Origin of the sequence: Dolichospermum planctonicum, assembly GCF_005402965.1 — a bacterium.
GTDB classification, from domain to species: Bacteria; Cyanobacteriota; Cyanobacteriia; order Cyanobacteriales; family Nostocaceae; genus Dolichospermum; species Dolichospermum planctonicum.
The window spans coordinates 1-115,343 of record NZ_BJCF01000005.1 but is presented as its reverse complement, the minus strand read 5'-3'; the positions used below and the strand labels follow the sequence as shown (position 1 = coordinate 115,343).

Here is a 115,343-nt window from a genome sequence, read left to right as displayed (position 1 = left end):
TTGAAGGTAATTTTTGCGCCGGTGGTGGGAGGAGTAATCTTTTCGTACATAGTTAACACATTCCAAATAGAAGAAGTTCACCAACTTAGGAGTCAGGAGTATTTATTCTGTCACTCCTGGATTTTGTCACTCCTTAGCTGATAAAGTATTGTGGGCTAGGATTTCACTAAAGCCACCGGGAGTGATTTTTTCAGATACACACTCCGGGGTTTTCCAAATTTCCCCAAGATTTGAAGTAAACTACTTTTCGCTATTTGTGCTTCATTTTGTAGAATAACCGATAGCAATAGATAGTTTATTCACGCTCACGCTAACACGAGTAATGGCATGACAGACCCAATGATTGTATCAGGCACTACAAATGATCTTGACTCCCTCCGCCAAAAGTTAATCGCTGGGTCCGAAAAAGTCCAACAACAAATCATCCCGCAGTTAGCTGACTTGGGTAATGATGGGTTAGAGGTATTGAAGGAATTTTTGCTGAAACGTCGTGACCACCCAGCAACTTGGATTGATGGCCAAGTCTACCAAGTCATTTACAATACTGATGCACCGACAAGTCAGGAATTTCTACAAACTAACTTTCCTGAAGGAATTGTACCTCTAAAATCGGACTGTGGGATCAGTTACAATTCTTTGCAAAAGCTACTTGTAAATCAAGATTTTCAAGCAGCAGACCTCTTGACAATTCAGAAGATGTGTGAAGCAGCAGGTTCTCAAGCAGTAAAAAGAAAATGGCTATACTTCACAGAAGTCGAAAGTCTATCAATTCAAGACCTACGCACTATTAATCAACTTTGGGTAGTTCACTCACAAGGTAAATTCGGCTTTTCCGTACAACGAGAAATTTGGTTAGGTTTAAATAAAAATTGGGTTAACCTCTGGCCGAAAATCGGCTGGAAGAATGGTAATAACTGGACAAGATACCCCCACGGGTTCACCTGGGATTTAACTGCCCCTAGAGGTCATCTACCCCTCTCTAATCAATTGCGTGGGGTACGGGTAATGTCTTCTCTGTTGTGTCATCCTGCTTGGAATAAGTAGGTGTTTTACTATACTGAATATTTTTTTCACGCACAAGACGCAGAGGCGCGAAGATAAGAAGGGTGTATTATTGGTATAATTAATGATGATTAATTCTGAAATATTCTCTCAATATGGGAGATATATTCAATAATTTTTCATCATTTTCTAATTTGGTTAATAAAAATCTTCTTGTTAATGATTGTAACCCGTTTATTATATCCATTGATGACAATGATAAAAGCTGTTAAAGTTCACTATCTAAAGAAATCATTTCTTTTATTTGGTACAGACAAAGATATTATTTCTATTGCTGATAATTTTGATGCTCCATTAGAAGAATTTGAAAATTAACCATGCAAGTTAGCATTTTTTATTGTTTATTTAACCATCCTTCTAAATTAGAGATTCTACTAAAATAATTAATTGCCAAATTAGCTAATACCTGTTGAATATTAGTATTACCAAATTCCTTAGTATTCTCACTAAAAAAAACTTTATCCGTTGATAAATTATTTTCAGCATGAGCTAAAATAACCTGTAAAATAAAATCATCTCTTCTTTGATTTTTCCCAGGTAGCAAAGGATTATTTAAAGTAGCTTCTAACATTTTAATGCTTGGTTCAATTAATTCACCATGATTTTTTAAATATTCGATAATATTCAAAAAACGCTTTCTAAAATCCCGTAATACTTTTCCATAATCAATCAAACAAAGTTCTAAATAATTGGCAAAAGATTGAGAATTAGTTAATTCTTTATTTCGTTTAGCTTCATTCATTTCTATTTGAATAGTTTGAGAAAAAGATTGACTACGTTTTTCTTCTCTTTCTATCGCTACCAGAGTTTCCATTAAACAAATACTAGGAATAACAAACTTTAAATTTTCTGAGGAGTCATAGACAAAATTTTCTAATTCTTTATTTCTCCCTTTCGCAATTGCCATAATTGAATTAGTTTCTAAATAAATAATCATAATAATTCTAACTCCTCTGTTGTACCATCAAACAAAAGAGTAAATAAGCCAATTTCCTTCATTTCCTTAATGTAAGGGGGGGTCTCACTTTTCCAATGATAAGCTAAATCTCTTAACCATGATTGAGTTAGAGTTATTAAAGTAGATTGATAGATGATGCCTTCAATACTGCCTGGATCATAATGTTCTAAAACCTTTTTCGTGTCCAATCTTGCTACTTCTCTAAAAGTCGGACTCTTAAAGATTCTCATGACATTAGAATTAACAAACATTAAAAAAGGAATATGCTGGTATTGTTCCATTTTTAAGATATTAAGATCCGGGGAAGAATACATAGCGGAAAATCTCACATCTATCATTAAAATAGATTTATCATCCTTATCTTTAGCAGTAATTGCTGGTTGAAAATCAATTACAGTTGGAGGTTGTATTTTTAGCATGGTATTTTACCTCTTAATTAGAGTTTATATTTTTTTATTATAAATCAAATTCTTATGATCTTATTTGAATTTTGATTACATCGAATTATAACGAAAAACATCTAATTATATTTCGTTTACCGGTCTAATGAAGTACACACCTACAGCACTTCTCAATGTTATGAGGTACAAGAACCCCACCCCCAAACCCTCCCCGCAAGCGATAAGGGGGCTTAAGATGTACCTCATAAGAGCGGAAACGGCTGTATTTATTCACTGTTCCCTAAAACTAAAAAACTTTATACCTCACGAGCATAGGAACTGCTATATCAAGCTTAACTATAAAGTTCCAGATTTCATATCACTATTCCGGTTGATAATTGTTGATTATCAGCAATTTCTGTAGATTTTTCTCCCTAAAAGTGCATAAAATTCAGTAGTTAAGTAACTAATATTTATGATCAATACTGATGTTATCACTAGATATCAATGTTAGAATGCTACTATTAATTTCAAGTAAGTCAGCCTAGTCCAGTTTACAACAGTAGCACTGGAACGGAGGAACCAAATTATTTATGGGGCGTATTTTTGTCTTGATTAGTTGATTAATTTGAGTTTTAAAGTTCAAACACCCTCTAAAATAAAGTAAAAAGGGGTATCTCTCAACCCTAGCCCGTCAGCTAACTTCCTAGGCATTGAGAGGAGACTGAAGAGACAGAATCATAATAATTAATTATAATGACGTTCTGATCTCATCAGTGTCCAAGGTTGGTACTATCTAATTTAATTTCTTTGTACCCGCGCTTAACTCTGCTGAGGTAAAATAAATGATATTGCAACTAAATTTAGCTGCCATTGTTGCAGTTGCTAGTCAAACTGTGTGGAGAAAGGCCAAATCAGTAATTTTTCAAGATACTTTCTTATTCCCGGCCTTAGGCTGTTTAGGAATTATTTTATTATGGTGGGTGGTAGCATTAGCTAATCATGAATTAATGCCTACACCACCAGAAGCTTTAATTGCTAATTGGGACTATATTTTACATCCATTTTATGAAAGAGGTCCAGGTGATTTAGGAGTTGGTTGGTTATTATTAGCCAGTTTACGCCGGGTAATATTGGGATTCAGTTTGGGTGCTTTAGTGGCCATTCCTTTGGGTTTTTTAATCGGAATGTCTAGACCGGCAATGCTGGCTTTTAATCCCATTATTCAGATTTTTAAACCAGTATCTCCATTGGCTTGGTTGCCCATTTCTTTATCTCTTTTTAATTTAGCAGATCCTTCCGCTATTTTTGTCATTTTCATTACGTCGCTATGGCCAACAATTATTAATACTGCTTTGGGAGTTTCTAGCGTCCCCAAAGATTATTTAGATGTAGCGCAGGTTTTAGAAATGCCGCGCTGGCGACAAATTACTAAAATCATTTTACCTGCTAGTTTACCTTATATTTTTACTGGTTTGCGAATTAGTTTAGGCATTGCTTGGCTAGTAATTGTAGCTGTAGAAATGCTCACCGGGGGAATAGGAATTGGCTTTTTTGTTTGGGACGAATGGAGTCGTTTAAATCTGAGTTCTGTCTTTTTAGCAGTGTTTATAATTGGTTTAACAGGGTTGATTTTAGATTATGCTGTGGGCAAAATTCAAGAGTTAGTTACTCACCGTCCAGGAGGTTGATGATTTTTTGCTGACCCAAAGGAGCAGACAAGTTTAAGAGAATTTTCCAATTATTAATGATTAATATTATGAGTGAAAATCATTTAACTCGCAGGGATTTTATTGCGGGAATGGGTGCAACAACTGCGGGAATTATATTATCTTCCTGTGCTGTTTCTGGAGATAGGTCTGCTAAAGGACTAACAGAGGAAGCTTTAGCGGTGACACAGGTAGTTAGACCCCAAGATTTAGAGAAACCTAATATTACGGTTGGTTATGTCCCTGTTAATGATTGTGCGCCATTTGCGATCGCTTGGAAAAAAGGATTTTTCCGTAAATATGGCTTAAATGTCACACTCAACCGGGAAGCTAGTTGGGCTACTTCCCGCGACGGCTTGATTTTTGGTCGTCTCGACGCTTCTCCTGTCGTTTCCGGTGCTGTCACTAATGCTAGAATTGGCGCAGAGGGTGCCCGTCATGCTCCCCTATGTGCTGCAATGACTATCCACCGACATGGTAACGCTATGACCATGAATAAGGAAATGTGGGACTATGGTATCCGTCCTTGGTACGAATATCAACAGAAATACGCTGAGGGGGCTTTAGAAGCCTTTGGAAGGGACTTTCGCGGCTATTTTGATCAACAACCTCCAGAAAAGAAAATCTGGGCTGTAGTCCTCAGTTCTGCCATTTATGAATATTTCGCTCGTTATCTTTCTGCTGCTGCGGGTGTTGATCCTCTTAAAGAATTTCGGGTGATCATTGTTCCTCCACCACAAATGGTGACAAATATGAGAATTGGCGCCATGCAAGCTTACATGGTGGCTGAACCTTGGAATACTAGAGCAATTACGGGCAATGAAGGTATTGGTTTTACCTTTGCTCAAGGTAAGGAAATATGGCATGGACACCCAGACAGACTATTGGGGGTAATGGAATCTTTTATTATTAATTACCCTAAAACTTACCGTTCTTTAGTAAAAGCCATGATAGAAGCTTGTCAATATTGTAGCCAACCTGAAAATCGTCAAAAAATAGCCGAATTACTCACAGAACGTGCTTTTACTGGTGCAAAACCCAAAAAATCAGGTGTTCCTATTACCAAGTTTACCGGACCGGGAATTATTGGCAATTATAACTATGGTGGTTTTGATGGTCAAGACCGCACTATAAAAGCATATGATACCACAATCTTTTATGATCTTCCTAACACTATTCCCCACGAAATAGGAGAACATTCAACATTTTTATGGCGTTCTCGCAGTCTTTGGTTAATGACTCAAGCAGCCCGTTGGGGACAAATTAAAGAAATTCCTAAAAACGCCGAACAAGTAGCCGCAAAAGGTTGGAGAACAGATTTATATCGGGAAATAGCCACAGAAATGGGTATTCAATGTCCCACAAATGATTATAAGGTTGAACCTCCAGAAGCATTTATAGATAAAAAAGGATTTGATCCTAGTGATCCTGTAGGATATCTTCATAGTTTTGATATTCGCGCTAATGCTCCTGCTCGATTTTTTATGTCTTAAAAAAAGTTAATTATATCAAGGGTGATTAATCATGGCCTATCCAACTTTAACAGATAATAATACTACAAAAAGCCAACGAAACGGATTTTTAGAAATCGAGAACTTAGTTAAATCTTATCCCACCCCAGATAAAGGCAAATTTGTCGTTTTAAATAATATTAATTTAACTATTGGTGAAGATGAATATATTTCTGTAATTGGTCATTCTGGCTGCGGTAAATCGACATTATTAAAAATAATTGGCGGTTTTGAAAAAGCTACTTCTGGTTCTGTACGTTTAGAGGGAAAAGAGATTCGTAAACCAGGAGCAGAGAGAATGATGGTATTTCAAAATTACTCATTATTACCCTGGTTAACCGTCCGCGAAAATATCCGTTTAGCTGTAGATGAAGTATTAAAAAATGCTAATCGTGCCGAAAAAATTAGCATTGTCAATGAACACTTAGCTATGGTAAACTTGACAGCAGCGGCTGACAAATATCCTGATGAAATTTCTGGAGGGATGAAACAAAGGGTAGGTATTGCTAGAGCTTTAGCAATTCGTCCCAAAATGTTATTAATGGATGAACCTTTTGGTGCTTTAGATGCTTTAACTCGTGGTAAATTACAACGTCAAGTATTAGATATTTGGGAACATCATCGTCAAGCAGTTATGATGATTACCCATGATGTGGACGAAGCAATTTATATGTCAGATCGGATCATTTTAATGACTAATGGACCATCTGCAAACATTGGAGAAATTTTAACAGTTCCTTTTGCACATCCTAGAGATAGAATGGCCATGCGCAACTCAACGGAATATTTTGAACTCCGCAACCACGCTCTTAATTTTCTGGACCAAAATTTTACCCCAGAAGAGTAATAATTGGCGTTGCTGATTTCAGGAGAAAAACACAATTCATACCGCTATTATGCAACAACTAATAATCAATTAACATTGAATAATTCAGTAAAAATAAACTGGGGTGTTTTTTTGATTATCTATCAGGTATAGCTTTCAACCCTGTAACTTTCAAAACCTCAGTTCTACCTTTTCTGACTGTCAAAGTAGAATCAGCATTACCATTTTCAGTAATGGCTTGTTCTAAAATGTAAGTGTAATTTCCACCTTTCCAAACTGTACGACATACACCATGACGACAAACAACTTTACCTCCTGTTAAACTCACACATTTACCATTAGCATCACATCCTTGATAACTCACATTTCCTTTACCATTCACCCCATTCCAAGAGTTGCTATTACTAATAGCAATCTTCCATTTACCATCACTCAAGGTGTATGAATCTTTTTGGGAAACTTTATTCACAACTTCCATTTTAGTAATGATTGATTCTTTGCGACTTTTCCCACAGGGTTCTACACTCTGACAATCATTAACTGATGTTACTTCATAAATAGCGCGGACTTTTTTATTTATAAATTTCTTCTCGTCAGCGCAAATTTCAAAACTCGCGCCCACATTGTGTTCTATTCCTTTATTATCTACTAAGGTGACATAACACATTAAATCACCATTGACTATTTTTTTAACTGTTCCCTCCTTTGGTTGTTGATTTGCACCTTTTTTAGTCTTCTTACTGTTGTCTAGGTTTTTACCAACAGGTTCTTTCTTCTCTTGTGTTTCTGATTGTAGAGAAGATGCTTGTTTATTCTGTTTTTCACTTGCTACTACCAGATCAGTTTTCATTTTATTTTGTGTTACAGTAGCAGCAGCTTCTTCTTTAAATGTATCCTTTAGTCCACTAGCGCAAGCTATCAAAGATACACAGCTAAGAATTACAGCAATTGGGGAAATTGATTTTTTCATTGTGAAATTGCACTATTTGATTATTTGAGAATATTTCTGTATTTTAACATACTCCTAATTATGCTTTTCTTTGATATTGATCTAAAATTTTTATGTATCTATCAATTAAGATACTAGCCAAAATTATCCAATCTACCAATCCAATCTACCAAATAAGACATTTATGCTACTGCAACCAAATCAACGAATTAAATTAGATGACTCAGATGATCAGTTATTCTATAGTTACCCCCGCTTTGTCACTCATGTAGATGAGGGTTTTATTCAGCAATTAACGGATTTGTATCGTCAGCGAATCCCAGCTAATGCGCGGATTCTTGATATGATGAGTAGTTGGGTATCCCATTTACCCACAGATAGAGATTTTGCTCATGTAGAAGGCCATGGACTTAATGCTGAGGAATTAGCCCGAAATCCTCAATTAAATCATTATTTTGTCCAGAATCTCAACATAAATCCTCAGTTACCTTGCTTAGATCAAGAGTTTGATGCTGTTATTAACTGTGTTTCTGTGCAGTATCTTCAATACCCAGAGGCTGTATGTTCTGAAATACACCGGATTCTTAAACCTGGTGGGATAGCAATTATTAGTTTTTCTAACCGGATGTTTTTTCAAAAAGCTATTCAAGTTTGGCGAGACGGTTCAGAAGCTTTTAGGGTAGAATTGGTCAAGGGCTACTTTAGGTCAATACCAGGATTCTCAACCCCAGAAGTAATTTGCTCAAAGTCAACAACGCCAAATTTTTTACAGTGGTTGGGAGTACCCGGAGGAGATCCTTTTTATGCGGTTATAGCTCATCGCCTAGTCTAGTGTATAATCCAAAAATATCAAAAAATATGTGATTCCCAATACATTCGATAATTATTTAAAAGTAAATTTTCTGGTTTAATGGGTGACAACACAAGCCTAACTATCAAGGAGAAGCCAAAAATGGTAACAAATCGTGGACGGAGAATTTTAGCTGCTGTATTACTATCATTTGTCTTGCTGACTACGGCTTGTTCACCAAAACCACCTAGTCGCTTTGATCAGGTACAACAGGAAAGTACCCGACAAAAAAGCGGACAGGCTGTAGTTAAAGATGCGACTCAGGGTAGCAAATTAAATCAATTCTTCCCTGGTAGTGATGATGGTTATGATCGAGTTTATACCCAAGAGAAAAAAGGCTTTTCGGAGGCCAACCTGAAAAAAGATGGTAAAGTAGTTGCTCAATTGGCAATTTCTGATACCAGCAGTATACCGGGAGCAGCGGCGAAATTTGCTAACAGCACTGAGAAAATAGGCGGTTATCCCTCTATACAACTTGGAAAAACTCAAACTTCGGTTTTGGTGAATAAGTACCAAGTCAAGGTTATTTCTAAAGATCCATTATTCACAGCTAATGATCGCGCAATATGGATAGAGAAGTTTAATCTTGATGGTTTAGCTAATTTGAAATAGTTAGCTAACTAATTAATGTTCCCGGTTATCTAGTTTAGGCCAGTGATTGGTAATTGGTAATTAAGAAAATTCTTGCCTATTTCCCAACTAGCAATTGACATGAATACAAAACCATGAATACAAAATAAGGAGATTTTTGTGAGTAAACCAATTTACCAATTAGTTGATGAACTTCCTACCAATAATTTGACAGTTTCCCTATTAAATGCTTTGGATTTCGTTGCTCCCGGTGAATGGCACAATACGGTTGGTTTTGTGAATACCATTAAAACTGTTACTGGTGAAACAGACGAAGATCTAATTCAACAAATTGGCGAAAGAGCAATTTATCTATTTAACGACAAATCCCAAGGATATCAAACCGCGCTCTGGCTGTATCAAACTGTTGACGGTACAGATAAGGTTTTAGGTGCAGCCGCTTTAGCTAATAAAGTTGGGGAAAAAATTCCTTTTCTCGGTTTTTTAAACGCCGTGACTCCCAAAGCAGACAAAGCTCAAACTATTGATCTCACTTTGAAAATAGTTGCTGAAGTCGTCGCCTTTTGTCAAATTAATGGCATTCCTGGAGACAGTATTGGCGATTTTGTTGCTTCTTTAGGAGAGTATGCTGGAGAGTCCCTAATTCGCATGGTAGCATTAGTTTGTGTTGATGGTTTAATACCCCTTGGACCTGATTTTATTAACAAAGCCCTCTCTTGGATTAGTCAAACCAGTCCCCAAGATCTAAACCAAAACCAGACTTTCCAAAGCATCAAAAATACTATTCCTGGTGGTAGCGATGCTGGTAAACTCGACTTTATCGGTAACAGTTTTGAATCAGTTAGCGGTTGGATGAGTGGGCTGGTAACAAGCCATAATTTAACCCCACAAAAAGTAATTGGTAATTTGCAATCTTTCATGGAAATGTCTGATGACAAACTAGACTATCTAGCAGCATTTCTAGATGTGGCTACAAATTACTATGAACACACAGGAACACAAACCTTAGCACGGCGTTTAATTGAGCGAGCATTAGCGGAAATCTAGCAGTTAATTGCATAAAAAAATAACCCATGGGATCATCCTCAATCCTAGCAAGGCGGTTCAGGATGATCCCAATGGGACTAAAAATTTATCGTTTGAAGCGAGAACGCTGTTGACGGCGTTGTTTGTGTCTAGCGATAGCTTTACGCTTTTCTTTTTCTAAAGGTGTTTCAAAGTGACGCTTTTTCCGCATATCTTGGAAAATTCCCGCCTTGGAAACTTCCCGCTTAAATCTTCGCAATGCTGACTCAATACCTTCATTTTCACCTAAAACCACTTGTGTCATTCCTATTCCTCCTAATTCTGAATTAAATGCTTGACAGCCAGAAGTGACATACTCCACATCCTCCTTTTTTGATGAATGTGGGTTTCTCAGCGACTCTTTTTTGAAGACGTTAACTGAGCTTTAAGACCGTGTGTTCCACGGTTCTTTAATTAATCAAACTAAAATAAAATATTCCAGCAGCATTGAGCCTGGGGCTGTATCTGCTGGATACTCTAGATGTTAATTTTTTTTAAACAGACTTACTAGCGACGATTACCGCCACCACTGCGATCACGATCTCCTGCGATCACGATCTCCACCGCCACCGCCACCGCTGCGATCACGATTACCCCAACCGCCGCCGCCACCGCTGCGAGGAGAGCTTCTCTCTTCTTTGGGTTTAGCTTTGTTCACTTTTAAATCACGGCCCATCCATTCAGCGCCATCAAGTGCTTCAATGGCTGCGGCTTCTTCTGTTTCTTTTTCCATTTCCACAAAGGCAAAACCCCGTGGACGACCAGTTTCCCGGTCTGTAGGTAGCTGTACACGACCAACTGTTCCGTACTCCGCAAAAGCCCGTTTCAGGTCTTCCTCTGTTACCTGATAGGACAAATTACCAACGTAAATCGTCATAAAATGGGGTCTCCCAAATCAGAGAGTGTAGAGAGTTAGATTCGGAGAGACGTATTTAAAAAAATCTTAAAACGACTTACTCAACCGAAAATAATCCTTATTTCCCCAAGTATAGCACTACATGAGAATATTAACCCAAAATGGGCAAAATTTCCCAACAAAATCCCTAGCATTGTTAATTAACACTGCCTGAGGTTGAAGTAAACCGCGCGAGAATGATTTGTGCTTCTTGACACAGTACCTCATGATTTTGATAATTACTGGCCAGTAACTCTCCCCATTGATGAATGTCGCCGGTATTATATTTTAATGGCGTGCAGTCAAAATGGGTGAACTTGCCACCTGCTTCCGTGAGAATTAGTTCGGGGGCAGCCATATCCCAGTCTTTGGGTGCGGACTTACCGGAAAGGGAAATGTAAACATCTGCTTGCTGTTCAACTATCGCCGCAATTTTGCAACCGACGCTACCAATTGCCTTTTGATGTTGACAGGGTAGATGCTGTAACAGATATTCTAACCTATTGTGGCGATGCGAACGACTAACAACTAAAATTAAATCTTGAATATTTTTGGTTGTGTCAACTCGCACGGGTACAGAACCGCCGGCAGTTTCGATAAAAGTCCCACCACCTCTAGTGGCATAATACAACTTTTGTGTTTCTGGAACTGCTACCACAGCTAACATTGTCTGTGTTCCTTGGACTAAGGCAATATGAATTGCATATTCTCCAGTTTTGTTAATAAAGTCCTTTGTCCCATCTAAAGGGTCAATAATCCATACCCACTCAGAGGGATTTTTTCCCTGTTGTGATTTATAAGTTTCTTCGCTGATATAACCAAAGTCTTCATGACCTAAAGCGGTTTGTAACTGTGACAAGATATATTCACTTACAGCCAAGTCTGCAACTGTGACGGGTTCATTATCCTTATATTTGACATCTAAATTGGCTTTTTCACCAGTACCATGATAATAAGAACTAAGTAGACTAGCGGCACCCCAGCCTACTTCTCGGGTAATTGTTAATATTTCTGATAGGTCTTTCATTTGGGGATAAATTTGAGTGTGATTACACAATTAAACAACAAAAATACACAAATAGGGTTTTTAATTCAGCATTAAATATTTGCATTTAGCCAATTCCTTGTACCAAAATATTGACAAGCTTTAGCAGCAGTATTAGCAGCTAGTTCTAATGCTTGGACAAAACTATTTTCTAGGATATAGTGACAGAAAGCACCATGAAAAATATCTCCTGCCCCTAGTGTATCTACTGGCTGAATTTTTGGTACATTTACTGAATCCCGGACACCATTAGTTAAGTATTGTATGGGGTTTTCTCCTTGAGTAATGGCAATATGGGGAATGTTAAATTTTTGTAAATAGTTAAAAACATCTTGTTGATTTTGGCAGTGAGGAGGATAAAAATTAGCAGAACAAATAGCATAATCCACAAATGGTAATATTTCTGCAAATCTTGGTTTCCAACTACCACCATCAATGACAATGGGAATATTCTGGATTTTAGCATTTTGGGCGATAATTTTACCAATGTCCATTTGATGCCCGTCAATTAGAACAATATCAATATTTTCTAAATTGTCTAAAATACTGGCTGGGATAGAGTTAATATTTGCTTGAGTTTTCATGGCATTAATGGAAATTACCGCTCTTTCACCTGTACCTTGGGTGACAATAATAGAAGATACGGGTGGTGGTGTATCCTTGTGAGATTCTAAGTCAATAATGGCAACTTGGCAATTTTCTAAATCCCTAGAAATTAGCTGTGTGATCTCGTGAGAACCCAATACACCTAATACTGTGGCTTGGTTGCCTAAATGACTGAAAGTGACAGCGGCGTTTGTTGCAGGTCCTCCGGCTGCTACAGTATAATCAGTAGCGACTAACTTTTGATTATTTTGGGGAGGAGAGTCCGCGAAATAAATTAGATCTAAGGTAATTAAACCGACAAATAAACCTGAATTGGTCATTGGTCAACTTCTGAAGTTATTAAGTAAATTATAAGTAAATTATAGGAGAATTTATGAATTTAACTAGCCATGATCATGATTTTTATGCTTGGACTCAAGAACAAGCACAACTATTAAGAAACGGACAATTTAATCAAATTGATTTTCGTAATATTGCTGAAGAAATTGAAGATATGGGACGTTCGGAAAAACGAGAATTAGAAAGTAGATTAGAACTACTACTTATGCACTTACTTAAATGGCAGTTTCAATCTAACTTGCGTTCTCGCAGTTGGCAATTAACTATTAAGGAACAACGGTTACGTTTAGAAAAACTTTTGGCAGAAAATCCTAGTCTTAAATCTTTTTTAGCTGATTCTTTAGAAAAAATCTACCAACTGGCTATGATTAGTGCAGAACGAGAAACCGGACTGTCTTCATTTCCTGAAAGTTGTCCTTATAGCTTAACGGAAATTTTTACATCTGAATTTTTACCCGACGATATCATGTATAGTTAAAAATGTATAGTTAAAGATGTACTATACCATTTACTACTCCACCAAATTACAGCCTTAGCTGCGTTCATCTGCTTTCATCTGCGGTTAATTCTCTATTGAGGTTTTATTATTTGGTAAGGTAAATAAAATTAATCAACCTAGAAATTCCTTAATCTCTTGAATTAGTGTAAAATTAATATGCAAACTGAACCAAAACCAGGAACACTTTATATTGTGGCTACACCCATTGGCAACTTAGAAGATATGACTTTTAGGGCGGTGCGAATTTTGCAAGCAGTAGATATGATTGCAGCAGAAGATACAAGACATACAGGAAAATTATTGCAACATTTTCAAGTCAGAACTCCCCAAATCAGTTATTATGAACATAATAGTAATAGTCGCATTCCTGAATTACTAGAGTATTTGCAATATGGAAAAGCGATCGCATTAGTAAGTGATGCAGGAATGCCAGGAATTTCTGACCCCGGATATGAGTTAATTAAGGCCTGTATTGATAAGAATATAAATGTTGTCCCTATTCCCGGTGCAAGTGCTGTAATTACGGCTTTAAGTGCGGCTGGATTACCAACTGATAGATTTATTTTTGATGGGTTTTTGCCGGCTAAAAGTCAAAGACGAAAGGAATATTTAACATCTTTAAAAGGAGAATCTCGAACTTTGGTTTTTTATGAATCACCCCACAGACTACGAGATACTTTAGCAGATTTGGGAGAGATTTTAGGCAGCGATCGCTATGCAGTTATAGCACGAGAACTGACTAAATTATATGAAGAATTTTGGCGAGGAACTATTGGAGAAGGAATTGCTAATTATCAAGAAAAAGAACCCCAAGGGGAATATACTCTTTTAGTAGCAGGAACTCCATCTAATAAACCTCAACTCACAGAAGCCGAATTAAAAAATGAGTTATTATCAATGCTCAAACAAGGTATTTCTCGTTCTCAAGCTAGTCGAGAGATAGCCAAGGATACAGGTTTACCTCGTCGCTATCTCTATCAACTAGCTTTGACAATTGAAATGAATTTGTAAAAATGAATTTGTAAATCTGTAATCAGCCCATAATTGGGCTAAATTTTAGAAGACCTGAATTGAGCGTTTTATTTTCTGATAGGTACAATGCCAATATTAAAACTAATACAAACTCGATCTTCGTTGCTCATATTCATTTCTACACCATGTAAAAGCCAACTGGGAAATATTAACATTGTCCCTACACAGGCTTTGTAGGTTATTCTCGGTAGAGTCCATAAGTTAAACTCTACAGATGGTGGTATGATCATCTGTGATCCTGGTCGAGGATCGCAAAAAAATATGCCGCCACAATTTTCAGGAGCTTGCAAATAGTAAACCCCACTTAAAATGGAATTAGGGTGATTATGTACAGAATTAGCAGCAAATTTACGATTAATAATTCCCCAACAAGTTGTAATTTTGAGGCTGAATTTTTCTAAATCCCATTGTAGAAATGTGGCAACTTCTAAAACATTTTTATTGATAATTTGTGTGAAGTTGTGAAATGATTCTCGTTGGTGTAAATTATCTACACTATGCCATCCTAACATATTTGACCATTGCTCACCTTTACTATCTTGCTGTTCTTCCGTATAGATAGTTTGTAATAAGATGGGATTTAATTGTTGATGATTTTCTACTGGAAAGTGCCAAATAGATGTGGGAAACCAATCATTTCTACAACCAGACATAATTTTGATTTTTAACTTATTTTTTTACTTATATAGAAGATAAGTATCATGGAACTAAGGATTTTAGGAGTGCGAAGACTCCAAAATCCCCAATTATTTGATAATAGCTGATAATAGCTAAAACTAGCGCAATGCTGGTGGTAATCGTGGTCTACCTGTGGAAATTGCATAGTTAATGACTAACAGTTGCAACCATAATCCAGGAAAACGAGTTTCTAACCAAGACTGACTCCATTTTAAAAACTGTGGTAACCATGCTCCCAAAATAACACTAATTAAAGCATGACGGGCAAAGTTGAAATAATTGCCAACCCAACGTAATAAATCTTGCCAACCTGCTAGTTGCCAAATCCACAATAGCAATGGTGGATTTTTGCTCGCTGCTTTCAATGCTAGACGGTTAAAGGTAAACCAATCACAGCGGTCTTTAATGAAATTATCTGTCACTTCTGGGGTTTCATCTACTAATAATCCAAAGAAAGTATTCAACATGGAATTTATCAGTTGGGGAGGGATAAATTTACCAGTGGGAACCATCATTCCCTTAGAAAATAACCACATTACAGCCACATTACTTTGATAAGCACGAATTTTATTTAAGTAATGAGAACTCAATAAATCATGCTTGAGAGCGGTATTTAATAGGGTGGTTAACCGTTCTAAATTACGGACTAAAGAACCAAAACCAGTAAACACTAAAGGAGATTGAAGAGAAGCAGCATCACCAATAGCAATTAATCTATCTACAGCAATTTTGCGATCGCTACCACTTATACTAAAATGTCCTGGTATATAGCCAAAGGTCGGTTTTTTCCAAACTAATTTATCTAAATCACAACGCCGATATTCTGGCAAAATTGTAAAAAAGTCCTCATACATTTCCAACAAAGAACCGGGATTTTTGGCATTTACTTCATGATAGTGAAATAGATAAATTGTTAATTCTTCCCCAACTCCAGGAAACAACTCCCAAATTAATTGTCTTCCCCGAGAAATGTCCCCATGACTATAAAGAACATCCCCATATTCAGAATCCCACACTCCAGGTTCAAAGCCTTTTTCAATTACTGCTCCCACGGTGGGACACACACTATCAAAGGCTCTACCACCATTTAATTGCCAAGCAATGGGTGAAGCAGTTCCCATGGCATCTATCAATAAACGTCCAGTGACTTGCTTTTGATTGCCGGTGGGCAAATGCTTGACATTAATACTCACTTGTGTAACACTAATATCAACTCGCAAAAACTCAGTTTCGTCGGAAATATCGCCACCAGCAGCTTTAAGTTTCTCTCCACATAATGCCAATAACTTCTCTGAATCTAAAGCTATATTTAGAACGGTGGGCGTGTGGAGGACAGGTGCTTTTAACTTAGAGGGGTTATTAGCATCAAAAAACTTATTAAACCCGTCTTGATACTCTCTAGAAATAATTGTTTCTAGTTCAGCATTTGTTAATAAACCCAAATTGATTAAACTTTGGATTTCATCACGGGAAATATTCCATTCTCGGTTCATTCTGCCAAAGGGTAATCGTTCCACTAACAGCACCTTATAGCCCAATTTAGCCATGACTGCTGCATGAATTGACCCCAAAGCCCCACCAATGTAAATGATGTCATATTCAGGACTGATTTTCTCTTTTTTCTGGCTATTCCCCTGATAAAATACGACTTGACGGGGCTTTTGAGGATTTTTCACCCCTTCTCTCCACTGTTGCTCCCACCAGTAAACCCGCTGGAGGTGATATTCCCCATTAGTCATTTTTTGGAAATATTTGACAGTTAGGGGATAATATGGTTCTAGCTGTGGAAAAATTGACTTTTGGGCATCAATCACAGGTGGTTCTGGATAGCAGTTGGGAAAGCGGCTTCTAATTTCCTCGGTTAGATGTTTGAGAATGGGTCTCTCACTGGGAAAAGGTTGTTCTCCCCAACGGAATACTTTCAAATAAGTTGTCCGCTGCACCGACCAAACAAATACAGACAGTTCTACGTCTCTAGCAGCGGTATTTTGAGTCGGTATTTTTCCACGAAAGCCGTTTGGGGTGATGAATTTTTCCCCATGTTCTAGAATAAAATCCTTTTGTAGCCACTGAAGTACGGATATTGTATCAGGGGTAGGAATTTCTAAATAAAGAAGTTCTTGCATATTGTCCTCGTATTCCTCGTAAATCTACTCACCTAGACAGAGTTAAAAAAGGCAGAAACTAGGTTAAACTCTGCCCTAATTAGTTTCATAAAGATTCCATGAAGAATTTTAATGATTAATCAAGTTTATTGTTCATATTGTAAATTTTGTAAACATCAGCCATGAATTATCCTATCCCAGACAGTCCCCAAGAAATTTCTGCACTGAGAAAACAGCCAGTTGATGAAGAATTAGTAGCTGCGGTAATCGCTGGTGTAGTTAAAGTTGTTCGTTCTCAGGGTCAGTCTTTAGACCAATTAACCGCTCAGGTGTTGGAAGATGACCAGATGTTAGATCAACAACAAAGACGTTGGTTAAGTAAGTTGGTTGCCCAAGCATGGGATAATTTTCCCTAAGAGGATGAATGCAATTAAATCAGCGGTTAGAAACCGTATCTACACATACAAAACCCACCAAAGTGGGTTTAGAACCCTTATCATAAACTATAAGGTATAAGTGAAACTTTCCACTAACATACCCGGAACTAAACTACCTCCTAATTGCCGATTTTCGTAAGTTCCGACTTCAGGAATAAATTCTTGGAAGTTGGTGAAATCAACTAAATTTTCTAGTCCCCAAAAACAATAGAGACTTTCATCAAAGCGGAGATTAGCAATGGGGGCAATAATTTCCCCATTTTCTACCCAAAAGCAAGCATAACGAGTCATACCTGTAATTCTACCAGATGGGCGATCGCTCCAATTCAAATAATGTAAATTAGAAACATATAATCCTGTATCTAAACTGGGTAAAATCTGCTCAAAACTCAAATTACCGGGGCTGATTTCTGGAGAACGTAAAGTTTCTGAAATATTCGCACCATTAGCTCGTTTGTTGTATTCCTTCGCAGTGCGAGAATTAACTAAACTATTAATTAAAATACCTTTTTCAATTAAAGTTAATTCTGGTGCAGCCATTTCTCCCAAATTATTAAACCGAGGAACTAAACCACTTTTAAAATTTTCTTTTAAAGTAAACTTTTGAGAAAGTTGTTTTTCTTGACGGGATAAAGCAGCTAAAGCACTATTACCTTGTTGAATATCAGCTTCACTAATAGCGCCCCAGGAAAGCATACCCAATAAATCGGCCACCGCAGCGGGAGCAAAATAGGTTTTGTATTGTCCTTTTGGTAATTCTTTAACTGGACGAGATAGGATTTCTAATTGCTTTTTCCCATCATTTATTTTAGCTAAATAAGCAGCTTCATTCCATTCAATTCCAGCAAAAGTTCCCTTTACAGCTTGTCCTGATGCCATAAATAGAGAATAATCTAAATTAAATAAATCAGTCGCAAACCAGTGTTTTTGTCCATTAGAATCACCATAACCTCTGATGACAATTCCCCCAGCATACATACCAGTAAAATCTAAATTACTCACAGTTTCCAAAATACTGGGAACTAATATTTCTGGAGTTAATAATTTACCAATATTAACCTCTTGACTGGTATTATTTCCTGATGGTAGAACCAAATAAGGGTCAATTGGTAATAATGGTAATTCATCGCGTAATTCTTGTAAAGCTGTATCAGCTAATTCCCAATCTATTTCCCAATTATTTGTCCAGGGAAACTGACGAAAACTACTACGTTGATTGGCCATTAATGTTAGTTGAATCGAACCATCATGAACATAGCCTGTCTGTCTAACTTTCGCAGAATTAAACCGAGTAAATTGACTGCCTTCGCTGCTAAGTCTGATGGTAAAATGTTCATGCTCTGCTTTTTTAATCAATAGAATTTCCAGAAGTTGATTAAAGGTTTTTTCTAAAGTTGATAATTCTTGGATGTTCATTTTTTAAATTGTCTCTGGGTCAATATTTAATTCTCGCAATTTTGCTGCTAAACCTTCGGCTCTTCTAGCTTCCCATTCTGCTCTTTGGGCTTCTATTTCTGCTCTTTGCAATTGTATTGCTGTTTTTTTAGTTTCCTCTTGGGCGGTTTCTTCTGGTGTAGGTACTAACTCTCCTGCTGGAGTAAAATACCTTAACAATCCTTGGTTAATTCCTAAATATAAACCTAACTGCTCACTCCATAAATGTCCTTTCTCATTTGCTTCTAAAGGCTGATATTTTCCAGTTAAATAAAAACCTGCAAATTCTAATGTATAAGGGTCAAACCAAAAATAATCTGGGGTGCGGAAAGTATTTTGATAAATTTCTTTTTTATATTCTTTATCAGTATTGGCTGTACTGGGTGCAAGAATTTCTAAAATGAAATTAGGATATTTACCATCTTCTTCCCAAACTACCCAACTTTCAGGAGTTTTGCGTTCAGTTTCTAGGACAACAAAAAAATCAGGATCTCGGAAAAATTGTGATTTTTTTTGGTTAGGACTATAGTAAATAGTCAAATTTCCCGCAGCATAAAAATCTGTTCTATCTTTCCATAACCATTCTAAACATTTGAAAAGTAAAATTATTTGTCGTAAATGTAGTTCTGTTTCCACTGTCGGTTCATCACTGTCTAAATCACTAGGCGGAAATGTTACATCTGCGGAGATGTCTTGTTGAACTTCTAATTCTTGAGCAATGATCATATTGATATGGCATCAAGTAGCTACTTGTTTATTGTAGCATTAATTAAAGATCAATACATTTCCTTGAATTATCTTGAATTATGTAGTTAGGTTGACGCAAGGAAACCAAACATGATCAATCATGTAGTTGGGTTGCGCTATCACTTAGCCCAACCTACTTAAACTTTGCACCATTGCGCGAAACATAATTCATTAACCACCACCAAAAACTTCCACATTGGCAAATGCACAAACTGGTGAACCATGACCTACAAAAATCATTTGATTTGGTTCTCCTTTACCGCAATGAGGCGCTCCATAAATTTGCCAATTGCTACTATCTCCAACTTGAATTAAACTATGCCAAAATTCTGGAGTAGTGGCGCGATAGTTAGGATTACGTAGGGTTTTTGTCAATTTACCATTTTCAATTAATTTCGCATATTCGCAACCAAATTGAAATTTATAACGTTGATCATCTATTGACCAAGAACGGTTAGATTCCATGTAAATACCATGTTCTATACCGGCGATAATTTCCTCAAAGGTGGCGTTTCCTGGTTCTAAATTCAAGTTAGCCATTCTGTCTATAGGGGGACGATTCCAGGAACAAGCTCGCGCACAAGCAACACCTGGTAAATCTGCTCTGGTTTGACTTTCTAAACTGCCTAAACCTCTTTGTAAAATCCCTTTTTTAATGATATATTCTTTGGTGGCTATTGCACCAGTATCATCAAAACCATAACTGGCAAATTCACCTGTTACTGTAGGATCAAAGGTAATATTCATCAAAGGTGAACCATATTCTAATTTACCAAAATCATCTTTGGTAACAAAGCTACCTCCAGCATAGTTGCGTTCATCTCCTAAAATCCGGTCAAGTTCTAAAGGATGTCCGATACTTTCATGAATTTGTAGCATCATTTGATCTGGTGCTAAAACTAAATTAGTCCGGGTATTTGGACATTCTGCGGCTGTTAATAATTCTAATGCCTGTTCACCAACCTTTTGGACTTGATGCCATAAGTTATCTTCTTGAAAGAGTTCCCAACCTCCTTGATAATAGTTTGCTTCTTGTCCATTGTTAGTGCGTTGTTGGACGATTTTTCCATCTTTGGCTATGGTGCTAAAATGATTCCCCAATGTGAGAATTTTTTGATATACTTCTGACCCGTTACTACTGATAAACCAAGTTTCTTTTTGATGTGTACTAACTCTGGCTGTTGTTTGCACGATTTTATCGTTAATTTTTAGTCCCTGACAAATCCTAATTAGTAAGTCATTGATCTCTCCAGGACTAATAGCATTAAATGGTTCTAAATATGGTGATTGATATTCACCAACTACTTGAGGACGGATATTTTCACTAATAGGATATATCCACCATTTCCTAGCTGCTAATGCTTGTTTATAGGCAATTTGGGCAGCATTTTGTAAACTAGAAATATTTAAGGAATTAGTAGCAGCATAACCTAAACAGCCATCAACCATCACTTCTATCATTGCTCCCATATTCAATGATTTACCGTTGCTTTGGGGTAAACCATCACGCACATAATTGTGTGTAGAAGTTGTTTTAACGGCTCTAATTCCTACCCAATCGGCTGGTATATTCAAATTAGCGATCGCTTTTGTTAATTCTGTCCACATAATTGCAATTAAAAGTTAAGTAGGTTAACGTTAAAAATTGTTGTTATAGCACTAGGTAATAGGCAAGGGTGAAGAAGTTTTCAGTGATTTTACTTTCCTTGACACAGTTTCGTTTTATTGTGTTGACCTACTTAAATTACACTAGTAAAATGACACAAAACAAAAAATTATTATCTTGACTTTTTGTCATTATACAGCACGGACGTAAATTGTACAATTTCCTATACCGTGGTCATGACTCTCTTCGAGAGGCTACACAAACAAAATTAGGGCTAAAGCCCTGTTACCACTTTATACTTTATTACTTCTTAATTTTCTCTAATAATCTATTTATTCTTTCTGCACACTTCAAAGCCTTTTTTGCCTGATTTGAGGTACTTATTGCTTCATGATATAAAGTTTTTGCAACCTCTAAATAACTTGACCAGTCGAATTTCATTCAAACTCCAAATCTATAGAGAGGTTTACAGCAACTCCTAATGAAGCATTGAGTCACCAATTTCCATCAAATTCATTTTGTTTATTTAAAGCTTCATCTACAGATTCTGGACTCACGCAGATAGAAACAATAAGATATTCCCATTCTGAAGATTCAGGATCAATATACAACTTTAATCTTAATTTCTCAGTTGGGAAATACTTTCTTATCTGTGGATATGCTTCTAGAATAACATCTATCAAATTTGAATGATTTTGCAAAAATCTGTTGACACCAAGAATGTTTTCTATTGTGTAAAATTTAGAAATATAAAGGTTCATCAATTTTTATAATTAATGTAATACCGAATTGATATTGTTGTGGAATTTTGAGACTCTTCATTTTCATTAAAGTTGATATTTTTGATCTTTGAAATTAATCTATATTTAGACTAGCATCAAAACCCTTGATTTTTTACATTCTTAAGGGCAGGCTTTTGAGCCTACCCCTAGACTATTCTTTCAAAACTGTCTTTGATGCGATTCTCGTCTTTTTCCGATCGCTTTTTGAAAGTTCTCCACCAACTTGTAAGCGAGTAGCAGAGGACTGTAGCACCGTTACCGCAGTGCTATCACCGATTTGTAAAGCGGTATTAGCAGCAGTTTGTAACATTGTAGCTGCACCTTTTGCGTCGCCTAGTGCCAATTTTGCCTCGGCCAATTGAGTTTGACGATATTTAGCTAAGAGCAAAATTGACTGTAATACCTGAGAATTGAGAGCGGGTTCGTAAGACCTGGTGAAATTAGCATATATTGGCGCTAAAGAGGAAAGTAAACCCTGTTTATTCAAAGATGGGTCATCATAGCGAATTTGGATATGGCCAATGACCTGTTTCCCTTCTGGGAATTGTCCCAGATAAATATTCGCTAAAACCACTCGTTCCACATCTTTCATTAAATCCCCCAACCGTAACACTAAAGTTCCATTAGCATCGGTTTCTAGTGGTAACTCAATAGTATCCGGGGCAACTTGGGCTATGGGTTTAAGTTCTGCTAACCGCACACCGGGAACGAAAGATAGCAGTAAATGGGCATTTGTTAACCCTACCAACTGCACCCGACGAAACAACCTGGCAAATTGAGTCACAGCTTGTTCAGGATTCTCGATATAAGCTAGAGTACCACCGCCCGCATCAGCGATTTTCTCCAGTAAATTTTGATTCCAGTCATCACCAAAACCCAGAGTGTTAATTGTGAGATTTAGTTTAGCGGCCTTTTTGGCTAGTTGTAAACAACGTTTATTGTCATTGGGTCCAATTTGCCATTTCCAGATTTGTAGCCCCTTATCCCCATGGCCATCTGTCAGTAAGAAAGCTTGGGAAACAGCGCCTTTTGTGCCTTTAAGTAGTTCTGTGATCCCCAAAGACAAACCTTCAGCAATGACCGTACCGCCAGCCGCCTTTAATTTGGCTTTTAGCTGGGTTTTGATACTATTCCTATCGCTAACGATTTGATTGGGGATAATGACCCTCGCAGTGCCAGCAAAAGCGATAACTGAAATGCGATCGCCTGGCTTTAATTGATCCAATAATTGTTCCACGGCTTGCATCACCGTATTCATGGGTTCACCAGACATAGAACCACTTTGATCGAGAATCAAGCACAGATTTAAGGGCAAAGTTTGTTCAAATCCAGCCGGAATCGCGGAAATAGAAATTGAGAGTTGACGTTGATTACTTACTTGGGCAGCATCAACGTTAGTATCATTTAAAGCCGATATTAGTTTAACTTTCATTGAGGGGAAGCATCTTGCAAAACAGTTTTTGAGACAATTCTGGTTTTTTTGCGATCGCTTTCTGATAACTCTTCCCCGGCTTGCAAGCGTGTAGCTGAAACTTGCAAAACCGTTGCACCATTATTATCACCCATTTGCAAAGCAGTTTTTGCCGCCGTTTGTAACATCGTCGCAGCACCAGCCCGATCACCTTGCTGTAATTTCGTTTCGGCTAACTGGGTTTGACGATATTTGGCTAAAGCTAAAATCCACTGTTTTACCTGGGGATTTAGTGCTGGTTGGTAGTCCCTGGTGACATGAGCGTAAATTGGTACATTAGGGGAGTATAGCCCGATGGGGTTATTGTGGGCGGGGTTATCGTAGCGAACTTGAATATTAGCGATCGCTTGCTTACCTTCTGGCAACTGTCCCACATAAATATTAACCAAAACCACCCTTTCCACGTCTGTCATTAAATCACCTAATCTCACCCCCAATCGGCCATCACTTTCTCTTTGTATTGGTAAATCAATGGTATCTGGAGACACTTGGGCAATAGGTTTTAGTTCTGCTAACCGCACATTTGGCATCAGTGATATTAACAGATAAGCGTTAGTCAATCCTACTGTTTGCATCCGATTGAACAATCTCCCAAACTCAGTTAATGCCTGATCTGGTTGTTGAATATAAGACAACGTACCCATGCCCGCATCAGCAATTTTCTCTAAAACCTTATCATTCCAATTGTCACCAAATCCTAATGTATTCAGGGTTAAATTATAACTGGCGGCTAATTGGGCAAATTTCAAACAGCGTTCATTATCACCATGTTCATTTTCCCCATCAGTGAGTAAAAATGCTTGAGAAACTGTATCTTGTTTACCTTTAGCCAATTCCTCAATTCCCAAACGCAAACCCTCATCAATAGAAGTTCCCCCTTCGGCGCTGAGTTGCTTAATTTGCCTTTTGATCGATTCTGGATCTTTAATTAACTGATTGGGAACTAAAACCTTAGCCCGATGGTCAAAAACAACAACACTGAGCCGATCTTCAGGACTCAAACGATCTACCAACAAACAGGCCGCAGTTTTCACAGTTTCCAGAGATTTTCCCCCCATTGAACCGCTATGATCGAGAATTAGGCATAAATTCAATGGTACAGCCCGATCTATAGTTTCACCACTGGCAGAAATAGAAATTGCTAATTGACGTTGAGTGCTGATTTGATTTGCGTCTACAGCACCATCATTCAGAGCCAGTTGCAAATTAACTTTCATAATTTCAATTTCCTATCTAGTCTACACATACACAATTTTATAGATAACTTCATCAGGTATCTTCCCGACTACGGAAAACAAGTTAATTAGATATTTTAGATATTTAGGTGGTCAGTTGTCAGTTGTCAAATGGGTAATGGGTAATGGGTAATGGGTAATGGGTAATTGGTGAGTCATTTTCTGTTTTAATCCTGTAAATCCTTAAATCTTCGACATCCTGTACCCCTTACGAGAGGGATTTCCGAGATTTTTCCCAAGGAACTGACATTATTTAGACATATTATAAATTAATATTTTTAATATTTTAATATTTTTCTGGTTATTTAATATCTGTCAAAATAGGTTGTAATACCACCAAATGTAAATTATATCTAGTATCTGCTTGCAAATAGCGCTGTTGTAGTGGTTGCCATTCTTGCCATAATTGATGACGATTGGCGGCTAATAGCGTCTTTAACCCTGGTAATTCCTTATCAAGTTCTGATTTGAAGATATTCTCTAACCACTCATGTAAAACCATATTATCTTGAATCATGCCCAAGATTTCTTGGATATTTTTAACATCATCAACATAAGCAGCAAAAGACTCACCATATAATTCAGTAAATAACTCCATTTGGTAGCGGAGACCTTTAGCTTGTTTCCGCAAACTATGAAGAGTTTCACCTTCTGTTTTTAAATGTTCTTCTAATTGAATTGGTGTCCATTTTGTTTGTATTACTTCTAATTCAATAATTTTAGTCCCAATTAACCATCCAGGGTGTAAGCAGAATTGACTAACTTCTGGTGAGAGTAAATCTGGTAATATATAATAAATTGGTACAGATGAAAAACCTTGATAACTGGGATTTTTTAACCAAGATTCACATTCATTTTTAAAGGATTCATAATGTTCATCTTTAAATGTTTTTTGAACATGAGAGAATGCAATTTCTCGCTGTTTATCCAATTCCGTAAAAGCTGTTTTAAGAAATTCCTGTTCTTTAGCAACTAAATGGGGTTGGTACTTTTTTTCCAAAATTTCTTCAAGGACATCTAAATCTCTAAGACCACCTAAAATCCGGGCAAATTTACCAATATTTTTATCACTAACTGATTTTGGTAAAATTAAATATTTTTCAAATCTACTCACAGCAGTTCTTAACCGTCGCATTCCCACCCGCATTTGATGTACTGCTTCTGGATCTTCGTCTTTTTTAACTGCTTTTTCCCATTTTATAGTTTTTTCAAAATGCTTTTCAATGGCTTGGTGTGCAGTTTCCGCGAGACTTTTGATTAATGTTTCTGTGGAGTTTTTCATAAATAAAAACAATTAGCAATAGAGTAATTTCATTCAAATAAAAATCAGTTTGTTTATACCTCTGTGATCTCTGTCTCTGGAGCGGTTCGTGAAATCAAATACAATTGCTATATCATAATATTTAAAAATATTTAAATATCTTTAAATATTAGTTGAAATAGCCTGTACCGGACAAGTAGGAATACATTGTTCACAAACAATACAACGTGATCGCACAAAAGCGAGTTTATACGTTTCTGGATTAATAGCAAGAGCTTCCGTCGGACAAACACCGGTACATAAACCACAGTGAACGCATATATCCTCATCAATGACAATTTCACCTAAACCCAGGGAAACATGAATATTTTGGGATCTCATCCATTCAATTGCTGCATCTAACTGATCAATATCCCCCAATAATTCTACCACCAATTTACCGATTTGATTAGGCGCAACTTGGGCGCGGATAATATTCGCAGCCACATTAAAATCCTTTGCTAGTCGGTAAGTAACTGGCATTTGAATTGCGCGTTTAGGAAAAGTCAGAGTAACTCTTTTTTTCATTAGCTGGGAAAACAGTAAACTAGATGATGAATTGAATTAATAAGTCTTAATAAATTGATTATGAGTACCGAAGCCCCTCTAAATTCTAGTAACCGCCTCAGAAACTTCCTAATTGTCATTGTAGCTACCCTGCTGGGAATTGCGCTGTTTTTGGGACTTAAGACGGATTCTACCTCAGTTTCCCTGGCAGAATTAGATCAAACTTCTATTCCCTTAGAAGTAGCCGTCAACAATGGAAAACCCTCTCTTGTGGAATTTTACGCTGATTGGTGTACAGTTTGTCAAAAAATGACACCGGACATAGCCAAACTCAGACAACAGTATGACAAAAACCTGAATTTTGTGATGTTGAATGTTGATAATACCAAATGGTTGCCAGAAATGCTCAAATATCGCGTAGATGGAATTCCCCACTTTGTATTTTTGGATAAACAAGGGGAAACCATAGCCGAAACCATTGGTGATATTCCCCGCACTATAATGGCCAGTAATTTAGAAGCCTTAATTATCGGCGCTACCCTTCCCCACATTCAAGGTCATGGCACAACTTCCCAATTTTCTGCCCCAGTCGCAACAGACACTAATCAAGATGATCCTCGTAGTCACGGTAGCCAAGTTGTAAATTAAGGTTTGTAGCGGGTAAAAGCAGAAAAGATGATCAAATCTTGTGGGGTGGGCATCTTGCCTGCCCTACCTGTGGGCATCTTGCTTGCCCTACCTGTGGGCATCTTGCTTGCCCTACCTGTGGGCATCTTGCTTGCCCTACCTGTGGGCATCTTGCTTGCCCTACCTGTGGGCATCTTGCCTGCCCTACCTGTGGGCATCTTGCCTGCCCTACCTGTGGGCATCTTGCTTGCCCTACCTGTGGGCATCTTGCTTGCCCTACCTGTGGGCATCTTGCTTGCCCTACCTGTGGGCATCTTGCTTGCCCTACCTATGCAAAAATTAAACACTATTAACCTAATCTTGTCAATATCATAGCTATCTTTTTTTGATCATGAGTTGCTACAGTGTTTAGTCTTGAAGCCGATAAAGTATTAAGTATGGTATCTAAAGAGATTTCCCGTGTCTGACTCATCCCCAAAGTATCTAATTAGCCTAGAGTTACGAGATTTACTCGTACAAAAACTCAGCACTCTTGAAAAAGACAATGTTTCCTTACAAAAGTCTTTAAAAGAACAGCAAACCCAAACCACAGCCCAAACAGAAGATCTATTCTTAGAACTTTTAGAAGTTGCCGATGCCTTAGAAGCCCTATTATACTATCTGGAGAACAATCCCCACCAAAGTTCAGAATTTATAGCCCGTCTACCCAACTCTATAAGTGCAGTCAATCGCAAATTTCTCAGTATATTAAGAAAACGCCAACTTTTACCTATAGAATTACAGGCAGAAACAGAGCCAGATTTTAACTTATGTCGCGTTATTGACCGGGAGGAAAGAACAGATATCCCAGACCAAACAATTACTAAAATCGTCCGTCGCGGATTTTATTGGGGTGAAAAAGTCCTCCGTCCCGCAGAAGTCATTACCGCTAAATCAGATCATGGTCATGAGGCACAAGGTAATGGGTAAATAAAATCGCTTCTGTTCCCTGAAATTCCCTTATACTCCCACTTACACTGTTAACTATTAACTATGACTCCTGACGAAAGTAATATAAAAGACACTTCTTCACCATCAAAAATGTGGAGTGGTTGGCCAGAAAATTTAGTTTTAATAACTATTGCCCTGAGTTTAGCACTCTTGATTCGGACTTTTATCGCTGAACCACGCTTGATTCCTTCCGCATCAATGTATCCTACTTTACATACAGGCGATCGCTTGGTAGTAGAAAAAGTATCATACCATTTTCATCCTCCCAAAATCGGTGATATCGTCGTTTTTAACTCACCACCAGAATTACAAAAACGGGGGTATCCTCAAAGCCAAGCCTTTATTAAACGGGTAATTGGTGAACCAGGAACAGTAATTAGCATCTCCCAAGGACTAGTTTACCTCAACGGTCAACCTTTAATAGAAGACTACATCGCTGAACCACCAAATCTTCCATTTCCAGAAATTCAAGTCCCAGAAGGTGCATTTTTCGTCATGGGAGATAACCGTAATGATAGTAATGATTCTCGCTACTGGGGTTTTGTCCCTAGTGAAAATCTCATTGGCCGGGCTACATTTCGCTTCTGGCCTCTTGACCGCATTGGCGTACTCTAGTTTGGCTTCCACACCCCTCTGGAAGTTAAGTCCCGTTTAGACAATATAATTTGAATTTGCTACTGCGTGGATTTCATGAAACAACCCACGCAGACGCGTTTTGTCTGGTCATTTAATCTCAAACTTACTATAGGTTCATTTTTTAGCTTCATTTTTTATTCACCAATTCTCATACAGGTTTTGGCTTAAATTGTTCCATAACGTACTCCATAACTACAGGTGACAAAGTATATTTACCTGCTTTTTCCTGAATTAAAGAGCGTGAATGTAGCCTTTCTATTGCTTGCCAAAAATGGGATCTAGAAATATGAGGTAATATATTTGCTAAATCAGTAATTGTTGTTAATTGCGAATTAGTTGCCAAATAATAGATGATTTGCTTTTCTATATCCCAGAGACAATTTAACTGTTGTTCTAGCAACCTGTGAAGATGATAACTGACTAATAGGGTATTCTGTGCTAGATATTTGTTAATATCACCATTAAATAATTTGATGATAGCATTAACAGCTATTTGAATTTTTAAAGGATTATTACCATATAAATTGCATAATTCATATTTTTGTTGTTCTGTCCCCAATAGTTGTTTTGATTGTATCAAAGAAAACGCTACTACTAAAGAACCAAACAACTTCAAAGAACGTACTGAGGATGACCAGTTTTCCAGTAAGCTGAATTCAATGGGTTGATTTCGACTGGTGAAAATTAGACAGCTTTGATGATTGGTTTCCGCAATTATTTGGATAAAATGATTATACTTGCTATCAAACTCGTCTAAAACTATTTCGATGTGATCCAAGATAATTAAACAACGACGGGTACGCAAATAATACATAATTCGATGAATATTGGGTTTACTTTCCTTGTAATTGGACACCAAGGAAAGCATATCAGTGATCATCTCATCAAAGGATAAGACAGTAGGCACAGAACGCCAAAAAACGTAATCAAATTGATCTTGAATTTGTTGTGCTAGTTGGGTGGCTAAAGTTGTTTTTCCAACTCCACTGATACCGAATAATCCCAGTACACGACAACCATCTTCTAAAATCCATGACTGTAATTGTGTCAGTTCTTGGCTATATCCGTAAAATTCTGAAATATCAATTGCAGTTCCCCAGTCTAGAAATTGATTTGCATTTGGTTTTTTTTTTGCGTATTTGTGCGTATGCGGGGGGGTAGATATTACTTGAATATTGGTAGTAATTTCTTGCCAATCTAGATTTAATATACGACACATTCGTTTAAAACTATGATAGCTAACAGGTTTACCAGTCAGGAAATTACTAATTGTAGATAGGGATAATCCTGTATCACGAGCTAAAACTCTTTGGTTAGGGTATCCGTTGTCTGTAACTGCTAATTTTACTTTGGCAATGCAGTCATGACGAACTCTCAGTGATCTTGGCATTGATTTTTGTTAAGTAGTTGTTCACTTATATAGTGGGATGCTGGTATTTTAGGCAATTACCCATAACTTTAATTGTCTTTTTCCAAGCTAATAGATCAAGTAAGTAAATGTCAACTATGTACTTTACGGCTGATTTATCATCTATCTTGAGATAGATATTTAAACCATATTGGTGTCCGGTCGGTTACAAAGTCAATACAAAGTCTTTAAACCATATTGGTATTAAGGCGATCGCAAAGTCAGTACAAAGTCAGTACAAAGTCAGTACAAAATTGGTATAAAAATCTGTAAAGGTATGATATTATCGAGAAAATAACCATTCACAATACATAGGGTTATCTCCATGGCAATAACTTCATTTTTCAGAAACACTACCTTCATCTCTATTCCAGACGGCGGGGCAAGTAATCCTTATCCTTCAATTATCAATGTTTCTGGAACCAGTGGTAGCTTGACTAAGCTAACAGTCACCCTGACCAACCTCAACCATCTCTGGACAAATGACCTTGATGTGCTTTTAGTAAGTCCAACGGGCGCGAAGAGCATCCTGATGTCTGATGTAGGGCGTGATTCTACGAGTTTAACCAACGTTACTTTGACTTTTGATGCCACTGCCACTTCTAATCTTTCTGGATCTGATGCCATTAGCAGTGGTACTTATCGGCCAACTAATTTTGATTTTGATTTTGATTTTGATGGTTTTGATGACCCCGACTTTTTTGACTTCCCTGCCCCCGAAAGACCTTACAATACAGACTTTTCTGTTTTTAACGGTACTAACCCCAACGGTGAGTGGCGTCTCTACATCGTGGATGATGTTGATTTTGATTCGGGAAATGTTGCTGGTGGTTGGTCTCTCTCAATTACAACCGACCCTGGTGATGATAGTAATAACAACCTTCAGGGTACTATAGTTGATGACATGATCACTGGTCTTGGTGGTAATGATACCTTAACTGGTGGTGCGGGTAATGATACCTTAGTTGGTGGTGCAGGTGTTGATAGCTTAGTTGGTGGTGCGGGTGATGATGTCTATATTGTTGATAGCGCTGCTGACATCATTACTGAAAATGCCAATGACGGTGTAGACACCATTAATACTATTGTCTCCTACATTCTTGGAGATGCTCTCAACGTAGAAAACTTGACGTTACTAGATGGCGCTACTAACGGTACAGGAAACGCAGCTAATAACGTCATTACGGGTAACTCAGCCGCTAATATCCTCAATGGTGGTGCGGGTAATGATACCTTAGTTGGTGGTGCGGGTAACGACACCCTCGATGGTGGTGCGGGTGTTGATAGCTTAGTTGGTGGTGCGGGTGATGATGTCTATATTGTTGATAACACTTATGAAATCATTACTGAAAATGCCAATGACGGTGCAGACACCATTAAAACTAGTGTCACCTACATTCTTAGAGATGCTCTCAACGTAGAAAACCTGACTTTACTAGATGGCGCTATTAACGGTACAGGAAACGCAGCTAATAACGTCATTACGGGTAACTCAGCCGCTAATATCCTCAATGGTGGTGCTGGTAATGATACCCTTATTGGTGGTGCTGGTAATGATACTTATTATGTGGACAATACAGCAGATATCATCACAGAAGTTGATAATGGAGGAAATGATAGTGTTTTGACCGATGCAAATTACGCCCTAAGCGAATCTGTGGAAAACCTGACGTTGCAAGGAACAGCTACTATTAACGGTACAGGGAACGCAGCTAATAACATCATTACAGGTAACTCAGCCGCTAACACCCTCACAGGTAATGCTGGTAATGATACCCTCAATGGTGGTGCTGGTAATGATACCCTCAATGGTGGTGCTGGTAATGATACCCTCAATGGTGGTACGGGTATTGATAGCCTCATTGGTGGTGCTGGTAATGATATCTATCATGTGGACAATACAGCAGATATCATCACAGAAGTTGATAATGGAGGAAATGATAGTGTTTTGACCAATGCAAATTACGCCCTAAGCGAATTTGTGGAAAACCTGACGTTGCAAGGAACAGCTACTATTAACGGTACAGGAAACGCAGCTAATAACTTCATTACAGGTAACTCAGCCGCTAACACCCTCACAGGTAATGCTGGTAATGATACCCTCAATGGTGGTGCTGGTAATGATATCCTTACCGGAGGAGTTGGAAAAGATGCTTTAACTGGAGGGCTGGGAGTAGACCGTTTTGACTACCGCACTTTAGCTGATTCTGTTTTCAGTAACTTTGATGTTATTACCGACTTCAATGCTACTACTGGCAATGATTTATTAGTTGTTTCCACTGTCACCAGCTTCTATGATGCCGGGGCTGTGGCAATATTTAGTACATCTGAAATTGCAAAAAACTTACCTGCTACTGTGTTTACTGCTAACTCTGCGGCTCAATTTACCCTTGGTACTGGTGCTAATATCCGTACTTTTGTCGCTATTAATGACGCTACCGCAGGATTTAATGCCACTACTGATGCAATTATTGAGGTAAGAGGTTTAACTAGTCCTTTAGGACTCAATAACTTTACAACTGCCTTAGTGTAGTTTCTGGTATCCTCGAGGTAAACCACTTTGTAGAGACGTTTCATGAAATGTCTCTACATTAGCTTTAGTTTCTCCTGTGATTGATGGGATATGATCAAGATTCAATTATTAATAACCGCACATTAGACAATTTAAATGATTTGATCATATGGTGCGTTACTAATCGCTAACACACCCGACATACCATAAGTTAACCTATTTGTCAATGGTATATTTGTTCTACTAGTCAAAGTACATGATTTGCTGAATAATTTTTTCCCAATTGACTCTTTCAAACCACTGCTAATTTGTAAAGTTTTGTATATTTTTTCAAAATTGATCTCTGAAAGGACTGTAAATAAAGACTTTTACAGATCATCTTTTGAGCAGGGTAAAAAATTGACAATAATAACCCAATTATGAAATTCTCAATAATTCTAGCAAATCGCCGAAAGTATTGCAAGCTCGTTGCTAAATAAAAATAATTCTCAATTAATTGTTAAGAAAATCTAAAGTTGAATTTTCCTAAGTTATGAATATTAAAAGTATTATCTTATTATGATAAGTTTTAATTATGATTTATTGTGAACTCAGTTATAAGTAGTGATAACGGAAACAATAAACTCAAAACGCACCAGGAAAAGAGGATTTTATAGAGATAATTTAGAATTATATATGTTTAAGCCTTTGTAAAGCGCTCGCTTTTAATGATTTACAATGATTTACGTGGTTGTATCATTTAAAAATAGGTTTCTACATGAGAGTTATTTACTTATTTGCTTGTCTATAATTCCAAGGATTAACAAATTTGCTATCACCCCAAACGCCAATTCTTTGTTGTCGCGCTTCTGCCTCAGCTTGTTGTAATATATTCTGACTGGGACATTTATTTAAATAGGGATGATATAGTTTAGCTAACCCTTCTTTTAACAATATTTGCTGTAAAAACGTGCCATCTTTTAACCGCACTTCGGCTATTTTTCTACCGTAAGAGTCGCTATCTGTCATATTTAACTTGACACGATTGTCTGTTTGTTTAATTAGTTCCTCTATCCGTGTTTTTGCTTTCACACCCCAAGCAAACTGGTTCACATCTCTGCTAATTTTACTCCTCTTTTCTTTGTGAGAATGGGGTATTTCTGGAGCATCAACACAAGCAAACCGCACGGTCAAATTTTTACCATCTTCACTTTTTAATATCAATGTATCACCATCCTTGACCCGTTCCACCAGATCACCTGCAGCAGCAAACCAGCTATCACAGGCTAGTAAACCAAAAGTCATCATCACCGCACCCAGCCTTAACCTTTGTTTCATAACAATCAGCAGTATCAGTATTCATGGCTATAAATTCTTTGTCTATGAGCTTCATACAACATTAAAGCAGCAGTAATCCCCACATTTAAAGATTCTACCCCAGGACTAAGGGGAATTTTCACCTGAATATCTGCCAAAGCGGCCAAATCTGCTGATAATCCTGCTCCTTCATTACCCAATAATATTAAACTAGGCTTACACCAGTCCACTTGCCAATAAGTCAAATCAGCATTAGGTAATGTGGCTACTACCTGTATTCCTGCTTGCTGACTTTCCTCAACGGTAGCTTTCAAATCTTCACTGACAGTCATGTTTAAACGAAACCATTGACCAGCAGAAGCCCGTAAAACCTTGGGATGATCTAAGTCTACACTATCGGCGCTCAACCATAAACCTGATGCCCCTGCGGCTGCGGCCGTACGAATTATAGTTCCCAAATTACCGGGATCTTGGACGGTTTCCAAAGCCAGAACTAAACCTGTCGGAGAAATTTTTCTTGACTGTGCTTCTCGTGGAGCGATCGCTACTATACCATCAGGATTAACAGTTGTGGCCATTGCTGCTAAAACTTCTGGGCTGACAATTTCTGTGCGATCGCAATGGGTACAAACAGCTTTCCATAATTGAGGATGGTTCATTTCCCATTGAGGAGTACAGCATACCGCATTTAACGGATAACCAACCGCACAAGCTTCCTCTAGTAAATGAGTTCCTTCCAATAAAAATAGCTGCTGTTTATGCCTCTCCTTAGGAGAGTGTAACTTACGAACTTGCTTAACCAGGGAATTTTGTAAACTTGTTAACACAATCTTAGACTTGAGATTTCGGACTTGAGATCAGTCCCAAATTGAGATGCGGAACCCGGGACTTGAACCCGGAAGCCTTGCGGCACTAGAACCTGAATCTAGCGCGTCTGCCAATTCCGCCAGTTCCGCTGACATTCAATTTTATTCATAGACTATCATTATCGCTTAACTGTTGGTATTTGTCAAGAAAAAAATTGGCAGAATAGAAAAATTGACATACTCACCGACCTGAAGGTGCGATGATTCTTGACACTTCACTGGAACACGCCACAAGTGGTCTTATCGTCCCTCCATGTCCGTTTAAAGTCTCCCAATGCCATAAGGCGACTATGACCAAATTTTAACATAAAGCCGTCCTAAAAGCGATGCACTGAGCTTGCCGAAGTGGACGGGGCTTGTATCCCAGATTTTTGGTCATCGGAAAAAATTGTCCCTTCCCGCCAATCTCCATTTTTCCAGTTAACTTTGCCGACTGCATGATAAAATCTAACGACCTTATAGCCTTAACTTAGCGAAAAATTTTTCTAGCTTCATCAAGCTGAGGAATTATTAATGTAAAATCAAAACCAACATCAAACCTTTATAATTACGTATTTTTTTGGAGGCAGGCTTATTAATTCTTCTAGCAGCTTACCAGAGGTGAAGTCCTCATTGGCAGTGGACTCCTCAGTCTTGCAAATCTGTGGTGGATATCCTTTGGCAGGTCATGTAAAAATTAGCGGAGCAAAGAATTCCGCACTGGTAATCATGGCCGGAACTTTACTATGTTCCGGTGATTGTCGCATTCGTAACGTTCCTTTGTTAGCGGACGTAGATAGCATGAGACAAGTCTTATCAGCTTTAGGACTACGTTTAAGTAGAGAAGGTGATATTTTAGATATTGATGCTCGTGAAATTACCACATCTAAAGCCCCTTATGAACTTGTTACCCAACTACGAGCCAGCTTTTTTGCCATTGGTCCGATTTTAGCCCGGTTAGGAGTAGCACAGATGCCCTTACCAGGAGGTTGTGCCATTGGCGCTAGACCAGTAGATTTGCACGTTCGGGGACTGCAAGCCATGGGTGCAGAGGTGCAAATTGAACATGGTATTTGTCATGCTCACGTTCCTGGAAATAAGGGCAGATTAAGAGGCGCGAAAATCTACTTAGATACTCCCAGTGTCGGAGCGACAGAAACCTTAATGATGGCTGCTACCTTAGCAGACGGGGAAACTATCTTAGAAAATTCCGCCAGAGAGCCAGAAGTAGTAGATTTAGCCAACTTCTGTAACTCAATGGGTGCAAAAATTCAAGGTGCGGGAACAAGTACAATTACTATAGTTGGTGTATCTAAATTACACTCTACAGATTATACCATTATTCCTGACCGGATTGAGGCTGGAACATTTTTAATTGCTGGAGCAATTACACGCTCTGAATTGCTTCTATCCCCAGTTGCACCTGAGCATTTAATTCCCGTCATTGCCAAATTACAGGAAATAGGTGTATCAATTGTTGAAGAATGTGAGGATTGCTTACGGATTTTACCCGCTAAAACCCTGAAAGCTATCAATATTGATACCTTGCCTCATCCCGGTTTTCCCACGGATATGCAAGCGCCTTTTATGGCTTTATTAACTTTGGCGGCAGGGGATAGTATTATTAATGAATCAGTGTTTGAAAATCGCTTGCGTCATGCTTCTGAGTTGAACCGTTTGGGGGCAGATATTCGTGTCAAAGGTAACACTGCTTTTGTTCGCGGCGTGCCAATGTTATCGGGCGCACCAGTGATAGGTACGGATTTAAGAGCTTCCGCAGCCTTAGTTTTAGCAGGGTTAGCAGCATCAGGAACAACCACAGTTCAAGGACTGCAACATTTAGATCGGGGGTATGACCGACTTGATATGAAGTTGCAGCAATTAGGAGCAAAAATTATGCGTGTCAATAAAGCATATAAAGATGCAGATTTACCCAATTAAGATACTAATTCTCCAGCCTCAACTGTAGGTGAGAGAATTTTGTATTTACTAACTTAATGGCAATTGTTTTTACCTGTTAATTAAACAGCAGATTAATAACTTTCGCCATTGAGGTTTCTCAAAAGGCAATTATTTGCTACAATTATTGATTAAATAAACTGAAATAAACTTGAAAAAATTCGATATGATTGGGGTAGCAATTGTTGGTACAGGATTTGGTCAAAAAGTACACATTCCCGCATTTCAAGCACATCATAATACTAAAATTGTCGCTGTTTATCATCGAGATATTCATCAAGCTAAAACTATTGCGGAAACTCACAATATCCCCGATGCTAGTGATAATTTAGGAGAAATTCTGGCTTTACCTGCTGTTGAAGCTGTGAGTATTTCTACACCACCATTTTTACACTATGAAATGGCCAAAGAAGTCTTACAAGCTGGTAAACACCTTTTATTAGAAAAACCTGTAACTTTAAATGTCAATGAAGCCAAAGAATTATATCAGTTAGCAAAAAATCAAGGTGTAATTGCTACTGTAGATTTTGAATTTCGGTTTGTTCCCCAATGGCAATTTTTCGCTCAACTCCTAGCTGGAAATTATGTAGGGAATATTCGGTTAATTAAAATTGACTGGTTGGGTTCTTCTCGTGCTGATGTTTCTCGTCCTTGGAATTGGTATTCTAGTCAAGAAAAAGGTGGTGGTGTATTAGGTGCTTTAGGTTCTCATGCTTTTGATTATATTAACTGGTTATTCGGTGCAGTTGGGAAATTAAACGCTCATTTAATGACTGCTATTCCTGAAAGAATTAACCCCGCCACTGGTGAATTACAATTAGTTGATAGTGATGACACTTGTTTATTATCTCTAGAATTGGTTGATGGTACACCTGTCCAAGTCTGTATTAGTGCGGTTATTCATGCACCTAGAACCCATTGGATAGAAGTATATGGAGATAAGGGAACATTGGTTTTAGGTAGCAAAAATCAAAAAGACTATATTCATGGCTTTCAGGTTTGGAGTTCTCAACCGGGTGAACCTTTAAAAGAAATAGCCATTCCCCAGGAATTTCTCTTTCCTCAATATTATCATGATGGGCGGATTTGCGCTTTGTTGCGTGTTGTTGATGAATGGGTAAAAGGAATTACTAACCATGCACAAACTACACCTTCTTTGCAAGCAGGGGTTTATTCCCAATTACTCATGGATTTATCCCACCAATCCCATGATACAGGAAATTGGGTAAATGTGCCAAGTTTAGCAGAGTTTTTGAATGATGAGAAAATATGACATGAACTGGTGGAAGTATGTATTTTCAACAAAATACCACAAACAATGATCAGATATTTTGGGGATTTATGTACAAAAGAACAAAAGTAGGGATAATTCATGAAATTGCCCCTACTAGACAAAAATCAGGTTTATGGCCACTCCAGTCAGGCTAGAAGTTACATCTGAGTTGATAGTCCCTCCAAGGACTAACCAGCAGTTCGCGCCAAAAGAACTGGACAAGTAGCATTAACACGAACATAGTCAGATAAAGACGCGCCTATAAGACGATCTATATCAACAAAACTCTTAGCGATAGATGGTCGACGGTCTGGAGAACCAATTAATAATAAGTCTATATTCAACTCACTAGCCAAACGACAAATTTCTTCCCCCGGTTTACCACTGCTAGTAACACAACGTACTGCTACAGATTGCCTTTCTGCTTCAGCTAAAGCCATTCCCAATACAGAACTTCTTTCTGGTTTAAGATCAGTAATACCTGATAATTTGCCACCTAAATCTGTATTAACATTAGCTAAAATTAATTGTCCACCCACAACACCCCGGAGCAGGAACAAAGCTAAATTTAAACAATTTTTGGCAGACTCAGAATTATCCATTGCCACCATAACGCGCTTAATGTTTTTGACATAAATATCATCTTTCACAAGCAACATGGGACGGGAAGACAATTGAAAAACGTACTGACTAACGGAATTAGATAAAATTGATTGTAACCGCTTCAGTCCTCGTGAACCCATAATAATCAAATCAGCATCCATTTCATCCGCGACTTGACAAACCACATCCTTGGGATCACCTTGACGCAAAATAGAAGAAACTTGGCTGGGATCTAAGTTTAAATACTGAATAGCCTTAGCCAGAATTTTGCCACCTTCTTCCCATTTATCCGTCATGACAGCAGCAGTGCTTTGTGGAGTAACAACGTGAAGAACCGTTACCTTCGCACCTTGAAATGAAGGCATTTCTTTCAAGTTCTTGAGCATTTCTTCTGCGTGTCCCAAACCAGAGACAGCCAACAAAATTTTTTGAATCATTTTTACGTCTTTGTCGTGAGGGTTTTTGTGGTTTTTGCTGCTAGTATTGAGCCGTGGCTGCCCTACGCAAGCTATCAGAGAGTTTTTTTTCTGACGTGCTGAACAACCAAGTTAAGTATTTAGGCATAAATGAACCAATTAGCAGTAAAACTAATACCAACAAGCAAAAGAGTGATCAATATTAAGTTTCTTTACGCCTAATTACGTGAAGTTACAACTAGGTTGCCTATCATTAAGCATACAGCTAATTGTGTCTGATGAAATTAATAAAATATGATATTGGCCAGTAAGCATCTCCAAAAATTAAACAAAAATTAAACAAAAATTAAATATGTGTATTCTAGAATGAATGAACCACGAAGAGGGTAAAAACAGGAAGGAAAGAGGTCTTGGGCTACTGCTTTGATTTATTTACTCTTTATCTCAACATAAGCTGCATAAACACTTTTCACATTATACCAATTTAAGAAAATCCGCGCCACTTCTAAGGCTAGTTGTGGTTTACCCAAATCAATCAACCATTGTAAAAAGGGAGACATAGTTCTTTCATTTACAAGGCCATTTAACGAAAGAATACCCCATAATAAACGATGAAACCAAGTCATTTGAATCATCATTTTTACTTCCCAAGTGGGATGTTTTTGATAAAATAAAACTCCCATTCTGCCCCGTTGAATTTCCTGATCAATTAACTTAGGAATTTGTTGTAAACTAAATGGTGGATGCCAATGATAACCAACAGCTTCGGGACATTTAATTAGTTTTAAACCCAGATTTTTTAACCTGACACCTAATTCTAGATCTTCCCAACCATAGAGTTGAAAACTATGATCAAATAACCCAGCTTTCACTAACCAATGTTTGGGAATAGCGACATTACCCGTAGCAAAGAAAGCAGCGGAAAAATCTGTGATTTTATAAGGCTCTGCGGTGGGATTGGTAAAATTACAAGTATTAATTACAGCACCATAGGTAAAAAAGCTGTCGCTTCCTAATTTCTCTTTTCCTTGTATCAAAGCATTTGTATGAGCTTGGAGGAAATTCGGTAAAACCACTAAATCACTATCAATAAAAATAATTGTATCACCACAGGCTTTTTCTACCCCTAAATTTCGCGCAGCAGCCGGTCCTGCATGATTCTGTTCAAAGCAGCGGACATGAGAAAATTCGTCTTTATGTAATTCTAACCAATTCAAAGTACCATCATTAGAACCATCATCTACCAATACGACTTCATAACCTTCTATGTGATTCTCGTTGCTTAACTGCTGTACTTCTAAAGCGCGGAGACACTTTTCTAAAATTGGTAAGCGATTATAAGTGGGAATAACAATACTCAAAAACACAGTTTTACCTAAAATACTATTGCTTGTATTGAGAATCAGACAAATATAGCAAAGTTACCGTTGCACAAAAAAAATATACGCTAGGTAAGTCAGATATAATAATGACTCATTCTTTGTTTTCCTGAGTGGAGAAATTCATGGGTCGCGCCAAAAAAGTTATTTTAGCATATTCTGGTGGAGTTGATACTTCCGTTTGTATTCCCTACTTAAAGCAAGAGTGGGGAGTAGAAGAGATAATTACCCTAGCAGCAGATTTAGGCCAGGGAGATGAATTAGAACCAGTTCGAGAAAAAGCCCTGAAATCAGGTGCAAGTGAGTCTTTAGTAGCGGATGTTAAGGATATCTTTGTTAAAGATTACGCATTTCCGTCAATTCAAGCTAACGCCCTCTATGAAAACCGCTATCCTTTAGGAACAGCCCTGGCTCGTCCTTTGATTGCTAAGATATTGGTAGAAGCGGCTGCTAAATATGGCGCAGATGCGATCGCTCACGGTTGTACGGGCAAAGGCAACGACCAAGTACGTTTTGACGTTTCCTGTGCAGCCCTCAACCCTAACTTGAAGATATTAGCACCAGCCAGGGAATGGGGTATGAGTCGAGAGCAAACCATTGCTTATGGTGAGAAGTTTGGTATTCCCGCACCAGTGAAAAAATCCTCTCCCTTCAGTATAGATAAAAACTTACTTGGTCGCAGTATTGAAGCTGGTACATTAGAAGACCCAGCAAACGAACCACCGGAAGAAATCTACGAAATGACCAAAGCCATAGCTGATACTCCCAACGAGCCGGAATATCTAGAAATTGGCTTCCAAAAAGGACTTCCTACCACCATTAACGGGACAGCGAAAAACCCGGTTGAGCTAATTGAACAACTCAATAAAATCGTGGGAAATCATGGTATTGGTCGCATTGACATGATTGAAAACCGCTTAGTCGGGATTAAATCACGGGAAATTTACGAATCACCAGCAATGGTAGTTTTAATTAATGCTCACCGTGACTTAGAAAGTCTCACTTTAACAGCAGATGTCACCCAATACAAGCGAGGCATAGAAGAAACCTACACTAAACTAGTATATAACGGACTTTGGTATAGTCCTCTCAAAGCTGCTTTAGATGCTTTTATTCAACAAACACAAGAAAGAGTTTCTGGTGTAGTGCGGTTAAAGCTATTTAAAGGTAATGCCATAATTGTGGGGCGTTGGAGCGATAATACACTATATACCCCTGATTTAGCAACTTATGGCGCTGAAGATCAATTTGATCACAAAGCTGCGGAAGGTTTTATTTACGTTTGGGGTTTACCTACCCGCATTTGGGCGCAAGGTAATAAGTAGTAACATATAGTGTGTAGGGTGTAGGGAATAATTAACTATTTTACTCATCACCAATTTAGTATAGTCAAGCAGGTAAAATACCTGCTTAACCTGACCATTAATCCTTTACTCTTCCGTTTGCTGCTTCACTTCGCGGGACTCCAACCAAATTGGGACAATAATCACAGCAATTAGGATAAGTAACGCCAAAATTGCAAATTTACTTACCCAGGCCACCAATTGTTCTAGAGAAATAATTCTCCCCGCAAAAAAAGCTAAAGTCACCATGACACCACCCCACGCAGTCGCCCCAGCTACATTATAAATGAGGAATTTACCAAAGGGCATTTCTGCTATACCTGCCAGTGGTGAAGCAAAAATTCGCAATAAGGCAAAAAATCGCCCAAAAAATACAGCTTTAGCCGCGTTTTCCGTAAATTGCTCCTTAATACTCAACAGTCGTACCTCTGAAATGCGGAAAATCTTCCCAGCTTGTAGCAGAAAAGGCCAACCACCCACTCTACCTATCCAATAGCCGCAATTACCACCAATTACAGCCCCTCCAACCGCATTACCAAGAACCAGCCAATAATTTAATTCATTGCTACCAGCCAAAAAACCACCAACAATGGTTACGGTTTCCCCAGGGAGAGGAATACCCAAATTTTCTAGCAATATTCCCAAAAAAATCGCTAAATAACCATAATTATGAGCAATTTCTTGGATGTTTTCTAGTGAAATTAGCTCAAAAGACATCCGCTACCACCGAGTTTACAAATTTTTACCAATACCATATCTTTGCTTGTTTTTGGTGAGAGTGTCAAACTATTTAAATCAAATTATTTAAATAATGATAAGTTTGTTACCGAAATTAGGAAAAAATTATGCTTATACTAGAAAAACATATCAACAAATTATACAATATAAATACTGAGGAAATTTTCTCGACCGCGTTGCTGTTAATGCACATAAATTTGCGAAAATGGTCATTTTGCGGTTGAATTATAAACAGTATTAATGTCAGTCTTCTCTCTCATAGTCTTTCAAATACTCGGTTAAATTTATGACTCTTACACAAGAACGCCAAGTGATTTTGTTCAAACCCCAAGGTAGTATAGACCTAGACAGTGGTATGAACTTGAGTGAACAGATGGACCAAATTAAACCTCAAGTCCATCAACTTTGGGTTATAGATTTAGCAGATGTAGATTTTATGGATAGTTCTGGATTAGTTCCCCTTGTCAAAGGTCTGACCACGGCGCGTCAAAGTGGTTGTCGGTTAGTTCTTTGCAATGTCAAAGCCCCTGTGAAGTTGATTTTGGAACTTACCCAACTTGATTCAGTATTTGAAATTTTCCCAAGTTATGAAGATATTTTTACTCCTGTTGAAGATCAGCAGCTATTATTAGCCAGCTAATTTTTAGGATTTCCCTCATCAATACTTATAAACCGCAGTATCCAAAATTATAAATACTGCGGCATAAAAGTTTTGACGAGGAAAATACAGGCACAAATTTTAGGTGTTTTGAGGAGCAGATATATTATCTGTTACAATTTATAAACGAGGAAAAGTAGGTAAATCAATACCACCATGATTTGTGTGGCGGTTTTTCAGTGCTAAACGATAACTCACACTTTGCAATTCGGCTTGTAATTGGCGATTTTCCTTTTGTAATATGACTACCTGATCCCGCACTGGTTTTATGCGTTCCTCAAACTTACGGCGGTAAATTTGGGGTAATTCCTCTATTACCTGCTCTAACATTTTACTTTGATCAGTTAGCTTTTGCACTGACTGTCGTAGTTGATAAATTTCGGTATCACGAGTCCTAATTTCCTCTTCGTAGCATCTCACCTGCTCTTCCACAGATTGCAGTTGATCTCTTAGCACCTGCAATTGACTCAAGTCTATTCCTGGTTCGGATTGTGGTGGTGTAAAATTAATGTTACCCTTAACTAGCCCCAATAGTTCTTGAGATAACTGCTCTACTAATTGATCTCGCAGTTGTAACTCTTCCCGCAACCGGGATATTTCGGTAGACAGTTCTGGAATGTTTGGTATATCAGATTGGCTCACAGTCACTTATACCTCTTATGTATAACTGTGATATTAACATTCACGTTGTCTAAAAAGACCCTTCTTTTCCAGTTTACTGAAACTACCAAAATATATCTATCTTTTCACCCCATCACCTACTGAATAGGTAGGTGAACGGCTGATACTTTTCACCTAAAAAATGTTGTTATTAGGCTGCTGCTTCTGCTTCTACTTTCTGCTTGGGAACTTCTTGTTTAACTGTCATATAGCGAATTACTTCTTCGCTTAATCTCATAGCGCGTTCCATAATAGCGATCGCAGTTCCAGGTCCTGTATAATTCATTTGCACATAAACGCCATCACGATGCTTTTTAATTTCATAAGCCAGACGACGTTTACCACGGTTTTGAATTTCAATATTCTCAGCACCGTTTTCCCGAATCAAGTTTTCATATTTGGCAATTTGTTGTACTATTTGCTCATCTCCCAAATCAGGACGCAGAATGTACATCGTTTCGTAAACTGTGGTCATATTCGTTAATTCACCTTTTGGACAAAATGGCTGAAGAAGTGTTAATTCATACAAATATTGCTGTTAGCGATACTTTTATTGATCAACGTCTCAAACAACAAGGAATTTTGACAATTTTTTAGCTATTCCATGTTAGCACAATTTTCCCCAGTATTCCTTTCCTGCTAAACTTTATTTTTGGAGTAAATTTAGGAGGTTTTCCGTATTTATCTTATAATATAACCAGTTTTCAATGACAATCATTAGTCAAATCCTGGTTTAATAAAGCATATTTAAGGATATTTATTCAGGTTATGGCGCAGCGATATGTGCGAGTTCAAAGTCAAGAAGGTAAAATTTATTATGGGTTGCTCCAGTTATCCCAGAACGTAGAAGTCCTAGACGCTCCACCCTGGTTGCATGGTAAACCTATGGATTTAACCCTAGAGGCCAATTGTTATACAATTCTAGCTCCCTGCGCGCCAACAAAAATTGTCGCCGTGGGCAGGAATTATGTTGATCACGCAGCGGAAATGGGAACATCAGTACCCGCTGAACCGCTTATATTTTTGAAACCGCCTACATCTGTAATTGCGTCAGATAGAGAAATTAAATATCCCCACCAATCTCAAAGGGTGGATTATGAAGGAGAATTGGCCCTTGTGATTGGCGATCGCACAACTAATTGTACCCCAGACCAAGCCCAAAGTAAAATCTGGGGTTACACCATTGCCAATGATGTCACAGCCAGGGATTTACAACAAAAAGACCACCAATGGACAAGAGCTAAAGGTTTTGATACTTTTTGTCCTCTAGGTCCTTGGATTGTCCGAGAATTAAACCCAGGAGCTAAATTACAGACTTTTTTGAATGATCATCCCCATCCCGTCCAATCTGCTTGTATTGATCAAATGGTATTTTCCCCAGATTTTTTGGTGTCTTATATCAGTCAAGTGATGACTTTATTACCTGGTGATATAGTATTAACTGGTACGCCTATGGGAGTAGGGTCTTTGCAAATAGGCGATCGCATCTGTATAGAAATAGAAGGTATTGGTCGCCTAGAAAACACAGTTATCCGCAGTTAATCTTTAGCGTACCTGCATATAAACAGCATCGGAAATCGCCGGAATTTCCGCATACTTGCCCATTAATGACTGAGCAACGGAATAAACAACCGCTGCTACTATTCCCATAAAAATGGTTGTATAGAGTGTTTGCATAGCAAATCCACTACCAGGAACTAATTTGACAATATCAGTCAAAATGTCACATAAAAAGATCACAATATCTAAAATAATAGCTTGCATGGTATTGAAACGAATAAAATGACTAAGTTTCTCGTTTCTCACCACTAAAAGCCACAAGGCAAAGAAAATAATGATTTCTGCATAGCGAACACCATAGTAAATTCTTAACAGAGGTAAAAGCGGTAAAAATATCCGTTCCAGCAGTGGAAAATCACTCAGAAAGAACTGACCGAAGGCAAACACCTCAATTAAAGGCAATAAATAAGGTAAACAAGCGAAAATTCGATCAGGGAAAGTTGTAGACCCGCGCCAAGACATTTTATATTCTCCTATGAATAAATTTCAACAGCTATTGAGCTTAGGATAACGCAGATGCTTGATCTTGATAACAATCCAATCATTCTATATTGGCAACCCGAAAACCCATCATACACTCATATTGATCTGGCTGTTGTTGGGTAAAATTATTAATTGCTTGACCACAGCGCAGTTTTCCCCCACTCCAGCGAGGTTGTCCCTTACCATTTGCCAATAAACAAGACTGACAAACTGTTTCTGGGCTAAGGATTTGATTATCGGTGAAAATAACTAACATCTAAATCCCTTTTTGTTATAATTAGGAAAAATTTATATGAATGATTTAGGAAATGATTGAGGAAAAAATTCTGGCAACCTGAGAAGGCTGCTAAATGTACTTGATTTGATTGTATCTTAGATGTGTGAAATTTATGTTAAATTGAGTACCAAAAAATACATAAATTTAGATCACCACATTTACTAAAATCAATAATTCCTATATGATCACATTTCTAGTTCTCTAAATATTTTCAGCCTAAATTCTGATTATAGACAGGTTGCCCAGTAACTTTGCTGTACTGCATTTAATTTGTATGATTCTAGTGGGCAAGATGCCCGCACCACAACATCTAGCCAGATAAGGATGATCAAATTTAGAGGCGTAACAGCTTAGGTTTAACCGTGATTTCGATTTTCGTCAAATTCCATAACAAATTCCCTAAGGATAATCAAAGTGACCAAAACTAACTCAGACCTCTTAAAAAACTCCGACCCTATCATTAACGAACTAATTAATCAAGAACTACAGCGACAACGTGATCACTTAGAATTAATTGCCAGTGAAAACTTTACCTCCCCTGCCGTATTAGCCGCCCAAGGTTCAGTATTAACCAATAAATACGCAGAAGGACTACCAGGTAAACGTTATTATGGTGGTTGTGAATTTGTTGACAAAATTGAACAAATAGCCATTGACCGAGCCAAACTGTTATTTGGTGCTGCCCATGCCAATGTTCAACCTCATTCTGGGGCGCAAGCTAATTTTGCTGTTTTCCTGACATTGTTAAAACCGGGAGACACAATTATGGGTATGGACTTGTCTCACGGGGGACATCTTACCCACGGTTCACCCGTGAATGTTTCTGGTAAATGGTTTGAAGTTCGTCATTATGGCGTAAGTAAAGAAACCGAACAATTAGACTATGATCAAATTCGGGATTTAGCTATTAAAGAACGGCCTAAACTGTTAATTTGTGGTTATTCAGCCTATCCCCGGATTATTGACTTTGCAAAATTCCGCAGTATTGCTGATGAAGTTGGCGCTTATTTACTCGCTGATATTGCTCATATTGCGGGTTTAGTCGCTACAGGCCATCATCCTAACCCCCTACCTTATTGTGATGTCGTCACCACCACAACCCATAAAACCTTACGTGGACCCCGTGGCGGCTTGATTTTGACTCGTGATCCAGAATTGGGAGAAAAGCTGGATAAATCAGTTTTCCCAGGAACTCAAGGGGGACCTTTAGAACACGTCATTGCTGGTAAAGCCGTAGCATTTGGTGAAGCTCTTAAACCTGAGTTTACACAATATTCTGCCCAAGTAGTTGAAAACGCCCGCGCTTTAGCTACCCAACTGCAAAACAGAGGCTTTAAGTTAGTATCTGATGGCACAGATAATCATTTAATGTTAGTAGATTTACGTTGTATTGACATGACTGGTAAAAAAGGAGATCAGCTAGTCAGCAGCGTGAATATCACCGCCAACAAGAATACAGTTCCCTTTGATACTAAATCACCTTTTGTTACCAGTGGTTTAAGATTAGGTTCTCCCGCCATGACTACCAGGGGTTTAGGTGTGGCAGAATTTACCGAAATTGGTAATATTATTGCAGATCGGTTACTTTCTCCAGATTCAGAAATAGTAACTGCGGATTGTTTAAGACGAGTCGCGGCCTTGTGCGATCGCTTTCCATTATATCCTCACATAGAAATTCCTGTACCAGTTTCTGTGAGTAGATAATGAGTATTCCCAGTCTGAGACTGGGAACGAAATTTTCAAAGGGCGGTTGAGGGAAGTTGAAACTAATTGAAACTAATTGAAACTAATTTATGGCTAGGTCACCCAAGCCATTAGGTTCTGACCCACCCTACCCAATGTAACTGGCAATTTACTGACGTTAACCGTTAACTAGTTAATTGCCTTCACGGCTTCCAGTTTGGATGTAAAGCATGATTAAAAAAACAGCAGGTACTAGTACGAACAAAATGCTCGCTATGAAACCCAAATCATTAACTTGCATAGGAAAATAGCCTTTTGTGTAATTTTTCTATTCAACTACTCTACAATAGCATCACAGATGACAAAGTGAAGCCAATTTTCTTAAACTCAAATAGACAACCGGGGACTAGAATCTCCAGCTAAACAACTAAAATCCGCAGACCTGGAACAAATAAAAATTAAAACCCACATAAGTGGGCTGTTTTTATATATAAACGTTTGCTAACTACCGATTTAACTTAGGGTTTGGTGATGACGCTAACAGGTCCATTAACTAGCGTTTGACAAGCTAGACGATAATTATCAGGCTTATTTTTGAATTTGCGGTTTTCTAAATCTGTGCGGGGAGAAAGGTTTTCTAGTCCTTCGGTAATTTGGACAACACAAGTAGTACATTGTCCCGCACCACCGCAATTAGTGATTTTACTGAGAAATGTATAAATATCAATCCCATTTTCTACGGCTTTGAGTCGGAGATTAGCGCCGTTTGCGGCCACTATTTCTTTATTCTCTTTGACAAATTTGATGTTTCCCATAGTGTATTCCTGGTGATTTAGTATGCGACTGGATTAATTATATTGATTTATTGCAAAATATTAAGAAATATTAATTTCATGCAAAAAAACAAAAAAATAGGACAGGTGTGCATTACCTGTCCAGAAAATTGCAGATGGGTAAGTTATCTGAAACCGACTGCTGCTTGCCAAACAAATGCAAGTAACAAGAAGAAAACGGGAATAACAGGTAAAACATCTACCAAGGGGTCGAAGATTTGGTAAGCTTCAGGCAGTTTTGCTAGTAATAGTGCTGCTTCCATGTTTGTTTAAATCCACCTAATAATCAAATACAGCTTTTATATGCGATACACATTTTAACATGGTTTGGTAATCCGATTTTGGATTTTAGATTTTAGATTTTGGATTGATTACAGAATTTATGATCATGATTAGTCCTCAGTTTTTTCTAAATCAATAGCATCATGTTGCAACCAATGACCAAAATCTGTTATAAAGCGATCGCTTAATATTGAAGCTCGAATCTTTTGAGTAAAGCGAATCAATTCAGTGATGTTATGAATAGTCAACAAAGTATAAGCTAATATTTCCTGCGATCGCACCAAATGAGATATATAAGCACGACTGAAATTTTCACAAGTGTAACATGGGCAAGTTGTATCCAGTGGGGTAAAATCTTCACGAAACTTAGCGTTTTTGAGATTCCAACGTTCACCGTCGACAATAGCTGTACCATGTCTAGCCCATCTAGTCGGAATCACACAATCAAATAAATCTACCCCAGAAGCGATCGCAATTGCCATTTCTCGATAAGTTCCCACACCCATCAAATAACGGGGTTTATTCACAGGTAACAACGGGGCTGTAGTTTGGACAATTTGCGCCATTAAATCCGTAGGTTCACCCACACTAACACCACCAATGGCATATCCAGGCATATCCAACTGCGCCAATTCCGCAGCAGCACGGGCGCGTAAATCTAAATATACTCCCCCTTGGACAATGGGAAACAATGCCTGATCCTGGCGTTTATGGGCTGATATAGAGCGTTTTAGCCAGCGATAGGTACGGTCAGTAGCGGCTTCCACTTCCTGACGAGTAGCAGGATAGGGAGGACATTCATCAAAAGCCATGATCACATCCGCCCCCAGAATATTCTGAATTTCAATAGAGCGTTCTGGGGTTAATTTAATCATTTGCCCATCATGAGGCGAGCGAAAAGTTACACCTTCTTCCGTAATTTTCCGCATCTCGCTCAAACTAAAAACCTGAAATCCACCGGAGTCCGTGAGCATGGGACCTGGCCAACCCATAAACTTATGTAACCCACCACCACCCGCAACAATAGCCTCTCCCGGCTGGAGATGTAAATGATAGGTATTAGCCAAAACCATTTGCGCTCCCGTTGCGGCCAATTGGGCAGGGGTAATAGTTTTCACATTAGCTAATGTTCCCACAGGCATAAACCTGGGCGTTTCTACTGGTCCGTGGGGAGTAGAAAATATTCCGGCTCTGGCTTTAGTCTGGCTACAGGTAGCGAGACATTCAAAAGAAAAATTGGCACTCAAGACAAAAATACGGTTTCGCTAAATTTATCCACCAACTTAACATTTTCTCGACTACTTGATGCAGTTTGTGGGGTTTTTGTCAATAAAATCAAATTGAGAAGCCACGTCTGGTCATCTGTGATAAATTATCTGTCTGGGAGTAATTGATGATCAGAACATTTATAAAACTTAATACTCATCAATAATTCAAGTGTTTTGGCTAAGATATTACGCTGGTGGCAACAGCAATTCTTAAATTTAGTTGCGGCTGTCATTTTCTATACCGCTATTCCCCTACCTAATGTGCAAAATTTAAACTTCCAAAAGGTTGCTTGTTTCGCGCCAGTAATTGGGTTAATGATTGGTGGTATTTTAGGTGGGTTAGATGTAGGTATGAATTATTTGGGTATTCCCATGCTAACCCGTAATGCTTTGGTAGTGGGTGCATGGATAGCAATTACCGGAGGATTACATTTAGATGGAGCAATGGATACAGCGGATGGTTTAGCAGTGGGTGATCCTCAACGACGGTTACAGGTCATGATGGATAGTGCTACCGGTGCATTTGGGGCAATTTCCGCTATAATGATTATTATTTTGAAAATAACTGCTTTAACAGATATAGCTGAAAACCATTATTTAGTCTTCATGGCTGCTTGTGGGTGGGGACGTTGGGGACAACAAATAGCTATTTGTCAATATCCTTATCTGAAGCCTACTGGTAAGGGTGCATTTCATAAACAAGCCATTCGTTCTTATTTTGATTTATTTCCCAGTTGGTTTTTGTTAATTGGTTTAAGTGGTGTTGTTTGGGTAATCAATCCCCATAATTTAGTTTTAGCTGTGGGGATGGTTTTATCTGGGAGTGTGATTTCTGTTGTTACCCCAGCTTGGTTTAATTATAAGTTAGGTGGACATACAGGAGATACTTATGGGGCTGTGGTGGAGTGGACTGAGGCTTTGTTTTTGTGTGTAATTACTAGTATTTAAGGGGTGAGTTGTGGCAAAAAAAGATTCTTATTCCCAATTATTAAAACAAGAGTTTATTAATTTATTTGAGACTCTGGAACTTAATGATAGACAAAAGCATTATCTAAAGTCTCGCTGGTTAGACCAGATTTTGTGGATGGAAGGACGGGCTAATGATGCCCGTCAACGCTATTATCAACTGCGATTAACAACAATTATTGGAGGTGTAATTGTTCCCATATTAATAAGTTTAAATATTAATAATAAAGCCCTAGATTCATATCTGAAAGGTTTTACAATTGCCTTATCGGGAATGGTAGCTATCAGTTCCTCCGTTGAGGAGTTTTTTCATTATGGAGAACGTTGGCGACACTATCGGCGGACAACGGAAATTCTCAAAGGAGAAGGTTGGGAATTGATGGAACTCAGCGGTTCCTATGCCAGTTACAAAACCCATGAGGAGGCTTTTAAAAATTTTGCCGCGAATGTGGAAAATATCATTCAGAGTGATGTAGAAGTTTATCTCACCAAAGTCACCCAAGAAACTAAAAAGCAAAAAGAAGAAAAAAAGCCGGAAGTGTAGAAGGTTTAATTATTAGACATCTCCTAGAAAGTAGAAACGTTCCATGGAACGTCTCTACAAGGGTTCTAGAAAACGCATATTTAATTCTCGGATATGTATCTTCATTAATGTCTTAATCACTTTGTTAATTGCTGTCTCAATAGCTTCGCTAATTCTGACATTGGTTGTGATAGATCAAATAATAACAGATTACTTTGCCCTGCCACCTCTGCGACCTTTTCCCGTGCTTCAGACTCTGGATGGTTTCTGGCAAAAGCAATTTCATCTGCAAGCCGACCGCTACCAGCAATTACAACTATTGTCCGACCAACTTTTAAATTTTGCATCACATCTACTAAAGCAATCTCCCCCCCATTGATTAGTAATGTTACTGATGGTGCTTCCTTAGCAAGTAAACTTGCTATTCTGGCCTGCCAAGGGGACTCATCACCCCAATTAAAACCAGGAACTAAGACAAAATGAGTATGGTGAGGTTCTAAGGCTTCTGTATTGGAAGATGTGGGGACTGCATTAGGTAATGTTACTGTCCCCACTGCTGCGACACCAATTAAAGAAAATGTCCCATTGATATCCCTACGAGCCTGACCCATCATTTTCATTACACCAGCATTAGTACCGCCGTCAACAACATCGGCATTCAACTCTTCAACTAGGGGAGCTATGATTTCTACAAACAACAGGCTCAGACGGGCTAGGTCAGCTTCACTCACCTTGCTTGCACCACCTACTAATACTAGCAAAGGACGGGAACCTTGAAAGCCGAGGTCATGGAGGGCAGTGGGCAAATTTACAAAGTCATCAACTTGAACCGCGTCTGCTGTTTGTCCGCTTGGGAAGGAAAGACTGAAAAACTTTTTCATAAATAAATTGAATTAAAAAAACTGGCTCTACCGTTCCCTTTATGTAAAATAATATTTATTGTAGCTTGGGTTGAGGGACGAAACCCAACACCCCTTGCTATCCTACCCCTAATGTTGGGTTTGGTCTTCGTTCTACCCAACCTACAAAAATTAAATTCATATTCTTCTCCATAAGGGGAGCGGTAGAACCAAAAAACTTTACTTTACTTTTGAGTACCAATGCCGTTGCATAAATTTCTATCACTTTTGCTAACTGTAAGATTATTTTGTAAATAGTTTCGTATCCAATCGCAATTACGACCCATTAAAGAGTCTAAATTTAGATTCCAGAAATCTCGATTCCACAGTTTGATTGTCTGGTCACCACTACCAGAAGCCAAAGTCCTGCCGTCTGGGCTAAAACTGACGCTCAAGACAGTATCAGTATGCCCAGAGAGGGTGCGAATTTCCTTACCTGTGTCTAGATTCCACAGTTTGATTGTCTTGTCATCACTACCAGAAGCTAAAGTCTTGCCGTCCGGGCTAAAACTGACGCTGTAGACCCAATTACTATGCCCAGAGAGGGTGCGAATTTCCTTACCTGTGTCTAGATTCCACAGTTTAATTGTCTGGTCACCACTACCAGAAGCTAAAGTCTTGCCGTCCGGGCTAAAACTGACGCTCCAGACCCAATTACTATGCCCAGTGAGGGTGCGAATTTCCTTACCTGTGTCTAGATTCCACAGTTTGATTGTCTTGTCATCACTACCAGAAGCTAAAGTCTTGCCGTCCGGGCTAAAACTGACGCTGTAGACAGAATTACTATGCCCAGTGAGGGTGCGAATTTCCTTACCTGTGTCTAGATTCCACAGTTTGATTGTCTTGTCCTGACTACCAGAAGCCAAAGTCTTGCCGTCCGGGCTAAAACTGACGCTGTAGACAGAATTACTATGCCCAGAGAGGGTGCGAATTTCCTTACCTGTGTCTAGATTCCACAGTTTGATTGTCTTGTGATCACTACCAGAAGCCAAAGTCCTGCCGTCCGGGCTAAAACTGACGCTTCTGACCCAATTACTATGCCCAGAGAGGGTGCGAATTTCCTTACCTGTGTCTAGATTCCACAGTTTGATTGTCTTGTCATAACTACCAGCAGCCAAAGTCCTGCCGTCCAGGCTAAAACTGACGCTTCTGACCCAATTACTATGCCCAGAGAGGGTGCGAATTTCCTTACCTGTGTCTAGATTCCACAGTTTGATTGTCTGGTCATCACTACCAGAAGCCAAAGTCCTGCCGTCTGGGCTAAAACTGACGCTGATGACAGAATTACTATGCCCAGAGAGGGTGCGAATTTCCTTACCTGTGTCTAGATTCCACAGTTTGATTGTCTGGTCACCACTACCAGCAGCCAAAGTCCTGCCGTCCGGGCTAAAACTGACGCTGTAGACCCAATTACTATGCCCAGAGAGGGTGCGAATTTCCTTACCTGTGTCTAGATTCCACAGTTTAATTGTCTGGTCATCACTACCAGAAGCTAAAGTCTTGCCGTCCGGGCTAAAACTGACGCTGTAGACAGTATCAGTATGCCCAGAGAGGGTGCGAATTTCCTTACCTGTGTCTAGATTCCACAGTTTGATTGTCTGGTCATCACTACCAGAAGCCAAAGTCTTACCGTCCGGGCTAACACTGACGCTCCAGACAGTACCACTATGCCCTACCAAGCGATTCTTTTCACTTGTATCACTAAGAGGTGCTTGTAAGGCATTCATCACCACTAAGTTGAATAATTTCTGGGTTCTCAGGATTATTCCTGCTTTAATTGCTTGGATAGAAGCATCGAATTTCTGATTATTATTAAATAAAGATAAAGAAGATCTACCAAGAGATTCGGCTTGATTAAGTTGTGCTTGCTTTAATTGTTTTTTGGCTTCCTGTTCACTTTTTTTAGCTTTATCGCTGGCTATGACAGCATTTTGTTTTTCTTTATTGGCGATAGTTGCCTGTTTTTTGGCTTCCCGTTCACTTTTTTGAGCTTTATCGCTGGCTATGACAGCATTTTGTTTTTCTTTATTGGCGATAGTTGTCTGTTTTTTGGCTTCCTGTTCACTTTTTTGAGCTTTATCGCTGGCTATGACAGCATTTTGTTTTTCTTTATTGGCGATAGTTGTCTGTTTTTTGGCTTCCTGCTCACTTTTTTGAGCTTTATCGCTGGCTATGACAGCATTTTGTTTTTCTTTATTGGCGATAGTTGCCTGTTTTTTGGCTTCCCGTTCACTTTTTTTAGCTTTTTGCTCACTTGTTTGAGCTTGATTTTTAGCTTTTTCAGCTTCCCGTTTTTGTAAGAAAGCAAAGCCAGTTGTGCCAATTGCTGCCACCAATAAAACAACAGCACCCATAAGCAGCGACCTCAAAACCAATAACTGACGCTGATTTTGTTTCTTTTGTGTTTCTATCGCTTCTCGACTTTTATCAATCAACTCCTTCTGTAAAGCTGTCCTAGCCGGCTTTTTATTCTCTGTTTCTGCTGTCTTTAACCATGCTTCCGCAACAGCAAACTCACTCCCTCGTAACAACAAATCCACATTTTTGCCCTTTTCATCCCATTCCAAAGCCCGTTGTGACCATTTCGTATGACTTCTGACATGATCTCTATCTGTATCCAGCGTCCTCACTAACTCATTAAAATTGGCAAAAAATTCCCCTCCATGCTGATTAAAATCGAGCCATTGCACATTTGCTAAAGCCGCAGGGAGTTTTTGTTTATCATCATTTGATAAAGGGCGATGTAGTACAGTAATAAAACGTTTACCCAAATTTTTGGCATATTCCACCTCACCAGCACAATAGGGAGAGTTTACCGATTTAGGTGAAATAATAAATAAAAAGTTATCGGAATTGGCAATTCCTCGATTTATTTCCTGCTGAAAATCAGTCCCTGTAGCAATACTTTCTTGGTCAAACCAAGTCGTTTTTCCTAATTCTTGTAAAGCGTCATTGATTTTCCGCGCTAAATCTGAATCGGTACGAGAATAGGAGATAAAAACTTCTAAAGAAGATGCTTCTGATTGATTGAAACTGGTAGTAATAAACTCCTCTTGTAAAGGTAAGGGAGGATAATCTTCTCGCTGTTTTGCTACCTTTAACCAAGCTGCAAAATGTTGGAGGTTATAACCCCGCAATAATAAACTAGGGTTTTGATTTTGTTTTTGCCATTTCCGGGCTTTGACCAACAGGATTTTATGTTTTTCATAATAGGAAGATTCTTTCTTTAATTCTTGTAATAATTTATCTGTACTGAAACGATATTCTGCTTCGTTTTCTGATTGAGTAAAATCAATAAACTGTAATTTCTTTAACTCTAGGGGAATTAATTTAAAATCAGGTTCTGCAACCAATAAAGGAATAATCCGTTTATTATTTGCTAAAGCTTGATTTAATTCCTGTTGACAATATTCCGATTGTAAGGAATCCAATGATATTAAATAGACAAAGTTATCTGCTCCTTCAATTCCTTGATTAATTGCCTTTTCAAATCCAGTTCCGGTTTTAATATCAGTCTTGTTTGTCCAAACAGTAATACTTTCACGCATTAATGTTTTTCTAATTTTCTCCTTAATTACCTCGTCTTTATCTGCGGCTGCTAGAAAAACTTGACTTAGTAAATTATGAGAATTTTTTATACTTTCACAAATAAATTCACAATGTAAATCTGTAGGTAGACAAGGCTGTTGTTCTTTAGTAAATCTCTGTTTTAACCACTTTTCCGCTTTTCCTCTTTCTTCCCCGACCAAAAAATAATTGGTTTGTTGCTGATTTCTCGACCATTCTAAAGCTTGCACTAAAAAATTGGTATGTTGTTCTACATAATCTTGATGTTTATTAATTGCAGTCAATAAACCGTTAAAATAGTTAGAAAAATCATCAAGATTATCTGCAAACCGAATCCAATTAATTTTACTAATTATTGAGTGCATATTCGGATAAATAGAATGCAGCCCTTTTTGTTGGTCTTCTTGCCAATGTTCTTCAGTTTTATTCGGGTTTCTTTGTTGCCATATTTCCTGGCTAATTTGCTCAACGTGAAGTAAAGGAATAATTCGTTTATTTAGTTTAATAGCCAGTTCAATCTCCTTGAGACAATAGGGAGAATTAACTGAGTGAGGAGCAATAATAAATAAGAAATTATGGGCTTTTTCTATGCCATCATCAATTTGTTTTTGATAATCCACTGCTGGGGGAATATCGTCTTGATCAAACCAGACATTTAAACCCGCTGCTGTCAATTTTTCATTAAGATTTATAGCAAAGGCTTTACTATCAGGACGGCCATAGGAAATAAAAGCATCATAAAAATTCATTTTTTGCCCCTTTTCATTCAGATAATCTATATATAGTCATCCTGAGTAGGTTGTAATGAAGTTATTATAAATGCTTTTTAAACTACTGTCAACGAATCAAACCCCACATCTAACCCAGGTCTACTTCACAGGTTGCAGTTTTGTCACTTTGAGTTTAAACTTCCCTACCCCAGTTTCCCCAAAAGAACGAACCCGGACAATATAAGTCCCCGTTTCTGTAATGCGGGTAAATAACACAGAGTTACTCGTACCCTCAGGACCATCATCATTTTCTAAAACCGTCGTACCATTGGGAGCTAATAGTGTAATAATAGTGTCGAAATTTTCCGATGATAAATCAACCGCTAAATTATCACCTTTGTTTAATTTGACCGCATAATCACGAGCAAATCCTCCCTGTCCTGTGGGAATATCTTTGTTTGACAAAGTATCAGAAATTTCTGTAAAATCAGTTAAAGGAATGGGACTATATAATTTATTTTGTGTATTTTGTGCGGAAACTGTTTTGCTGCCAATCCCTATTATTAGTAATGTGATAGGAATAATTAAAATTTGTCTAAAACCAACTACAAAATTCTTTTTCATAAATTAAAATACTTTCCCCATAAATACAGGGTAACTAATCTAATATAGCTTTATTTTTTTTCTTTGTTTGTTGTGGCCACAGCAGCTACACCTAAAACTTTAATTTGATGTATTTCCAGTGTTTTCACAGCAGCTTTCACAGTAGCACCAGTAGTATAAATATCATCCACTAATAATATTGGTATATTGGGAGGACGACGCAAATCTTTACCAATGACAAAAGCATTTGCTAAGTTTTCTTGTCTTTGAACTGCGGATAAGCTAAATTGTGCTTCAGTTTCCTTAATGCGTTCTAAACCATTGACTTTCAATTTGTATCCTGTGACATGACAAAAACCTTCAGCTATTAATGCAGCTTGATTAAAACCTCTTTGTTTTTGTTTTTTCGGGTGCATAGGAATAGGAACAACTAAAAGCTGTTTTTGGGGTTGTGGTGAATTTAATAACCATGATTCTCCTAACCATTTTCCCAAAAGATAACCAATTTGAGGCTGATTTTTATATTTTAATGCAGCGATCGCTCTTTTGACACCACCACCATAATTTCCCCAAACAAATATTGGTAATGGTTGTTTCCATAAATAAGCGGGATTTTGTTGATGACAACTTTGAACTTGTCTGGTACAATATGGACAAAGTTCCCTGGCTGTAGAACGTTGACACAGGGGACAATCAGATTGGAGAAAAAGATTTAGTAAATTTTGGAATATGTTCATCATAGATATTTTACATAAACTAGATCACATCTAGTAGTTTCTACTCCTGTTGTTGGTAAATAACCATTACTTTCATAAAGTTTAACAGCTTCTGTTAAAATACTAGCAGTTTCAATCCAAATTTGCTCAAAACCACCCGCAGATATTACCGTTTCCAATTGTTGTAATAAAAACTTTCCTAATCCTAAACCGCGTACTTTTGGTAAAAGGTACATTTTTCTGATTTCTACCGCTTTTTCGCCGCGATTTATGGGATAATAGGCAGCAGTCCCGACAATTTGATATTCCTGTTCAATTACCCAAAATTCCCCACCTGTTTTTAAATAATATTCTTGAATATTTAATACATCTTTATCTGCTGCTTCCGGTTGCCAAGGTAAACCATATTCTGATAATACAGAACTAATGACTTGGGAGGCTAAGGTGCGATCGCTCTCTTGCCAATTACGAATGATAAAATCTTGGTATTGATACATAAATTTAGTTTATAAAGTTGTATTTTAATTTAGGAAACTTTTATAGTATTCTGAATAATTAGGATCTTTATCTTTGTTAGGATCATCACAAAGTCCAAATTTAGGCTGATTTGTCTGACTCTGACAATTAGTATCAAAAAAATTTATACTCATATTTGTTCCTCAATTTCCAGTAAATTATCAAAAAGGTTATTAGTCTCTGCTAAGAAAGAATTGAGATAATTTTCATCAGTAGGTAATCCTTCATAAGTAGAAAGTTTGATAATTTCCCCTGTCTCTGTTAATTCATATACAACTGAATCTTCATCAGATACACAAGATACTTGAGGAACAATATTTTCTAGTTGTTCTTTTAGTAAATTGCTGTTTGGTAAATCTAGAATTTTCTGTAAAACCTGATATCCTTTGATTGCTAATGTCAGATAATTAATAATATAAGGACTGTGGGTAGTAAGAATTAGTGTATTACCTTCTGTAAGGTTAGCAAATTCTAATAATTTATATAAAACGTCTTTTTGCGATTTGGGAAACAGATTTTGTTCTATTTCTTCAACAATATTTAAAAAACATTCATTTTTGTATTTAGAAGATAATACTTCCAAAGCAGCCTTTTTAAGTTCTTCAGAAAGATTATCATTGGATAGAATTCTTTCAATTTCTATTTTTAATCTTTGTTGTTCTTCTCCACTAAGTTCATTTTGGGAAGAATCTTTATTTTGACCAATAGATAACGCAATATTTCTAGAAACTAAAAACAAAGGAATAAAAGACTGAAACCCACTTGAAGATTCGGAAATATTTAATTTATAATCACTTCCTATAATATTTAAAGTATTATTTTTTTGATCAAATTCCAACTTTATATCACCCACTGGTAAAGTCAAACTTTCTGATAATTCCTGTTGTGAACGCTCTAATTCCTCAAAAAAAGTAGATAATGATTGAGGTAATCCTTTTACTTTTTCAGCTTCCTTCACAACACTAAAAAAGTTTCTTTCTGCTGGTACATACATAATTTTAGGTACAATATATTCTTTATATCCTTTGTGAATATTATTACCAATACACATAATATTGAACAATGATGATGTCATAGGATCAATGTTTAATTTTCCATCTTCAAAAGAAAAATAAAAAGCATTTCCTACATATTTAATTTCAGTTTCTGGCAAGAAATAATTCTTCAAGTTATGATAATTACAATATGTTTTAACAAACCTATTATAGTTTGTTACATATTTTATTTCTAAATTTCTACGATACAACTGTTTTTCTAACCAACTTAATGTTGATATTAACTTAGCAATGCTACTTTTTCCTGTTCCTTGATTACCGATAAAAACAGTAATTTTGCGAATATCTATAAATCCATTATTTTCTGCAAAACCCGACTTAATTGGTCCGAAATTTTTAACTTTTATTTGACTCATATATTATCTTTTATTATCTTTATTTGCTGTATTTACTGCGTTTTATTTTTCTAGCACAAATATTATAATTCAAACTCTGATTAACAATAATTTATTTTTCATAATAAAAACGCCCTCCTTGCGGAGAGCGTTTTTTATTTAACTAGACTCTAGTTATTAACCGTTGATTGCAGGAGCAGTTAAAGCAACAGGAGCAACATCAGCAGCAGCCAAATCTAGAGGGAAGTTGTGAGCATTGCGCTCGTGCATTACTTCCATACCTAAGTTAGCGCGGTTGATTACGTCAGCCCATGTAGAAATTACACGACCTTGAGAATCAATGATGGATTGGTTGAAGTTAAATCCGTTCAAGTTGAACGCCATTGTGCTTACACCTAAAGCTGTAAACCAGATACCAACTACTGGCCAAGCAGCTAAGAAGAAGTGTAAAGAACGGCTGTTGTTGAAGGAAGCGTATTGGAAAATCAAGCGACCGAAGTAACCGTGTGCTGCAACGATGTTATAGGTTTCTTCTTCTTGACCGAATTTATAACCGTAGTTTTGTGATTCGTTCTCGGTTGTTTCTTTAACCAAGGAAGATGTCACCAAAGAACCGTGCATTGCAGAGAACAAAGAACCACCGAATACACCAGCTACACCTAACATATGGAAGGGGTGCATCAAGATATTGTGTTCTGCTTGGAACACAATCATGAAGTTGAATGTACCGGAAATACCTAAAGGCATACCGTCAGAGAATGAACCTTGACCGATGGGGTAAATCAAGAAGACTGCGGTAGCTGCTGCTACAGGAGCAGAGAAAGCTAGGCAAATCCAAGGACGCATTCCCAAGCGGTAAGAAAGTTCCCATTCACGACCGAGGTAGCAGAATACGCCGATCAAGAAGTGGAATACTACTAACTGGTAAGGACCACCGTTATACAACCACTCATCTAAAGAAGCTGCTTCCCAAATTGGGTAGAAGTGTAAACCTATAGCGTTAGAAGAAGGAACTACTGCACCGGAAATAATGTTATTTCCGTATAGTAAAGAACCTGCAACTGGCTCACGGATACCGTCAATGTCAACGGGAGGTGCTGCAATGAAAGCGATAGTAAAGCAAGCGATCGCACTCAAGAGAGTAGGGATCATTAATACTCCGAACCAACCGATGTATAGGCGGTTATCTGTGCTGGTAATCCACTCGCAAAAGCGATCCCATACGTTAGCGCTTTGGCGCTGCTGTAATGTTGTGGTCATGTGTTTATAATGGCGTTTGAGTTATGTATGTTTTGGTAGGTGTTTCTACCTCATGAATTTATATTAAGCCTTATGTTTTGATTTGTAAAGATATTTAAAGTAAGTATTAGTTATGAAAATCATTAGTTTTTCTGATATGATGGAATTTACAGCAGCTATTGTCATAATTGGGCGGGCAGGATGCCCACCCCACAGGAGTTCTAGACTATTTCAGAAGTTTTCCTAATATCATGGGATTTATAGAAGCTATTGTGATAATTGGGCGGGCAGGATGCCCACCCCACAGGAATTATGGACTATTTTGGATGTAAAAATCAACCAGGAGGCCAAGACATAGAACGACCGCCTAGTATATGTATATGCAAATGATGGACTGTTTGACCGCCATCAACACCGGTATTCATAACTACTCGATAACCGTTTTCTAGTCCGGCTTGTGCTGCAACCTTTTGCACTATTAATAGAAGATGTCCCAAGAGAGCTTGATCTTCAGGTTCAGCGGTGGCCAGGTTAACTATGGGTTTTTTGGGGATAACAAGGATGTGAACTGGTGCTTGGGGGTTAACATCTGTAAAGGCCAGGGCTAAATCGTCTTCATAAACAATATGCGCGGGAATTTCTTTACGAATGATTTTACTGAAAATCGTTTCTGTGTTCTGACTCATGCAGTTTTACTTACTCATCTGCTCAAGATTTTAAGCGATGGTTAGAACAGACGATTAAAAGTTAAGTTGTTATTTAATTAGTGCATCTATCTATAGCTCTATGTCCAGACCTGACCAAACGCTTAATTAGCCTCGCACCCAACAATTGGGTAAAAGAGGAATTAAGACCAAGCGATATTGAAAAAAATTATTTTTCTCATATTTAGAATATCCTAACTAACATTTATACAATTTCGCGGCATAATATCATCTAAACGCAGTTGCGGCGAAGGTAAAAGAGTTGATTTAATAAACTCTCCTAAAGGTTCATGGTGTAGCACAGTTTCATCTAATACTAGAATATCAGGTCATCGGGCTGTGGCTGTTTCTGCAAAAGGACAGATTAGACAGGTGCGCGGCATAAACTAGGGAAGTTCAGCATGAGTAATAGCAATACCCAGTTTAGTTGCCAGGTTACCACCAACGGCTTCATCTAGTCCAGTTGGTTCGATTTCAATCACTTTTCCCTCTGCAAGTTCATAGCGGGGTTTGTTACCGTATTGAAAGACAAATTCTGCACAGGTTAATAATTTTGTTAATGCTTGAACCATAAGCCACCTGCATCTTTAGCTGCTATTGTTATGTTAACAATCTTATTAAGTGATTTCACCCATTGTTAATTTACCTAAAAATCTGCTTTGATATGGATAAAGTTTATTGATATGTAAAAAATGCTGGCTAGAGTTTGGAGTGCATCTATTGTTGGAATTGACGCGGTTAAGGTGGGCGTGGAAGTTGATGTTTCTGGGGGTTTACCGGGAATTGTGATTTTAGGTTTACCAGATTCAGCCATTCAAGAATCTAAAGAACGAGTAAAAGCCACCTTAAAAAATGCCGGTTTTGCCTTTCCCATGCGGAAAATTGTCATTAATCTAACTCCTGCGGATTTACGCAAAGAAGGACCTGCTTTTGATTTACCAATTAGTATAGGAATTTTAGCAGCTTCTGAACAGGTTAAAGCAGATTTGTTAGGAGATTTTTTATTCTTAGGAGAAGTTTCTTTAGATGGTAGTTTGCGTCCTGTTGCTGGTATTTTACCCATTGCTGCAACGGCAAAAAAAATGGGAATTTCCGGTATTATTGTTCCCGTTGATAATGCTCAAGAGGCGGCTGTTGTTGAAGGTTTATCAGTTTATGGTTGTCAACATATTGCTGATGTAGTAGACTTATTAAATCATCCCAAAAATTACAAACCTGTACAGTTTAATCAAAGCCTAGAAAACCCCTCAGAAACATCTTTAAATTTAGCAGATTTGCAAGATGTCAAAGGACAAGCTCATGCTAGAAGAGCCTTAGAAATTGCCGCAGCCGGGGGACATAATTTGATTTTTGTTGGACCACCCGGTAGTGGAAAAACGATGTTAGCGAGGCGCTTATCGGGTATTTTACCACCTTTAAGTTTTTCCGAATCGTTAGAAGTTACACGCATTCATTCTGTAGCTGGATTATTAAAAAATCGTGGTTCTTTAGTAAAAGATCGTCCTTTTAGAAGTCCCCACCATTCTGCCTCTGGTCCTTCTTTAGTTGGTGGTGGTACTTTTCCCCGTCCTGGTGAAATTTCATTATCCCATAGAGGTGTACTTTTTCTAGATGAATTAACCGAATTTAAAAGAGACGTTTTAGAGTTTTTACGTCAACCTTTAGAAGATGGTTATGTGACAATTTCTAGAACTAAGCAATCTGTCACTTTTCCTGCTCAATTTACATTAGTAGCTAGTACAAATCCCTGTCCTTGTGGTTATTATGGTGATACAATTCAAGCCTGCACTTGTTCACCTCGACAACGAGAACAATACTGGGCAAAATTGTCTGGACCATTAATGGATAGAATTGATTTACAAGTCGCAGTAAATCGTTTGAAACCAGAGGAAATAACCCAACAACCAACAGGAGAAACATCAAAATCTGTAGCCCAAAGAGTCGAAAAAGCCAGAGAACTTTCTCTAATTCGCTTTCAAGAAGAAAGAAATTTACAATGTAATGCCCAAATGCAAAGTCGTCATCTGCAAAAATGGTGTAAATTAGATGATCCTAGTCGTAATTTATTAGAATCTGCAATTAGGAAATTAGGGTTATCCGCAAGAGCAAGTGATCGCATTTTAAAAGTAGCACGCACTATAGCAGATTTAGCAGGAGATGAAAATCTTAAACCCCACCATGTAGCAGAAGCAATTCAATATCGGACAATTGATAGAATGCAGTAAAAAACCTCCAAAAATATGGATAATAAAATGCTATATCATATTGGTTTTAGCAAAGAAGATTTAGGTAAATTTCCTCCCGAAATTGCTTTATTATCAGGTGATCCCCAGCGGGCTAATTTCATCGCCCAAACCTATCTACAGGATGTACGTATATTGTCAGAAAATCGTGGACTCCATAGCTATTTAGGCTATTTACCCAATGGAAAAAAGATTTTATCTGCTACTAGTGGAATGGGTGCGCCTTCCTTGAGTATTGTAGTTAATGAATTAGTGCAAGTAGGTATTCGACAAATAATTCGTATTGGTACTTGTGGCTCAATTCAACCGCATATATCTGTAGGGAGTATTGTTATTAGTAAAGGGGCTTCGTGTCGTCAAGGAGCAGCTAATGATATCGCACCTGTAGAGTATCCAGCCATAGCAGATCCTTTCCTGACCGTGGCTTTAGTCAAAGCAGCACAAGAATTAAAAATTGAGCATTATTTGGGAATTACCGCCTCAGTTGATACCTTTTATGAAGGACAAGAACGGACTAATTCAGCTAATCCCTATTTAATACGTTCTCTTGAGAGAATTACCGAAGAATATCGCCGATTAAATATTTTCAATTACGAAATGGAATCGGGAATGTTATTTAAAATGGCAGGTGTATATAATTTTGTGGCGGCGGCTGTTTGTGCTGTCATTGCTCAACGTACCATGTCAGAAAATATTATCTTATCAACAAAGGATTTAGCTATCAACAATGCAATTTTAACCGCCATTCACGCAGCTACAAATTTCCAGTCAGATCAAATACTTACTTAAGTTTCTTAAGTTTATTCACATCATCAAGAACTATCATGAGTGCAGAAATTATTTGTGTTGGTACAGAAATGCTACTAGGAGATATTCTGAATAGCAACGCCCAATATCTTGCTCAAGAATTAGCAAAACTAGGCATTCCCCACTACTATCAAACAGTAGTAGGGGATAATCCAGACAGACTCAAGCAAGTTATCGAAATTGCTGCTTCTAGAGTGCAAATTCTCATTTTTACAGGTGGTTTAGGACCCACACCCGATGATCTCACCTGTGAAACTATCGCTGATTTTTTTGGCGCTCCTTTAGTAGAACGAGCCGATATCGTCGAAGATATAGCAGAGAAATTTGCCCAACGGGGACGAGTCATGTCTCCCAATAATCGCAAACAGGCCTTAATTCCCCAAGGTGCGGAAATTCTACCTAACCCCACAGGCACAGCACCTGGTATTATTTGGCAACCTCGCACTGGATTAACTATTTTTACATTCCCTGGTGTTCCCAGCGAAATGTATCGAATGTGGTCAGAAACAGCCGTACCTTTTCTTAAAAGTCAAGGTTGGGGAAAAGAAATTATTTACAGCCGCAGTTTAAGGTTTTGGGGTATTGGAGAATCAGCTTTAGCCGAAAAAGTGGCTGCTTACTTTGACCTAACTAATCCCACAGTAGCGCCCTATGCAGGCAAAGGAGAAGTCAGATTAAGAATTTCCGCTAAAGCCACCGACGCAACAACAGCCCAGGCTTTAATTGTACCAGTGGAAAAACAACTGATAGAAATTGCTGGCTTAGATTATTACGGTGCTGATGATGACAGTTTGGCTTCAGTAGTTGGTAATTTGTTAAGGTCTTCCCAGGAAACACTATCAGTAGCAGAATCTTGCACGGGTGGAGGACTAGGGCAAATGTTAACAGAAATTCCTGGTAGTTCTGATTATTTTTGGGGTGGTGTAATTGCTTATGATAATTCAGTAAAAGTCGGATTATTAGGAGTCAACCCAGAAGATTTAGATAAATTTGGCGCTGTGAGTGCGACTGTGGCCGAACAAATGGCTATCGGTATTAAAAATCGTCTTTCAACTACTTGGGGATTAAGTATTACGGGAATTGCTGGACCGACTGGAGGGACAGAAGACAAACCAGTGGGTTTAGTATATATCGGGTTAGCAGGTCCTGGAGATCAAGTCATAAGTTTTGAACATCGTTTGGGAGCGATTCGCGGACGTTCTTTAATTCGTTATGTTAGTGCCAATGCGTCTTTAGACAATTTACGACGGCGGTTATTGACAAGATAGGTTTTGTCTAGGTTCATTCACCCCTTCAGCATTTAAACTAGATCAAAATAGAAAATTAAGTCTGAAGGGGTGTTGACATACTTAAAACAAGTTTTTTAGCGACTATTGGATTTTATTTATGATTCCCATTGTTTCCACTATTCCCGTTTTTCAACTCGCTTCTGGTGACTTTCTTTCTCTCCAGATATATAAGTTTTTTGGTGCTAAATCAGGTAAAAAGGTGTATATACAATCTAATTTACATGGTGCGGAAATTGTTGGTAATGCTGTTATTTCCCAACTCATTGATTTCTTAATCACACTAGACAATACTCAGCTAATAGGAGAAATTTGGCTTGTTCCTGTTTGTAATCCTTTGGCTGTTAACCAGCGAAATCATCACTTTTCCACTGGTAGATTCAATATTTATGATAGTAAAAATTGGAATAGAATTTTTTGGGATTATGAAAAACAACATGATCATATAGAAGAATTTGCCTGTACTCAAATTGACTTAGATATAGACACTATTAAGTATAATTTTTTTCAAAAAATCAAATCTAGTTTCGACAGTCTTTTAGAAAAAATAAATTCCCCTAGTAGTGTACAACTAACTGATAAATATCGCTATAAGTTGCAATCTCTTTATTTAGATGCAGACTACGTAATTGATTTACATAGTCACACTGGAGAAGGAATAGAATATCTCTATTGTTTCCGAAATCGAGAAGATAGTGCTAATTTATTTCTCCTCAATTATGGTATTATATTTGATGAATATGATGGTGATGCTTTTGATGAATCATTTATCAAACCTTGGTTGGCTTTAGAGGATGCTTTGTCAAAATTAACCGGCGAAAAAATCAGATTTGATATAGAAGCATGGACCCTAGAATTAGGAACTGGAATGCAAATGAATCCAGATTCAGTATCTAAAGGAGTGCGCGGAATTAAAAGTTATTTAACTCAAAAAGGCATTTTAGAAATACAGGATTTAACCCAACCAGAAACTAGATCCCATCAAATCAGTTTTCGTTCACTCAGTCAAATTAAAAAATACTGGAGTCCTGTAGGAGGAATGATTTTATCTAAACCTAAATTAGGTACTTTAGTTAATCAGGGAGATTTATTATATGAGGTTCTCACTTTCAATAAAATCGGTGAATTACCCACAACTATTCATATTTATGCCGAGAAAACAGGTTTGGTTTATGATATATCAATAAATAACTCCGTTAATGAAGGAGAATTTGTACTAGCAACTATGTAGTTTATAATTAGCAGTATTTAATTTTCATGTTAATCATCAAAGACCAAATTACTATTCGTCCCATGAAAGATGATATCCATGATTATCAATTAATGGAAAAATGGCGTAGTGATGAAAAAGTATTACAATTCTATGGTGGTAGAGATGATCCTTTTGATTTAGAAAAAGTTATAGAAATCTATCAACCTAGAATTAAAGGAGAAGAACCTTTAATTCCCTGTATTTTCTCATATCAAAATTTGGAAATTGGCTATTTACAATATTATGATTTGCATAAATTACCAGAAAATATTAAACAAATGTATTTGCTAGAAAACACTAATAATGTTTATGGTATTGACTTATTTATTGGTGAAACTCAATATTGGAATCAGGGAATTGGGACAAAAGTCCTTTTATCTGCTATAAATTATCTTTTTAATCGACTAAAAGCTGCTAAAATCGTTATTGATCCTAATGTGAAAAATTTTCGCGCTATTCGCTGTTATGAAAAATGTGGTTTTGTCAAAGTCAAGCTTTTATCAGGTCATGATTTACACGAAGGTAAATATCAGGATTGTTGGCTAATGGCAAGAGAACGCAATAAATCGTTACACTAAAATAAATATCTGACTGGAATTTAGTTGCTAAAAAAATTATGACTCAACCAACTACAAAAATTTGTATACTCGGTGGTGGCTTTGGTGGCCTCTACACCGCGCTACGCTTAAGCCAATTACCCTGGGAATCTACACCAAAACCTGAAATTATTTTAGTAGATCAGAGCGATCGCTTTGTCTTTTCTCCCCTACTTTACGAACTCCTGACCAGAGAACTCCAAACCTGGGAAATAGCCCCACCTTACTCCGAATTACTCCAAGAAACAGGTATTCAATTTTACCAATCCACGGTTTCCGCCATAGATATCAACCAGCAAAGAGTCCAATTAGCAAATAAATCAGAACTGAATTATGACCACTTAGTATTAGCATTAGGTGGCGAAACCCCTATAGACTTAGTTCCCGGTGCTACTGATAATGCCTACCCATTTCGTACTATTACTGACGCTTACCGATTGGAAGAACGGCTGCGAATTTTAGAAGCAAAAAACCCAGAAAAAATCCGTGTCGCCATAGTTGGTGGGGGTTACAGTGGGGTAGAATTAGCTTGTAAATTAGCAGATAGAATCGGACAAAAAGGACGTTTTCGCCTCATTGAGGTCGGTGATCAAATTTTACGAACTTCTCCAGAATTTAACCGTGAAGCCGCTAAAAAAGCCTTAGATAGCAAAGGCGTATTTATTGACTTAGAAACCAAAGTAGTCGCCATTGACAAAGATAGTATCTCTTTGGAGTATAAAAGTCAAGTAGACACCATTCCCGTGGATTTGGTAATTTGGACAGTAGGAACAAAGGTTTCTCCAGTGGTGACAGCTTTACCAGTCAAGCAAAATCAGCGCGGACAAATTACCACCACACCCCAATTACAAGTTCTGGAACATCCCGAAATATTCGCTTTAGGGGATTTAGCAGACTGTCTCGACGCAGAAGGAAAGCAAGTCCCCGCAACAGCCCAAGTCGCATTTCAACAAGCTGATTATACCGCATGGAATATCTGGGCTGCTATTACCAATCGTCCCCTCCTTCCCTTCCGCTATCAACCATTAGGGGAAATGATGGCTTTAGGAATAGATAACGCCACTCTCACAGGTTTGGGTGTGCAATTAGACGGTTCTTTTGCGTATTTAGCCCGTCGTCTGGCTTATCTCTATCGTTTACCCACATTAAATCATCAGTTAAAAGTCGGTTTTAACTGGTTATTTAGCCCTATAATACAAGCCATTTCCCAATAATTTCAAAATTAAGATCAAGATCCCCGATTTCTCGCAGAAGTCGGGGATCTGAAACGTAAGCCACACAAATTCAGATATCATTGCTATGTATTTACCCACTACTGAGGACTTAAATATTAATTATTATGAAAAAACCCAAAGTAATTTTTTTAGATGCTGTAGGCACATTGTTTGGTGTTAAAACTAGTATAGGTGAAATTTACCGACAAATCGCCCAGGAATTTGGTGTCGAAGTTTCCGCCCAAATTTTAGATCAAAACTTTATTAAAAGCTTTAAGTCCGCACCACCACCTATATTTCCTAACACAGATATTAAAGATATTCCCCAACGCGAATATGATTGGTGGCGCATTATTGCTTTAAATACTTTTGAAGGTGCAGGTGTTCTCAAAGATTTTACTGATTTTTCCGCTTTTTTTAGTGAACTTTATATTCACTTTGGTACTCCTGAACCTTGGTATGTTTATCCTGATGTTCTCTTAGCTTTAATGAACTGGCGACGCTTAGGGGTTGAATTGGGTGTTTTATCTAATTTTGATTCCCGTTTATACTTGGTATTACAAGGTTTGGGGCTGAAAGAATATTTTACTTCTGTCACCATTTCTACTCAAGTCCGTGCCGCTAAACCAGATCCAGAAATTTTTAAAATCGCTTTAAAAAAGCACAATTGTTCCCCGGAAGACGCATGGCACATTGGCGACAGTATCAGGGATGACTATCAAGGTGCTAAAGCAGCAGGAATGAGAGCGATTTGGATTAACCGTAATCCCAGTCTGTAATACTATCTAGCATAATATCTAGCTTGTAGTTTGCTTCCACTGACAATAAAAATATCATCTGTGAAATAGATTTTAAACCATTGGGTGAATGCGGAAGATAGGTGTTGTAAATTGTTCAAACTAATATGATATAAAGATGATATAAAGATATGAGTAGAGAGGCACAAAAAACCACAGTATGTAAGGAAAAGTAAAATTTCCCCAATCCTCTTTCCTCTTGTCATAACGACAATTTTTGACGCTAACCTACTTATTGAATATCTGTATTGTTTCAATCTACCGTTTGTTCTTGAATCTATGAAGTCTTATTTAGCCGCCGCTATTCAAATGACCAGTGTACCGGATTTACAAAAAAATTTGGACCAAGCAGAAGAATTAATTGATTTGGCCGTGCGTCAAGGTGCGGAATTAGTGGGTTTACCAGAAAATTTCTCTTTTATGGGTGAAGAAAAGGATAAAATAGCACAAGGAAATGCGATCGCCCAAGCCACGGAAACATTTCTTCACCAAATGGCACAACGTTTTCAAGTTACCATTCTCGGCGGCGGCTTCCCTATCCCTGTAAATGGTAATGGTAAGGTCTATAATACAGCGTTACTTGTCAGTCCTAACGGTCAAGAACTCGCCCGTTACCAAAAAGTACACCTATTTGATGTCAATGTCCCTGATGGTAACACTTATCAAGAATCAAGTACCGTCAAAGCTGGACAAGAATTACCTTCTGTCTATTCTTCCCCTGATTTGGGCAAAATTGGCCTGTCTATTTGTTATGATGTCCGTTTCCCTGAATTATATCGCCATTTATCCAGTCACGGTGCAGATATCTTATTTATACCCGCTGCTTTTACGGCTTTTACAGGGAAAGACCATTGGCAAGTATTGTTACAATCTAGGGCGATAGAAAATACCTGCTACGTGATTGCTCCTGCTCAAACTGGTAATAATTATCACCGTCGCCAAACCCATGGACACGCTATGATTATAGACCCCTGGGGTGTAATTTTAGCAGATGCCGGCGAAAAACCGGGAGTAGCGATCGCCGAAATTAAACCTACTCGATTAGAACAAGTACGCCGACAAATGCCATCTTTACAACATCGCGTATTTTAATGTAGTGCGGGCATCTTGCCCGCGATCATTCCTACACAGGACTTACGCAAAATATCCCTCCCTAAACCCCCATATCTGTTGTCTGTGCCTGGAGTGGTATGTCTATAGCTCCTGCGTCGCTACGCAAGCTATCGACACGCTACGCGAACGTTATATTGAATTACAAATCACCGCCAAATAGAAGATTTAAAATATAATTAACTTAAACTAAATTTAAGTTTAGCTAATGACAATTACACTAATTTAACCAAAAATAAAAATTAAATTTCCTCCTGACTCAGCAGTGTCATGATAAAATCAGAATTAATGACATCCAAAGGCTCAAAAGGAGAGTCAATAGGAAAAACCTGAATAGATAATTTAGTTTCCGTACTAGTAGCGCGAACAGCTTTTAAATAACAATCAGAAAATAGTTCTAAATAATAAGGTTTGAGACTAGGACTATCCTCCAATAAAGATTCAATTTGATAAAACTGTTCCCAAATTGTACTTACCCAACTAGAAGAACGTTTTTCAGGTTGAAATTGATATTTAAGCAAGTGCATTAGTAAAACTATGAGTCGGTTTTTTAATTCACGTCGTTTTTCTTTCCCCATGTCCTCTATTTCTGCAATCAAATGCTCAAAATCAACTTGTTCTAGTTGGTGATTACGTAATAAATTAGCTGTAGTTTCTATCCACAAACAATAATCCTGATCATAAATATAACTACTTAAGAATGTAGATTGTAAATTGGTAGTCATAACAGATAGCCTTATTTACGCCATTGTCTTACCATATCACATTCATCACAGGGATGTTATTCTCAAGTAAATTTATAGGTAATTACAATTAATATAAAAAACCGGGAAACAGTAACGTTTCCCAGTTTACTTCTGTAAAGGCATAGCCTAGCTACACCTTAATTTATTGCTAAGAAAGATTAAACCTTAGCAGCAGCCCTCATGACCAATTCACCCTTAGCATACTTAGCAGCAAAATCTTCCAAAGAAACTTGCTTAATCTTGCTTGCATTACCAGCAGTACCAAACTGTACATAACGGTCAGCGCAAACCTTCTGCATATATTTAATAGAAGGTTTGAGGAAGTGACGAGGATCAAATTCCTTGGGGTTAGCCGCCAAAGCTTCCCGCACAGCCGCAGTAATCGCTAAACGGTTATCGGTGTCAATATTTACCTTACGTACACCACTCTTAATACCTTTTTGAATTTCTTCTACAGGTACACCGTAGGTTTCAGGAATTTCGCCACCATATTGGTTAATTAGCGCCAACAAATCTTCAGGGACAGAAGAAGAACCGTGCATTACCAAATGGGTATTAGGTAAACGACGGTGAATTTCTTCAATGCGGCTAATAGCCAAAATTTCGCCAGTTGGTTTGCGGGTAAACTTATAAGCACCGTGGCTAGTACCGATAGCTACAGCCAAAGCATCTACTTGAGTAGCTTCTACAAAGTCAACAGCTTCATCAGGATCAGTTAATAGTTGAGAATGGTCTAGTGTACCTTCAAAACCGTGACCGTCTTCAGCTTCACCAGCACCAGTTTCTAGAGAACCCAAACAACCTAGTTCACCTTCAACGCTGACACCTAAAGAGTGAGCGACGTTGACAACTTCACTGGTAACTCTAACATTATATTCAAAGCTGGCAGGAGTTTTAGCATCAGCTTCTAAAGAACCATCCATCATTACACTGGTGAAATTGTTCTTAATAGCTGAGTAGCAGGTAGAAGGAGCATTACCATGATCTTGGTGCATGACAATGGGAATCTGAGGATAGGTTTCTACCGCAGCTAAAATCAAGTGGCGGAGGAAATTTTCCCCTGCATAATTACGAGCGCCGCGAGAAGCTTGTAAAATCACAGGACTGTCTGTTTCAGTCGCTGCTTTCATGATTGCCTGAATCTGCTCCAAGTTGTTAACGTTAAAAGCGGGAATGCCATAACCGTGTTCAGCAGCGTGATCCAAAAGCAACCGCATAGGTACAAGCGCCATATATATTCCTCCTAATTTGGGTATCAGCCAGTCAGTTTAATAGAAGCGTAATCTTTATTTTAATGTAATTTTTACGCTAATCTTAATGTTTTTTTCAACTTATAAAAAATTATAGCTAGTAGTGGTTGCTTATGTTGAAAAATTTTCCTCGCTGATTTTCTCAATTTATGTACTGTTCAAGTATAAATAAGTACTAAATATTAGCATTTGATTGAATCAAGTTTCAGTAACAACAAAAATATTTTAGGATGTACGTAAGTGTCACAAAAAATAAAATTCTAATCTTTTGTTTGTAGTCAGGGCTAAAGCCCTGATGAGTGTTATCATAGTGACCCCAAGATAGGACTAAAGTCCTAACTACAATCTCATCTGTTATGCCAGTTGCGTAAGTCCTGAATCAGTTGAAGTTGTTTGTTTTTTTTCAATAAAAAACCCACTATACTATTTCTATAGTGGGTGAAATCAACAAATGCAGTTATGGTTAATCTTCAAATACAGCAATTATGCAAGCCATTCCAGAACAGCTTCATCTTTGGTATTAGTATTACGAGAAGGTGTTTCCCGCTCAAACTTCATGTGAATAGAACGAGATTGCTCACCATCAGCCGCAATAGCTAGAATTGGGTAGTCAATTAAACCATCTTGGAAAGACATTTGGAAGCGGAATGTACCATCCGAATTGAGTTTAATGGGACGACCACCAATAGTGACATTTGCATCAGGTTCGGTTGCACCGTAAACAATCAATTCAGCATCAGCAACTAACCAGAATTTGCGGGGACGCGCGGGAACAGCACCAGCGGAGAAACCGGACATTCCCACACCGGACATAGTTAAACCAGATACGTTAGGAACAGCCCACATACCTACACCAGATGGGAAAACGTAGGAACTGATGGCTTGTTCTGGAGCAGCAGAACCAGGGACGTGCTGCATAGAACCGAATAGAGAACCCGCAACTCGTTGAGCTTCAGCGGATTCTGCTAGGCCAAAGATTTGTTCGTAAATCGGGTTTCCACCACTAGCAGTAACAGTTGGTAATTTCTTAGATGGGGGAACTAGTTCATAGAAGGTCTTAGCGCGTAAGTCTTCTTCAAAGTCTACAGTGATAAAGACATCTTCAATCCAATCGGAAGGATAGACGGGAGGAATATGTACTCTAGCAGAACGGGCTAATACTAACCAGCCACCATCAGCGGTGCGATAACCTACATCTATCACATAATCGCGATCGCTCACGGGAATTGGCAAGTACCATTCTCTCGCTAGTTCATCCGCAGGGTATTCTTGCAAGCTGTGAGGACTTTGGTAATCTAGATCAACATCAGTGACATCATAAATCCGCAGAGCTAGGGTCTGTCCACCTTGACGACGGAGTTCTTCTTTATGGTCGTTAGGAATATCCCAGTAAGTATAAGCCCATTGAGGATCGCGGGGTAATAGAACTATCCGGCTTTCACCATAACCTGCGGGTAAATCCCCTAGTGCTTCATCAACATCAGCAAGAGAACCACCAGTACGATCTTCTTGGCCTAATTCAAATTTTGTTGCTTCCACGGTTTCTTGTGCCTCCTGTGTACGAGATGAACTGAGTGAGAATTTGCTACGCTGAACATCTTGAATTGATGTTAATAATTGCGATTTACGCATTCTGCTATAGCGAGATATACAATATTCACTGGCAACTTTACGTAATTGCCGTAGTGTCATCTCTTCTAGCGGTGGGCGTTCTTTTGCCATTAATTTGGCCTCCAGTAGTTTGAAAGGTAAGTTTTTCCGGGTTAAAATAGAGTTTGATCAAATATCATCTACCCAGATTTTTTTATCACTGACTCCTGGACAAAACCCCAGTTTTAAATTTGTTTACTGTCTGTTTTTTTTATTAAGATCCCAACTGCTCTAAATTCTTAGCTTGAGAATTGCAAAGAGTTGTTAAGTAAATATTAACCAGTAAAACTATCCAGGAATCAAGGGGTCTAAACATGGATTTTACCGTATTTCACGTAGTTATCAGCCCTTTGGGGATCGTTTTGTCATGAAACCTTAACATATTGCCGTTAACTAGGGTATTATTGTCAAGATTTCATAACATTTCAGGCAAAGGAGAATATTTATAACAGGGAACAGGGAACAGGGGACAGGGAACAGGGAACAGGGAACAGGGGACAGGGAACAGGGGACAGGTGACAGGGGACAGGTGACAGGGGACAGGTGACAGGGGACAGGTGACAGGTGACAGGGGACAGGAGACAGGGGACAGGTGACAGGGGACAGGTGACAGGGGACAGGTAACAGGGGACAGGTAACAGGGAAAAACTGACAACGCACAACTCACTCAACTAACTAATTACAAAAACGTCTGAATTACTGACATTCGCTGAATTAGCCATTTACCTTCTTTGTGAACCAACTCATAGCGAACACGCAAGTTTTCATGAGAAGACTTTTTTTGTCGGCTATTTTCATAGAAATGAGTAACTTCTTGTACCGTAGCGTCTACAGATACATAATTTTTATCTGTGCCTTTTTTAGAGACAGATTCTACTTTTACATCATGTTTATATTGCCGATAGCGTTTATCTTCTTGTTCTTGCTGGGCTAATGAACGCCATTGCGATAAAACCTGACCTGTTAAAATTTTGTTTAAACCATCAATGTCATGATTTTCCCCTAAAGCTGCTGCTTTAGCAGATAACCAAGTTTCAATTACTTCCTTGGCTGTCTTATTTGTTAGTTCTTCGTCCCTTGCTTCAGGTTGGCCGTTGGGGTCAGGAATGGTTATCGGTGGTTGATTTAGTTCTATTGCTAACTGTTCTCCCTCTAATGATGGGTTGGAAAAGAAGATATTTTTGACCAATTCCACAGTTGTTGATACTAACAACGAAAAAACTACTACTCCTCCTAATGAGAAGAACACCATCCAAACTAAGCGTGTTTTCGGATCTAGGCTACTGAGGAAATTAGTTTGAGACTGTAAAAAACGTTGTGGAATGTTATTGGCGCTGGGTTTGCGTCGTCTGCGCCTTGGGTGCTGGTGGTTTGTAGCTGCTTTAGAAATGTTATTACCTGGATGTGGTTTTCTGTTGGGGGTTGCCGCTGTTGGTGTTACGGGTATTTGTGATCCTTGCTTGGCTACACTTCCATTGGTTGCAACATGATTCCATCTTGGCATGGAAATCTGGCTAGGTTCATGGTGGGGGCTATGGTGTGTTTCTAGTAACTCAGGGTTGGATGGTTGGTGATGATATTGGTGAGTTTCTCCGGTTTCACGAGGATGGTGAGGGAAATGATTAGTATCTGGCTGGGGAAAGGATTGAGGATTGATCACTGCCCATTCAGTTGTTTGAGCATCTGTAGGCAATGATTCTAAATAAGCCTGTACTTGTCTATCTGCAAAATAATCTTTTAAAGCGGCTTTCTGTTTTGCTAAATCACGAAAATGGGGAAATACTTCTTTTTGTAACCATTTTTCAGTGTATAAACACAGTCCTGGCAACAGGTCGGGTGAGTCTTGGGATTTTTCTCGAATAAACGCTAAAGCTTCATATTCTTGACTTAGTTCTAAAACACGGGTGGCTTCTTCGGTTTGTCCCATCAGCAAAGCACAAAGAGATTGTTCTAAATGTACATCTTGGCGTTTTGCTAATTGCATTAACATTTGCTTGGCTTGGCGAATTAAAGCTGGTTGTCGTTGGGCAAAACCTCTGGCGATTAAGGAGTATACTGCTAAATATGTGGCCACGGCTGAAGGACGTTTACTTTCTAATTCAAAGAGTTTATGCTGTTCTGATACTGTTAAAAAATGCCGAATTTGCTGGATAAATCGCAAAAAATCATCTATATTTAACCCTGATTGATCATTGCCACTGCCATCAATGCCGCCACGATCTTCTAAAATACCTTGTAATAATTCTAGTCCTTGTTGGCGTTTAGCGACCTGTTCTTTTGGCAGTGCTAATAGTTCCAAAATTCTATAAGGACGGAGTTTGTAAAGATCAGCCGTCATTTCGGCGCGAACCGTGGGAAATAATCCTTCCCTGGCCAATAATTCTTCACCTGTTTCTAAAGAAACTGCCGCATTTTCATAGTTACCTTGTTGCCATTCTTCCCGTCCTAGCTCTAGACAAGCTAAAGACACTGTGAGGACAATATCTGGTAAATTTGGGTTTTCGGGAATTTCGGTTTGAGTGAGACGATTACCTGTTTTGACGCTAATTTTACCAGTTTTATTGACTAAGTACGGACGACCAAGTTTTAATACCAACTCATATTCTCCTAGTTCTTGGAGAATTAACAAAGAACCAACAAATCGGTCTGGGCTGATTTCGATGCTGAGAGTTGAAGGATCAAGACGTTGGGAGTTAGTCTCTGTGGGAGATAGGGGCAATGGCGCTTGATCAGCAGTTGTGTTATCAGTATAGATATGAGATAGATAAAGCTCATCGTAGGACTTGCGCTTTTTAGCATCTAATAAAACCATATAAGCTTCTGAAATTAAGTCTTTGCGAGAAGATATAGCCGTAGTTGAATACTCCCGTCGCGGTAGTTGGACAATGCGATCGCTGTATGCCTGGCGCAATTGTTCCTCAGTTGCCGCTAACGGTAATCCCAAAATTCTGTAGTAATCGAGCGGAATTCGCACAGCTTACGTCCCCTGCACTGTGTTCTCGTAGCATCTCGTAAAAATTAACATAATTCACCTAGAGCATACTAGGCTGCCAAAACCGTCTCATAATCATAGCTTTATTAATACCGTGTTGATCTAGCACTATAGGTGTAGATAGTAACAGATATCTTATTTTCTGCCCGATAATTTTATTTTTATTTATATCTTAAATCGGGAATTTTTAACTCATAGTGATATTTTATTGTATTGGCCTAACCCACTATACCCTAATTTTTAGACAATCCATTCGGAGGCACGTTCACCCAAATCAAGAGGAATGCTAACTGCTTTACCGAGACGGGGACGCTCTTTGGTATCGGTAATAAAAGTTTCTACTTGTTGTGTTCCTCCTAAAGCATGGAGATAATTAGCAATGCTGTCAAGATGATCTTGGTAATCGCTTTCGCTCAAGGGGAAAGAAGCTTGGCCTTGGTACTTCCACATGATTTGCAAGAAGATTTTACCCTGGGTGCGGCGAAACTGGACATCATAGGGTTGTCCCCATTTATTAATTAACAGTTGGCGTAATTCTTTTCCAGTCATAGTAATTTTGGCTTTTGGATTTTGGATTTTGGATTTTGGCTTTTGGTATTGGTGATTGTGGAGTGGGGAGTATGAGAAAAAATCATCTTCCCCTGCTTCCCCTCTTTCCTGTTCCCTGTTAAGAGTTCCCTGTTCCCTGATCTTATTTAGATTTTACATTTAGTTATGATGTTAAGTTCCGTGAGTCCAGTATGATAAGGATATAAAGAAATGTAATGCTAACAGAAAAGATGCTCACTTGAGTCTTGCACAAAGAGGTACAGCATCGCTGCGGGCGTTATTAGTTCGATGCAGACAAGAATTACTCCAGTGCTGGTACTCTTGTCGAAATGGTTAATAAATTACACAAACAGCGCGTAGATTATGGCTCAATTTTCTGAAATCAATGATGTACCCGATATGGGTCGTCGTCAATTTATGAACCTGCTCACTTTCGGGACTGTTACCGGAGTAGCGTTAGGTGCATTGTACCCTGTTGTTAACTACTTCATTCCCCCTGCTAGTGGTGGCGCTGGCGGCGGTACAGTAGCTAAGAACGAATTGGGTAACGATGTTTCAGTCAGTCAATTTCTGGATAGTCATAATGTGGGAGACCGCACTCTGGTACAAGGACTCAAGGGCGATCCTACCTACATTGTAGTTCAAAGTAAAGAAGCGATCGCTGACTACGGAATTAATGCTATTTGTACGCATTTAGGTTGTGTTGTCCCCTGGAATGTGGCTGAAAACAAGTTTAAATGTCCTTGTCATGGTTCACAGTATGACGCTACTGGTAAGGTGATTCGTGGTCCTGCACCAAAATCTTTAGCCCTAGCTCATGCAAAAGTTGAAGAAGACAAAGTTCTGTTAACTCCTTGGACGGAAACTGACTTCCGTACTGGGGATGCCGCTTGGTGGGCTTAAATACATAGTGCAAAAGTTATTAGTCTCCAGTCAAGAACAAAAGGGATTTTCATCAACTCTTGACCAATGACCAATGACCACCGACCAATGACCGCTAACCACTGACAAATGACTTTATAGAGATGAGAAATGCCCTTACACCAGCGAGATTAACTCGCACCGCTAAAGTGATGGTTAATACATTGCTAATAGCGATCGCTACCGTGACTTTTTTCTTCACTAGCGATATAACCCGACCACAAACTGCTGCTGCTTATCCTTTCTGGGCCCAGGAGACCGCTCCTGAAACTCCCCGCGAACCAACAGGGCGGATTGTTTGTGCTAACTGTCACTTAGCAGCTAAAAATACGGAGATAGAAGTTCCTCAATCTGTACTTCCTGATACCGTATTCAAAGCGGTTGTGAAAATTCCCTATGATACCAGCGTGCAACAAGTAGGCGCGGATGGTTCTAAGGTTGGCTTAAATGTTGGGGCTGTGTTAATGTTGCCTCAAGGCTTCAAGATTGCGCCAGAAGATCGTATTCCTGAAGAAATGAAGGCGGAAGTGGGTGATATGACTTTCACCCCTTACACTGATGATAAGGAAAATGTTGTCATTGTCGGACCATTACCTGGTGAAGAATATCAAGAAATTGTTTTCCCTGTTCTTTCTCCTAACCCCGCTACAGACAAAAATATTCACTTTGGCAAATACGCTGTTCATGTAGGCGGTAATCGTGGCCGTGGACAAGTTTACCCCACTGGTGAAAAGAGCAATAATAACTTATTCAACGCTTCCGCTACGGGTACAATTAGCAAAATTGCTCAAACAGAAGATGAGGACGGTAACGTTAAGAATCTAATTAGTATCACAACGGCTGCTGGTGATGTTGTTACCGATACAATTCCCGTTGGACCAGAATTAATTGTTGCCGAAGGACAAGCAGTTAACACTGGTGATGCTTTGACTAATAACCCTAACGTTGGTGGTTTCGGACAAAAAGATGCAGAAATCGTCTTACAAGATTCCTCCAGAGTTGCATGGTTAGTTGCTTTTATTTGTTTGGTGATGTTAGCACAAGTAATGCTAGTTCTCAAGAAGAAACAAGTAGAAAAAGTCCAAGCTGCGGAAATGAATTTCTAAATTCAATAATTTAGGGGTCAGAAGTCAGAATAATTGTCAAGTCAGGAATTAAGTATGATAGTGCAAATTTTATTTATTTGGACTTAGATGATTCCTGATTCTGAATTATTTGCTAAATTATCAGCTATTTGACAGGCAAAAAGCCTGTCTTTTTTTATAATTAGTTATTGGTTATTGGTAACAGGTAAATGACAGAACCTACAAAATCTTTTTATGTTGATAATCTGTTGGTAGAAATTTACACTTCTGAAATAGCAATGTCTAAAAGTGTGGCTAAAATCACACATCAGTATTTACAAAATCTGCTTGATAAACAAAATCAAGTTGCTATTTTATTAGCTACAGGTAATTCCCAAATTCGGTTTTTAGATGCTTTAATAGCTTTAGGGGAAATAGATTGGTCACGGGTAATTTTATTCCATTTAGATGAATATTTGGGAATTACATCAGATCATCCTGGAAGTTTTCGTCATTATTTGCGGGAACGGGTAGAAGAAAAGGTCAATCCTCAAAGATTTTATTATATCGAAGGAGATACGTTACAACCAGTAGCGGAATGCGATCGCTATAGTAAACTTTTAGAAAATCAACCCATAGATTTATGCTGTTTAGGTTTGGGTGAAAATGGTCATTTAGCATTTAATGATCCAGCAGTCGCAGATTTTCAAGATCCTGCTCAAGTTAAACTTGTCAAACTAGATGATGTTAACCGTCAACAACAAGTGAATACTGGATATTTTGCGAATTTAGCAGATGTTCCCCAATACGCATTTACTGTAACTATTCCCATGATTTGTGCTGCTAAAAAAATAATTTGTTTAGTACCGGACAGCAGAAAATCAAGAATAGTTAAAATCATGTTAACAGGAGATATTATCACAAATTGTCCAGCTTCCATTTTGCGTGAACAACCTCAAGCTAGTTTATTTTTAGATGTCAATTCTGCTAGTTTATTATCTTAATTAAATAAAGTTAAATAACGACATTCCCGACTTATTAAAGAAGTTAGGGATCTATATATTCCTGATTTGCTGCATTAAATGACCATCTTCCATAGTAATGATTCTGTCAGCAATATCTAAAATTCGGTTGTCATGAGTAACAATTAAAATCGTACAATCTTGTTCTTTGGCTAATTGCTGCATCAAGTTAACAACATCTCGTCCTGATTTACTATCTAAAGCAGCCGTAGGTTCATCAGCTAATACTAACTTAGGACGACTAACCAAAGCGCGAGCGATAGCTACCCGTTGTTTTTGTCCCCCGGAAAGATCAGAGGGATAATAATTAATTCTATCTCCTAATTTCACAGCATTGAGCATTGTTTCTGACTGGATATAAGATTCCCATTGAGAAATATTATGCTGTAATTCCAAAGACATTTGAACATTTTGCATAGCTGTGAGGAAATCTAGTAAATTATGAGCTTGAAAAATATAGCCAATTTGACGACGAACTTGTACTAATTCTTCCTTACTAGCGCCTAATAATTCCTGACCATTGAATTTTAAACTCCCCGCTTGTACAGAACGTAAACCACCAATTAATGTTAATAAAGTAGTTTTTCCTGAACCAGAAGGTCCAGTCATAATCACAATTTCTCCAGCTTTGATAGTCAAATTAATATCAAACAAAGTTTGAGTAATTAATTTACCATGACCAAAGTAATGATTAAGATTGGTGATTTCCAAAATATTGTTACCAGGTAAATATTGCATTTTTAGTGAGATTATTAATTAATTAAAAATTTCCGCTGGATCTACCTTACGAAGTTTATTGGTAGAAAAGAAACCAGAAGTTAAACACATAAAAATTACAGAAGTAAATACTAATAATCCCTTGCTTGAATCCATAACAATTGGTAATTTAGTTGCATCTTTAGCAAGGTCATATAATCCTAGAGAAATAGCAAAACCGGGGATATAACCCAAGACAGCTAAAATCAAAGCTTGCTGAAATACAACATTTAAAAGATATTTATTTCTAAATCCCATAGCTTTGAGGGTAGCAAATTGGACGAAATGAGTAGATATATTACTATAAAGAATTTGATAAACAACAATTACACCGACTACAAAAGCCATCATTACCATCAAATTAAATACAAATCCAATTGGTGTTCTTAATGTCCAATAGCTTTTTTCAAAATCAATAAATTCTTGACGGTTCATGATGATGACATCACTAGGTAAACTTTTAGATAAAGTTGCTAAAATTGTCCGAGGATTAACATTTGCTTGGAGATGAATTAAGCCTATATCCACTTCATTTGCGCCATGTTCTGGGAAGATTTTAAAAAAAGTAGAAGAACTAACAATTAAATTACCATCTACACCAAAGGAAGGACCAAGACTAAATAAACCACTAACTTTGACTTTATAACCAACAGTAGCTAAATAACTAAATATTTCCATAGTTATGGGTTGATTCTTTTGAAAATATTCAGCAATTGGACCAAATTCTGGACGTGCAGCCCGATCAAAAAATACTTGATCAGGAATTTTTAATAATTGAAAATTTTGTTCAATTTCCGGTAATCTAAATATAGATTTGACTGGTTCAAATCCCAGGACATAAATAGGATATTTGCGGCCATTTATGGGGTTTTTAAGTTTAGCAAATTGTAGATATAAAGGTGCGACTGATTCTATGCCATTAAAACCCAATATCTGATATAAACGACTACGAGGAAAGCTTTGAGTGGAAGTCAAAGATTTATATTGGGAGCTAATTAAAAACAAATCACCCTCCAGATGTTTATGTAATTGAGTAGCACTAGCATAAAGAGCATCTTGAAAACCAATTTGCATAAACATTAAAACAGCAACAAAAGCAATACCAGCTAAGGCTACAAAAAAACGTACTTTTTGTTTTACCAATTGTAGCCAAGCTAAAGGTATATTTGAAATCATATTTTACTCCTATTAGCTATTAGCTATTACCTATTCATTATTACCTACCCCTGATATTTGAATAAGTGCCTGTACCTGTAAATTAGTTAAACTAGAAACTCGTTGATTATCTGCTAAGTTATCAATGCGAATTTTCACATCAACTATTCTATTATCTGTATTTGAACCGGGATTAGTATTAAAGATATTTTGTCTACCAACTTGTAAACCAATATCTGCAACTGTTCCCTTTATTTTTCCTGGAAAAGCTTCACTTGTGATTATTGCTTTTTGACCTAAACGAACTTTTTTAATATCAGTTTCATAGACTTCTGCAACTACATACATTTGTTGCGTTTGTCCCAATTCTAGGATGCCTCTATTGCCAATTATTTCTCCTGGCCAAGTATTAATTTTTAGAACTTGGCCATTAATAGGTGAACGGATAGAACTTAAATTTAGCTCGGCTTGAGCTTGTTGAACAGATGCTTTAGCACTTTGCAGATTTGCTTGGGCAACTTGTACATCTGTGGGGCGAATTTCTGCAATACTATTGAGTCTAGCTTTAGATTCAGTTAACTGTTTTTGCAAAGTTTCTATAGTCCGTTTCAAACTAGCATTAGCCTCATTAAGTTGTTGTTGTACAGTATCTCGACGTAATCTTTTAGTATCTGCATCAGAAGCAGAAATAGCACCATCTTGATATAATTTTTGATATCGTTTATTTTCGGTTTCTGAATTTTTTAATTCAGCTTCTAAACGAGCAATTGTGGCTTTTTGTGTGAAAAATGATCCTCGTAATTCAGCTTCTAAACGGGAAATTGCGGCTTTTTGAGCAAAAATATCACCCAATTTTGCACCTGCTTCTACTTGCTGAAGATTCGCTTGACTAACTTCTACTTGTCCTTTGGCTTTTTCTAAAGCCGCAAGATTAGGAATATAACTATCAAGAATTGCTAATACTTGTCCTTGACGAATTTTGTCTCCTTTTTTAACTAGAAGTTGATTAACTCTTATCCCTGTTTGAGAATTGGGTGCTGAGAGACAAATTACTTCTCCTTGGGGTTCTAAACGTCCTAAAGCAGCAACAGCGGTAATAGTAGGGACTAAATTAGGGGTAATAGAAGATATGGTAGAGGCTGATTTTGAAGTTTTCTGAAAGTGAAAATATGAAAGGCCATAAATAGATATTACACCAGTAGCTATGACTCCAGAACTCGCCAATATTATCGGCCAGAAACTTACAGGTTTTGTTAATGAGTGCTTTTCTCTGTGTAGCATAATTTTGTCTTTTAAGTTAGGAAACATGACAATTTATGACTCTAAATAAGAGACAGAAAAGACATTACACTTGATAGCATCTCTTGATAACCTTGGGTCTAATATAATATCCAGCAAAATACTATTAATCAAAATCTTGCTGATTTTTTAAAACTTGATGATTATATAAAATACTTAATTACTTAAAGATCAAAATTTTGACAGGTAATTGGTAATTAGTTACTGTAGTAATCATAAGTGACATCTGAAAAATTTTAGCCATTATATGCAAATATCAAATATCAAATATTATTCCTAATAATACCAATTACCAACATCGAGATTTTTATTTATTTAGGACTACCTCTTTCTCTTTTTTCTTGCGCATAATTGCCAAGTATTCGCTGCGTGTTCCGTCTACTCGGTAATGATCACAAATTTGACATAGTTTAAGAAGATCCAAACGACTAAAGATTTTTTGATGTTCAATAGCGTTGTCATTACGCCACCGCCAAAATGTTGTTCTATCAATTCGACGATTGCTTTCAGGCCATCTTCTCCGTGATAAAAAATCGACTAATTCATCTTCATAAAATGAGTAACCTTTTGGTAATTTGAGGAGGTCTTCTCGTAACTCATTCAGCGGGATGAGTGGATCTAATTCAGATAGTCTCATGCCAGCAAGCCCTTATAGTTTTTGTAAGTCCAATATTGCAGAAGCCAAATGTTATAATCGAGTTGAAATGTCTGAGTTGATGCTAAAACACTGTTTTAATTTCCCTGATTTAATCATATAGATTAAACTAATTTTTTGAGAATTTCAACCTATATGCAACAAGTTGTTTCATAAAACGATAATTATCGCCATATATGAAATTTGTAAAAATTGCAAGTTTTAAATTCTTGACTTATTCTTAATTTTTATTATCTCAAACTTTGGACTCAAATAAATTGAAAAATATTTTTTAATTCCTAAGATATATTTTGTGGTGACAAATTTTACAGCCAGGAAAATATATTTCTGAGGATAGATGTAAAAATGCAGAATTTAGCAATAAATACAATTCTTCAAGATATCTGAAACTCTTGATGTTAAAAACACTATTTTAAATCGGCTACTTCATTTATATTAAAAAGATATGCAATATATATGCAACTTTGGTCAAAATGGCTAAAACCTAGATAATAATGATTGTATTGGATAAGCAAAAATATTTGTCTGACTTCTCTATCAACTTTACATTTGCAAGACTTTTTCCAAGTTGCACGTAAGTTGCTAATGAGTTGTAATAGGGTTGTCACCACTGTTCAAGACGAAAATCAATAGTTTGGATATGCCTAAATGAATAAAAGTCATATCTTCTGAAATTCACTAAATTTTCAAAACCTTCTATTAACCGACTGCCCGATCAAAAGAGTGAAATATGATTATGGCTGCTTCCAAATTTGAAGCCGCTTTCGCACAGTTACAATCTGAAATTAGTAACTGTGAAAAGTCTGTAATCAAGATGATAAAGGTGAAAAAAGATATGCCTGATACCACAAAGATTAAAGATGAAATTAAAAATAAAATTCATGCCAAATTGCGAACTACTAATGTAGCCATTATTGGCATGGCTTCTATATTTCCCCAAGCGAAGAATTTACAGGAATACTGGCAAAATATTATCCAGAAAGTGGATTGTATTACTGATGTTCCTCCTTCTCGTTGGCAGATAGATGATTATTATGATCCTGACCCCAAAGCCCAGGATAAAACCTATTGTAAACGGGGTGGTTTTCTGCCAGATATTGATTTTAATCCGATGGAATTTGGTTTACCTCCTAATATTTTAGAGGTGACAGATATTTCGCAATTACTCGGTTTGGTAGTGGCAAAAGAGGCAATGGAAGATGCTGGTTATGGTGCATCTCGCCAATTTAATCATGAACGAACAGGGGTAATATTAGGAGTAGCAATTGGTAGACAATTGGCTGTTCCTTTGGGTGCAAGATTACAATATCCTCTTTGGAAAAAGGTTCTCAAAAATAGTGGTTTATCCGAGGAAGATAGTCAGAAAATTATTGAAAAAATCAAAAGTGGATATGTAGAATGGGAGGAAAATGCCTTCCCCGGAATGTTAGCTAATGTCATTTCTGGACGTATTGCTAACCGTTTAAATTTAGGAGGAATGAATTGCGTAGTAGATGCAGCCTGTGCAAGTTCACTAGGCGCATTAAGGATGGCTATTAGCGAATTAACGGAATATCGCGCCGACATGATGATAACTGGCGGTGTGGATACTGATAATTCTATTTTTGCGTATATGTGCTTTAGCAAAACCCCAGCTGTTTCTCCTGGGGATAAGGTGAAGCCTTTTGATGCTGATGCTGATGGAATGATGTTAGGTGAAGGCGTGGGAATGCTGGTACTTAAACGTTTAGAAGATGCTCGACGAGATGGCGATCGCATTTATGCAGTTATTAAAGGTGTTGGCAGTTCTAGCGATGGTAAGTATAAAAGTATCTATGCACCTCGTCCCGAAGGACAAATAAATGCTTTGCATCGTGCATATACAGAAGCAGGAGTAAATCCAGCCAGTATAGGCTTAATTGAAGCCCATGGTACAGGAACGATGGTAGGAGACCCTACAGAATTTAGCTCAATTACCACCGTTTTTAGTGAAAATAATCCCAAAAAACAGCATATCGCTTTAGGAACTGTTAAATCCCAGATTGGACATACTAAAGCTGCTGCTGGTGCGGCTAGTCTGATTAAAGCGGCTTTGGCGTTACACCATAAAGTTTTACCACCGACAATTAATATCAGTAAGCCCCATCCTAAACTGAACATTGAGAACTCACCATTCTACTTAAATACGGAGACGAGACCTTGGGTAAGTCATCCTACCCAACCGAGAAGGGCTGGAGTCAGTGCCTTTGGATTCGGTGGTACAAATTATCACGTTGTTTTAGAAGAATATGAACATGAACATCATCACCCGTACCGTTTACACCATACTCCACAATCCTTGCTACTATTTGCCCCCACAGCTTCAGCTTTGTTGTCTCGTTGTCAGCAAATCCACCAACAGCTACAGAGTGAGAGCAAAGAAAAACACTATCAACAATTAATTACTGATTCTCAGATTGGCAAGATTCCCCTTAATTACGCCAGAATTGGCTTTGTAGCCAATGATTTAGCCCAAGGGAAGGAATTACTGAAAATTGCGATTGAAGGGCTAAAACAGAAGCCTGAAGCCCAATCATGGGAACATCCTCAAGGGATTTACTACCGTCAAACGGGGATAGATATGACGGGTAAAGTGGTGGCTTTGTTTTCTGGACAGGGTTCACAATACTTAGAAATGGGGCGGGAGTTGGTAATGAATTTTCCTTGTTTGCGGCAAACATATACGCATATAGATAGTCTGTTGTGTGAAGACGGTTTACAATCTTTATCAGCAGTAGTATTTCCCCCACCAGTTATTGATAAAGCACAAAAGCAAATTCAGTTAGAAACATTGCATAAAACTGAATATGCACAGCCGGCAATTGGTGTGTTTAGTGTGGGATTATATAAAATATTGCAACAAGCTGGATTTAAACCTGATTTTGTTGCCGGTCATAGTTTCGGTGAATTAACAGCTTTGTGGGTTGCGGGTGTATTAAGTGAAGAGGATTATTTGTTCTTAGCAAAAGCTAGAGGACAAGCTATGGCTGCACCTGTAAATCCTAATTTTGATGCGGGAGAAATGTTAGCTGTTAAAGGAGATATTAGTCAAATAATAGAAGTAATCAAAAACTTCCCCCAAGTAGTTATTGCTAATAGAAATTCTCAGAAACAAGTAGTATTAGCTGGGAAGAAAACCGAAATTAAGCAAGTACAAGAACTTCTCAAAAATCAAGGATTTTCTACTTTTTTATTAGCAGTTTCCGCAGGATTTCATACACCATTAGTATCTCATGCCCAAAAACCTTTTGCCCAAGCTGTTGAAAAAGTAAATTTTAACGAACCCCAAATTCCCGTTTATACAAATATCACGGGTGAATGTTATCCTCAAGAACCCCACGCTATCCAAAAAATTCTTAAAGAACAATTGTTAAATCAGGTATTATTTCAGCAGGAAATTGAAAATATTTATGCTGCTGGTGGTTACTGTTTTGTAGAATTTGGTCCCAAAAATGTCCTTACTAATTTAGTGAAAGAGATTTTGAGTGATAAACCCCACATAGCTATAGCTGTCAATGCAAGTCATACTAAAGATAGCGATAAAATTCTTCGACAAGCCATAGTTCAATTGCAAGTAGCTGGGTTATCTTTGCAAAATATAGACCCCTACCAAGTCCCAACTAAAATTACCGAAGTTCCCCAACAACAAGTTTTGAACGTGAGATTAAATAGTACAAATATTACCGAAAAAACTCAAAAAGCCTTTGCAAAAGCTTTAGAAAACGGTTCTCATATAAGCGTTGTATCACCTCAACCAACAGTTAACGAAAAGCCTGTAACGTCATTTAATGAAAAATTAGAAGAAGCAGAAATTCAGCCCCAAAATTATGAAAAAGTTATTCATAGCTTAGAAAATTTTATCACAGAATTTAGTCAACAACAACGGGATATTATTCACGTTCATGAACAGTCATTGCACAGCCAAGCAGAATACACAAAAACGTTTTCTCAATTAATGCAGCAACAGTATTCATTATTAGAAAATAGTGAAACTACAGAACATCAAGCCAAAATTCAAGAATTAATAATTTCTAGTTCTGAACGTAACATGATGCGGTTTCATGATCATCAAGGTGATACTCTGCGTATTCATGAAAAATATCTCAAATATCAACAGGAATATACCCAGAACTATTTTCAACTTCTGCAACAACATTTTCATTTACTAACTTCAGAAAAAAAAGCCATTAATTATGTAAATCAGCCGCAAACTGTCAGCGTCACTGCGCCTCTGGGTGAGGAAAAAATCATCCCATTCATCAATAACACAGAAAAAACTATTACCGTAGTTCCCAAAATCCCAATTAACATAGATAAAGCTACCCTGAGTCAAAACCTATTAAACATAGTCAGTGAAAAAACAGGTTATCCGTTAGAAATGTTAGAAATGTCAATGGATATAGAAGCAGATTTAGGAATTGATTCCATCAAAAAGGTAGAAATTTTAGGAAGTTTATTAGAACTATATCCTGACTTACCTAAACCCAACCCTGAAGAAATTGGAGAATTGAGAAATTTGGGCGAAATTGCTAGTTATATGCAGCAGCAAGCCCAGAGAATTACTAAGTTATTAACTGAAGAAATAGTAGAGATAACAAAAACCACATCTGAGCCAAATATCCGCCGCAGTATTGCAAAATTACAGCAAATTCCTGCACCTGACAGTTTAGAATTTTCTGTTGCTGATAACCATGTTGCATTAATAACTGATCATGGTTCTTTTATTACTGAGAGATTAGCAAAAAGTTTGACAGATAAAGGCTGGAAAACAGTGATTTTAAGTTTTCCTGGTATCGAACCAAATGTTAATCAAGGAATAAATAGAGTAGTTTTAACTGACTGGAATGAAGACACTTTACAACAACAGTTAAAACAAATTAATGATAATTATGGTACTGTAGCTGCATTTATTCACCTCCACCCATTAACACCATTAGACATAGAGAAATCTATTCTTCGTCACGTTTTTTTAATCGCCAAACACCTGAAAGAATCACTCAACGAAGCCGCAAAATTTGGACGCAGTTGTTTTATTAATGTGGCGCATTTAGATGGTAAATTTGGATTAGGAGAAACCAATAAATTTAGTGCTGTTGCGGGAGGATTATTTGGACTGAGTAAGAGTATTAATCAAGAATGGGAAAATGTATTCTGTCGTTCCATTGACTTAAATCCAGACTTAGATTTAGAAACATCTGTTAAACAGATTATCGCGGAAATTCATGATCCAAACTTGTTAATTCAAGAAGTAGGGTACAGCAGCCAAGGTAGAGTTAACTTAATTGCAGATTTCACCCCATTACCAAGCACAAATTCTCTGAGAGAGATTACTAAAGATCAAGTATTTTTAGTTAGTGGTGGTGCGAAAGGAATCACAGCCCAATGTGTAATTAAAATCGCCCAAAAATATCAATGTAAATTTATTCTTTTAGGGCGTTCCAGTACAGAACCTGAACCTGTTTGGGCAGAAAATTGTAAAAATGAAGCGGAATTAAAACAGCGAATTTTAGAAGATTTCCAAGCCCAAGGGGAAAAACCAACACCAATAATGGTACAGAAAAAGTATCAACTTATTTCCTCACAACGAGAAATTAAAAATACTCTCAAAGCCATTGAACAAGCAGGAGGACAAGCAGAATATCTGAGTGTAGATATTACCAATACAGTATTATTAGAATCAAAATTGGCAGATGTAATTGCACGTTTTGGGCAAGTAACTGGCATAATTCATGGTGCAGGAAACTTAGCTGATAAACGCATTGAAAACAAATCAATTCAGGATTTTGAAAATGTTTATGCAGCTAAAATTAAAGGTTTAAAAAATCTTTTAAGCTGTGTACCAGCCAGTCAATTACAATATTTAGTTTTGTTCTCTTCTGTAGTCGGATTTTATGGAAATGTGGGACAATCAGATTATGCCATAGCCAATGAAATACTCAACAAATCTGCCCATTTAATTAAACATAATTACCCCAATTGTCATGTCATGGCTATCAACTGGGGACCTTGGGAAAGTGGCATGGTATCACCAGAATTAAAAAAAGCTTTTGCGGAAAGAGGAATTGAGACTATTACCATAGAAACAGGAACACAAATATTAATTGATGAATTAACAAACCCTCATCAAGATACAGTGCAATTAGTGATTGGTAGTCCTTTATTTTATGTTCCATCGACCTTATCTAATGATTTAAAAACCTATCGCATTAAACGCCAATTAACATTAGCAGAAAATCCATTTTTACAGGATCATATTATCGCTGGTTGTCCTGTACTTCCGGCTACTTGTGGTTTATTATGGATGACAAATGCTTGTGAACAACTATATCCTGGATTTACAGCTTTTATTGCTTCAGATTTCAAAGTTTTAAAGGGCATAGTTTTTGATGAAACTTCAGCAAATGAATATGTTTTAGAAATTCAAGAACTTGCGAAACATGAAAATCAAGAAATAGAATTTGCTGCTAAAATTAGTAGTCAAACGCCAGATGGAAAAATCCGCTATCATTTTAGTACAAATTTAATTCTCAAACGAGAAATTCCCCCCTTTGCAAATTATGGAAGCTTGAACTTTAATCAGGATCAAAATTTGCTAAAAAATAATCAAGAATTGTATCAAGTAAATGCTTCTAGCCTATTTCATGGAGTCACTTTTCAAGGTGTAAAATCAGTTTTAAATACTAGTCCTAGCCAGATAACAATTGAATGCTTTTTATCAGAACCAACAGCAAAACAACAAGGACAATTTCCCGTCCAAACATTTAATCCCTATATAGCAGATGTCCAGATTCATTCTCTTTGGATTTGGACTCAACATTTTCATCAAGTTGGCTGTTTACCATCAGAAATTAATAACTTTGAACAATTTGCTAAAGTGCCTTTTGGTGAAACATTTTATGTTACTTGTGAGGTGAAATCAAAAACAGAATCTTCGGTAATTACAGATGTGATTACTTATAATCGTCAAGGACAAATTTATAATCGGATGATTGGTGCAAAAGGAACAATTTTACCTAGACAAATAGCAAAATATTAGATATTTTTCACGCAGAGACGCAAAGGGGCAGGGAAAATTAAAGTTCTAAAACTTGGTGCTTTTGCTCCTTTTTACCTTTGCGTAAAAGGTGATTTTAATTCTAAAATATGGAGAATGATCATGAAATTAATGGCACAAAATCCCAAGTTAGCAATTATTGGTATGGATTGTTTTATTAGTAATTCATCAACATTAAATAAATTTGAAAGACTAATTTATGAAACTAAGCAAGATGCAGTTAGATCTGAAGATTATCAGCAAAGTCCATTAAGTCGAGAAGTGATCAATTCTGCTCTTAAAGATGCTCAAATTAAGCCAGAAACAAAAATAGGCTTAATTATTATTTCTCCTCTAGAAAATTCTACTTTAGCTAGTTATATTTCTGCGGAAGTAGGATTTTTGTCGGTAGAAAAATCGCTCTTATCAGCTTTAGATATGAGTCAAAAATTATTAAGTAATCAACAAGTTGAAGCTGTTTTAATTGTGGGAATAGATAGAAATTACTTAATGGAAGTTAATACAGGTGTATATACTTTTAGTTATGATGAAAATGCCAAAGATATAATTAAAACAGCAGGTGTAGCCGCAGTGGTATTAGAATTACATGAAACAGCTAAACAACAAAATCGTTGCATCTATGCAGTTATTGATGGTTTGAGTGTGGTGAAACATTCTCCAAATCACCCAGAAGTTGTTACTCAAGTTTGTCAGGAAGGGTTTCAAATAGCAGATATTAAAGCCGCAGATATTGGTTATTTAGAAGTTGTTGCTAGTGGGATTCTTAACGCAGATACAGCGGAAATTCAAGGTTTAATATCAGCTTATCAGACAGAGAAAGAAAATCTCAGTTGTGCTATGGGTAGCGTTAAAGCAAATATTGGCAATACACAAGCAACTGCTGGTATATTTAGTCTCATCAAAACTGCGCTTTGTCTATATCATCGTTATATTCCCGGTGTTCCCCATTGGTCAAATCCTAAACAGCCGGAAATTTGGCGGGGAAGTCCTTTTTATGTAGCAGTAGAATCAAAACCTTGGTTTTTAGAACCTGGTGCAACTAAAAGAATAGCTGCGGTAAATATGATGGAAGAAGATAATCAAGATAATACTTATGGACATTTAATTTTGTCAGAAGAAATCAGCCAGAGAGAACGTAATAGTAAATATTTGGAACAAATGCCTTATTACTTATTTACTATTGCAGGAGATGATCCTGCTTCTTTATTAAGACAAATTACCGCACTTCAAGAAAATATTACAGGTATTTCTTGCCTAGATCAACTGGCTAGTAATTATTTTCAAAAATATCAGCGATATCAAAAATCAACTTACGCTTTAGCAATTCTATCACGACATCCAGAGGAATTAAAACGAGAAATTGAAAGGGCAATTCAGGGAGTAAATATTGCTTTCGATACTGGTAAAGATTGGCAAACTCCCCTTGGTAGTTATTTTACAGTTAATCCCCAAGGAAAAAAAGGTCATGTTGCCTTTGTTTATCCTGGTTCTTTTACTTCTTATATAGGAATAGGCAGAAATATTTTCCGTCTTTTTCCCGAACTACATAATGATGTTGTCATTAAAAGTGTTTATAATCGAGTCGCTAATATTGAAAAAATTCTCTATCCTCGTAGTATTGATAAACTATCAAAAAGACAACTAGAAACTATAGAACAAACATTAATAAATGATCCAGTTTCTATGCTGGAATCAGAAGTTGGTTTTGCCGGATTAATGACAGCAATTCTGAAAAACTATTTCCAGATTCAATCACCTTATGCTTTTGGATATAGCCTTGGTGAAACCAGTATGATGTTAGCCCAAGGTATCTGGACTAGCTTTAAAAGTACCAGTGATTATTTGAATTCATCACCTTTATTTAAAACCCGGCTATCAGGTCCTAAAAATGCAGTTCGTCAGCATTGGGGATTACCTTTAATTCATGAAAATAAAGGCGAAGAATTTTGGAGTAACTACATTTTAATCTGTTCATGTTCCCAAGTAAAAGAAGTTTTAAAAAATGAAAACCTGGTTTATATACCTTTAATTAATACACCCGAAGAAGTAGTTATTGCTGGTGAAACTCAGGCTTGTCAAAGAGTGATTGAAACTTTAAAATGTGACGCTTTTCCTACATCAATTAATCATGTAATTCATTGCGAAGCAATGCAATCTGAATATGATGAATTAGTTAAAGTTAACACCTTACCAACTCAAACAGATTCAAACACAATTTTCTATTCTGCTGCTGAATATGCACCCATGAAAATTGATGGTCATTTAATCGGCAAAAATATCGCCAAAGCCCTCTGTCAACAACTTGATTTTCCGCGCTTAGTTAATCATGTCTATAATGATCAGATTAGAATCTTTATTGAAGTCGGTGTTGGTAGTAATTGTAGCCGTTGGATTAGCGAAATTCTTAAACATCAAGAACATTTAACTGTATCTCTAAATAAAAGAGGTGTAGATGATCACACCTCTATTATTAAAGCATTAGCTAAACTATTTAGTCATCGAGTTGAGTTGGATTTATCACCTTTATATTCCTTAGCTAATATCAAATTTGAACAAGACATTGCTTACAAAAATCAATCATCTTTGCTGGATACTTCCTTATTTAATTATGAACGCAGTATTAAATCTCTTCCTAATTATCAAGGTTTAAATGATAATAATCTGCGTTTGGCTAAAGCACACAGCTTTTTATTACAGTCTCGGCAAAGATCACTTCAAGAACTTAGCCTATTTCTCCAGCAGCAATTAGATTTATACAAAAAAATGGTCATACAAACAAGAAAAGAAAAGTAAATATCTAGCTTTTTGTGATGTGGAATAGGCATCTCGTACTTAAATACACAATAGTTTAGTTATCTGAGGTCAAATAAAGTGTTTAATTCCGAAAGTATGTTGAACAAATACCATCAAAAACTCAAATTTTCTCCGGCAATGAACAATAATTATCAAGGATGGCAAGGCGATTTAAATACTGTATCTTTCGATGCAGAGAACATTAAAAATAAACTGATGAATTTAGATTATCCTTGTTATATTCTGAATAAAGAAGGACAAATTGGGATTAGTAATGTCGGAAGTTTATCCTATAGTGCTAATGGTAAAACTAAGCAATTAGAAATGCTTTTAACTGTTCCTGCTATTAAGTTTCATCAATTAGGTGATCCAAGCTTTCTAGAGTTTTATGGCGTAAAATACGCATATATGACTGGTGCAATGGCTCAGGGTATTGCATCAGAAGAAATGGTAATTGCTTTGGGAAAAGCCAACATTTTAAGTTCCTTTGGTGCAGGAGGTTTATCTCCTAATCGTGTAGAAACAGCAATTGATAAAATTAAACAAGTTTTACATAACAAATCCTATGCTTTTAACTTACTTCATAGTCCCAGTGAACCTGCTATTGAACGTCGTTTAATTGATTTGTATTTACAGCATCAAATCAGAATAATTGAAGCCTCTGCATTCTTAGATTTGAGTGATAATATAGTTTACTATCGGTCTGTTGGTCTGAGTTTAAATTCAGCTAATGAAATTGAAATTAACAATAAAATTATCGCCAAAATTTCCCGTCGAGAAGTTGCTACTAAGTTCCTGCAACCTGCACCTACAAAAATTCTGAAACAATTAGTTGAACAAGGATTAATTAGCGAATTACAAGCTAATCTGGCGGCTAAAATTCCTATGGCTGATGATATTACTGTAGAAGCAGATTCAGGAGGACATACAGATAATCGTCCCTTGGTTTGTTTATTACCTTCTATTTTAGAATTAAGAGATGAAATTCAGCGTCAATATAATTATGAAAAACCTGTAAGAATTGGTGTAGCTGGTGGTATTTCTACACCCCAATCAGCACTAGCAGCTTTAATGATGGGTGCTGCTTATATTGTCACTGGTTCTATTAATCAATCCTGTATTGAAGCTGGTACTTCTGAATATACAAAAAAGTTATTAGCTGAAGCAGAAATGACGGATGTAATGATGGCTCCAGCGGCTGATATGTTTGAAATGGGAATAAAATTACAAGTTCTTAAAAAAGGAACTCTCTTTCCCCTCCGCGCTCAAAAATTATGGGAATTATACAAAAACTATAATTCAATTGCAGAAATTCCCCCGGATGAAATAGAAAAATTAGAAAAACAAATTCTGCGAAAAACAATTTCCGAAATTTGGCAAGAAACAGCTACTTATTTATCTCAACGTCACCCGGAAAAATTAAGCAAAGCAGCTAATAATCCTAAAGTAAAAATGGCATTAATATTTCGCTGGTATTTAGGACTATCTTCTCGGTGGTCTAATACTGGAGAAAAAGGTCGAGAAATTGACTATCAAATTTGGTGTGGACCTGCAATGGGAAGTTTTAATAATTGGGTGCGTGGTTCTTACTTAGCAGATATTAATAATCGTCAAGTAGTTGATATAGCCGATCAAATTATGACGGGCGCTGCTTATTTATATCGCATTCAAAATTTGAAAATTCAAGGTTTACAAATGCCAGAAGAATTTAGTCAATATCATCCAGTATCTAACTTAAATAAATAAGCAAGTTTGTAGTTAGTGCTTTGGTGCTAATAGTGAGGGATTTATCCCTCACTACCAACTATTTTGATATTTCTGATTTAGCAAAGGGTGATAAATGTGGCTATACTTAGGAAATTGGGACAGCTAGAACAAACAATGGAAATCCTGAATCAACGAGCTAAAACATGGAACTTAGTTACTATTAGTCGTATTCAGGGAAATATTCAAGAAACAGTTCTTAGACAGTCTTTAGATATTATTCAATATCGTCATCCTGTCCTTAATTCTCATATTATTAACTCTGATAATTCCTACTATTTTCAGTCCGCAGGTATAAGAAAACTTCCTGTAAGAGTTGTTAATCTTGTAGAAATTCAGGAATGGGAAGCGGTCGTTAATGCAGAAATGAATCAAGTAATTGATAGTAGTAAATATCTACTAAGAGTTGTACTTGTAAAAGTATTAAATGAGCCGAATATCAATTATCTGATTACAACTACACATCATGCTATTACTGACGGTTTATCAAGCATCGAACTTCACTCAGAAATTTTAACCTATTGTCAAGAAATCACTGAAGGTAAATCTATTGCAGTAGTTAATACTTTAGAAAATATCCCACCCATTGAAAAACTATTACCGTCATGGACAAATAGTTTTAAAAACAAACTATCTAGAATTGCTTTATTATTAAATATTGCACTTCAAAAATACTTGAATCCTCCAAAAACATTAAAAGTAGAAAACTATGTTCCCATTTCTCAGCGTCGTTGTGAAATCATTTATAGACAACTTAGCGAAGAATCAACCCAAAAGTTTATTCAACAATGTAGACAAGAAAATACTACAGTACAAAGTGCTTTATGTGCGGCACTAATGTTAACACTATGCAAACAAATTACTCAAAGCTATGAAGATCATATTAAAGTTAGTTGTTTATCATATATTGATTTGAGAAAAAGGTTAGAACCTAAAATTAATGCGGAAAATATGGCAGTTTTAGCAACATCTTTGATGGGATTTTATAGAATTAAGAATAATATATGTATTTGGGAATTAGCACGGAACATTAAAAAGGATTTAAATAAAAAAATAAATCAAGGAGAGATATTTAACATGATATTTCTCGCTAAACACCTGATAAATTTTGCTTTGCTCTTCCCCAATCAAGTATCGGCTACAATCTCAGTTTCTAATGTTGGTAAGGTCAATATTCCCTGTGTTTATGGTGAATTAGAACTAAAAGAAATCAGTTTTGTTGGTTCTCATGCTTTATATGCAGGAATGTTTATTGTTCATGCTGCTACTTTTCAGGAAAAAATGACCCTAAATTTTGTGTTTTCTCAACCGGCAATTAATCGTCAAACTATGGAAAAAATTGTAGATGATTGTATATCAGATATGATGAAAATCTCCTCTCATTCGTCAATAATAGGAGCTGCATAAATGAATAATAAACTAAATAATAGTTTATCCACTTATCTATCTAAAAATCAAGATAACACAGCTAAAATCCAAGCTTGGTTAGTTTGCGAAATTTCTTCTTTATTGGGAGTTAACCCAGAAGAAATAGATATTCGTGAACCTTTAGATAGTTACGGTTTGGACTCAGCACAAACCATAATTATCGCTAGTAAGGCCGAAAAGTTTTTGGGATGCAAATTATCTCTTATTCACCTTTGGTATTATCCCACTATTCAAGAACTTTCTATTAGACTATCTGAAGAATTAGAAAATTCACAGTCAGAAATTATCCAGCTATAATCTCTACATATTCTGTTTAATTACTGACAATCTAGTTTTTCCTCCTTGATTATTGGGACACTTCGCTAGATTAGGAAAATCCTATCAGCCAGGTGTCCTCTTTCCTAAATTGTTGTTTTTAAATACGAGAAATTTTGTTATGAATGCAGCAGAAATTTTAGCCAAACTTACTCAACAAGGTGTATTATTTTGGGCAGAAAATAGCAAACTTAATATTCGTTCTCCCCAAGGTGTAATTACTCCAGAAATGCAATTAGAAATAGCTAGATATAAAGCAGATATTTTAGCATTAATTCAGGAAATGAATGTTACAGATAACTATACTAATCAAAGTTTAATTCAAGGAATTAGTTTACAAACTATTGGTAAGTTAATTGGTGGTTTTTCTGGAGAATCACCCATTGGATACCAACCTCCAATTATTAATGCTAAATTCATGGCTGAAAATTTGAAGGTTACTTTTAGACCTTTGCCTGATTATTATGAAAATAAAGCTATTATTAGATTTCGTCAACAATTAATTTTCTATTTGCAAAAGCATGGTGTGAAAGTAATTCCCTGGAAAGAAGCGACAATGGAATTACAACATACTATGAAAATCCCTATTATTAACTGGCATCAATCTTTAAAAATGCAGGTAGTCAAAGCAGATATTGCTGCTATTGTAGACGTGGAAAGACCAAATTCATGGTTAAGGAAATTAGGAATAATTATCGCTGAAAGTTGGTATAAATTATCTTATAGATGGCTAAAGGAAAAACAACAAATGTCTGTTGTGCAAATTGCTAAATTGAGTAGTTGGGCTGAAGATCACGCAGCTAAATATGTGGAAGATCCTACAAATACACAAGTGGTAATCTTGACTGATATAGATGATAAATTTGTTAGCCCAACTACACCTTATACAGAAAAAATTCCCATGGGGATAAATACACTAGTGAAAACTTTTTCAGAAGTTGTTATTGGTATATCCCATGAAAAATTTTCTATTCTGAATATGAATCTCTCTGATTCTAACTTTAATCAGGATGAAGTTGAGGATTTTGCCTTAAAATCTCTGATTCCTAAGATATTTGTCCCTATTACTCCTCTATTAATTAACCGTTTTCAACTGGGAGAATATAATCCTCATTTATCAGATTATGCTCATAAATTGGTGAAAATGGGTGAAGAATTAGCATCTACAGGTTTATTTCCAGCGGGGTTTAAATTAGACAAAGTTATTAAAAGAAAATCCCATAGAGATATTGTCAATGTGATCGTTAATGGCAGAACAGGAGTATCTTATGGTTTTGTAGCTTATGCTGAACCTCCTCATTATGTAGGTAAACCAGAAATCACTATTGAGGAATGGGAAAACTTATTACCTGTACCCGGATTTAGTATTTATGAACTTCGTCAAAATCAAGAAGGTAGACGTTATCTAAAACTAAATATCAACGCAAAAAATAGATTTAAACAAATACCTGATATTTGGCTAGTTAGTTCTCGTTCTGGTGCAAATAAAACAGCTTTAAATATTGATTGTGATGTCCTTCGCATTGGGTTAAAAGATACATTACATCTGCAATTACCATTAGGAAATCAATCAAAAAAGGCAGATATTAAACCTTCCTATGATATCTATGTGATGTTAGCTATTAGTTTAGCAGCGGCTTTGTACACACCAGAATTAATTAAAAATGGTGCGCCCATAGTTCACTTTCATGGCTATCCTGATTTTGATTGGTTTCAAGACAATGAATACTGTGTGGGGATGAATAATCCTGCTGTACCTTGTGGAACTTATGAATCAGGAGTTTTAAACTTTTTAGGAATTGCTAATTTAGGCGATCAAATCATTCATAATGTCAAATTAATTAGCTTAGTAGAACCAGATCATGGGACAAATTTTATTGCTAATGATTGGGAGTATTTAGTAAATAGGTTAAAGGCTGGGTGTGTGATTGGAGAAATTGAATTAGGTGGTAAAAATTTCCCCTCTCTGAGAAATCGGTGACAGGGAAAAGTCAGGGGAATAGGGGAAAAATTTCTTTCTTCTTTCTTCTGGCATTTTTTTTATTCCTGACTCCTGCTATATGCCGGCTGGGTAAATGTCCATCTTTGCGCCATTGAGGGAGAATTGTGGCACGATGGAGGCAGCCATGGCAATACTGCATCAACTTAGGTTATGATCCAAGACAAAAAAGTATTGTTAGCTGTGGGAAATTGTAATAAAATACTTATTTTCCCATTGTCAACGAAAATTTTGGCGGAAGGGACGTACTATCCTCTGAATGTTAGTTGATTGCAAAACACCCTATATACTCCCAACCTTGACTAGGAAATGAATCCAGAAAACTCAGAAACTTACCTAAATCATCCAACTTGGGGTTTGCTCTATAGGATCAGTATGGTTGATGAGAACCAGGATCTGTTTACCACGCTCTATGCCCAACGCCTATTTTTTCTGGTAACAAGTGAACTTAAAGTCCTGAAATTTCAGCCCATTGGCCGCACTGAAGCTAGAATGATGCTCGAAAATCGTTTACGTATTTTGCGCCGCAGTGGTAACTCCCAAGAGTATGATCAACTTCAAGGTGTATTTCAGCGCACGTTCCAATGACTAATTCCATTAGCGATAGCTTCGCTCACCGTAGGCAACGCCTTGCTAATATTCGCTCCTCACTACCCCCTACGGTGAGGTTGATTGCTGTGACAAAAAGAGTGTCTACTGAATTAATGCGGGAAGCATACACCGCAGGAATTCGTGATTTTGCCGAAAGTCGCATCCAAGAAGCTGCCAGTAAACAAGCCGAGTTACAAGATTTATCGGATATTACCTGGCACTTTATAGGACATCTACAAAGTAATAAGGCTAAAAAAGCCTTAGAACTATTTCAGTGGATTCACTCCGTAGATAACTTAGCACTAGCGCAACGTTTAAATACTCTAGCGCAAGAATTGGGAGTGACCCCAAAGGTATGCTTACAAGTCAAAATTCTCCCCGATGCGAATAAATCTGGTTGGATGATTCCAGAATTATTTGCTGACTTGGAAGCACTCAATCAATGTCAAAATTTACAAATTCAAGGTTTGATGACAATTCCGCCTCTAGGGTTGGAGGCTGAAGAAATCTTGAATGTGTTTAATAGTACCTACGAACTAGCGCGAACCATCCAATCACAAAATTGGTCAAATATTACAATGCAGCAGTTATCAATGGGGATGTCTGGAGATTACCAATTGGCAGTGCAAGCAGGGGCGACCATGGTAAGATTAGGTACAATATTGTTTGGACAACGTCCATAGATAACGCTGTAGCTGTGGTGGTCTAGAACGGATTGACAATCTTTCGAGAATCTATAATCTCCGCTATTGATATAGCGGTATGCAATTAAATTAGATACTAATTTTTATCGCAGAGGCTTGGACAATTAAGGGTTTTACTCTTAACTACTGAAGTCCGCCAGAATTGTCAAAAAATATCATAATCTCATAAATAATGCTGAATTGTAAAAGGGGTGTGACCACCTTTATTTTTAATTATCATTAGGCTATAATCTTAACTCATTGTTATAGATTCGTTAATGTACAAGCATTAACATCAATATCTGTTGATAATCTGTTGATAATTGATCATTTGTACTAAAGAATAAAGTAAGTAGTACAATTTCTAAGTCAAGCATCTACTATAGTTATGAATACTGGCTACAAGGGGCCGAAATGCAACTTATAGCCAGGAAAATTAGGGTAATTTTCATCCGGGAGTGTACAACATGGCCAATATATTTTCTAAACTCAGGGATTTTGTCGGTTTGAATGAGCAGGTAGAATACGAATACTACGAAGAAGAAGCCGATGCCGGCGATAATTATCAGAATGTCTATCAACAACCCAATCCTCAGCCAGCCCCACAGGAAACTAATCCTCCTCGACGTTGGCGGGAAAATCCACCTGCAACTACAGATGAAGTAGCACCAACAGTATCCAAACCTATGAGTAATGTTATTGGTATGCCCGGCGCAATTAATGGAATATCTGAAGTTCTAGTTTTAGAACCTCGGACATTTGAAGAAATGCCCCAGGCAATTCAGGCCTTACGCGAACGCAAATCAGTAGTATTAAACTTGACGATTATGGACCCGGATCAAGCTCAACGAGCAGTTGACTTTGTTGCCGGTGGTACTTATGCCTTAGACGGACATCAAGAGCGAATTGGCGAAAGCATCTTCTTATTTACCCCCAGTTGCGTACAAGTTAGCACCCAAGGCGGTTTAGTACATGAAGTACCGATTAACCAAGCCCGTCCTGCCCGTCCAGCAGCTACAGCAACTTCAGCTTGGGGAAATGAACCCACTCGCATGGCACAGTAGCGCTAAATTAGTCATTAGTTCATAGTTTTAAATCCCCAATTAATTGTATTCGCCCTAGCGTTTCCTAAACAAGGATAATTAACTATTAAGAATTGACTACTAACTAGTGACTAATGACAATGAATATAAAATTTGGCTTAATTGGTGGTGGGATAATGGCAGAAGCCCTATTATCCCGCCTTATTGCAATTGGTACTTATCAACCATCAGAAATTATAGTCAGCGAACCCCAAGGGGAACGCCGCAGCTATTTAGAACAGAAATATGGGATATCTGTAACTACAGATAATAGTCGGGTTTTAGGGGAAGCACAGGAAGCTGTTATGTTGGCAGTCAAACCCCAGATATTTACTACTGTAGCTCAGGAATTAGCAGATATTTCCCCGGCAGAAAATTCACCTGTAATCATTTCTATACTGGCGGGTGTAAATTTAAAACAATTGGAAGCAGCCTTTAGCCAATTCCCGATAATTCGGTCTATGCCTAATACTCCCGCCACAGTAGGCGCGGGAATAACGGCGATTTCTTTAGGTGCTTATACTTACGCTAGTCATAAACAAATAGCAGAAAAGATTTTTGCCGCTGTGGGGGAAGTGGTGGAAGTTCCCGAAACCTTGATGAATGCAGTTACAGGCTTGTCTGGGAGTGGACCTGCTTATGTGGCATTGATGATCGAGGCTTTAGCTGATGGTGGTGTTGCTGTGGGTTTAAATAGAGCAATGGCACAACAACTAGCTATACAAACAGTATTAGGAACAGCTAAACTGTTACAAGAAACCAAAATCCATCCCGCTGAACTCAAAGACAGAGTTACCAGCCCTGGGGGTACGACTATTGCTGGTGTTAGCGCGTTGGAAAAGGCCAGTTTCCGTTCTGCTGTTATGGAAGCTGTTAAAGCCTCGAAAGAACGCGCTCAGGAATTGGGGAATGGTTGATAGGTGAGGTGAATGTTTCTATTTTTATGGTAGCAAGTACATCATCAGAAATCAGTGAATCATTTCCTTTAAAGCTATATTAATTATTTCTTCACTAACTCCATGATGTTTTAAGTTTTCAATAAAAGTAGAAATTCCCTGATTACGACTTTCTAAATAATATAATATTGTGGCAATGGGGGAGGGAGGATCAATAGGATAATTTTGTTGTTCATAAACTTCTACTAAGGTGGTTAAAATATCTAATTTTTCATATTCTGGTGTATTAGGTTGAGCATCAAAAATTTGTTCAATTGCTTTTAATGCTTGTTGATAATCTGTTTATGTTCTAATGGGTTTTAAGTTCATAATATCAAACCTCCTTCCAGGGAATAAATTCCTTCTCTAATATAGAAAAGTCGGTTTTAACCGACTTATGAAAAAAAGTAAGTTTCTCACCCACAATCATCATAGCAAAATCATGTCCAACTAGATAAACGGGGAACTTTTATTAGTTCTTGACTGAGACTATCATGAAGATGACCATTAGTGGCTAAAATTCTCCCTGATTCAATTTTGATCGGAGTCCCATCATAAGCAGTGACCTTTCCTCCCGCTTCCTGAACCAGTATTATTCCAGCCACAACGTCCCAAGGAGCTATTCCTCTCTCCCAATAACCATCAAGTCGTCCACAGGCTACATAGGCTAAATCTAAGGCGGCTGCACCACCACGACGCACACCCTGGGTAAGATGGGTCAGATGACAAAATTCAGCATAATTATTATCAGCGGTTTCTCGACGATCATAAGCAAATCCACTGGATAACAGGCTTTTATTTAATTCTGCTGTTTGGGAAACATGAATAGGACGACGGTTACGGGTTGCACCTAAACCCGCCCCAGCCTGAAATAATTCATCACGAAAAGGGTCATAAATTACTCCTACTTTGGGTACACCCTGAATCAATAAGCCAATGGAAACAGCAAAACAAGGATATTGATGGGCGTAATTAGTTGTACCATCGAGGGGGTCAATAGCCCAGAGAAAATCATGGTCTTGATTTCCCAGTTTTCCCGACTCTTCTGCTAAAATTGAGTGTTGGGGAAAATGACGACGCAAGACTTCTAAAATTACCTGTTCTGAGGCTTTATCAGCAGCAGTAACTAAGTCACCCGGACGGCCTTTTTCGGTGATTGTGTTTTCTAATTTACCTAAATAATCTTGTAAAACTACACCTGCGGCCAGGGCTGCTTCTGTAGCAATATCTAGAAAAATTTGCATATTTGTTAGTTGTCAGTTGTCAGTGGATTTAACGATAAAGACGACGATACTCTCCAGGAGTGATTCGCATAGGTTGATCAGGGTTCCAGATACCTTTCCCCATGATTCTGGCCCATTGTTGGGCGTGTTCCAAACGTTGGTTATATTTATTATTAGGCGATCGCGCCACAAATAAAGCATATCCTTGTTTAATGATTTCTTCGTTTAACAATAGTTGATCTTTCCATACATAAGCTAAGGTACGGTTAAATTTATCCTTGTTTTCTAGGTCAAATTCCAGTTTTAGAGATTGATTTACACCACCAATCAAGGTTTCTAGTGTTTTTTTTGCATCCTCCCCCCAAGGAGTTTGACCCAGATCTGGAGCGTCTAAACCAATTAATCGGATTTGGGAGGTTAAATTGGGTTGTGTTTCCATTCCCAACACTTCCAAAGTTTGTCCACTCACAACCCGCGCTAATTTGACATCAGAGGGAATTGTTGCGGATTTATTTTGGCTTTGACAACTCACCAAAAATAACAAACTCAACAATATAATTATTTTTATTTTTGTCGCAGGAATGCGAAGACGGAATACAATAGAGATCGTCCTCGCCATGAAATTTGTTAACTTGAACACAGAAAAAGTATTAGTCCTCATCTAAGGGTAAACCCGCTTTAACTCTACCTTTACCAAAGAAGCGCCCAAATTGAAGTTCATAAACTTCATCTTCGTCTTGTGTTTCTACTTCTAAATCAGAACGGGCGTAACTTACACATAATAAGGCGTACCCTTGACGGCGTAAAGCAGGGGAAAGGCCAATGGCTTCTGGTTGATAAATTTCTCCTGATACAACTCTCACCGCACAGGTTGTACAAGCCCCATTACGACAAGAAAAGGGGAGTTCAGCCCCGTTATGTTCAGCAGTGTGCAAAATATAACGGTCTTCGGGAACTTCCAGGGTATGGGATATACCAGTTTGGCGATTATAAACTTTAATGGTGTGGGTTTGAACCATTTTGATTTTTAGCTTTTCCGCTGAGGGGGTGTCAAAGTCTATTATAAGAAAATAGGTGGAAAACCCGGCATTTTCAGGTCAGGGAGTCATGAAAAAAAATATTTTTTTAAAATGCTTGCTTTTTTGAAAATTCTGTTGTAGGATTGTAAAGCGAGACACCTGGAGAGGTGGCCGAGTGGTTGAAGGCGCAGACCTGGAAAGTCTGTTATGCAGTAATGTATACGAGGGTTCGAATCCCTCCCTCTCCGTTCCTAAGTGACAAAAAAGTTCGATTTGATGATGACTAGCTTAGGTAAGAATCACTTATTTATAACTGTAAAAATATGAATAAGTGGCTACCGTTAAATCTGAAATTACAAAAGCTCCGGGTTAAATTACTCAATGACCCCTACTATCGTTTACAATCCGGTGAAGAAGTGCAAATAGCGGCTGAATTGGGTTTGGGGATTGATGCTAATCAAGCGACGGTGGATGATTGGTTGCGTTTACCTGGGTTATCAATTCATCAATGCCGATCTTTGGTGGAACTTTCCCGCGCTGGTGTAGTATTTTATTGTCTTGAAGATGTGGCTGCGGCTTTGGGTGTACCAGTGCAGCGATTAGAACCACTAAAACCTCTGTTAAGATTTAACTATTATGACAATTATTCTTTAGATAAACCCCAACTAATTAATCCCAATACAGCGACGGTTGAGGGGTTGTGTAAAATTCCTTTTATTGATTTATCCCTCGCACAGACAGTTATAGAAAACAGACTGGCTGCTGGTCCTTACCTAAGTTTACTGGATTTCCAAAAACGGTTAGAATTATCAGGGGAAGCGATCGCTCAGTTAATGTATTATTTGCGATTTTAGTTAGTTGTCAATAAATGAACACAAGTTGGTACAATTCTGTTGTAGAACATCGTCAAAGGGTTTTACATAATTTAGCAGATACCCTAAATGCCGGGTTTGTGTACAGGAAGAGAGTGAGTATCCTGTGGTCTTTTTGGGATGGAGGAAATTCGGGCTTACGCAAAATATCTCTCAAACCCTCTTAAATTCCTGTTCTTTGCGTTCTTCGTGGTTCATTCTTCCGTAATTTATACGTAAATTTATATGTAAGTTCTGTTATTCTATATCATTCATAAATCTGATCAGCAAACCTATTTATCATTTTTTATGTATTATAAATATAACTTATATAAAATCTACAATACTTTTAATATTCAGAACTTAGGAAAATTCAACTTGAGATTTTCTTAACAATTAATTGAGAATAATTTTTATTTAGCAACGAGCTTGCAATACTTTCGGCGATTTGCTAGAATTATTGAGAATTTCATAATTGGGTTACTATTGTCAATTTTGTACCCTGCTAAAAGGATGATCTGTAAAAGTCTTTATTTATAGTCGTTTCAGAGATAAATTTTGAAAAAATATACAAAACTTTACAAATTAGGAGTGGTTTGAAAGAGTCAATTGGGGAAAAATTATTCAGCAAATCATGTACTTTGACTAGTAGAACAAATATACCATTGACAAATAGGTTAACTTATGGTATGTAGGGTGTGTTAGCGATTAGTAACGCACCATATTATCAAATCATTTAAATTGTCTAATGTGCGGTTATGAATAATTGAATCTTGATCATATCCCATCAATCACAGGATAATTTGATGATGTAGAGACGTTTCATGAAACGTCTCTACAACGTGGTTCAGCTACATGATACCAGAAGCTACGCTAAGGTAGTGATAAAGTTATTGGGTCCTAAAGTACCAATTAAACCTGTCACCTCAATAATGGCATCCGTAGTGGCATTAAATCCTGCGGTAGCGTCATTAATAGCGACAAAAGTACGGGTATTAGCACCAGTACCAAAGGTAAATTGAGCAGCAGAGTTAGCTATAAAAGCAGTAGGAGTTAACTTAGCTGTAATGCTTGCTGTATTAAGTGCTATCACAGATCCGGCATTAGGGACGACTGTGCTACGGGCAGTGGAAACAAGGAATAAATCATTGTTATTAGTAGCATTGAAGTCAGTAATCACATCAAAGTTACTGTTATTGATATTGTTACTGAAAACAGAATCAGCTAAAACACGGTAGTCAAAACGGTCTACTCCCAACCCTCCAGTCAGAGTATCTTTTCCCAGCCCCCCGGTTAAGGTGTTGTTAGCACCGTTACCAGTAATGACGTTATTAGCTGCGTTCCCTATACCGTTAATGGCTGCTGCTCCTGTTAGGGTCAGGTTTTCCACGTTAGCAGGCAAAACAGTGTAAGTAACACTAGATTGAATGGCATCTATACCACCGTTGGCACTTTCCGTAATAGTGTCAGTGGTGCTATCAACAATGTAAATATCATTGCCTAAACCACCAATTAAGGTATCTATACCAGCACCACCGTCAAGGGTATTATCAGCACCGTTACCCGTGATGACGTTATTACCCGCGTTACCAGTACCGTTAATAGCTGCTCCTGTTAGGGTCAGGTTTTCCACGTTGGGAGCAGTAGCAAGAGTAAAAGTGACACTAGATTCAATAGTATCTGCACCCTCCTCCAGTTCCTCCGTAATGATATCAGTTGTACTATCAACAACGTAAGTATCATTACCATCTCCACCAATCAAAGTATCAATACCCGCACCACCATTAAGGGTGTTATTGATTTCATTACCTGTAATGATGTTATTACCAGCATTCCCTGTGCCATTGGCAGCCGTTCCTATCAGGTTCAGGTTTTCAATATTTGCAGAGAGAGTATAGTTAGTGGTGGTGTAAGCCGTATCCATGCCTTCGTTGGCATTTTCAATAATGCTGTCACTGCTATTATCAACGAAGTAAATATCACTGCCTAAACGACCAATCAAAGTATCAATACCCGCATCACCGTCAAGGACATTATCGGCAGCGTTACCTGTGATGGTGTTATTAGCAGTGTTACCAGTACCGTTAATTGCTGCTGTTCCTGTCAGGATCAGGTTTTCGATATTCTCAGAGAGATCATAATCAGCGGTGCTGTTAACCGTATCCGTGCCAGCGGCGGCATTTTCAGTAATGCTGTCACTGCTATTATCAACGAAGTAAATATCATCGCCTAAACCACCAATCAAATCATCAATACCTTCACCCCCATTCAGGGTGTCATTACCTGCTCCACCATCAAGGGTATTATCAGCACCGTTACCCGTGAGGACGTTATTAGCTGCGTTACCTGTACCGTCAATGGCTGCTGTTCCTATGAGAGTCAGATTTTCAACGTTGGTAGCAAGAGTCGAAGTAACACTAGTAGATTGAGTATCTGTACCACCGTTGGTAAGTTCTGTAATGGTGACAGTGGTGCTATTTACAATGTAGATATCATCACCTACTCCACCAATCAAATTATCATTACCTGCTCCACCATCAAGGGTGTCATTACCTGCTCCACCAGTTAAGGTATTATTAGCACCATTACCCGTGAGGACGTTACTAACTGTGTTACCAGTACCGTTAATGGCTGCTGCTCCTGTTAGGGTCAGGTTTTCCACGTTAGCAGGCAAAACAGTGTAAGTAACACTAGATTGAATGGCATCTATACCACCGTTGGCACTTTCCGTAATAGTGTCAGTGGTGCTATCAACAATGTAAATATCATTGCCTAAACCACCAATTAAGGTATCTGTACCAGCACCACCGTCAAGGGTATTATCAGCACCGTTACCCGTGATGACGTTATTACCCGCGTTACCAGTACCGTTAATAGCTGCTGTTCCTGTCAGGGTCAGGTTTTCCACGTTGGGAGCAATAGTGTAAGTAACACTAGATTGAATGGCATCTATAATACCACCGCTGGAATTTTCAGTAATGATATCATTTGCGTCATCTACGATGTAAGTATCATTACCCAAACTACCGATTAAGGTATCTGTACCTGCACCACCATCAAGGGTGTCATTACCTGCACCACCATTGAGGGTGTTATTACCACTATTACCCGTGATGACGTTATTAGCTACGTTACCCGTACCGTTAATGGCTGCTGTTCCTGTGAGAGTCAGATTTTCGATGTTCGGCCTGGCAGCAATAGAGTAGGTGACACTGGATTGAATTCCATCTGTACCTTCATTGGCACTTTCCACAATAATGTCAGTGCTACTATCAACAATGTAAATATCGTTGCCTGTACCACCAATTAAGGCATCAATACCCCCACCACCATCAAGGGTGTCGTTACCCGCTCCACCGTTGAGGGTATCATTACCAGTTATGGTTTCAATGATGCCTCGTAAAGTGCTACTACCGTAGTCATTCCATGTACCAGCACCACCGAAATTCATCCCCACATAATCTTCATTCCCGGAATTATTTGGTTCATCTGGATACCAATTAGTGTAAGTAGAGGTTTCACCACTCACCCACTTAAACTCGCCTTCTGTCACCTCATCTGTCAAACCAATCCACAGTTGTTCACCACCAAAGGTAGTGACTAACCAATCCTGCTCGCCTTGATCATTGATGGTGACAAGATTTCCCCCTAAACTCTGTGCCTGAGTTTGAGCTTGTTGCCATGATCCAGCAGTGCTTAACAGATATGTATTACCATTGTAGTTAAATAAGGTAGATCCGCCGTAATCTGCGACATCCCCATATAGCATATCATTACCCGCACCACCATTGAGGGTGTTATTACCACTATTACCCCTAATGGTATTATTACCAGCGTTACCCGTACCGTTAATCGCTGTTGTTCCTGTTAAGGTCAGGTTTTCGATGTTCGGCCTGGCAGCAATAGAGTAGGTGAAACTGGATTGAATTCCATCTATACCCTCATTGGCATTTTCCGTAATGATGTCAGTGGCGCTATCTATAATATAGATATCATCACCTAAACCACCAATTAAGGTATCTGTACCCGCACCACCATTGAGGGTGTCGTTACCCGCAGCACCATTGAGGGAGTCATTACCAGCATTACCAGAGAGTTGGTTATTTTGAGTATCACCAATAATGGTGTCATTTTGACTTGTTCCCAGAACATGATCAAAATTGGTGACTGTGAATGTTCCGACACCATTGATAGTCAATTGTTGGGTTTGTAAATTGAAGTTGAGAGAGGCTGCATCCTCCGCAGTAGACACATCAATGGTATTATTAACCGGACTGGCATCAGCAATAATTGTCTCTACTGAAATCAGTTGATCATTTCCCAGTCCACCACCTTTAGTGATGATTCCTGTGGGTGAAAAAGTTATACTTTGACCAAGTTGGCTATAGTCTGCTGTGTCATTACCTGCTCCACCATCTAGGGTGTCGTCACCCGCACTACCTTTGAGGGTGTCATTGCCACCAAAACCACTAACAGTGTTATCAAGTATATTACCATCAAGGGTGTTATTACTATCATTACCATCGATGATGCCTTCCTCGGCTTCAATTGAGAGAGACCAACCACCATCAACATTTCCCATATCACCACGAGTATCATCCACGATGTAGAGCCGCCACTCACCGTTCGGGTCAGTACCGTTAAAAACAGAAAAGTCTGTATTGTAAGGTCCTGCGGGGGCAGGAGAGTCAAAAAAGTCGGGGTCATCAAAACCATCAAAATCAAAATTAGTTGGCCGATAAGTACCACTGCTAATGGCATCAAAATCAGAAAGACTAGAAGTGGCAGTGGCATCAAAAGTCAAAGTAACGTTGGTTAAATCGCTACTGCCCCCTACATCAGACATCAGGATGCTGTTCGCGCCCGTTGGACTTACTAAAAGCACATCAATGTCATTTGTCCAGGCATGGTTGAGGTTGGTCAGGGTGACTGTTAGCTTAGTCAAGCTACCACTGATTCCAGAAACATTGATAATTGAAGGATAAGGATCACTTGCCCCGCCGTCTGGAATAGAGATGAAGTTAGTGTTACTGAAAGTTGAAATTGCCATGGAGATAACCCTGTGTATTGTGAATGGTTATTTTCTCAATATTATCATACCTGAGAGATAGTTTTGTACTGAGTTTGTACTGAGTTTGTACTGAGTTTGTACTGAGTTTGTAATCGCCTGGATAGCAATAGGATTTAAATATCTATCTTTAGATAGATGATAAATCAGCCTTAAAGTACATAGTTGACATTTACTTACTTGATCTATTAGCTTGGAAAAAGACAATTAACGTTATAAGTAATTGCGTAAAATACCAACATCCCACCATATAGGTGAATAACTAAGTGAACAACTACTTAACAAAAATCAATGTCAAGATCACTGAGAGTTCGTCATGACTGCATTGCCAAAGTAAAATTAGCAGTTACAGACAACGGATACCCTAACCAAAGAGTTTTAGCTCGTGATACAGGATTATCCTTATCGACAATTAGTAATTTCCTGACTGGTAAACCTGTTAGCTATCATAGTTTTGAACGAATGTGTCGTATATTAAATCTAGATTGGCAAGAAATTACTACCAATATTCAAGTAATATCTACCCTCCCGCATACGCACAAATACGCAAAAAAAAAACCAAATTCCAATCAATTTCTAGACTGGGGAACTGCAATTGATATTTCAGAATTTTACGGATATAGCCAAGAACTGACACAATTACAGTCATGGATTTTAGAAGATGGTTGTCGCTTACTAGGATTATTCGGTATGGGTGGAGTTGGAAAAACAACTTTAGCTACTCAACTAGCAAAACAAATTCAAGATCAATTTGATTACGTTTTTTGGCGTTCTGTGCCTACTATCTTATCCTTTGATGAGATGATCACTGATATGCTTTCCTTGGTGTCCAATTACAAGGAAAGTAAACCCGACATTAATCGAGTTATGTATTATTTGCGTACCCGTCGTTGTTTAATTATCTTGGATGACATCGAAATAGTTTTAGACAAGTTTGATAGCAAGTATAATCATTTTATCCAAATAATTGCGGAAACCAATCATCAAAGCTGTCTAATTTTTACCAGTCGAAATCAACCCATTGAATTCAGCTTACTGGAAAACTGGTCATCCTCAGTACGTTCTTTGAAGTTGTTTGGTTCTTTAGTAGTAGCGTTTTCTTTGATACAATCAAAACAACTATTGGGGACAGAACAACAAAAATATGAACTATGTGATTTATGTGATAATAATCCTTTAAAAATTAAAATAGTTGTTAATGCGATCATCAAATTATTTAATGGTGATATTGACAAATATCTCACACATACAGCAAGTTGAGCTTGAGTGAAGTACAGTTTGTGCAGGCAAGATGGCCGCTCCACAAGAGTTTTATTATTAATATTTGTACTTCATAAGATAGGGAACTGCTGTAATAAGTAGGGTTTGCTCAAACCAATATAAAATATGATTGAGTGCCTAGAAATCACGGCTATACAAACTAGCAAAAAATTCAGGATTTCAACCTAATCAAGTCCACGTAAATCATTAAAAGCGATCGCTTTACAAAGGCTAATACATATATAATTCTAAATCATCTCTATAAAATCCTCTTTTCCTGGTGCGTTTTGAGTTTATTGTTTCCGTTATCACTACTTATAACTGAGTTCACAATAAATCATAATTAAAACTTATATAAAATCTATAATACTTTTAATATTCAGAACTTAGGAAAATTCAACTTGAGATTTTCTTAACAATTAATTAAGAATTATTTTTATTTAGCAACGAGCTTGCAATACTTTCGGCGATTTGCTAGAATTATTGAGAATTTCATAATTGGGTTACTATTGTCAATTTTACACCCTGCTCAAAAGATGATCTATAAAAGTCTTTATTTACAGTCCTTCCAGAGATCAATTTTGAAAAAATATACAAAACTTTACAAATTAGGAGTGGTTTGAAAGAGTCAATTGGGAAAAAATTATTCAGCAAATCATGTACTTTGACTAGTAGAACAAATATACCATTGACAAATAGGTTAACTTATGGTATGTAGGGTGTATTAGCGATTAGTAACGCACCATATTATCAAATCATGTAAATTGTCTAATGTGCGGTTATGAATAATTGAATCTTGATCATATCCCATCAATCACAGGATAATTTGATGATGTAGAGACGTTTCATGAAACGTCTCTACAACGTGGTTCAGCTACATGATACCAGAAGCTACGCTAAGGTAGTGGTAAAGTTATTAACTGTCAGAGTACCAGTTAAACCTGTCACCTCAATAATGGCATCCGTAGTGGCATTAAATCCTGCGGTAGCGTCATTAATAGCGACAAAGGTACGGGTATTAGTACCAGTACCAAAGGTAAATTGAGCAGCAGAGTTAGCTGTAAAAGCAGTAGTAGTTAACTGAGCTGCAATTCCGGTTGCATCAAGTGTTGTCACAGTTCCGGCATTAGAGAATCCGCTGTTGGTAGTAGTAACAAGGAACAAATCATTGCCAGCATTAGCATTGAAGTCAGTAATCACATCAAAGTTACCGAAAAGAGAATCAGCTAAAGTGCGGTAGTCAAAACGGTCTACTCCCAACCCTCCAGTTAGAGTATCTTTTCCCAGACCCCCGGTGAGGATGTCATTACCCGCACCACCATCAAGGGTGTTATTAGCACTGTTACCTGTGATGACGTTATTAGCTGCGTTACCTGTACCGTTTATGGCTGTTGTTCCTGTTAATGTCAGGTTTTCCACGTTAGCAGCCACAATAGTGTAAGTAACACTGGCTTGAATGGTATCTGTACCCTCGTTGGCACTTTCGGTAATGGTATCAGTGGTGCTATCTACAATGTAGATATCATCACCTGTACCACCAATTAAGGTATCTGTACCAGCACCACCATCAAGGCTGTTATTAGCGCCGTTACCAGTAATAACGTTATTAGCTGCGTTACCAGTACCGTTTATGGCTGCTGTTCCTGTTAATGTCAGGTTTTCGACGTTAGCAAGAGCCGCAATAGTGTAAGTAACACTAGATTGAATGGTATCTG

101 protein-coding genes, 2 tRNA genes and 1 riboswitch (1 of these 104 running past the window's edge) are annotated in these 115,343 nt (G+C 37.7%); of the genes, 47 read left to right on the top strand and 56 right to left on the bottom strand.

Annotated features, from left to right (window positions below; genetic code table 11):
• Positions 1-50, bottom strand: the beginning of a protein-coding gene (locus FFO06_RS04055; RefSeq protein WP_137906872.1) for an NADP-dependent isocitrate dehydrogenase. It extends 1,372 nt beyond the left edge of the window; 50 of the gene's 1,422 nt are visible here — the first part of the coding sequence; the start codon lies at positions 48-50; the stop codon falls past the left edge of the window.
• A gap of 277 nt (positions 51-327) precedes the next feature.
• Between FFO06_RS04055 and FFO06_RS04050 the strand changes: the two genes are divergently transcribed.
• Positions 328-1,044 carry a GUN4 domain-containing protein gene (locus FFO06_RS04050; RefSeq protein ID WP_137906871.1) on the top strand — a complete coding sequence of 239 codons (717 nt, stop codon included), beginning with the start codon at positions 328-330 and terminating at the stop codon, positions 1,042-1,044.
• A 352-nt stretch (positions 1,045-1,396) separates the two neighbouring features.
• Here FFO06_RS04050 and FFO06_RS04040 read toward each other — a convergent pair whose 3' ends face one another.
• Positions 1,397-1,999: a PIN domain-containing protein gene (locus FFO06_RS04040; protein WP_137906870.1), complete on the bottom strand. Its 603-nt coding sequence runs from the start codon at positions 1,997-1,999 to the stop codon at positions 1,397-1,399.
• Positions 1,996-2,439, bottom strand: coding sequence for a hypothetical protein (locus FFO06_RS04035; protein WP_137906869.1), 444 nt, complete (start codon positions 2,437-2,439; stop codon positions 1,996-1,998). The genes FFO06_RS04040 and FFO06_RS04035 overlap by 4 nt, the downstream gene beginning before the upstream one ends.
• Positions 2,440-2,931: 492 nt before the next feature.
• A riboswitch (cyclic di-AMP (ydaO/yuaA leader) is annotated at positions 2,932-3,128 on the top strand.
• A 117-nt stretch (positions 3,129-3,245) separates the two neighbouring features.
• Here FFO06_RS04035 and ntrB point away from each other — a divergent pair.
• From ntrB to FFO06_RS04020, 3 genes are all read left to right on the top strand, one after another.
• Entirely contained in the window at positions 3,246-4,091 is an 846-nt protein-coding gene (gene ntrB, locus FFO06_RS04030) for a nitrate ABC transporter permease (protein WP_137906868.1), read from the top strand.
• Between the two features lie 68 nt (positions 4,092-4,159).
• A complete protein-coding gene (locus tag FFO06_RS04025; RefSeq protein ID WP_137906867.1) occupies positions 4,160-5,602 on the top strand; it encodes an ABC transporter substrate-binding protein in 1,443 nt (480 codons plus the stop codon).
• Between the two features lie 31 nt (positions 5,603-5,633).
• The gene (locus tag FFO06_RS04020) at positions 5,634-6,467 is read left to right on the top strand and encodes an ABC transporter ATP-binding protein (protein WP_137906866.1); all 834 of its coding nucleotides are present in this window, start codon (positions 5,634-5,636) and stop codon (positions 6,465-6,467) included.
• A gap of 115 nt (positions 6,468-6,582) precedes the next feature.
• On the opposite strand, the gene FFO06_RS04015 is transcribed toward FFO06_RS04020, so the two are convergent.
• Positions 6,583-7,416 (bottom strand): hypothetical protein, encoded by an 834-nt coding sequence (locus tag FFO06_RS04015; RefSeq protein WP_137906865.1) that lies wholly within the window; start codon positions 7,414-7,416, stop codon positions 6,583-6,585.
• Between the two features lie 163 nt (positions 7,417-7,579).
• Here FFO06_RS04015 and FFO06_RS04010 point away from each other — a divergent pair, with 163 nt between their 5' ends.
• The 3 genes from FFO06_RS04010 to FFO06_RS04000 all read left to right on the top strand — a co-directional run bounded on the left by FFO06_RS04010 (position 7,580) and on the right by FFO06_RS04000 (position 9,883).
• On the top strand, positions 7,580-8,227 hold the full coding sequence (locus FFO06_RS04010; protein ID WP_137906864.1) for a class I SAM-dependent methyltransferase: 648 nt from the start codon (positions 7,580-7,582) through the stop codon (positions 8,225-8,227).
• A gap of 120 nt (positions 8,228-8,347) precedes the next feature.
• Positions 8,348-8,857: a hypothetical protein gene (locus FFO06_RS04005; protein ID WP_137906863.1), complete on the top strand. Its 510-nt coding sequence runs from the start codon at positions 8,348-8,350 to the stop codon at positions 8,855-8,857.
• A gap of 138 nt (positions 8,858-8,995) precedes the next feature.
• Complete coding sequence (locus FFO06_RS04000; RefSeq protein ID WP_137906862.1) at positions 8,996-9,883, top strand: hypothetical protein; 888 nt, start codon at positions 8,996-8,998, stop codon at positions 9,881-9,883.
• 85 nt (positions 9,884-9,968) lie between these two features.
• Here the strand turns inward: FFO06_RS04000 and rpsU are convergent, their stop codons facing one another.
• From rpsU to FFO06_RS03980, 4 genes are all read right to left on the bottom strand, one after another.
• Complete coding sequence (gene rpsU / locus FFO06_RS03995; RefSeq protein WP_015078697.1) at positions 9,969-10,166, bottom strand: 30S ribosomal protein S21; 198 nt, start codon at positions 10,164-10,166, stop codon at positions 9,969-9,971.
• A 270-nt stretch (positions 10,167-10,436) separates the two neighbouring features.
• A complete protein-coding gene (rbp, locus tag FFO06_RS03990) occupies positions 10,437-10,778 on the bottom strand; it encodes an RNA-binding regulator (protein WP_137906861.1) in 342 nt (113 codons plus the stop codon).
• Between the two features lie 175 nt (positions 10,779-10,953).
• Positions 10,954-11,823, bottom strand: coding sequence for a 3'(2'),5'-bisphosphate nucleotidase CysQ family protein (locus FFO06_RS03985; RefSeq protein ID WP_137906860.1), 870 nt, complete (start codon positions 11,821-11,823; stop codon positions 10,954-10,956).
• Between the two features lie 71 nt (positions 11,824-11,894).
• Positions 11,895-12,767 carry a sugar kinase gene (locus FFO06_RS03980; protein WP_137906859.1) on the bottom strand — a complete coding sequence of 291 codons (873 nt, stop codon included), beginning with the start codon at positions 12,765-12,767 and terminating at the stop codon, positions 11,895-11,897.
• Positions 12,768-12,820: 53 nt separating this feature from the next.
• Here FFO06_RS03980 and FFO06_RS03975 point away from each other — a divergent pair, with 53 nt between their 5' ends.
• Both FFO06_RS03975 and rsmI read left to right on the top strand, forming a co-directional pair.
• Positions 12,821-13,264 carry a DUF29 domain-containing protein gene (locus tag FFO06_RS03975; protein ID WP_137906858.1) on the top strand — a complete coding sequence of 148 codons (444 nt, stop codon included), beginning with the start codon at positions 12,821-12,823 and terminating at the stop codon, positions 13,262-13,264.
• Positions 13,265-13,441: 177 nt separating this feature from the next.
• Complete coding sequence (gene rsmI / locus FFO06_RS03970; RefSeq protein ID WP_137906857.1) at positions 13,442-14,296, top strand: 16S rRNA (cytidine(1402)-2'-O)-methyltransferase; 855 nt, start codon at positions 13,442-13,444, stop codon at positions 14,294-14,296.
• Positions 14,297-14,364: 68 nt separating this feature from the next.
• Here rsmI and FFO06_RS03965 read toward each other — a convergent pair whose 3' ends face one another.
• Positions 14,365-14,970 carry a TIGR02466 family protein gene (locus FFO06_RS03965; protein ID WP_137906856.1) on the bottom strand — a complete coding sequence of 202 codons (606 nt, stop codon included), beginning with the start codon at positions 14,968-14,970 and terminating at the stop codon, positions 14,365-14,367.
• A gap of 123 nt (positions 14,971-15,093) precedes the next feature.
• On the bottom strand, positions 15,094-17,121 hold the full coding sequence (locus FFO06_RS03960; protein WP_137906855.1) for an NAD(P)/FAD-dependent oxidoreductase: 2,028 nt from the start codon (positions 17,119-17,121) through the stop codon (positions 15,094-15,096).
• Positions 17,122-17,282: 161 nt separating this feature from the next.
• Between FFO06_RS03960 and FFO06_RS03955 the strand changes: the two genes are divergently transcribed.
• Positions 17,283-17,516, top strand: coding sequence for a hypothetical protein (locus FFO06_RS03955; protein WP_137906854.1), 234 nt, complete (start codon positions 17,283-17,285; stop codon positions 17,514-17,516).
• 87 nt (positions 17,517-17,603) lie between these two features.
• Here FFO06_RS03955 and FFO06_RS03950 read toward each other — a convergent pair whose 3' ends face one another.
• From FFO06_RS03950 to FFO06_RS03915, 8 genes are all read right to left on the bottom strand, one after another.
• A complete protein-coding gene (locus FFO06_RS03950; RefSeq protein ID WP_137906853.1) occupies positions 17,604-18,953 on the bottom strand; it encodes a TldD/PmbA family protein in 1,350 nt (449 codons plus the stop codon).
• Positions 18,954-18,956: 3 nt separating this feature from the next.
• Complete coding sequence (locus tag FFO06_RS03945; RefSeq protein WP_137906852.1) at positions 18,957-19,697, bottom strand: Uma2 family endonuclease; 741 nt, start codon at positions 19,695-19,697, stop codon at positions 18,957-18,959.
• A gap of 192 nt (positions 19,698-19,889) precedes the next feature.
• On the bottom strand, positions 19,890-21,326 hold the full coding sequence (locus FFO06_RS03940; RefSeq protein ID WP_137906851.1) for a TldD/PmbA family protein: 1,437 nt from the start codon (positions 21,324-21,326) through the stop codon (positions 19,890-19,892).
• A gap of 492 nt (positions 21,327-21,818) precedes the next feature.
• Positions 21,819-22,025, bottom strand: a complete 207-nt coding sequence (locus FFO06_RS03935; RefSeq protein ID WP_137906850.1) for a hypothetical protein — start codon at positions 22,023-22,025, stop codon at positions 21,819-21,821.
• A gap of 232 nt (positions 22,026-22,257) precedes the next feature.
• Complete coding sequence (locus FFO06_RS03930; RefSeq protein WP_137906849.1) at positions 22,258-23,538, bottom strand: vWA domain-containing protein; 1,281 nt, start codon at positions 23,536-23,538, stop codon at positions 22,258-22,260.
• On the bottom strand, positions 23,535-24,794 hold the full coding sequence (locus FFO06_RS03925) for a vWA domain-containing protein (RefSeq protein ID WP_137906848.1): 1,260 nt from the start codon (positions 24,792-24,794) through the stop codon (positions 23,535-23,537). The genes FFO06_RS03930 and FFO06_RS03925 overlap by 4 nt, the downstream gene beginning before the upstream one ends.
• 319 nt (positions 24,795-25,113) lie before the next feature.
• Positions 25,114-26,094, bottom strand: a complete 981-nt coding sequence (locus FFO06_RS03920) for a CHAD domain-containing protein (protein ID WP_137906847.1) — start codon at positions 26,092-26,094, stop codon at positions 25,114-25,116.
• Between the two features lie 141 nt (positions 26,095-26,235).
• Positions 26,236-26,640, bottom strand: coding sequence for an NIL domain-containing protein (locus tag FFO06_RS03915; RefSeq protein ID WP_137906846.1), 405 nt, complete (start codon positions 26,638-26,640; stop codon positions 26,236-26,238).
• A 60-nt stretch (positions 26,641-26,700) separates the two neighbouring features.
• Between FFO06_RS03915 and FFO06_RS03910 the strand changes: the two genes are divergently transcribed.
• From FFO06_RS03910 to lepB, 3 genes are all read left to right on the top strand, one after another.
• Positions 26,701-27,267, top strand: a complete 567-nt coding sequence (locus tag FFO06_RS03910; protein WP_137906845.1) for a thioredoxin family protein — start codon at positions 26,701-26,703, stop codon at positions 27,265-27,267.
• A 438-nt stretch (positions 27,268-27,705) separates the two neighbouring features.
• Positions 27,706-28,215 carry a nucleotide exchange factor GrpE gene (locus FFO06_RS03900; RefSeq protein ID WP_137906843.1) on the top strand — a complete coding sequence of 170 codons (510 nt, stop codon included), beginning with the start codon at positions 27,706-27,708 and terminating at the stop codon, positions 28,213-28,215.
• A 63-nt stretch (positions 28,216-28,278) separates the two neighbouring features.
• Positions 28,279-28,851 carry a signal peptidase I gene (lepB, locus tag FFO06_RS03895; RefSeq protein WP_137906842.1) on the top strand — a complete coding sequence of 191 codons (573 nt, stop codon included), beginning with the start codon at positions 28,279-28,281 and terminating at the stop codon, positions 28,849-28,851.
• A gap of 169 nt (positions 28,852-29,020) precedes the next feature.
• Here the strand turns inward: lepB and FFO06_RS03890 are convergent, their stop codons facing one another.
• Positions 29,021-30,262: a helix-turn-helix domain-containing protein gene (locus tag FFO06_RS03890; protein ID WP_137906841.1), complete on the bottom strand. Its 1,242-nt coding sequence runs from the start codon at positions 30,260-30,262 to the stop codon at positions 29,021-29,023.
• Positions 30,263-30,605: 343 nt separating this feature from the next.
• Here FFO06_RS03890 and FFO06_RS03885 point away from each other — a divergent pair, with 343 nt between their 5' ends.
• Positions 30,606-32,813, top strand: a complete 2,208-nt coding sequence (locus FFO06_RS03885; protein WP_137906840.1) for a calcium-binding protein — start codon at positions 30,606-30,608, stop codon at positions 32,811-32,813.
• A gap of 747 nt (positions 32,814-33,560) precedes the next feature.
• On the opposite strand, the gene FFO06_RS03880 is transcribed toward FFO06_RS03885, so the two are convergent.
• From FFO06_RS03880 to FFO06_RS03870, 3 genes are all read right to left on the bottom strand, one after another.
• Complete coding sequence (locus FFO06_RS03880; protein WP_137906839.1) at positions 33,561-34,109, bottom strand: thermonuclease family protein; 549 nt, start codon at positions 34,107-34,109, stop codon at positions 33,561-33,563.
• 14 nt (positions 34,110-34,123) lie between these two features.
• Complete coding sequence (locus tag FFO06_RS03875; RefSeq protein ID WP_137906838.1) at positions 34,124-34,915, bottom strand: TrmH family RNA methyltransferase; 792 nt, start codon at positions 34,913-34,915, stop codon at positions 34,124-34,126.
• A gap of 47 nt (positions 34,916-34,962) precedes the next feature.
• Positions 34,963-35,044: transfer RNA gene (locus FFO06_RS03870), tRNA-Leu, on the bottom strand.
• 483 nt (positions 35,045-35,527) lie between these two features.
• Here FFO06_RS03870 and murA point away from each other — a divergent pair.
• Both murA and FFO06_RS03860 read left to right on the top strand, forming a co-directional pair.
• A complete protein-coding gene (gene murA / locus FFO06_RS03865) occupies positions 35,528-36,874 on the top strand; it encodes a UDP-N-acetylglucosamine 1-carboxyvinyltransferase (protein ID WP_201275417.1) in 1,347 nt (448 codons plus the stop codon).
• 184 nt (positions 36,875-37,058) lie between these two features.
• Positions 37,059-38,165, top strand: a complete 1,107-nt coding sequence (locus FFO06_RS03860; protein ID WP_137906912.1) for a Gfo/Idh/MocA family protein — start codon at positions 37,059-37,061, stop codon at positions 38,163-38,165.
• Positions 38,166-38,353: 188 nt separating this feature from the next.
• Here FFO06_RS03860 and FFO06_RS03855 read toward each other — a convergent pair whose 3' ends face one another.
• Together FFO06_RS03855 and FFO06_RS03850 are read right to left on the bottom strand one after the other, a co-directional pair.
• The gene (locus FFO06_RS03855; RefSeq protein WP_137906836.1) at positions 38,354-39,205 is read right to left on the bottom strand and encodes a universal stress protein; all 852 of its coding nucleotides are present in this window, start codon (positions 39,203-39,205) and stop codon (positions 38,354-38,356) included.
• A gap of 407 nt (positions 39,206-39,612) precedes the next feature.
• Positions 39,613-40,551: a glycosyltransferase family 2 protein gene (locus FFO06_RS03850; RefSeq protein ID WP_190372696.1), complete on the bottom strand. Its 939-nt coding sequence runs from the start codon at positions 40,549-40,551 to the stop codon at positions 39,613-39,615.
• 137 nt (positions 40,552-40,688) lie between these two features.
• Between FFO06_RS03850 and FFO06_RS03845 the strand changes: the two genes are divergently transcribed.
• Positions 40,689-41,888, top strand: coding sequence for an argininosuccinate synthase (locus FFO06_RS03845; protein WP_137906834.1), 1,200 nt, complete (start codon positions 40,689-40,691; stop codon positions 41,886-41,888).
• Positions 41,889-41,993: 105 nt separating this feature from the next.
• On the opposite strand, the gene FFO06_RS03840 is transcribed toward FFO06_RS03845, so the two are convergent.
• The gene (locus FFO06_RS03840; RefSeq protein ID WP_137906833.1) at positions 41,994-42,623 is read right to left on the bottom strand and encodes a DedA family protein; all 630 of its coding nucleotides are present in this window, start codon (positions 42,621-42,623) and stop codon (positions 41,994-41,996) included.
• A gap of 307 nt (positions 42,624-42,930) precedes the next feature.
• Between FFO06_RS03840 and FFO06_RS03835 the strand changes: the two genes are divergently transcribed.
• Positions 42,931-43,284, top strand: a complete 354-nt coding sequence (locus tag FFO06_RS03835; RefSeq protein ID WP_137906832.1) for an STAS domain-containing protein — start codon at positions 42,931-42,933, stop codon at positions 43,282-43,284.
• 138 nt (positions 43,285-43,422) lie between these two features.
• On the opposite strand, the gene FFO06_RS03830 is transcribed toward FFO06_RS03835, so the two are convergent.
• Positions 43,423-43,944, bottom strand: coding sequence for an Npun_F5560 family protein (locus tag FFO06_RS03830; RefSeq protein WP_137906911.1), 522 nt, complete (start codon positions 43,942-43,944; stop codon positions 43,423-43,425).
• 169 nt (positions 43,945-44,113) lie between these two features.
• Entirely contained in the window at positions 44,114-44,437 is a 324-nt protein-coding gene (rpsF, locus tag FFO06_RS03825) for a 30S ribosomal protein S6 (RefSeq protein ID WP_137906831.1), read from the bottom strand.
• Between the two features lie 293 nt (positions 44,438-44,730).
• On the opposite strand from rpsF, the gene FFO06_RS03820 reads away from it, so the two are divergent.
• Positions 44,731-45,504 carry a fumarylacetoacetate hydrolase family protein gene (locus FFO06_RS03820; protein WP_137906830.1) on the top strand — a complete coding sequence of 258 codons (774 nt, stop codon included), beginning with the start codon at positions 44,731-44,733 and terminating at the stop codon, positions 45,502-45,504.
• A 3-nt stretch (positions 45,505-45,507) separates the two neighbouring features.
• Here the strand turns inward: FFO06_RS03820 and FFO06_RS03815 are convergent, their stop codons facing one another.
• Together FFO06_RS03815 and FFO06_RS03810 are read right to left on the bottom strand one after the other, a co-directional pair.
• Entirely contained in the window at positions 45,508-45,984 is a 477-nt protein-coding gene (locus tag FFO06_RS03815; RefSeq protein ID WP_137906829.1) for a Tic20 family protein, read from the bottom strand.
• Between the two features lie 79 nt (positions 45,985-46,063).
• The gene (locus tag FFO06_RS03810; RefSeq protein WP_137906828.1) at positions 46,064-46,261 is read right to left on the bottom strand and encodes a hypothetical protein; all 198 of its coding nucleotides are present in this window, start codon (positions 46,259-46,261) and stop codon (positions 46,064-46,066) included.
• A gap of 435 nt (positions 46,262-46,696) precedes the next feature.
• Here FFO06_RS03810 and glyA point away from each other — a divergent pair, with 435 nt between their 5' ends.
• On the top strand, positions 46,697-47,986 hold the full coding sequence (glyA, locus tag FFO06_RS03805; RefSeq protein WP_137906827.1) for a serine hydroxymethyltransferase: 1,290 nt from the start codon (positions 46,697-46,699) through the stop codon (positions 47,984-47,986).
• A 172-nt stretch (positions 47,987-48,158) separates the two neighbouring features.
• Here the strand turns inward: glyA and psbM are convergent, their stop codons facing one another.
• The 4 genes from psbM to tgt all read right to left on the bottom strand — a co-directional run bounded on the left by psbM (position 48,159) and on the right by tgt (position 50,327).
• Positions 48,159-48,266: a photosystem II reaction center protein PsbM gene (psbM, locus tag FFO06_RS03800; RefSeq protein WP_071604776.1), complete on the bottom strand. Its 108-nt coding sequence runs from the start codon at positions 48,264-48,266 to the stop codon at positions 48,159-48,161.
• Between the two features lie 217 nt (positions 48,267-48,483).
• Positions 48,484-48,780, bottom strand: coding sequence for a 2Fe-2S iron-sulfur cluster-binding protein (locus tag FFO06_RS03795; RefSeq protein WP_028082439.1), 297 nt, complete (start codon positions 48,778-48,780; stop codon positions 48,484-48,486).
• A 143-nt stretch (positions 48,781-48,923) separates the two neighbouring features.
• Complete coding sequence (locus FFO06_RS03790; protein ID WP_006195022.1) at positions 48,924-49,061, bottom strand: photosystem II reaction center protein K; 138 nt, start codon at positions 49,059-49,061, stop codon at positions 48,924-48,926.
• A gap of 129 nt (positions 49,062-49,190) precedes the next feature.
• On the bottom strand, positions 49,191-50,327 hold the full coding sequence (gene tgt, locus FFO06_RS03785) for a tRNA guanosine(34) transglycosylase Tgt (RefSeq protein WP_137906826.1): 1,137 nt from the start codon (positions 50,325-50,327) through the stop codon (positions 49,191-49,193).
• A gap of 195 nt (positions 50,328-50,522) precedes the next feature.
• Between tgt and cobS the strand changes: the two genes are divergently transcribed.
• Both cobS and FFO06_RS03775 read left to right on the top strand, forming a co-directional pair.
• Complete coding sequence (gene cobS / locus FFO06_RS03780) at positions 50,523-51,296, top strand: adenosylcobinamide-GDP ribazoletransferase (RefSeq protein WP_137906825.1); 774 nt, start codon at positions 50,523-50,525, stop codon at positions 51,294-51,296.
• Between the two features lie 10 nt (positions 51,297-51,306).
• A complete protein-coding gene (locus FFO06_RS03775; protein WP_137906824.1) occupies positions 51,307-51,858 on the top strand; it encodes a DUF4231 domain-containing protein in 552 nt (183 codons plus the stop codon).
• Between the two features lie 116 nt (positions 51,859-51,974).
• On the opposite strand, the gene FFO06_RS03770 is transcribed toward FFO06_RS03775, so the two are convergent.
• The 9 genes from FFO06_RS03770 to FFO06_RS21840 all read right to left on the bottom strand — a co-directional run bounded on the left by FFO06_RS03770 (position 51,975) and on the right by FFO06_RS21840 (position 62,753).
• Positions 51,975-52,718: a TRP family putative cation channel gene (locus FFO06_RS03770; protein ID WP_137906823.1), complete on the bottom strand. Its 744-nt coding sequence runs from the start codon at positions 52,716-52,718 to the stop codon at positions 51,975-51,977.
• A 203-nt stretch (positions 52,719-52,921) separates the two neighbouring features.
• A complete protein-coding gene (locus tag FFO06_RS03765; protein WP_137906822.1) occupies positions 52,922-57,052 on the bottom strand; it encodes a TIR domain-containing protein in 4,131 nt (1,376 codons plus the stop codon).
• 120 nt (positions 57,053-57,172) lie between these two features.
• On the bottom strand, positions 57,173-57,637 hold the full coding sequence (locus FFO06_RS03760) for a PPC domain-containing protein (RefSeq protein WP_137906821.1): 465 nt from the start codon (positions 57,635-57,637) through the stop codon (positions 57,173-57,175).
• A 50-nt stretch (positions 57,638-57,687) separates the two neighbouring features.
• On the bottom strand, positions 57,688-58,356 hold the full coding sequence (locus tag FFO06_RS03755; RefSeq protein ID WP_137906820.1) for a ComF family protein: 669 nt from the start codon (positions 58,354-58,356) through the stop codon (positions 57,688-57,690).
• Positions 58,353-58,829 carry a GNAT family N-acetyltransferase gene (locus tag FFO06_RS03750; RefSeq protein ID WP_137906819.1) on the bottom strand — a complete coding sequence of 159 codons (477 nt, stop codon included), beginning with the start codon at positions 58,827-58,829 and terminating at the stop codon, positions 58,353-58,355. The genes FFO06_RS03755 and FFO06_RS03750 overlap by 4 nt, the downstream gene beginning before the upstream one ends.
• Positions 58,830-58,978: 149 nt before the next feature.
• Complete coding sequence (locus tag FFO06_RS03745) at positions 58,979-60,259, bottom strand: ATP-binding protein (RefSeq protein WP_137906818.1); 1,281 nt, start codon at positions 60,257-60,259, stop codon at positions 58,979-58,981.
• Positions 60,260-60,415: 156 nt separating this feature from the next.
• Positions 60,416-61,498: a photosystem II q(b) protein gene (gene psbA / locus FFO06_RS03740; protein ID WP_137906817.1), complete on the bottom strand. Its 1,083-nt coding sequence runs from the start codon at positions 61,496-61,498 to the stop codon at positions 60,416-60,418.
• 314 nt (positions 61,499-61,812) lie between these two features.
• Positions 61,813-62,163 carry a histidine triad nucleotide-binding protein gene (locus FFO06_RS03735; protein WP_028084856.1) on the bottom strand — a complete coding sequence of 117 codons (351 nt, stop codon included), beginning with the start codon at positions 62,161-62,163 and terminating at the stop codon, positions 61,813-61,815.
• Between the two features lie 404 nt (positions 62,164-62,567).
• Positions 62,568-62,753: a hypothetical protein gene (locus FFO06_RS21840; protein ID WP_236097061.1), complete on the bottom strand. Its 186-nt coding sequence runs from the start codon at positions 62,751-62,753 to the stop codon at positions 62,568-62,570.
• A 120-nt stretch (positions 62,754-62,873) separates the two neighbouring features.
• On the opposite strand from FFO06_RS21840, the gene FFO06_RS03725 reads away from it, so the two are divergent.
• The 8 genes from FFO06_RS03725 to FFO06_RS03690 all read left to right on the top strand — a co-directional run bounded on the left by FFO06_RS03725 (position 62,874) and on the right by FFO06_RS03690 (position 71,468).
• Complete coding sequence (locus FFO06_RS03725; protein ID WP_137906816.1) at positions 62,874-64,406, top strand: YifB family Mg chelatase-like AAA ATPase; 1,533 nt, start codon at positions 62,874-62,876, stop codon at positions 64,404-64,406.
• Positions 64,407-64,421: 15 nt separating this feature from the next.
• A complete protein-coding gene (locus FFO06_RS03720) occupies positions 64,422-65,213 on the top strand; it encodes a nucleoside phosphorylase (RefSeq protein ID WP_137906815.1) in 792 nt (263 codons plus the stop codon).
• Positions 65,214-65,248: 35 nt separating this feature from the next.
• The gene (locus tag FFO06_RS03715; protein ID WP_137906814.1) at positions 65,249-66,499 is read left to right on the top strand and encodes a competence/damage-inducible protein A; all 1,251 of its coding nucleotides are present in this window, start codon (positions 65,249-65,251) and stop codon (positions 66,497-66,499) included.
• Between the two features lie 118 nt (positions 66,500-66,617).
• The gene (locus FFO06_RS03710) at positions 66,618-67,748 is read left to right on the top strand and encodes a M14 family metallopeptidase (protein WP_137906813.1); all 1,131 of its coding nucleotides are present in this window, start codon (positions 66,618-66,620) and stop codon (positions 67,746-67,748) included.
• Positions 67,749-67,774: 26 nt separating this feature from the next.
• Positions 67,775-68,347 (top strand): GNAT family N-acetyltransferase, encoded by a 573-nt coding sequence (locus tag FFO06_RS03705; RefSeq protein ID WP_137906812.1) that lies wholly within the window; start codon positions 67,775-67,777, stop codon positions 68,345-68,347.
• Between the two features lie 38 nt (positions 68,348-68,385).
• Complete coding sequence (locus tag FFO06_RS03700; protein WP_137906811.1) at positions 68,386-69,579, top strand: NAD(P)/FAD-dependent oxidoreductase; 1,194 nt, start codon at positions 68,386-68,388, stop codon at positions 69,577-69,579.
• Positions 69,580-69,704: 125 nt separating this feature from the next.
• Complete coding sequence (locus tag FFO06_RS03695; RefSeq protein ID WP_137906810.1) at positions 69,705-70,358, top strand: HAD-IA family hydrolase; 654 nt, start codon at positions 69,705-69,707, stop codon at positions 70,356-70,358.
• A 297-nt stretch (positions 70,359-70,655) separates the two neighbouring features.
• Positions 70,656-71,468: a carbon-nitrogen hydrolase family protein gene (locus tag FFO06_RS03690; protein WP_137906809.1), complete on the top strand. Its 813-nt coding sequence runs from the start codon at positions 70,656-70,658 to the stop codon at positions 71,466-71,468.
• Between the two features lie 260 nt (positions 71,469-71,728).
• Here the strand turns inward: FFO06_RS03690 and FFO06_RS03685 are convergent, their stop codons facing one another.
• The 5 genes from FFO06_RS03685 to FFO06_RS03665 form a co-directional block, all read right to left on the bottom strand.
• Positions 71,729-72,211, bottom strand: a complete 483-nt coding sequence (locus tag FFO06_RS03685) for a DUF29 domain-containing protein (protein WP_137906808.1) — start codon at positions 72,209-72,211, stop codon at positions 71,729-71,731.
• 179 nt (positions 72,212-72,390) lie between these two features.
• Positions 72,391-73,464 carry a class II fructose-bisphosphate aldolase gene (gene fba, locus FFO06_RS03680; protein WP_028084868.1) on the bottom strand — a complete coding sequence of 358 codons (1,074 nt, stop codon included), beginning with the start codon at positions 73,462-73,464 and terminating at the stop codon, positions 72,391-72,393.
• A gap of 501 nt (positions 73,465-73,965) precedes the next feature.
• Entirely contained in the window at positions 73,966-75,204 is a 1,239-nt protein-coding gene (locus FFO06_RS03675; RefSeq protein ID WP_137906807.1) for a DUF4912 domain-containing protein, read from the bottom strand.
• Between the two features lie 607 nt (positions 75,205-75,811).
• Entirely contained in the window at positions 75,812-78,106 is a 2,295-nt protein-coding gene (locus FFO06_RS03670) for an IMS domain-containing protein (protein WP_201275414.1), read from the bottom strand.
• Positions 78,107-78,364: 258 nt separating this feature from the next.
• Positions 78,365-78,673, bottom strand: a complete 309-nt coding sequence (locus FFO06_RS03665; protein ID WP_028090991.1) for a DUF3067 family protein — start codon at positions 78,671-78,673, stop codon at positions 78,365-78,367.
• Positions 78,674-79,036: 363 nt separating this feature from the next.
• Here FFO06_RS03665 and petC point away from each other — a divergent pair, with 363 nt between their 5' ends.
• From petC to FFO06_RS03650, 3 genes are all read left to right on the top strand, one after another.
• The gene (gene petC, locus FFO06_RS03660; protein WP_137906806.1) at positions 79,037-79,576 is read left to right on the top strand and encodes a cytochrome b6-f complex iron-sulfur subunit; all 540 of its coding nucleotides are present in this window, start codon (positions 79,037-79,039) and stop codon (positions 79,574-79,576) included.
• A gap of 122 nt (positions 79,577-79,698) precedes the next feature.
• On the top strand, positions 79,699-80,700 hold the full coding sequence (petA, locus tag FFO06_RS03655; RefSeq protein ID WP_137906805.1) for a cytochrome f: 1,002 nt from the start codon (positions 79,699-79,701) through the stop codon (positions 80,698-80,700).
• Positions 80,701-80,888: 188 nt separating this feature from the next.
• Positions 80,889-81,662 (top strand): glucosamine-6-phosphate deaminase, encoded by a 774-nt coding sequence (locus FFO06_RS03650; protein ID WP_137906804.1) that lies wholly within the window; start codon positions 80,889-80,891, stop codon positions 81,660-81,662.
• A 51-nt stretch (positions 81,663-81,713) separates the two neighbouring features.
• Here the strand turns inward: FFO06_RS03650 and FFO06_RS03645 are convergent, their stop codons facing one another.
• The 4 genes from FFO06_RS03645 to FFO06_RS03630 form a co-directional block, all read right to left on the bottom strand.
• Entirely contained in the window at positions 81,714-82,418 is a 705-nt protein-coding gene (locus FFO06_RS03645) for a DevA family ABC transporter ATP-binding protein (protein WP_137906803.1), read from the bottom strand.
• An 18-nt stretch (positions 82,419-82,436) separates the two neighbouring features.
• A complete protein-coding gene (devC, locus tag FFO06_RS03640; protein WP_137906802.1) occupies positions 82,437-83,612 on the bottom strand; it encodes an ABC transporter permease DevC in 1,176 nt (391 codons plus the stop codon).
• Between the two features lie 30 nt (positions 83,613-83,642).
• Positions 83,643-84,872 carry an ABC exporter membrane fusion protein gene (locus tag FFO06_RS03635; protein WP_137906801.1) on the bottom strand — a complete coding sequence of 410 codons (1,230 nt, stop codon included), beginning with the start codon at positions 84,870-84,872 and terminating at the stop codon, positions 83,643-83,645.
• A 325-nt stretch (positions 84,873-85,197) separates the two neighbouring features.
• Positions 85,198-85,527: a hypothetical protein gene (locus tag FFO06_RS03630; RefSeq protein ID WP_028082946.1), complete on the bottom strand. Its 330-nt coding sequence runs from the start codon at positions 85,525-85,527 to the stop codon at positions 85,198-85,200.
• Between the two features lie 754 nt (positions 85,528-86,281).
• Here FFO06_RS03630 and FFO06_RS03625 point away from each other — a divergent pair.
• The 10 genes from FFO06_RS03625 (at position 86,282) to proC (ending at position 104,189) form a co-directional block, all read left to right on the top strand.
• Entirely contained in the window at positions 86,282-92,599 is a 6,318-nt protein-coding gene (locus FFO06_RS03625; RefSeq protein ID WP_137906800.1) for a type I polyketide synthase, read from the top strand.
• Between the two features lie 120 nt (positions 92,600-92,719).
• Positions 92,720-95,410, top strand: coding sequence for a PfaB family protein (locus tag FFO06_RS03620; protein ID WP_201275413.1), 2,691 nt, complete (start codon positions 92,720-92,722; stop codon positions 95,408-95,410).
• 138 nt (positions 95,411-95,548) lie between these two features.
• The gene (locus FFO06_RS03615; protein ID WP_370743422.1) at positions 95,549-97,156 is read left to right on the top strand and encodes a PfaD family polyunsaturated fatty acid/polyketide biosynthesis protein; all 1,608 of its coding nucleotides are present in this window, start codon (positions 95,549-95,551) and stop codon (positions 97,154-97,156) included.
• A gap of 96 nt (positions 97,157-97,252) precedes the next feature.
• On the top strand, positions 97,253-98,581 hold the full coding sequence (locus FFO06_RS03610; RefSeq protein ID WP_137906797.1) for a phthiocerol/phthiodiolone dimycocerosyl transferase family protein: 1,329 nt from the start codon (positions 97,253-97,255) through the stop codon (positions 98,579-98,581).
• The gene (locus FFO06_RS03605) at positions 98,582-98,899 is read left to right on the top strand and encodes a phosphopantetheine-binding protein (protein WP_137906796.1); all 318 of its coding nucleotides are present in this window, start codon (positions 98,582-98,584) and stop codon (positions 98,897-98,899) included.
• Positions 98,900-99,038: 139 nt separating this feature from the next.
• Positions 99,039-100,898 (top strand): TubC N-terminal docking domain-related protein, encoded by a 1,860-nt coding sequence (locus tag FFO06_RS03600; protein WP_162501168.1) that lies wholly within the window; start codon positions 99,039-99,041, stop codon positions 100,896-100,898.
• A gap of 327 nt (positions 100,899-101,225) precedes the next feature.
• A complete protein-coding gene (pipX, locus tag FFO06_RS03595) occupies positions 101,226-101,504 on the top strand; it encodes a transcriptional coactivator PipX (protein ID WP_028082939.1) in 279 nt (92 codons plus the stop codon).
• Positions 101,501-102,190, top strand: a complete 690-nt coding sequence (locus FFO06_RS03590; protein WP_137906794.1) for a YggS family pyridoxal phosphate-dependent enzyme — start codon at positions 101,501-101,503, stop codon at positions 102,188-102,190. The genes pipX and FFO06_RS03590 overlap by 4 nt, the downstream gene beginning before the upstream one ends.
• A 467-nt stretch (positions 102,191-102,657) precedes the next feature.
• The gene (locus tag FFO06_RS03585) at positions 102,658-103,254 is read left to right on the top strand and encodes a cell division protein SepF (RefSeq protein ID WP_137906793.1); all 597 of its coding nucleotides are present in this window, start codon (positions 102,658-102,660) and stop codon (positions 103,252-103,254) included.
• A 119-nt stretch (positions 103,255-103,373) separates the two neighbouring features.
• Positions 103,374-104,189: a pyrroline-5-carboxylate reductase gene (gene proC / locus FFO06_RS03580; protein ID WP_137906910.1), complete on the top strand. Its 816-nt coding sequence runs from the start codon at positions 103,374-103,376 to the stop codon at positions 104,187-104,189.
• 458 nt (positions 104,190-104,647) lie between these two features.
• On the opposite strand, the gene FFO06_RS03570 is transcribed toward proC, so the two are convergent.
• Genes FFO06_RS03570 through FFO06_RS03560 form a run of 3 tightly spaced genes read right to left on the bottom strand, consistent with a single transcriptional unit; the run spans position 104,648 to position 106,449 of the window.
• Complete coding sequence (locus tag FFO06_RS03570; protein ID WP_137906792.1) at positions 104,648-105,451, bottom strand: inositol monophosphatase family protein; 804 nt, start codon at positions 105,449-105,451, stop codon at positions 104,648-104,650.
• A 28-nt stretch (positions 105,452-105,479) separates the two neighbouring features.
• Entirely contained in the window at positions 105,480-106,049 is a 570-nt protein-coding gene (locus FFO06_RS03565) for a thermonuclease family protein (protein WP_228036446.1), read from the bottom strand.
• Between the two features lie 31 nt (positions 106,050-106,080).
• On the bottom strand, positions 106,081-106,449 hold the full coding sequence (locus FFO06_RS03560) for a 2Fe-2S iron-sulfur cluster-binding protein (protein WP_028082833.1): 369 nt from the start codon (positions 106,447-106,449) through the stop codon (positions 106,081-106,083).
• A 161-nt stretch (positions 106,450-106,610) separates the two neighbouring features.
• Between FFO06_RS03560 and FFO06_RS03555 the strand changes: the two genes are divergently transcribed.
• From FFO06_RS03555 to FFO06_RS21435, 3 genes are all read left to right on the top strand, one after another.
• A tRNA-Ser gene (locus FFO06_RS03555) sits at positions 106,611-106,697 on the top strand.
• A gap of 75 nt (positions 106,698-106,772) precedes the next feature.
• The gene (locus tag FFO06_RS03550; RefSeq protein WP_137906790.1) at positions 106,773-107,303 is read left to right on the top strand and encodes a ComEA family DNA-binding protein; all 531 of its coding nucleotides are present in this window, start codon (positions 106,773-106,775) and stop codon (positions 107,301-107,303) included.
• 14 nt (positions 107,304-107,317) lie between these two features.
• Positions 107,318-107,488 (top strand): hypothetical protein, encoded by a 171-nt coding sequence (locus tag FFO06_RS21435; protein ID WP_201275412.1) that lies wholly within the window; start codon positions 107,318-107,320, stop codon positions 107,486-107,488.
• 680 nt (positions 107,489-108,168) lie between these two features.
• Here FFO06_RS21435 and FFO06_RS21835 read toward each other — a convergent pair.
• A complete protein-coding gene (locus tag FFO06_RS21835) occupies positions 108,169-112,350 on the bottom strand; it encodes a beta strand repeat-containing protein (RefSeq protein ID WP_137906789.1) in 4,182 nt (1,393 codons plus the stop codon).
• Between the two features lie 309 nt (positions 112,351-112,659).
• On the opposite strand from FFO06_RS21835, the gene FFO06_RS03535 reads away from it, so the two are divergent.
• Positions 112,660-113,628, top strand: coding sequence for an XRE family transcriptional regulator (locus FFO06_RS03535; RefSeq protein ID WP_137906788.1), 969 nt, complete (start codon positions 112,660-112,662; stop codon positions 113,626-113,628).
• 891 nt (positions 113,629-114,519) lie between these two features.
• Here the strand turns inward: FFO06_RS03535 and FFO06_RS03530 are convergent.
• Positions 114,520-115,343 (bottom strand): calcium-binding protein (locus FFO06_RS03530; protein ID WP_137906787.1); only part of this gene is annotated, 824 nt, incomplete at its 5' end.

Coding starts and splice junctions, on each gene's coding strand:
- FFO06_RS03790 (WP_006195022.1), bottom strand. CDS start 49,061: ATGGAAGCAGCACTATTACTAGCAAAACTGCCTGAAGCTTACCAAATC.
- FFO06_RS21835 (WP_137906789.1), bottom strand. CDS start 112,350: ATGGCAATTTCAACTTTCAGTAACACTAACTTCATCTCTATTCCAGAC.
- FFO06_RS04015 (WP_137906865.1), bottom strand. CDS start 7,416: ATGAAAAAATCAATTTCCCCAATTGCTGTAATTCTTAGCTGTGTATCT.
- FFO06_RS03960 (WP_137906855.1), bottom strand. CDS start 17,121: ATGCAAGAACTTCTTTATTTAGAAATTCCTACCCCTGATACAATATCC.
- FFO06_RS03690 (WP_137906809.1), top strand. CDS start 70,656: ATGAAGTCTTATTTAGCCGCCGCTATTCAAATGACCAGTGTACCGGAT.
- FFO06_RS03885 (WP_137906840.1), top strand. CDS start 30,606: ATGGCAATAACTTCATTTTTCAGAAACACTACCTTCATCTCTATTCCA.
- FFO06_RS04020 (WP_137906866.1), top strand. CDS start 5,634: ATGGCCTATCCAACTTTAACAGATAATAATACTACAAAAAGCCAACGA.
- FFO06_RS03915 (WP_137906846.1), bottom strand. CDS start 26,640: ATGAAAAAAAGAGTTACTCTGACTTTTCCTAAACGCGCAATTCAAATG.
- proC (WP_137906910.1), top strand. CDS start 103,374: ATGAATATAAAATTTGGCTTAATTGGTGGTGGGATAATGGCAGAAGCC.
- FFO06_RS03620 (WP_201275413.1), top strand. CDS start 92,720: ATGAAATTAATGGCACAAAATCCCAAGTTAGCAATTATTGGTATGGAT.
- FFO06_RS03560 (WP_028082833.1), bottom strand. CDS start 106,449: ATGGTTCAAACCCACACCATTAAAGTTTATAATCGCCAAACTGGTATA.
- FFO06_RS03855 (WP_137906836.1), bottom strand. CDS start 39,205: ATGATTCAAAAAATTTTGTTGGCTGTCTCTGGTTTGGGACACGCAGAA.
- FFO06_RS03985 (WP_137906860.1), bottom strand. CDS start 11,823: ATGAAAGACCTATCAGAAATATTAACAATTACCCGAGAAGTAGGCTGG.
- FFO06_RS03880 (WP_137906839.1), bottom strand. CDS start 34,109: ATGAAACAAAGGTTAAGGCTGGGTGCGGTGATGATGACTTTTGGTTTA.
- FFO06_RS03565 (WP_228036446.1), bottom strand. CDS start 106,049: ATGGCGAGGACGATCTCTATTGTATTCCGTCTTCGCATTCCTGCGACA.
- FFO06_RS03585 (WP_137906793.1), top strand. CDS start 102,658: ATGGCCAATATATTTTCTAAACTCAGGGATTTTGTCGGTTTGAATGAG.
- FFO06_RS03765 (WP_137906822.1), bottom strand. CDS start 57,052: ATGAATTTTTATGATGCTTTTATTTCCTATGGCCGTCCTGATAGTAAA.
- fba (WP_028084868.1), bottom strand. CDS start 73,464: ATGGCGCTTGTACCTATGCGGTTGCTTTTGGATCACGCTGCTGAACAC.
- lepB (WP_137906842.1), top strand. CDS start 28,279: ATGACTCCTGACGAAAGTAATATAAAAGACACTTCTTCACCATCAAAA.
- devC (WP_137906802.1), bottom strand. CDS start 83,612: ATGATTTCAAATATACCTTTAGCTTGGCTACAATTGGTAAAACAAAAA.
- FFO06_RS03920 (WP_137906847.1), bottom strand. CDS start 26,094: ATGAAAAACTCCACAGAAACATTAATCAAAAGTCTCGCGGAAACTGCA.
- FFO06_RS04010 (WP_137906864.1), top strand. CDS start 7,580: ATGCTACTGCAACCAAATCAACGAATTAAATTAGATGACTCAGATGAT.
- FFO06_RS03940 (WP_137906851.1), bottom strand. CDS start 21,326: ATGTGGACAGAATTAACAAAAGCGATCGCTAATTTGAATATACCAGCC.
- FFO06_RS03815 (WP_137906829.1), bottom strand. CDS start 45,984: ATGTCTTGGCGCGGGTCTACAACTTTCCCTGATCGAATTTTCGCTTGT.
- rpsF (WP_137906831.1), bottom strand. CDS start 44,437: ATGACCACAGTTTACGAAACGATGTACATTCTGCGTCCTGATTTGGGA.
- FFO06_RS03745 (WP_137906818.1), bottom strand. CDS start 60,259: ATGAGTCAAATAAAAGTTAAAAATTTCGGACCAATTAAGTCGGGTTTT.
- FFO06_RS03845 (WP_137906834.1), top strand. CDS start 40,689: ATGGGTCGCGCCAAAAAAGTTATTTTAGCATATTCTGGTGGAGTTGAT.
- FFO06_RS03925 (WP_137906848.1), bottom strand. CDS start 24,794: ATGAAAGTTAATTTGCAACTGGCTCTGAATGATGGTGCTGTAGACGCA.
- rbp (WP_137906861.1), bottom strand. CDS start 10,778: ATGACGATTTACGTTGGTAATTTGTCCTATCAGGTAACAGAGGAAGAC.
- FFO06_RS21840 (WP_236097061.1), bottom strand. CDS start 62,753: ATGGTTCAAGCATTAACAAAATTATTAACCTGTGCAGAATTTGTCTTT.
- FFO06_RS03675 (WP_137906807.1), bottom strand. CDS start 75,204: ATGGCAAAAGAACGCCCACCGCTAGAAGAGATGACACTACGGCAATTA.
- FFO06_RS03810 (WP_137906828.1), bottom strand. CDS start 46,261: ATGTTAGTTATTTTCACCGATAATCAAATCCTTAGCCCAGAAACAGTT.
- psbA (WP_137906817.1), bottom strand. CDS start 61,498: ATGACCACAACATTACAGCAGCGCCAAAGCGCTAACGTATGGGATCGC.
- FFO06_RS03700 (WP_137906811.1), top strand. CDS start 68,386: ATGACTCAACCAACTACAAAAATTTGTATACTCGGTGGTGGCTTTGGT.
- FFO06_RS03750 (WP_137906819.1), bottom strand. CDS start 58,829: ATGTATCAATACCAAGATTTTATCATTCGTAATTGGCAAGAGAGCGAT.
- rpsU (WP_015078697.1), bottom strand. CDS start 10,166: ATGACACAAGTGGTTTTAGGTGAAAATGAAGGTATTGAGTCAGCATTG.
- FFO06_RS03955 (WP_137906854.1), top strand. CDS start 17,283: ATGAATTATCCTATCCCAGACAGTCCCCAAGAAATTTCTGCACTGAGA.
- FFO06_RS03910 (WP_137906845.1), top strand. CDS start 26,701: ATGAGTACCGAAGCCCCTCTAAATTCTAGTAACCGCCTCAGAAACTTC.
- FFO06_RS03945 (WP_137906852.1), bottom strand. CDS start 19,697: ATGATCATTGCTCAAGAATTAGAAGTTCAACAAGACATCTCCGCAGAT.
- FFO06_RS03600 (WP_162501168.1), top strand. CDS start 99,039: ATGAATGCAGCAGAAATTTTAGCCAAACTTACTCAACAAGGTGTATTA.
- ntrB (WP_137906868.1), top strand. CDS start 3,246: ATGATATTGCAACTAAATTTAGCTGCCATTGTTGCAGTTGCTAGTCAA.
- FFO06_RS03635 (WP_137906801.1), bottom strand. CDS start 84,872: ATGCTACACAGAGAAAAGCACTCATTAACAAAACCTGTAAGTTTCTGG.
- FFO06_RS03695 (WP_137906810.1), top strand. CDS start 69,705: ATGAAAAAACCCAAAGTAATTTTTTTAGATGCTGTAGGCACATTGTTT.
- FFO06_RS03605 (WP_137906796.1), top strand. CDS start 98,582: ATGAATAATAAACTAAATAATAGTTTATCCACTTATCTATCTAAAAAT.
- FFO06_RS03630 (WP_028082946.1), bottom strand. CDS start 85,527: ATGAGACTATCTGAATTAGATCCACTCATCCCGCTGAATGAGTTACGA.
- FFO06_RS03645 (WP_137906803.1), bottom strand. CDS start 82,418: ATGCAATATTTACCTGGTAACAATATTTTGGAAATCACCAATCTTAAT.
- FFO06_RS03720 (WP_137906815.1), top strand. CDS start 64,422: ATGGATAATAAAATGCTATATCATATTGGTTTTAGCAAAGAAGATTTA.
- FFO06_RS03835 (WP_137906832.1), top strand. CDS start 42,931: ATGACTCTTACACAAGAACGCCAAGTGATTTTGTTCAAACCCCAAGGT.
- FFO06_RS03725 (WP_137906816.1), top strand. CDS start 62,874: ATGCTGGCTAGAGTTTGGAGTGCATCTATTGTTGGAATTGACGCGGTT.
- FFO06_RS03975 (WP_137906858.1), top strand. CDS start 12,821: ATGAATTTAACTAGCCATGATCATGATTTTTATGCTTGGACTCAAGAA.
- FFO06_RS03590 (WP_137906794.1), top strand. CDS start 101,501: ATGACTAATTCCATTAGCGATAGCTTCGCTCACCGTAGGCAACGCCTT.
- petA (WP_137906805.1), top strand. CDS start 79,699: ATGAGAAATGCCCTTACACCAGCGAGATTAACTCGCACCGCTAAAGTG.
- FFO06_RS03615 (WP_370743422.1), top strand. CDS start 95,549: ATGAACAATAATTATCAAGGATGGCAAGGCGATTTAAATACTGTATCT.
- FFO06_RS04005 (WP_137906863.1), top strand. CDS start 8,348: ATGGTAACAAATCGTGGACGGAGAATTTTAGCTGCTGTATTACTATCA.
- FFO06_RS03650 (WP_137906804.1), top strand. CDS start 80,889: ATGACAGAACCTACAAAATCTTTTTATGTTGATAATCTGTTGGTAGAA.
- FFO06_RS03705 (WP_137906812.1), top strand. CDS start 67,775: ATGTTAATCATCAAAGACCAAATTACTATTCGTCCCATGAAAGATGAT.
- FFO06_RS03715 (WP_137906814.1), top strand. CDS start 65,249: ATGAGTGCAGAAATTATTTGTGTTGGTACAGAAATGCTACTAGGAGAT.
- FFO06_RS21435 (WP_201275412.1), top strand. CDS start 107,318: ATGAACACAAGTTGGTACAATTCTGTTGTAGAACATCGTCAAAGGGTT.
- FFO06_RS03820 (WP_137906830.1), top strand. CDS start 44,731: ATGGCGCAGCGATATGTGCGAGTTCAAAGTCAAGAAGGTAAAATTTAT.
- FFO06_RS03550 (WP_137906790.1), top strand. CDS start 106,773: ATGAATAAGTGGCTACCGTTAAATCTGAAATTACAAAAGCTCCGGGTT.
- FFO06_RS03980 (WP_137906859.1), bottom strand. CDS start 12,767: ATGACCAATTCAGGTTTATTTGTCGGTTTAATTACCTTAGATCTAATT.
- FFO06_RS03950 (WP_137906853.1), bottom strand. CDS start 18,953: ATGAACATCCAAGAATTATCAACTTTAGAAAAAACCTTTAATCAACTT.
- FFO06_RS03535 (WP_137906788.1), top strand. CDS start 112,660: ATGTCAAGATCACTGAGAGTTCGTCATGACTGCATTGCCAAAGTAAAA.
- FFO06_RS03770 (WP_137906823.1), bottom strand. CDS start 52,718: ATGAAAAAGTTTTTCAGTCTTTCCTTCCCAAGCGGACAAACAGCAGAC.
- FFO06_RS03930 (WP_137906849.1), bottom strand. CDS start 23,538: ATGAAAGTTAAACTAATATCGGCTTTAAATGATACTAACGTTGATGCT.
- FFO06_RS03570 (WP_137906792.1), bottom strand. CDS start 105,451: ATGCAAATTTTTCTAGATATTGCTACAGAAGCAGCCCTGGCCGCAGGT.
- psbM (WP_071604776.1), bottom strand. CDS start 48,266: ATGCAAGTTAATGATTTGGGTTTCATAGCGAGCATTTTGTTCGTACTA.
- FFO06_RS03755 (WP_137906820.1), bottom strand. CDS start 58,356: ATGATGAACATATTCCAAAATTTACTAAATCTTTTTCTCCAATCTGAT.
- FFO06_RS04040 (WP_137906870.1), bottom strand. CDS start 1,999: ATGATTATTTATTTAGAAACTAATTCAATTATGGCAATTGCGAAAGGG.
- FFO06_RS03710 (WP_137906813.1), top strand. CDS start 66,618: ATGATTCCCATTGTTTCCACTATTCCCGTTTTTCAACTCGCTTCTGGT.
- FFO06_RS03890 (WP_137906841.1), bottom strand. CDS start 30,262: ATGCCAAGATCACTGAGAGTTCGTCATGACTGCATTGCCAAAGTAAAA.
- FFO06_RS03965 (WP_137906856.1), bottom strand. CDS start 14,970: ATGTCTGGTTGTAGAAATGATTGGTTTCCCACATCTATTTGGCACTTT.
- pipX (WP_028082939.1), top strand. CDS start 101,226: ATGAATCCAGAAAACTCAGAAACTTACCTAAATCATCCAACTTGGGGT.
- FFO06_RS03760 (WP_137906821.1), bottom strand. CDS start 57,637: ATGAAAAAGAATTTTGTAGTTGGTTTTAGACAAATTTTAATTATTCCT.
- FFO06_RS03625 (WP_137906800.1), top strand. CDS start 86,282: ATGGCTGCTTCCAAATTTGAAGCCGCTTTCGCACAGTTACAATCTGAA.
- FFO06_RS04035 (WP_137906869.1), bottom strand. CDS start 2,439: ATGCTAAAAATACAACCTCCAACTGTAATTGATTTTCAACCAGCAATT.
- FFO06_RS03735 (WP_028084856.1), bottom strand. CDS start 62,163: ATGAGTCAGAACACAGAAACGATTTTCAGTAAAATCATTCGTAAAGAA.
- FFO06_RS03685 (WP_137906808.1), bottom strand. CDS start 72,211: ATGACTACCAATTTACAATCTACATTCTTAAGTAGTTATATTTATGAT.
- FFO06_RS03860 (WP_137906912.1), top strand. CDS start 37,059: ATGATTGGGGTAGCAATTGTTGGTACAGGATTTGGTCAAAAAGTACAC.
- FFO06_RS03665 (WP_028090991.1), bottom strand. CDS start 78,673: ATGACTGGAAAAGAATTACGCCAACTGTTAATTAATAAATGGGGACAA.
- petC (WP_137906806.1), top strand. CDS start 79,037: ATGGCTCAATTTTCTGAAATCAATGATGTACCCGATATGGGTCGTCGT.
- FFO06_RS03795 (WP_028082439.1), bottom strand. CDS start 48,780: ATGGGAAACATCAAATTTGTCAAAGAGAATAAAGAAATAGTGGCCGCA.
- rsmI (WP_137906857.1), top strand. CDS start 13,442: ATGCAAACTGAACCAAAACCAGGAACACTTTATATTGTGGCTACACCC.
- FFO06_RS04050 (WP_137906871.1), top strand. CDS start 328: ATGACAGACCCAATGATTGTATCAGGCACTACAAATGATCTTGACTCC.
- FFO06_RS04025 (WP_137906867.1), top strand. CDS start 4,160: ATGAGTGAAAATCATTTAACTCGCAGGGATTTTATTGCGGGAATGGGT.
- FFO06_RS03840 (WP_137906833.1), bottom strand. CDS start 42,623: ATGTCTTTTGAGCTAATTTCACTAGAAAACATCCAAGAAATTGCTCAT.